We start from the raw sequence: 92,794 nt of genomic DNA on the forward strand, positions 1-92,794 counted from the left end.
CGAAATTAGGTCCTGCGCCGGACGGTTCATCGACCTGCCCGGCGACAGCAGATGCTGCGGCTTGTCTTGACAAGGCAATGCAAATGCATTACCTATCGCGGGCAGCAAAGAACCTTTTCTTCAGGAGACTGCCATGACAGCCCTCGCACAAGATGTCTCGAAACTCACGGATCGGTATCAGACGACCGTGCCGGCGGGTGTGCGCAAACAGCTCAAGCTGGGAAAGGGCGACCAGATTCGTTACTGCACCGAGCCGAGTGGCAGGGTCTATATCGAGCCCGTGCGCAGCGACGAGGAAGATCCCGTGCTCGGAGCCTTTCTCGATTTTGTCGAGGCCGATATCAAGGCGCATCCGGACCGCATTCGGGCGTTCGATGGGGCTTTGCATGACCGTCTTGCAGCACTGGTCGGAGACGTTGACGTCGATCTCGATGCGCCGCTATCGCTCGAGGATGAATGACCGGCGATAGCGTGCCCGCTCAAGCGCCCCTTGTCGTAAACGGATGGTCGATTTATGCGCATCCGCTCTTTCTGGACCAGCTCGAAGGGCTGATCGAGGAAGTCGAGGCGCGTAAGGCACGCGATCCCAAGACCTGGCGCAAGAAGAATTCCACGAAACGGCTGGCCGCCATCTTCAAGCTGGTCACCGAGGCCATACCGGCAGATCCGGGTGCCGCCGCCTTCCGGCAAGGCGGCACACTCGGCGATCACCGCAAGCACTGGTTCCGGGCGAAATTCTTCCAACAGTATCGGTTGTTCTACCGGTTCAACAGCGATGCGAAGGTCATCGTGGTGGCCTGGGTGAACGACGACAAGACCCTGCGCGCCTATGGCAGCAAGACGGATGCCTATGCGACGTTCAAAGGGATGCTGGAAGATGGCAACCCACCTGACAATTTTGACGCGCTCCTGAAAGAAGCCGCGGCGGCGGACAAGCGGTTCGAAACTTCCCTTGAAGCGGTGCCCGATCGGTAAGTGGGCCAGCTTGCTGTGACCCTTTGGCATTATCGTTTACGACGCCCCGCTGGAAGATGTAGCATCGGCTAATGATACGGTCGGAGAAAGCACAATGATTGAGGCGGAAAAGGATGGGCAGCACCCCGGACAAGAGGAGCAATTCGCGCCTGACCTGGCGCGGCACCGTTTCCCAATTCCGGTTCGCGTTGCAGACATGCCCGATGACCTCGGCAAGCTGCTGGATATCGGGCTCGAGGAGCATTTCCGTGGCCGCTGAAGCGAATTCTTATGACGCGTGGTTTTGCGCGCAGGTAAAGGCCGCGCTTGAGGATGCACGCGCCGGAACATCTCAGGTTCCAGTGATGCATGCCGCACAGGCATTGATTGATGCGAAGCGGCAGGTCGAACCCAAGTCCTGACCAAGCCTTGGAGGTCAGCGCGGTCTGATCCCGTCATCCTGAAAAGCGAAAGCGGGCTTTTTGTCCTTTGGAACTCAGACCCTGATCCAAAGGAAACCCCCATGTCCAAGCCCCGCTCAACGCTCCCCAATCCTGTTGAATCCGACGCTAACCTCGCCTCTGCCCTCGTGCAGATCGGTGCGGAGGTCGACCACCAACCCCTGCGCAGTTCAGCGCTGGCGCGCATCATGCGCGAGACGTTTCATGGCAGCGATGCCGGGGGCGCCTGGGACTGGCGCATAGCCTATGACCTGATGCAGGCCGCGGCTGTCCAAGTGCTGCTGCGTGGGAACGGCGTGGCAGATGACATCGCCGCTGCAAAGCTGCTTGCCTCGCGGCTGCTGACGGAAACCCGCCGGTCAGAGCAGCAGATCCGGCTGCAGCAGTTTTCCACGCCGTTGCCTTTCGCGGCAATGGTCGTGCGGGCGGCAGCCATTCGCAAGGGCGAGACTGTACTGGAGCCCTCGGCTGGCACCGGTGCCCTGGCTGCTTTCGCCGCCCGGGCTGGTGCCACGCTTTTGCTCAATGAAATCGACCCCTTTCGCCAGCGCCTCCTGCGCGCGGTTTTCGGTGGCGAGGTGACGGGCCATGACGGCGAGCATATCGACGATCTGCTGCAGACGCCGGTTCTACCCGACGTCGTGGTGATGAATCCGCCCTTCGCCTCCTCGGTCGATCGCTCCCGGGACAAGCACATCGCTGCCAAACATCTCATTGCGGCTGCAAAGCGCCTGGCACCAGGTGGGCGCCTGGTGGCGATCATGCCGCCGGGGTTCACGCCCGAACGCGATGCCGCGCATTGGTCCCGCGCCTGCGGTCTCCTGACGCCACGATTGGCGCTGACGATGCCGGGGCAGGTCTACCGCAAGCTCGGCACCTCTGTCGAAACCCAGCTGATGGTCTTCGACAAGGTGCAGGAGGACGGCGAAATGATCCGCGTCCCTGTGCGGGATCTGGATGAAGCCTTGGCATATGTCGATGCCGTGGCCGCAACACGGACCGAGATGCGCCCGGCCCAACGGGTTGAAGCGATCCCTCACGGGCGGCCGGTTCGTCCAGTAGCTGCCCCACGCAAGACCGCCGGTGCGCCTTTCGCCGCCTCCAAACCCCGCGCCAATGCTGCCATCCCGCTCAGCTTCACAAGCTTCGATGTCCCGCGCGACAACACGCCGGTCTCGGATATCTATGCGCGCTACCGTCCGCAGCGGATCGAGATCGCGGGTGCGCAGGAACATCCCACGCCGCTGGTCGAGAGCATCGCCATGGCCTCTGTTGCGCCGCCGGTGCCCTCAGGCGCGGCCAGTGCGGAATTGCGCCTGCCTGCACGGTTGATCGAGGAGGGAGATCTCTCCGAGGCGCAGCTGGAAACCATCATCATGGCACATGATGCCCATGGGCGTGATCTGCCCGGTCGGTTTACCATCGATGAGGACCAGACCAAGCTGACGCGCGCCGATGATGACCCGAATGCACGTGCCTATCGCCTTGGCTATTTCCTCGGCGACGGCACCGGTTGCGGCAAGGGGCGCGAATGCGCGGGCCTCATCCTTGTCAACTGGCTGGCCGGGCGCAGAAAGGCGATCTGGGTCTCCAAATCCGCCACGCTTATCGAGGACGCGATCCGCGACTGGACCGATCTCGGCGGCTCGCCAGCCGACATCCAGCCGCTCTCCAAATGGAAACCGGACCAGCCGATCCCGATGGGCGACGGTATCCTCTTTGTCACCTACGCCACGCTGCGGTCCGCGGGCAAATGCGGCACCACGCGACTGAGCCAGATCCTCGCCTGGATGGGTGAAGACTTTGACGGCGTTCTTGCCTTCGATGAGGCCCATGCCATGCAGAACGCGGCAGGGTCCGAGCAGGGCAGGGGGGTCAAACCCTCCCAGCAGGGCCTTGCTGGCCTGCGGCTGCAACTGGCAGCACCCCGCGCTCGCGTCTTCTACATCTCGGCCACGGGCGCCACGAGCGTGCACAACCTGGCCTATGCCGCGCGGCTGGGGCTCTGGGGGCAGGGCCCCGAATACCCCTTCCCAAGCCGCGAGAGCTTCGTTTCTGCGATGGAAGCCGGCGGCGTGGCTGCCATGGAGGTGGTCGCGCGTGATCTCAAGACGCTCGGCCTCTACACGGCGCGCGCCCTCAGCTTTGATGGCGTGGAGTATGACGTGCTCGAACACGCGCTCACTTCGGCCCAGATCGAGATCTACGACGCCTATGCGGGCGCGTTTCGGACGATCCACCACAATCTCGAAGCGGCGCTGACGGCGACCGGCGTCAACGACGCCTCGGGAGAGACCAATGCGTCGGCCGCACGCGCCTCGGCCAAATCCCGCTTCGAGAGCACGAAACAGCGCTTCTTCAACCATCTCCTGATGGGCATGAAGGCTCCAAGCATTATCCGCGCCATCGAGGACGATCTGGCGGCGGGCAAGGCTTGCGTCATCCAGGTGGTCTCGACGGGCGAGAGTCTGCTGAAACGCCGGCTTGAGACGATGGATCCCGAGGATGAACTCGTCGAGGGTGCCTTGACGCCGCGCGACTATGTTCTCGGCTACCTCGAACAGGCCTTCCCGATTCATGCGCAAAAGCTCGTGGAGATTGACGGCAACATGGTGGCGGAACCCTTGCGGGATGAGACCGGCGCGCTCGTTGTCACGCGCGAGGCGCTCGCCCTGCGCAATGCGGCCATGCTGGAGTTGATGACGCTCGCCCCGATCCCCTCGGCGCTCGATCAGATCCTCTGGGCTTTTGGCGACGAGGCCGTCGCAGAGGTCACCGGGCGCTCCATCCGCCCTTTGAAGGCCGAGGATGGTCATCTCTTCATCGAGAAGCGCGCCGCCAGCAGCAATTCGTCGGAGACCCAAGCCTTCATGGACGGCGAAAAGGATATCCTGATCTTCTCCGATGCGGGCGGGACGGGCCGATCCTACCATGCGGCGCAAACGGCGAAGAACCAGAAACGGCGGCGGCACTATCTTCTGGAGCCCGGCTGGCGCGCGGATGCGGCCATCCAGGGGCTCGGCCGCACGCATCGCTCTGCCCAGGTCAGCGCGCCCTTCTTCCGGGTCTGCACCTCGGATGTGCATGGCGAGAAACGCTTCACCTCGACTATAGCCAAACGCCTCGACCAGCTGGGGGCCCTGACCAAGGGCCAGCGCGAGACCGGTTCGCAAGGCATGTTCCGCGAGGAGGATAATCTCGAAAGCCCGATCGCGCGGGCGGCGCTGCGTGGGTATTTCGCCGATCTTGCCGCCGGGCGCGCCGAGGCGATGAGCTACGAGAACTTCACCGACTGGACGGCCCTGCGGCTGATCGACAAGGACGGGGTGCTGCTTGAGGAGCTTCCCCCGATCCAGCGCTTCCTCAACCGGGTTCTGGCCCTGCCCATCCACATGCAGAACGCCCTCTTTGCCGAGTTCATGCGCCGGATCACCGATCAGACGGAAAGGGCGCGCGCGGCAGGCACGCTCGATCTCGGCGTCGAAACCCTGCGTGGCGAAAAGATCGAACAGGTCTCCATGGAGGATCTCTGGACCTGCCCGAAATCTGGCGCCGTGACGCGGATCATCGGGCTCGAGGTGACGGACCCGGTCCACGTGCTGTCGGCGGATGACGCCATATCGCGCAATCCGGACAAGCTGCCGATGGTCAATCGCGCCTCCGGTCGCGCGGCGCTCATCTCGGCGCGGCCCATGCAGATGTATGACGAAGACATCGTCACGCTGATGCGCAAGGTTGTGCGGCCAAACGGGTCGAGCTACCTGGAGGAGGCGCGGTTCACGTCTTCGGCCTGGGAAGACATCGAAAGGCCCGAGTTTGCAAAGCTTTGGGATGCCGAGGCAGCGTCCCTGCCAAAAACCACCACAACCAAGCTCTACCTGCTGACCGGGCTCTTGTTGCCGATCTGGAAGGACATTCCGACCACCAATGAACGCATCTACCGGGTCACGCCTGACGGGACGACGGCGATGATCGGGCGCACGCTGAGCGAAGAAGGGGCGGCAGCGCTGCGCGCCCGCTTCCTCGTCTCCAACCCGCAAACACCGCAGGAGATGCTGACCGCCGCCCTCGGCACCACCGAACCTGTCGATCTGGGCCGGGGACTGACCCTGACCCGTCGCCGGGTCGCAGGCGAGATGCGCCTCGAGCTTGGCGGCGCGGACAAGGGCATGATCGAAGGCCTCAAGGCCATGGGGTGTTTCACGGAGATCATTTCCTTCCAGCTGCGGGTGTTCCTGCCGCATGGGGACGGGATCGACACGGGCAGCATTCTGGCCCGGATCGTGGGGCAGGGGCCTGCTATCACGGCGGACCAAGCCGCCTGAAAAGTCAAAGCGGGCTTTTGGTCGGGCGTCGCGGATCGGGATTTGGCCGGTCTGCGCGTTCCGGGCGCGCGCGGGCCAATGCCGCGCCCGGCCCCCCCAAATTCAGATAAGAGGACAGACCCATGACCAATCCCCAGATCGACTATGCCGCAATGGCGGCTCAGTGGCGTGCAGAGCGCGAAACCACCTTGAAGGCATCCAGAGTGGAGCTGCTCGCGCAACTACGTGCGCTTGGCATCAGCGAGGTCACTGCCGAATACGAAGGCTATGGCGATTCCGGCAATGTTAAGGATGTGACGGTGCAGCCTGCGGACGTCAAACTACCGGAGCCGCTTTCCACCGAGGTCGGCGATTTCGCCTGGTCACTCGCTTATCACCATCACCCGGGGTTTGAGAACAACGAGGGTGGCTATGGCACGCTGACCTGGGACATCGGAGCCGACAGCATCACCCTCGATCACGCGGACTGCTATGTCGAATGCTCGCACAGCTATGTCGAGGGTCTTTGAGATGGCCCATCCGCTTCATCATGCCGAAAGTTCCGCCCGGAAATTCGGTGGCGTGCCGTCTGACTATCAGGCTGTGCACGATTGGTTTGACGCCTCGAAAGAGCACCTGGCGCTCTTCACGCACCGCGCCATGCGCCACCATGCCCAAGGCCTGTTCGAGGCCGAACGTGTCTTCGGCCTGACACTGACCAATAGCGCAGGTCGGGACATTCCCGTGCGCTGGATCGGCGAGCAGCATATCCGCGAAGACTGCCAGGGCCGCATTCCGAGCCTGGCGGACTGGCTGCGACGGATCCAACCTGAGCCATGGATGGCCAATGGCCATATCGACCGGCATGTCGGCTCCGAGCCCTGCGGCGAACCAAGGGTTGCCTGGGCATCCGAGGTCGCCGCCGGCAGAACGGTTCTTGGCCTGAAGGATTGGATGGCGGCGCGCGCGATGCAAGCGGCGCAAAGCGCCTGACAGCTCTCGGCCGTTTGCCAAACAAATCTTGCATGGAAGCCCGGTTGGACGACCGGGCGTCTTGCATCGTTTCCCCACCATTCTTCTTAAGGAGGTTCGCATGACACTCGAAGACATCAAGGCGGCCGTTGATGCCGGCCAGACCGTGCATTGGGCCAATACCGGCTACGTTGTCCACAAGGACCGGCTCGGTCAGTACCTCATCACCTATGTGCCGAATGGTAGCTGCATCGGTCTGACCGACCGGGGCGGGCACCGGTTGAACGGAAAAGAAACGGAGTTCTTCGTCGCGCAATCGAAGGACGCCGCAGAAAATCCGGGCAACCAATCAAGACCAGACGGGCAGGGGAGGGGCGTAGCACCCGGAGGCGCGGGGGCATTCCCACTCGGACGGCAGCTTTGACCCGTGGGCGGGGCTGAAAGGAAAGCAGGCTTTCTGATTTGTGATCCCTCAAGGGGTCGAGAAAGCAATCCCGGATGCGTTGGCAAAAACGTCAGGCACCGGCCAATCCAAAAGGAACCATCCCATGTTCGCAGGAACCCTCACCCGCAATGTCGAGACCGCAGCCGCCGAGTACACCGGCATGATCCATTCGACGCGCTTTGACATCGCCATCCAGCTCGAGGCACGGGCCAAGATGTCCGCTCGCAGCCCGGATTACGACGTGACGGCAGTCAACAAATCAGGCCGCAAGGTGCGTATCGGCACGGCCTGGAACGAGACCGGGAATACCAGCGGCAACCCCTACATCTCGATGCAGATCGATGTCGGCCTCGGCCCGTTCCGGGTCAACGCGGTGCAGACGAAAGAGGCGCGCGCGGCCCAGAGCGGCGAATTCGAGATCATCCCGCTGGTCTCGAACGGCCTGATGAAATCCGGCTCGATCTCGGGCGAGCTCACCGCCATGGACGCTGACAACGCCTTCACCGGCTACATCGCCAACATGATGTTCGATCTGGAGTTCATGCTGATCGAGAACAGCTACAAATCCGAGGAGACCCACCCCGATTACCGGATCGAGGTCAGCTCGCCCCGGGGCACACCGATCCGCGTTGGCTCGGCCTGGATGGCCAAAAGCAGCCGCACGGGCAATGACTACCTGTCGCTGCTGATCAACACGCCTGATGGCGACCTGCGCGTCAACGCCGTGCAGAACGAAGAACAGCGCGGCGGGCAGACCTTCTCGATCATCCCGTTCATCGACAGCGGTGAGCAACCGCAGGACGCAGGCGCGGGGCTGTCGCTGGTTGCCTAATCGGCGCGCGAGGGGGAGACGATCTGAACCGAAAGGGGAGCCGTGGGACCACGGTTCCCCTTTTTCCATGTCTGGGTCAGTCGAGCGATCGAATGGCGATTGCATGAGGCGGTCCGATGTAGATGCATTGTCTAGATTGGAAGCGCTGCACAGGGTCTCCAATAGAGTCAAACTTGCACAACCGCTTGAGCGGCAATTAGGGCTTCGACAGCTACTTGAACCTCGGCATAGAGTTCGGTGTCCAACCCTTCCGCATCAATTTCTATGATTAATGCATAGCGCACAGAAGGCAAACCTTCGGCGAGAAGCTTTTTGGATTTCCACCATCCAGTGACTGGGTGAACGGCCAACAAGTTTCGCCTTGCGAGATCTGATGCCTTGCAAGTCAGTTGATCGATGTGCAGCGATCCGACATGGCGCCGATTGCTACCGTATTCCCAAAGATCATCCTCGTCGTTTGCGGGACCGTCGGGCTGTTCGGCCGCCTTGCTGATCCGAGCTAGGAATTGGGCTTCGTTCTCGCCGGCGCGATTGAGTTGGAACCGCAGATTGTGGGATGCGTAGCGATAACGAACGCCGCGTGAGGCTTCTGACGGGTTTGGAGCAATAAAGCTGCTTAGCGCCACCCGCAAGGTAACGTCGGCATTGCCGAGCGCGCGCAAAGCCTCAACGGGCCAGGGTAGTGCGAAAAGCTTCAACTCATTGTGGACATCACCGCCGGTCTTTTCGGAGATTCCGTAGGGTGTAATCGTGTCTTCCACGATGAGTGTCAGCGCGTTCGACGCGCTGCGGCGGGCACGGGCCATGTCCGGAACGCCAAATCCATAGCGCTGAAAAAGCGGCATGTAATGACCTTTGTTCGCTTGGGCCGGCAAATGTGCTCGCATCTGCTGAGTCCAACGCGCGGAAGACACATAGAGACCACGGACTGTCTCGGGCCAAAGTGTCGGATAATCCGACCAGAGTTCCGTTACATCCTTCGCTGCAAGCGCTGTCGCAGCGCTGGTGTCGAAGGTGAATGTGAAAGATCGGACCGGATAATTATGGTGCGTCGAAAGGAGCGATAACCATCCGTGCCGCATTGGCGGAGGCATGGCACTTAGCGCCCAGTTTCCGCCCTCAAGGACAACGTCCGGCTTGTTCGGCCAATGGGACGACCACGATGCAGTTCTCGAAGCTGGCGATAGATCGCCGAATGGTGCAAGCGCTTGGGCCGGGTCTCCGTTTGGCAGTACAGTCTTCTCGGTAAAGGCTCCAACAGACAAAACATTCCACGCTTGGGCAGGCGACTCGATCTCGTTGTCTTCGTGATCGCATCGGTCGAGGTAGTTTCCGGCACCAAAGGTGAAGTTGTCGGTATTCCCTGCCGAAACCAGCACCAGGCGCTGCTGTCTGAGTCCACCTGAAACACCGGCGGCAAGCTGATCGACTTCCGTCGACCACGAGGTCGGGGCACCGTCGTGCGGCGTGTCCTCACCCGTCGTCGTCGTCATGGTGAAAGTACGGCGTCGGGGACCAACCTGTTCGACCGCATTGATCGCCTGCCTGGTCACCGCGCCTAGGAGATGATGCGGGTTCATGCCGGCATCTGGCAGGAGTTTGACGGATTCCAGACGGTTCATGACCATAACTGGGTTCGCCTGATGAAGTTTTTGCGTCAGATCGCCAAAGAGCGCGAGTCCTCCCATCTGCGTTCCATGGCCCTTCACATCCTCCAATCCCCAAGCCGGATTTGCGGCATGTCGATCATCCACGCTAAGCGCCGGCTGAATCAGAGGATGCGCCCGACTGACACCAGTATCCAGGAGCGTAACGTAGCCAGCATTGGGGTGATCCGAATAGGTGGTCCGGCCTGAAAGCTCATCAACCCACTGTGCCTGTTCGACCACCGGCAAGCCGTCAAAGAAATCTGCAGTGATTGTCGGAGCGGCAAGTGCGCGTACGCCACCCAGTCGCCGGACGGCTTGGGCAAGCTGATTGCGATCGGCCTGGACGACCACCACTGTATCTTCGGGAAACTCCAGCCGATCCGCGCCCACAGTCACACCATAGTTAGGCGCTGCTGCAACGAAGGCCTCGGTCATTTGGGGCTCGAGCCAAACCTCCCAGACTGCCGCAATATCCGCCGCGGGAAACTTGCCCGGCGGGCTGCGCCAGAGGGCACGCAATCCCGCTTCCGTAATGGCAGTGACGCTTTGAACCAAGTCTGCATTCTTTGGTCGGCCCAGGATGAATTCACCATCTTTTTCGCGATCAGGCGTGTCTTCCGTCCGAAACTGGTCGACCTTCTTGCGCAGGTTCTCAATACCCTTGGCTGTTGCAAACACCGTCGCACGCTCTTGGGCGCCACCTGGAATAGGAAAATCTTCGATGCGGAGAAGCATAAGGCCACTGGCGTCTAGGCTATCCTTTTTCAGGCGCTCGTCGATACGGGAGCTGATTTCGAGATAAACGCCGGGAAGCTCAGTGGCCGAAATATCCGGCAACGCGTCGATGGCCTGAAGCAGCGCTTGGGCGTGCGCAGCGCGATTGGGGACATCACTTGGTCTTTTGGACCCGCCCCTGCCCTTTGCCTTGAATGGGCGAGGTTGTCCTAGATTGCGAAGGTGGAAGTGTGGAAGCTCTCGTGCCATTGTCATTGGTCCCTAAATCTTGGAGCGACCGTCGGCGTTCGAGGGCGTCAAGCAAATCCTGTGTCGCAATCTTGTCAGTATCATTCAAAACCGCACGTCTCGCGGCATCTTCCGCCGCCGCCACAATATCGGCCGTTGAGAGGCCAGTGGCGACATCCGTCACCCGCTTCCATCCTATTCGATTGAACGAGAAACCGATCAGACGGCGTTCGAGTGCCTGTCGGATGGCGGGACCATCGGGCATCACATAGGGCAACACGAGATCGAAGCGGCGCAGCACGGCGCGGTCAAGAATTCCCGGCAAGTTTGTAGTGGCGACGACGATCGAAGGCCCTGTGTCTTCATCCAGGAACTGCAAGAATGAGTTCAGAACCCGCCGGGCTTCGCCGACATCGTTCTCACCGCCTCGGGCCGCAGCCAAAGCGTCAATTTCATCGAACAGGTAGATACCGCGTGTCGTCTTGATGGCATCAAAGACCATCTTCAATTTTTGCGCCGTTTCGCCCATGAACTTCGTTATTAGACCGTGGAGCATGACCGAAAATAAGGGGTACTGCAGCTCCCCGGCCAGTGCTGACGCACTCAGTGTCTTGCCGGTACCGGGAGGACCAGAGAGGAGAACGCGCCTCCGCGGCTTCAGGCCTTTTGCCTCGAGCTTTTCGCGCATACGCGTCTCGAAGACGAGATGCGACAGTTCACTCCCAATCCTATCCGGTAAGATTACATCGACGAGTCGCTCCGTCGGATAGGACGCGGCAAGAAACTCTGCAAGATCGCCGCGAGGCGTTGCGATAGGGGTGACTGCAGGGGTTCGCTTTGCTGGCGGCTTTTGCCCCGCTTCAGCCCACTGCCGCAACTGTTCAGCCAGCCGGGTGTGTCCCTTCTGCTCTTCGGCCGCCGAGAGTTGCATCGCCAGATCGTAAAAACGATCAGCGTCCCCTTCTGCGTGGCTCTTGACGAGACCGATGAGTTGTTGGGCGGAAGCCAAAGTCGAACTGCTCTTTCTAAATGATCATTTTCAGCGTTGATAGGGTCTTTTCTACATCCGAACCCTTTAATAGACCAGACAATTTGCACGGTTTGCATGCGGAGTGTGTCGGTTTTGTGCACTCGACCATCAACCTGAGTCCCAGCCTTGCGGCCTCCCCAGCTCGGCTTCGCGTGTCGCAGGGGAGAACGGCCCTTCGGTCCGTCGCGCATTCGGCCATGCGGCCTCACCGCGGCGTTGCACCCAGGCCCCCGGTTTGCCCGCCTCGCGAGCACGTCCCTCCCCGGCCGCTCCGCCGGATTGCGCTCTGGTCTGTTTTGGCCCGAGGCCAAAACGATCCCGCCGCTCCATCCGTCTCCCGCGTCCGGTCGGGTCGTTTGCCTGCTCGGGTCGGGCAAACCTACCGTCAAAACACACACACATGAGCGTGGAAGCATATCCTCCGGATGGCCCCCAAATCAGCCCGCGTCAAGGATCGCAAAACTTTTCGGCGAGGGCGGTGCCCGTGGCGCGGGGCGGTCCCGTGCGTGAGCGCGCGCATGTGTCCGGTGCTGCGCGCGGAAAACTTTTGCGCCCGGCAAGCCGGCGGCTGCGCCGTCCCTGACCCGGGCAGATTCGGAAACCAGGCATTCGGCCATGCCCCCACACTCACGTGGTGGCCTTGGAACCGAACACTGGAGACCAGAAATGGCGTACGACACTGCAAACACCTACGAGACCATCGAACTTTTCGGGCTGACCGAGAAGGACGCGCAGCTGCCGATCCCGGAGGATCACATCCTGACCGACCGCATCATCCGCGAGAGCTTCGAGGCTTTGCTCGGTCAGCTACGCGGGACCGGGCTTGAAGCCGAAATCGAACCGCTGGCCCATGGGCTCGCGACGATCCTGCAGCGCCGCAAGGTGGCACTCGGCAAGGAGGTCGACCGCACCGCGGACAAGATCGGCGCGCTGGCAAAATCCCACGACGGATCGGAGATCGCCGAGACCGCGCTCGAAGAGGCGCAGGCGCGCTTTGTGCAGCTGCGCGAGATCGTCAGCGCCATCGAGGTGATGAGCGAGGCGGCGGCGGAATGCTACGAGAGCGAAACGGGCCACGCCTTCATCCCGTCAGCCGGGTCGCGCGCAAGCGTCCGGGCGCAAGAGACCGGGGCGGTCTTCGAGGCGCGGCAGCTCCTCGAGCAGCACGACCGCGAGACTGCCGAGAAATCCAAAGTCGAGGGGGTGCCCCTGATCGTCTCAGGCGCCACCGACTGGACCGATGTCGATGTGATCTTCAACACGCTCGACAAGGTTCGCGAACGGATCAAGCAGAACCGCAACCAGGAGATTTTCCTCTGCCACAAGGGTGGCAAGCACGGGGCGGAGATGATTGCGGCCCGGTGGGCCCGGGCACGCGGGGTCGCGCAGGCGCGCTTCGATCCGCGCTGGTCCGCGCACGGGCGGGCGGCACCGTTCAAGTGCAACGACGAAATGCTGGACGACAAGTTCGCGGCGACGGGGGTTGTACTCTTCGGCGGCAACGGGGTCGCGCTGAACCTCGGGCAGAAGGCGGAAGCGAAAGGTCTGACGGTCATGCGGGTTGCGGACCCGGCGAAGAAGGCGTCGCAGGATTGAAGAGAGAGGGTCGCCTTCGGGCGGCCATTTCGTTGTTTTCCCAGATGTGTGCGAACCTCGGCGGTATCGCAGTGAGCTCCAGCAACGGGCATCGACAGGCTTGGTGATCGCAATCCGGCCAATCTGTTTTTGGGAATGGCTGGATGGTATCTCGATGCAATCACAGCTTAATGTGGCCGTGCGGCAGAAGACATTTGTTGCGCAGCTCAACACCCGAACAGGTTTTTCCTCAATGCCTTTTTCTCCGGAACGCACCAAAGAGATCCAATCACGCATTGATGCGCGTTTGCGGTCCGGGCAGGCAAACGATTGGGAAGTGTCTTTTCTCACAAACATGGCTGAACGGTTTGAGCGTCACGGGACGGAGACGCGTCTGAGCAAAGCTCAGTACGCCAGCCTGCACAAAGTCCTGAAACTGGAAGGGGAAAAACCGGCCCAGACAAGGGCAGCTGCCGACGACGGCACTTCGAAACCAGCACCAAAGCGCAGCCCCAGAGCCGTTCAGGCGAGACCCCGTTCGATCTCCGTGAGCCGCGCAATCACCGCACCTCGGCGTGCCGTGCGCAAGGCTCAACGCCAAATCATGGTGCCGTTGGTGATCGCTGTCGGGTTCTTCGCGTTGGTTGGATCATTGTTTGAGACGTCGAGTTCACGATCCACGCCCTACAGTCCGTCAGCAATTCCCACATCGCAAACGACAAACACCACTTACGTCTATGTGACAGGGACACGTGTCAACCAACGTTCTGAGCCGTCTACCGCGAACGCTGTGATGGGCGTCTTGAGCGAAGGGACTCGCGTCGAAATGCTTCGCGATGAAGGGCAATGGACCCAAATTCGGTCTAACTTGGGAGTGGGCTGGATGTCTTCCAGTTTCCTATCGCCGGTCGCGCCACCTGCAGAGCGACCCGCCTCGCAAGACCGGTCGCTTCGAGCCAGCGATGTGCGGATCATTGATGGTGATACGATTGATATTCGAGGCATGACAGCGAACGTGCGTCTCGTCGGGTTTAACGCGCCTGAGACATGGAGACCATCCTGCACTGCAGAGCGCCAGGTCGGGGAACAGGCAACAGCGCGTCTTGGTCAATTGGTGCGGGGTGCGGCGTCAATTGAATTTGAGCGCGTGGCCTGTTCCTGCCGGCCCGGGACTGAAGGCACCGATCGATGCAATTTCGGGCGGCTTTGTGGCTCGTTGTTCGTTGACGGTCGGGACGTGGGCAGTACGCTCATTGCTGAAGGTTTGGCCGTGCCATACCGATGTGGCCGCACCAGCTGTCCCCCACCCCCTCAATCCTGGTGCCGATAGCAGGGGCACTCACCCAACACAGACGACGGATCATCGCGCGCGGCTGAACGCTGACCCGCAGCGTGATGCGCGTGACGGATCATTATCCAGATGCATTGGATCAGAACGAACCAAGCCACCTCAGACCGGTATCGACGGGTGCGAACGCAACTGCAAAGTGGCGGCACAAATTTGGGTCTCTCCTTTTTGCTCATCGATGTGGATCGCACGGGGTCGGCCCGTTCGTGCCCTCAGCTCACGCTTCGGCAAGCACAAATACGGCTTCCACGGCTAGCCGCGGACCCTCCGCATTTGCGCTTGCGACCGGGCCTCTTGCCCCGTGCCGGGTGATCCCCATCGCAACAAGGAGTAACCCAAATGACCAACCACTACGTCGCCACCGTCCCCGTCAAGTTCACCGATACCGATGGCCAGGAGCGCACCCGTTTTCAGCGCGTGGGTGCGATGTTCCGCAACACCCGCAACGGGGATGGATCGGAGTTCTTCAGCCTCAAGCTCGACTTTCCCGTTGCGGTCTCGGAGCTGGTGATGTTCCCACCGAGCGCGAAAGATCCCCAGGACTAAATCCTCTGACGAGGATGGGCCGCCCCAGGACGATCTTGGGGCGGCCCGATCCCTGTTCCAGGGATGCCGTCACCGGCGCGTGTGATCGCCTACAGCGACCTCCTCTTGGTGCCGGTCGCTGCGCGTTCAAGGGACGCACTCCCCCCAGAATGATCAGGCCGCGACAGGGCGGACAGGCAGCCTCAAGGGGGCCATCCACAAAAACCTATCGGCCAAGGCCTCCCGGTTTTTGCGGCAGAGATTTGGCAAGCCAAATCTGGCCCTCCTTGACCCTGCCTGTCCGCCCTGTCGGAGGGGTTGCGCCCGCCCGCGGTTCCGTCCGAACACGTGCGTGTTCGGCCAGACCCTCGGGCGGTGCTGGGGAAGGGGACCCCTAGGACAGGTGGGTCGCCCGGTGGTGAGGGCGGCAGAGCCGCGTCCCTGCGGGCCGCGGCGTGAAGCGGACACCAAGGCTGCCTGAGCCTGAATGCGACGTAAGTATATAATTGACAGGTCGGTATATTATCGTAAGGTAGGGGCAGCCTTGGTGGAAGGTGGCAGGAAATAGGGGGTCTTTCTTCCGCATGTCCCGAACAAAACGCCTGACAGAGATGGAGAAGATGCAGATCGTCCGCGAGGCCGCGGAGGGTGTGTCGACTTCTGAGCTGGCCGAGCGTTTCGAGGTCACATCACGGGCCGTGCGCTATGTCCTGAAAGCCGATGCCGAGCGCCAGACGGATGCCGCGATCCCGGTCTCAGCGGTCAGTGTGAAGGTCACGGCTGCGGAGCTTGAGGCGCTCGACGCGGTGCTGGCGAAGGCGGGGATCGAGAGCCGGGCCGAAGGGCTGCGGCGGCTCATTCAGGCGGCGGGCGGCGTGTTCGTTCCGGACGCGCAGATGGCAGCAGAGATGGCGCGCTACCGCGCCTCTCTGCACGAGGTCGGCAATGGGGTCGCGCAGATCGCCAAGCAGATGACGCGGGCCAACCGGCAGGGGCAGGGGGCCGGGGGAGGCACGAGTGCCGAGTTCACCGAATTGCGCCTTGCGCAGATGCGCGGGCTGGCGCGGTTCATCCTGGATTCCGCTGACGAGATCGACCTGCTGCTGCGGCGTCGGCGCGACGTCATGCAGCTGGAGGCCACGGCCGCGCTGAGGGAGTTTGCCCATGCGGCTGAATGATGCTGTCCATGCCGTCACGGGCGAGGTCTTCCGGGATGGCTGGAGCCGCGTCCGGGGCTCGATGCAGGGGCTGCATGTGGCCAAGCAGACCCAGCTTGTGCGCGCGGCTGCGGGGCATCGGCCAGCGGTCTTCAAGGCGATCCGGGGCGGGGGTACGCATACCAAATCGCAGCTCTCAAACCAGCTCGATTACCTCACCACCAAGTCGACCCATATCGTCGACTCGAGCGGGTTTCTGGATGGCAAGGCGAAGCTCGAGGCCGGCGACATCAAGGACCTGACCGAGCGCTTTGCCAAGCGGTGGGATGCGGGCTTCAGGCCCAAGCTCGGACAGACCACCCACATGCTCATGTCCTTCCCCGTGGGCACGCGTGGGGAGGATGTGCGCGACATTGCGACGGACGTGGCCGAGCGGTTCTTCCAGACCGACGCGGGGCATTTCGACTACATCATCGCGGTGCATGAGGACCGCGATCACCCGCATGCGCATTTGGTGCTGAACCGCCGCTCGCAGGAAGGCGAGTTCTTCTTTCTGGGGCGCAACCATCGCTTCAACTATGACGACTTCCGCCTCGCCATGGTCGAAGAGGCGGAGAAGTATGGTGTGCGCCTGGAGGCCACGCGCCGGGTGGATCGCGGGGTTGTGCATTACCCGGCCCCCACCCGCGAAGTTTATGCCGCGAAGGAAGAGGGTCGCGCACCCCGCGAGCGGGAGCGCGTGGGGCAGGACCTGACCCGGACGCTGGCGGAGATCGCCAACACCAGGACCGTCTACCATTCGCTTGCCGCAGAGGCTTCGCGCGAGGCCCGCGAGGATATCGCCGCGGCCCTCTTCCGCGCGGGCGAGGTGCTGGCGCGGGGCGGGCAGGTGGACCGAACAGGAGATGTGTATATGGCCGAGGATCAAAGTTTCGAGGATCTGAGAAGCCTCTATGCGGAGAAGCTGGCGCGGGTGCAGGGCATGATCGCCGAGAAGTCTGACGCCGAACGTCCCGTGCTGGAAAAACGCCTCATCGAGATCCAGACGCAGGTCCAGCACATGCAGCCTCTCGGTTTGCGATCATCCACGCTATCAGACGACCCCTCGGAGGGTGGGATCTATTCCGAGGCGAACATCGACACCAGTCAGCTGGACCGTCTTGCCGAGACGGACTTGCGGTCGCGGATCGACACTGCGCTGCGGGGCACGGGGATCAGCACAGCGGAAGTGGTGGCCCGGATCGAGACGGGCGCCTCAAATGCAGCTCTCGAGCATCAATGGATCGCCGATGATCTCTCCAAGGTGGCCGAGGCGCGCGATCTGAACCTCGAACGCCGCGCGGATCTGGAACAGGCGCGCGACATTCTCAACGATGTGCATGTCGAACTTGGCACGCTTCTGGAACGGGAAAACGTGCTGCGGCAGGATGGCGTCATTGAAGCAGAAGCGGTCAGCGAGCGGTTCCATTATCACCGGGACGCGGTGCAGGCGATGGAAGGGACACTCCGTCAGGAGATGCGCGCAGAGGGTTTGACCACACAGCAGATCGAGGATCGGGACTGGGAGGTTGCCTCAAGGGCGGAGCGTCGGATCGAGACGGAGCAGCGCATTTATCTCGAGGCGCATCCGGACTTGATCGCACGGCCGGGCGATGTGATCGACCGGTCCGAGCCCTACAGGGAGACCATCACCGATGCGGCCCGCGCCAGCGAGATCACTCGCGAGGTCGACCGGATCATGGAGGGACGCGACCTCCGTTCGCCCGTTGCAGATGCGGTCGCGGATGACTTGCGCGCGCGCTATCCGGACATGCCGTCCCACCTCGCCCGTGGGCTCGGCGCGACCTATGCCGCCGTTGTGGAGATCCGGGACACGGAGGCCATCAATCAGGTTCGCCGCGACAAAGAGTTGCGCGAGGGGCTTGGGGTTGGCACGCGTGACGAACGTCTAGCCACCCGCGATGAAACTGCGCCGCAGTCTGACCGTGCCGACCGCCTCGCAGACGAGATTGCGCGTGTTCTGGAGCATGAGCGGGCGGGGGAGTTGTCCGCGCCTTTCGAGACCGAGGCGGAGCGGGACGCTTTCCGAACCGAGATCGCGCGGGTGCTGGATGACCGTCAACTTGAGCGGCTCACATCCGGTGATGCCGATGCGCTGGACAAGGTTCTCGAGGACCGCCTCGACCGGCTTTATGTCGCCAAGGTCTACCTGCAATCGGATGCAGCGACGGCCAACACGGAGGCCCTGCGCCAGGTAGTCGATGATCTTGCCGACACCGAATACGAAAAACACCGCGCGACAGACGTGGATGGCGAAACCGAGCGGGGTCAGGTCCATTGAGCGCCTCCATGGGAAAAGCGCGGATCGCAACAGGGGTCTTGCTGGTGACGCTTGTGACCGGTGCCATGGGCTATACCATCGCCTCGGCGGTGCTGACCTACCAGGATCTCGGCTTCGGGGCCGAGATCGACTTTGCCTATATCGCGCAGAACTACCTGGCGATCCTCGATCGCCGCCCGGAAGACGCCCAACTCATCCACCTGATCATCGGCAGCTTTGCCGCTGCCGGCCTGATGCTGAGCCTTGCTCTCTCGGGGTCCGCCCTGACACGCTTTGGCCAGACCCATTGGCAGACCGCGCGCGAGATGAAGGCCAATGGCTTCTTCGGGGCGCCGGGCACCGGGTTCATCCTCGGCAAGCTGGGGCCGCCGGGCTCCCGCGCCAACTACATCTGCTCCAAGGTCTTCCCCCATGCGCTGATCGTGGCCCCCACGGGCCGCGGCAAGACCACGGGCTTTGTCATTCCGAACCTGCTGACCTGGCAAGGCTCCGCCGTGACGCTCGATGTAAAGGGCGAATGTTTCGAAGCAACGGCCCGGCACCGCGCCACCCAAGGCGACAAGGTCTATCGCTTTGCCCCCACCGATTGGGAGGGCAAGCGCACGCATCGTTACAACCCGCTCCTGCGCATCTTTGAGCTGAAAGATCCCGCGCGCCAGCAGATGGAACTGCAGCTCCTGGCGACGCTGTTCCTGCAGAGCGACAATGACCGGGTGCAGGGCCTCCTCAAAGGCGGGATCGATCTCTTCGTGGCGGCGGGGCTTCTGGCCTTCCAGCGCAAGCGTCCGACCCTGGGCGAGATCTACCGCATCGCCGCCTCGGGCGGGAACAAGCAGAAGGAATATTTCGCGCGGGGCCATGAGGTGGATAACCGGGCCGCCAAGCTGATTTTCACCCGGCTGGCCTCGACCAACAACGACACGCTGACCTCTTATGTCTCGCTCCTGATGACCTCGGGGCTGGACCAGTGGCAAAACCCCGCCATCGATGAGGCGACGGCGGTGTCGGACTTTGACTTCCGGACGATCCGCAAGAAGCCCTTTTCGGTCTATCTTGTCGTCCAGCCGCTGATGGTGAAGCCGCTGGCACCGCTGATCCGGCTCTTCTTCTCCGATCTCCTCTCCGCCATGCAGGAAAAGGACCCAGGGCCGGATGAGCCCTGGCCCGTGATGATCATGCTCGACGAGTTCAATCGCTTGGGCAAGATGCCCATCGTGGTCGAGAGCATCGAGACCCTGCGGACCTATCGCGGTCACCTGGCCGTGGTCACCCAAACTATCCCCGCCCTCGATGAAATCTACGGCGAAAACACCCGGCGCGCCCTGCAGGGCAACGCGGGCGTGAAGCTCTACCTGACGCCCTCGGATGAAAAAACCGTCGAGGAACTGAGCAAGGCGGTTGGCAAGACCACGAAAACCGTCATCACGCGCTCCCAGTCCATCGGCAAGAACCCCTTTGAAGGACGCAGCCAGTCCACCCGGACCGAAGAAAGCTCTCTCCTGCCCGAGGATGAGGCGCGCCGCCTGCCGCTCGACGAGATCGTCATGGTGATCGATGCCCAGATGCCGGTCCGCGCGAAGCGGATCCAATATTTTGACGATCGGCTGTTCAAGGCGATCCACGCGGCGCAGACGGGGGAGTTGCCGTTTCCGAAGCCGGGGGGAGGGGGGCCGCAGGGCACGCTGCCGCTGAGTGTGCGCGCCATGCCGATGACGCCGCCTTCGGACGGAGCAGGCGGACCCGACGCCGACGTTGAGGCCGCACGCCAGGCTGCTGATGGCCAATCGTCAGGGCAAACCGATGTCACCCCAAAGAAGACTGCGCCTGTCGTTCAAGCCGTAATCGCCGAGGAACAGCGACAGATGGAAATGGATTTTGGGGGCCAGGTTGCGGATGCCGAGACAGTGGGCGTGGATGATGAGGCGCAGATGCGCTCTGCTGTCGATGGATTGGATGAAATGGAAGAGATGCTGCGAGAGGAGGAGGGTGGCAAAAAGCCAATTCACCGGTAGGGCGGTGGGCATGGTCTGACGGTCATAGAGGGCGGAAAGCTGATGCTCAGTGTACGTGCGAGCACATCCGTTTGCGAAAAAGAAAATGGAAGCTCGAGACACCTCATTGGCCAACAACCGAGTTCGGCAGAGCCATGGCTAGGGGGTTCAGCATTGTGCCAGATGATATTGACTTATGGCTGCCCGCAGGCACCAATCACGAGTGAGCGCCAATCCATCGGCGCTTGTGCCAAAGGATATTGAAGCTGGACACAAGGGTTCGAGTTTTCTTGATTTGATGGATTTGAAAAATGAATACAGTACCAAAACCAAAGTTTTCCGTGTCCGCCCGATATCTCGGCCCCGTCTTCACTCTCGATGGAGAGTTGACGAAGAGCAATCAAAACCTGGTTTTCGCGCGAAACGGTATCGGCAAGTCCTTCCTGTCGCGCGCCTTCCGGTATCTTGATCTCTACGGCCAGCAGGAAGATGTGTCAGGCGCCGCTCTCAACCTTGTTTCTGACGAATCCACAGATGGCTCCGGCTCGTTCGCGTTTTCTCGCGGTACGACGGCAATGGGAACTCTCGACCTTCAAAAGGCTGGAGATGCGGTCACAGCAACGGTCAATGACACAATCTTCCACGTGTTCTCCGAGGATTTCGTGCAAGAAGAGCTACGGGAACGAAAATACGAACTGGATGGCGAGATTGAAAACCAGATCGCCGTCGATAGCGAAAACATCAAGCTCGATGATGCGAAGAAGACGCTGGAAGAAGCAAGGGCGAAGGCTTCCGAGGCATACAATACGCTAGACGACAAATTTACCGCCGCGAAAGAATCCGAGCTGCACGAGAAGGCAGGCATCAACAAACAACTGAGAGAGTACAAGGCTCTTTCTCTGGAAAAACTTCTGGAGACCTTTCAAGAGAAGCCAGAAGCGCCGAAGCAATCTCTCACCGACATCATCAGGGACCTCGATAGCCTCAAGGCAATACCTGCAGAACCTGCCTATCCTAGGCAAATCGAACCCATTGCAACCAATGATGTCGATCTCGACGCCCTTGCTGCTTCGCTTGAGCGCCCGACCTCCCCATCAAGTGTCTCCGAAGCAATCAAGAAGAAGATCGATGCGCATCACGGCTTTTACGAGGAAGGCGCAAAGATCATTCGAGATGAGCACCGGACCGTATGCCCCTTCTGCGAACAGGGTATCACGGACCCTGATCCCAAGGCGGTAATTGATGCCTACATCGAATATTTTGAAGACGAAGAAGAGAAGCACAAAGCGGAATTGAGGGACTTCTTTCGAAAGCTCAGACAAAAGGAAGCGCAGCTGGATCCGACGGCAACCCAGCTTGCAAGGCAGAAGTCCCGCTACGACGCGCTTAAGCGGCATGTGCCATCGAAAAAGGATACTGAAGTCAGCGACGGCGCGGATGCGCTGAAGAGCGTGCGGGAAGCGATCGCGGCTGTAAAGTCGGTGATCGAACAGAAGGCCTCAGCACTTGGAACCGCGGCTGCGCTTCCTGCCGAGAACCTGTCCGCTTGTATCGCGGCGATCAACAAGGTCATCGGCGAGAACAACGAGAAAGCGGAAGCGCTGAATTCAGCTGTCGAGAAAGCTGATGAAGAGCGCAAGATTCTACAACGCAAGGCTTGCGCGGTGTTTGAGCGCGAATTCGCTATCGGAAATTGGCCCGACATCGAAAACCTGCGGAGATTTCATGCCGATGTTGTCTTGAAGCAGAACGCTTTGGGTGAGCTGGAAAAGGCAAGTCCGTCGGCACAAGCCCGGGATCGTGTTGCCGAAACCTTTGAATTGCTCCTAAAAGAGTTCTTCGCCGACAAATACGTTTTCGACAAGACCAAGTTTGTGCTGAAGCGCGGTGAACAGGAAATGGTTCGTGGGCCGCATCGGACGTTGAGTGACGGCGAGAAGACAGCAATTTCTTTCTGCTATTTCATTGCATGCACGCACAAGAAGGTAGCAACAGGCAGCGATTATAAGAAGCTGTTTCTCGTCTTTGACGATCCGATTACGTCAATGTCTTATGATTTTGTCTTCGCAATTGCGCAAACTCTCAAGAACCTGAACATTTCGGATCAGGGTGAGATTTCGATAAATCCAGGAAAGATTGATGGCAAAAAGTGCTGGAGGCCGGAATTACTATTGCTTACCCATAGCAGCTATTTCTTCAATATTTCGCTTACGAACCGTGTGGTCGATGATAATGCAGCGTTTGCACTTCACACCGACGGCAAGAGCCACAGTCTTGCACGCCTGAACAAGTACATCGCCCCCTTCCAGGAGCAATTGATGGACATCCACGAGGTGGCGAACGGCAAAGACCCTGATCATAGGACCGCAAATTCAGTCCGCTCGGTGCTGGAGGCAATTGGCCGCTTCTGCAGGCCGGACAAGTCCGACAGCCTGACGGATTTCGTCAAGCATCTTGCGGGCGAGGAGGACATGACGCTCAAGAGTGTCCTGATCAACTCCCTATGCCACGGTACCTACTATGACGAGACGCCGCCGCCTGATGATCTAGTTCTCGCCTGCAGGGAAACATTGGTTGTTGTGGAGCGCTATGCGGTCGGCCAACTGGAGCTGATCAAGAAAGCTGCGCGCGCATAAAGTTCGAAAGCAATCAGTCAGCTGGCGATTGTTGTCGTCCTGTCTATCGCGCACTCAGGTCGGGACGAGCGCCTGTGATCACGCCGCCTAAATGTACGGCAGGAAACAGTTGTGAAGATGCACGATTTAGGACGGAGCGCGAATGGCAGCAAAGGGCCGTCACCGTCGGCCAAGTCGACCCAGTCTCGCCAGCTGCGCCAGCATTTTTGACCCCGAGTCTGCGGATCCTGTGCCTCCTGCGGAACCCGTCTGCCCCATGCCCTGCCTCACGGGCATCTGCTGCACGCCGAAGAACTGCCGCGCCCTGAGGGCTGCGTATTCTGCGCCACTTGCGCCTCCGATCAGGTAGCGATTGTAGGCCTGCTGGCTGCCCATGGCGGCGCGGGCAAAGCTGTAGCCGCCGCCGAGACCACCGGAGAGGGCGGGCATCATAATGTTTCCGGAGATCGCGCGGACGATGAAGGGCGTGGCAATGATGAAGCCCTTGGCCATGAGCACCATCATGAAGAAGGGAATGAGCGCGCCGATGTTTGAGGCTCCCTCCGGGTCGCCGAGTTCGCCGATGAGGGCAGAGGAGACACCCGTGATTGTCGCGAACACACCGGCCACGACTATGGGGTAGAGCGCGAAGGAGACCAGCGCCGACAGCCAGCGCGCGAAATAGTCCTTGGTGACCTCGAAGAGGGTCAGGAAAATCATCACCGGTGCGATCCCGATCAGAAGTGCGATCATCAGGCGGGATGCCACGAGGATGAAGGCGGCCAGCCCGCCGAGGATCGAGAGCAAGAGGACCCCGACAATGTCGAGCATGGCCCCTGCCATCCAGTTCAGCTCGGACCCAGCGGCGTTGAGATAGTCCCCTAGTTCCGCGATTAGCCGGTCAAACTCTTCTGCGAAAGTGCCAGAAGGGCCGGGAGTTCCACCACCAACGGAAGCAACCAGCGCACCCGCAATGCTGTCGATCCCGGCCAGGATGGCGGAGGAGAGGGCGTTGAACTGCACCCAGTTGGTTGCAAATATCCCGATGAGCCCGATCTTGACCGCGAGCCAGAATGCCGTGCGTCCGTCCATCGCCTTGTACTGGTAGATCATGTTCAGGAAAACGAGAACCACCACCAGCGTTGTTCCCAGCACCAGAAGCGTGCCAACCGTTGCCGCAACCGATCCGAACTGGGTTTCTGCGGCGGTGTCGAGATAGCCCTGGGAGGTTTCAACGAAATAGGTGACGACGCTCATGACGGGGCTGCCTTACCAATTGCCCGCGGCTTCGCAGATGGCCTTGGCGGCAGGGCGGGCAGCGTTTGCGCGGCGGTTGTAGGCGTCCGAGGCTTGCAGCATCTCCCATCGTTCGTCACTCGCGTACCTTTCCCGAAACACCGCCTCGGCAGCGTCCCAAGAGGGGAACCGGGTTTCACAGTCGCAGCTTTCGGTCTCGACGATGCGCTCGAGATTCTGGGCGCGGTAGATGTCTTGAACCAACACGCGCTGATAGGCTTGGCGCAGGGGGATCTCCTGCATCCACATGGGTTCAGCGGGCCGGTCTGGACAGACGTCGAAACTGCGCTCGAGGGTCGGCACGAGATTGCGCTCAGCGAAGCCGGGTGCCGACGTCAGGCCCAAGACCAGCGCAGTCAGTACGAGGGTACAGCCCGCCTGCCTCATGCCGTGGCTCTGGCGGGAGTGGTCTCGCGCTTCAGGAAGACAGTGTGTCCCACGTTGGCGAATTCCGAGGAGCTGATCGACACGACCTCCCAGCCTTCGGCCCCCTTCACATTTAGGCTGGCCTGCATGTCGGCAAGACTGGTTTTGCGGGTCATGGGAAAGGACAGGATATCGTATTCAAAGGTTTTCATTGGGAAGCTCCGATCTCATTGGTGCCGGGGAGGTAGAATTCGGTGATGCCGCGTTTGCCATCATGGCGACCGGCCTGGATGATTACGTCGATGGAGTTCTCGATGTACTGGATCATGTCGGCATAGGTCATCGGGATCTCGGTCTTGAGTGCGGCGATGGCCAGACGCTGCACGGCAAGTTGCGGGGTTTCTGCGTGCAGCGTGGTCATTGAGCCGCCATGGCCAGTGTTGATCGCCTCGAGGAAGGTCATGGCCTCCTTGCCTCGCACCTCGCCCAGGATGATCCGGTCGGGGCGCATGCGCAACGTCGCGGTGAGCAGCACATCGGCGGTCTGGAACTCCGCATCGCGATTGGCGATGAGGGTCACGGCATTGGGCTGGGTCGGCAGAAGCTCGGCGGCTTCCTCGATGGTGACGATGCGTTCCTCGGATGGCACGTGCGAGAGGATCTTGCGCGCAGCCACGGTCTTGCCGGTGGAGGTGCCGCCAGAGACGATCATGTTAAGCTTGTTGTCGACGCAAAAGGCCAGCGCATCGTCGATCACGCCCGCGGCCACCACTTCACGCAGTTCCTGGGTTTTCTCGAGGCGGAGTTCTTCAAGCTTGCGTTCCTTGCCATAGAGAAAGTCGAGTGCGATCCCGTCGAGCGGCAAGCTGGAAAAGAACCGAAGACTGATCGACATCGCCGTTAACACGGCGGGCGGGGTGATGACCTGTGCGCGGATCGGGCGCCCCTTGTAGGTGATTGAGACCGAGACGATGGGGCGGTCCTTGCTCATCGTGGTATTGGCAGAAGAGGCGATCTGGTTGCCGAGGTCTTTCACTTCGGTTGCGGTCAACGCCCGTTCCAGCTTGCGCATGAAATGATCGCCTTGGAATTCTCCCCAGCAGCTGCCGTCAGGGTTGATACAGATCTCGATGACATCGTCGCGGGCGGCGGCATCGATCCGGTCGAGAGAGGTCTGGAGATAGCTCAGCGACATGGGCTCAGAATACCTCCAGATCGCGGTCGACCATGACCGTGACGCGGGCGCCCTGGTCGACATAGATGACGGGGCCGATTGAGAGATAGTCGCCGATGACGCTGTCCGTCGCATCTGCCAGATCATCGCCCACGTCTTCGAGAACGTCGGCGGCAGTCTCATCCTGGACCTCGGATGCGGCGGCACTTGGTGCGGCGGAGATCAGCGAGATCAGGGCGGCCGACCCGAAACGCTCGGCAAAGCGTGTGTCCACGAAACCCGTGACGCCGGAGCGGCCAAGTTCATCGCCCCCGAAAGAGCTGATCTGGACGGTCTGGCCCGCGGGCAGGATGATCCGGTCCCAGGCGATCGTGACGCGGCGCTGCGCGATATCGACGCCAGCGCGGTAGCGCCCGACGAGACGGGATCCGCGGGGGATCAAGAGGCGCACGCCATCGACGCTGTAGACATCCTCGGACACCACGGCACGGGTCTGGCCGGGCAGGGAGCTGTCAAGGGCAGTTTCCATGACGGCCTGGATCATGGTGCCCTGGATGATGGTGTTGGAGGGATTGGCGATCACCTCGGCCTGCGTCACGGTAGAGGGCAGCGCCCCGTTCAGCACGAAATCCGTCACCTCGCCAAAAGTGCGTTCGGTCAGAGCCGTTTCATTCGCTCCGGAGGCACCGCCAAACGCGATGGTGGGCGAGGCGATGCGCCGCTCCTGGAAGGCGCGTTCCTCCGCGGCGCGGCGCTCCAGCTCGGCCATGCGCCGGGCTTCTTCCTCGCGGCGCAGTCGCTCTTGCTCGCGTGCGCGCAGCTCATCTTCCGTGGGGCCCGCCGGAGCGGGTTGGGGTCGGCTGGCCTCGAGTTGGGCCAATTCCAGATCCATGCGGAGTTGTTCAAGACTTCGATCCCGCGCCGTCAGTTCATCCTGGAATCGTTGCTGTGCGGCTTCCGAGGCGGCTTGTAGCGCCGCAATCTGAGCGGTCAGCGCGTCGATCGCCTCTGCGGCGGCGGTGTCTTCCTCGACGACCGGTTCGGGGGCGTTGCGCAATTCCTCGATCTGAGCCTGCAGCGCGGTGATCTGCGCCAGAAGCTCCGCGTTGGGCTCGACGGGGTCTGGTCCGACAAACACAACCTCGGGCTCGGGCGGGGGCAAGGTCTCGATGGCGCCAAAGCCGTCCCCCTCGTTTTGGAAGACGTCCGGGGTGGCCGTCGGCAAGGCTACCTCTTCGTCGGGCTGTGAGAGGAGATAGAGCAGGGCACCACCTGCGCCGATAACGAGGACCACGATCAGCGCGAGAAGGGGCGACCGGCGCTGCGCCGCCGTGGGGGCGCGGGCACTGCCTTTCTCAAGGGCGGCGAGGCGCTTTTCCAGCTCGGTGTTCTCGGTATCGCTCATGAGGCGGCCTCCGCGGGCGGGATCGCCTCGATGCAGACCACCTCTTCGCCAAGTCGCAGGACCCATTGGCGGTTTACGCCGCTGACGCGGATCACACCGTCCTCAGGGGTTTGCGTGTTGACCGTGCGTTCACGGCCACCCGCGTAGCGGAAGATCGCGGGCACAGGCGCGTTTCTTGGAAACGCGAAATACGTGAACGTCCCGTCATCCCAGATGCGCGTTGGCGTGAACTCGGTCCGCGCGCTGGCACCGTAGTTGTAGTTCGGCGCTTGGGCGGCGATGGCCCGGGTCGGGCGCGCAGCGTCGTCTGGATAGCGGAACTGCACCACGTAGAAGGTTGGGCTGCGGACCTCCTCGACGTTGAAATAGTAGCTGCGCCTGTTCGTGTAGACCGTCACATTGGTATGGACACCGCGCGCGACGGGCTTGATCGCGAAGGCCTGCCCGCCCGGCACGCCATCGATCTCGAAGCCCTCGGTATCGCCCGCGATGATCGAGCGGATGCTTTCACCCTCACCGAATTCGACCGTGGTGACATGGGTAAGCGAGACGCTGAGGCGGTAGACCTGACCTTCTTGATATGTTGCCAGCCGCACGCGGCTGTCATTTGGACCACCGCGCGGGATCGCTTCGGCAAAGGCAAGGGCAGGCAGCAAAACAAATATGGCAGCAACAAAGAACTTATTGATCAAACTAATTCTCCAATCTGTCGGAGCGGATGGAATATTCGAGGACCGTGAAGCCGAACGGATTGGTCCAGACCTCGTCGATGGAGCGGCGGGTCTCCGGGCGGAACTCGAAGAGAAGCGTCGCAGTGAAGAGGCCGGTTTGGGTGCCGTTGATGGAGGTCAGACGCTTGCGCAGGCGCACCGTGGCGCGGTTGGTGCCGATCCGGTTGATGCTGAGGATTTCCACGTCGAGCCGGGCATTGGGGCCATAGACGGTCGGCGGATAGTTTTCATTTGCGCTGTTCCAGATCTGGCGCAGCCCGCTCTCGGCAGCCCCGTCAGAGCGGCGCAGGACGCTGCGGATGCGCAGGTCGTTGTCGAGCTGGTTGTAGACCTCGCGGTCGGTCACATAGCGGAACACTTCCGCCTCGATGATCGCCTGGTTGGCGGTCACCGAGGAAGCGCCCACCGAGGCTTCGGGGAGTGCAAAGCCGGTGGCGGGATCGTAGGGGACAACGACGGGGGGCGGGTCGACATCGAGGATCGAGACAGCCGCGGCACTCAGACAGCCGATGATACCGAAGACAAGGCCCATCAGGCCAAGGCGTTGCCAGAGCCGTTCGCGGCGTAAGGCACCATAGACCAGTTCTTCCTCGATGATTTCTTGTTCACTCGCCACCTGTCACAACCCTTGATCAGTCTGCCCGCAGGTCCGGCAGCGTGAAGTCCATAAACCGCTGCTCCTCGGCGATGGTTGCGGCATCGATCACGCCGCCTGTGCCGTCGCCCACGGTCTGCACCGCTTCGAGCTGCCACATGGCGACGAGCGCGATGGCAAGCTCCGCCGTCACCCGCGTGTTGAGATCGATGCTTTCCTTCAGTTCATCCATGTCATCGATCAGCCCGACCAGCCTGTCGACGCGTTCCAGCGATTGGCCTGCGTCTTCATAACTGTTCTGGGCAGCTGCCGAGACGAGCGCGCCGGTCGTCGCTTGCGTCGCCACACGATTGGCCCCGGGATTTCCGCTGGTGGCCATTTCCGAGAGCGTGTCCTCGTCGAAGCCGAGATCGGCCAGCACCCGGTCCATCTGGGTTTCAATCTCGCCTGCGCCGGACCCGGAAAGTCCGGAGAAATCGCCCGTCTTGATGGCCTCAATCGTCGCAAGGATGTCGCCGAATTCCTGATCGAGCAGTCCGTTCAGCTCGTCTTCCATTTCCGTGCGGATGATCTCCGGCAGTTCGGCAAGACGGGTGAGCGCCTCATAGGTTCGTTGCAGCTCCGCGAGTTGATCCGTGAGTGTGGCAAGCTGTTCGCGGAGCTGCGTCAGCTGCTCGTTTTGCAGGATCTCGTCTTCGATCATCTGCCGGAGCTGCTGGATGTTTTGCGCGATGTTCTGGGTATCGACGACGGGCACGCCTTGCGCGAGGGCAGGGGATAGGGCGCCAAGATGCAGACCAACCCCAAGTGTCGTGGCCAAAGCTGTCCTCAAGAGCAGATGTCCCATCATTCAATCTCCCTGATCGTAAAATCCATGAACGCGCCCTCGGCCATGCGGGCGCTGGCCTGGGCCAGTTCCTCGGCGGAGAGGGCGCGGGTCCGCGCCGCCTTAAGCCGGATGCGAGCGGCGACGAGACGCACGAGTTCGGCCCGGGCATAGGTGTTGAGCGCGACGCTTTCCTGCACATCCTCTGTCTCGGAAATCCGTTCGACGATATCCGCAATACGCAGGGCGGCTTGCCTGATCGCGGCGGGTGAGTTGTTGCCATAGAAGGCCGCGCCGTGCCCAGTGAGCGAGAGGTTGGCATTGGCCAGAAGCGCGGGGTCGATCGTGCCAAGCGCTTCGATCCCGCCGATACGGGTCAAATAGAGGTTATAGCGTTCGGGGATCACCTGGACGTAGTGCTGGGTCTCGCGAAAGGGTGGCACGCCGCCATACTCGAAAACCCGGCCGGGTCCGGCATTATAGGCCGCAAGGGCGTTGATGATGTTGCCATCGAATGTGTTGAGCTGGGTCGCGAGATAGCGCGCGCCGCCATGCACCTGCAGGTAAGGGCTGTCATAGTATTCCGGGTTTATGCCCAGATCGCTGGCCGTGCCCGGCATGATCTGGGTGAGGCCATAGGCGCCGACGGGAGAGCGTGCACCGATGGTGAAACGGCTTTCCTGCCAGATCAGCGCTTGCAGCAGCGCGCGCCATTGGACGGGGGAGAGCCCTGCGCGGCCAACACCCGCAAAGCCGCTGGTCTCCTGAGCCACGCGGATGATGAGCTGCTCGATGGTCTCAGACGCATCCCCGAACATCTGTTCACCGCCGGGATTGGGATCTATCTGGCCCGTGCCATAGACCGCCGCCACCGAGCGGTCGGGATCCCCGCTGCCGCTTTCCAGCCCCGAGACCATGGCGGGCAGGCCCTGACCGCCGAAGCTGGTCTGGGCATCGAGGATGCGTCGGAGGGTTTCCAGCTGCTCCCGTTCGATCTCGGCAATGAGTTCGCGCACGGCAAGCTTGTCCGCCTGAACGGCCAAGTCAGCCTCGCGATCGCCAGTCTCGACGATGTCACGCGCGGTCAGCCCATTGTCATTGGTCGGCACGCCTTGAGACAAGGCGAGACCGGGCAGCAGGCAAAGTGCCAGGATATGAGGCAGGCTAGACTTCAATGTCGCCCTCCGGCGCATCTAGAGGCGTAAAGGTGCAATCAGGCGCGACAGATGCCGTGGACGCGAGGAATGTGAAGCAGTTCGCCTGCGGCTCCCGGTACTGGGTGCAGGAGGCCAGCGCGCCGAGCGCAGCCAAAGCGACAAGAATACGGATCATGAAAGCCTCCAGAAGTCTGGGCGGTCGCGGTAATCGGGGCCGACGAGCGCTTCGCCCTTTTCCATGCCGCCAAGGATGGTGAGATTGGGCCCAAGTGCGCTCAGATCGGCATCGACGACGATCGAGCCCTGATCGTCGCGGATCAGTGCGAGGCGGCTGTTGCTGCCCGTGTTGAGAAGGACGTCGAGCTCCTTCTCCGTGAGGTTCAGCATGGCGTAATCCGCAGGCTGCGCGCGGATATTGGGTAGCAGGATCTGCGTCGGCACCGCCTCGATGATGGTCTTGCCGGTCCGGGTGCGCTCGAGCTGGCTCGCGTATTGCGTCATCATCACCGCGACGGTGTTCTGTTTGCGCGCTGTCACCAGCCAGTTCGACAGCCGCTCCGCGAAATACGCGTTGTCGAGCGCCTTCCAGGCCTCGTCGATCACGATGATGGTGGGGCGGCGATCCTCGATCTCGCGTTCGACCCGGCGGAAAAGATAGGAGAGAACCGCCATCCGCTCCTTGTCGGCCTCGCTGTCGAGAATGCCGGTCAGATCGAAGCCCACCACATCGCCTTTGAGCGAGAACGTGTCCTCGAGGCTCTGCCCGAAGATCCAGCCATAGCGGCCGTCTTCGGTCCATTCGAGCAGGCGCTGGTGCAGATCGCCGCCGTCATCCGTAGACACAAAAAGCGATGCGAAATCCCGCCAGTTCCGCAGGGCCGGATTGGTGGCCTGGGCATTCTGGCGCACCACTTCCTGGATGCGGTTGGTCTGCGCCGGGGTCAGGGGTTTGTCGGCGCGGTAAAGTAGCGTGGCAAGCCAGTCCGAGAGCCAGGCGGTGCCGCGCGCATCGGTCTCGGTCCAGAGCGGATTGAGACCCGTGGGCTGGCCGGCGTTCAGGGACGCGTAGCGCCCGCCATTGGCGCGGACCGCCATCTCCATACCAAGACGGTAATCGAAGACGAAGATCCGCGCCCCTGCGCGACGGGCTTGGGTCATCAGGAAGGCCGACAGCACCGATTTGCCGGACCCGGGCCGCCCCATGATCAGGGTATGGCCGCTGGTCGGTTCTTTGTCGGGCGATCCCTGCTCGTGATAGGAAAACCGGTAGGCGCTCTGCTCCGGCGTGGGCAAATATGTGACGACCCGGCCCCATGGGGTTTTCTCAGCGGGTTTGCCCAGCTGGGTCCGATGAAACGCCGCGAAATCCGCGAAGTTGCGATTGGTGACGGCGCTGGCGCGGACGCGCTTGGGCTGGTTGCCGGGGTGCTGGCTGAGGTAATGCGCCTTGGCCGCGACCCGCTCGCCGATCATCTTCACGCCCTCGGTCGCGGCGGCGTTCACGATCTCCGCGCTGAGGGTTTGCAGCTCTTCGAGCGTGTCGCAAAAGAGCGTCACGACCATGTGATGCTCGCCGAAGCTTTGGCGCTTGGCCTCGAGATCATCGGCGGCGATGTCGAGGGCTTCCAGGAGCGAGAGGGCTGCGTCCTGGCTGGCCTGCATCTGGCGCTTTTGCCGCTTGATGCGGCCCGCCATGAGGTTCGAATTGATCGGCGTGAAGGAGTGCGTCACGATCATGTCGACCGGCAGGTTCAGCATGTCGAACATGGTGCAGGAGGTGCCTTCCGAGTATTCCCCGATGGTGAAACTCTTGCCGTAGCGATGCCCCACGACGCCTTCGGAAAGCTCGAAATGATCGCCGTGAAACGTCACGCGGGTATTGGCGACGTTGAAGGACAGAAAGCCGTAGGTGTTGGCCGGGTAGAGCGGCAGCTCGGTGCCCGTGTTGAGCGCGCCCAAAAATCCCACCAACTCTCCCGATCCGGCTGACAGCAGGCGCGGCTTGAGCTCGGTCAGCCCCGAGAGGAAGACGTTCACGGCCTCGCTGAGGCGCTGCTGGCGTTTGCGGGTCTCCTCTCTCAGGCGGTCCGGTGCGCTGCGGCTGAGGAACGGCAGGAGGCTTTTGTGCGGCGGGCGGTGAATGACGGTGAGCGTCAGTGTTTTGTCGCGGAGCCCGCTGGTCTCGAGTTTCGCGCGCCAGCGCCGGTCAACCTCGCCAGCGAAGCTGTCCTCACGGATCGGGTCGAGATCAGGTTTGATGGCCTTGGAGACCTTGTGGACGTAATAGCTGAATTCCGGCCCGAGCTGCGCGACGATGCGGGCAAAAAGTGCCGTCAGTTTGTCGAGATAGGCATCGTCCGTCGTGTAGCTGTTGATCCCCTCGAGCCGGATGCAGCGGAAGAGTTCGTTCACCCGAGTCCGCACGGTCTGGTCGTCAACGAGGCTCACATAGGGCAGCATATGCGCGAGGCGGGTCTCGCGCGCATACCAGTCTGGCGTCATTGTGCGGGCATCGAGCGCAGCATCACGGGCGTCATCACGGGGCATAGCTGTCCCCGCCATGAATGGACCTGTTGCGCGTGGGCGGTGTCTCCTGCAGCGCCGTCACCATCACGTCGATGAAACGCGGGTCCCAATCTGCGGCCTTCCAAAGCAACGGGTAGAGCAGGGCCGCGACACCCAGCACCGCGATGTGCTGGACCCAGACGAACAAGAGCACCGATCCGAAGAGCCAGACCATCGCGTACATGATGGGCAGGCCCAAAAGCTTCGGCGGGCGCACGAGCCCGAGAAAGAGAGGCGAGCGTTCAGCCACCGGCAAAGACCGCGGCAACGATGGTGGGGGCGGCCGCAACACCGGCGATGCCCACGAGGACCCAAAGCGCCTGGCGCAGATCGATGATGTTGAAGAACCAGCTGAGAAAGACCCCGAGAACGGCAAGCGTCGCGATGACAACGCCAAGTGGGCCAGTCAGCGCATCGACAATGCCCTGCAACAAGCTCTGGATCGGGGAGAGATCGATGCTCTGTGCAAGGGCGGGCTCGGCAATGAACAGGAATAGCGCCAGCGAGGCGACAAAGAGGTTTGAAATCTGTTTCATGAATTTGATCCTTCCAATCGGGCCACGACAGCCATGACGCGGGCCACGTGGTTCTGGGTTTCTCGGTAAGGGGGAATGCCACCGTGTTGGCGCACGGCGTCGGGACCAGCGTTGTAGGCCGCCAGCGCCAGATGCGGATCGCCGAACGTCTCCAGCATCATCGCGAGGTAGCGGGCAGAGCCGTCGAGGTTCTGTTGGGGGTCACGCGGGTCAACGCCGAGGTCGCGCGCTGTTGCGGGCATCAATTGACCGAGGCCGATGGCACCTGCACTTGAAATCGCATCCTGCCGGTAGGCGCTCTCAACCTCGATATTGGCCCGATAGAGAGCCAGCCAATCCGTCACGGAAAGCCCCGCGCGACGCAGGCCGGGATGGCCGGCATAGCGCAAAGCCGTGGTCTGAATCCCGGAGAGGACATCTGCGTGGGGCAGGGGAGTCGGGCGGGCAAGGGCCGCGACTTGGACGCCCTCTTGCTCGGCCTCTAACTCGCCGAAGATAGCGATCCCATCGTAGGCCGAACCCTGACCAATGCCGTCATTGTAGTTCCGGGCAAAACCGCTCTGAGACCGGGATGGGGTCAGAGAGCCGTCGCTCTCCATGACCAGGACCATTTGCGCTGAGGCTGGCGCGGCGACCAGCCAGAGACAGACAAGGCTAGGTGTCAGCGCCCTTGTCTGATGGGGCTTTTTCTGACGGCGCAAGTTTGTGCGTACGGCTTGTGCCCGCCTCAAGCGGCAGATCGACATGCGCAAAGCCAAGGCCAATGAAGAATGACACCACGCCGGAGATCGTCTTGAACTCGCGGATCTTGATATCGTTGTAGGTCGTCCGAGTGCGGGCGGTGACGAGGAGCTTTTCCACGCCTTCGTTGGAGACCACACGCATGATCCAGACCCCGTAATAGCTGGGGCCTTTCTTGTGTGCCGACTCCTGGCACAGGATTTCTGCGCTATAGCCGCTTTCCACGAGTTCGCGGAACCTGGCTTCCGTAACCACATTTGGTGCTTCGATGTCCCAGTTCATGGCCCGGCTCACGCTTTCTCCAATGGCGCGACCCCAGGCATTCCTACTTGAAGCCCAGAGTTACGATAGTATATTATCAACCGCAAGATGTAATATCGTGCTTTAGCTGTAGTTTGGTCACGCAAACACTAGTCACGGCCAGTGTCTGCGATCAAGGAGATAACAGGTTTGAGAAACCCAAGGTTGACATGCCTGCTCCCATTGCAAGCTATGGCCCTTCTGATCTGCGTTCCCGGACCGGTTTTGGCGGAATCCTGCTTTGCGCCATCCCGCCCTTTCCTGCCAAGCGATTCGCAGGCCGCGCGGGACTATGCGGATATCATCCGTGGCGATTTCGAAGACTACATCCAGGATATCCAGAGCTACTTCCGTTGCCTCGACAGCGAACGCGCCCGCGCTTTCGAGGAAGCGCGCGAAGTCAGCGAGGAATATGGCCGATTTCTACAATCGGTAGGGGATTGATGGGCAACCTCGGGAGCATCAGACTTGCAGCCCATGGAAACCAGACGCCGATAACACCCTCATATATCTACTTTTTAGATAACAGATTTCATCCGCTAGCGACGTCACAAAAGGTATGTGACGCGTGGCAAAGACAATCAGAAGCACGGGACAGGTGGCACTTTGCCAGGCGTTGGTCGACGCGCGTAAAAGCGCAGGCTTGGGCCAGGACGACTTGGCGGACAGGCTCAAGTGCCATCAATCTCTCGTGGCACGCCTCGAAAGCGGTGAACGCCGGATCGACGTCGTCGAACTGGTCGTTCTGGCGCGCGCCATCGGCTTTGACCCCTTCGAGGTTTTGGCGATCGTCGAAGCCGCCACGGAGCCCGACCACAGGATTTAAGCAATTTCATCAATCGAGAGCACGGGAGCTGACTTCTCCCGTTGTGAATTCGTTACCGCGAGGACGAACAGTAACCGATTTTAACGAGGCCCGGCATATGGTTGCAGCAAACGCTTTGGATCTGAGCTGCTATCCGCAACGCCAATTTGCAGGAAGTCAGTAAACAGTGAACGAAAATGAGGTCGAAGGCGTCGCGATCGCCAATTTGATCGCAGCCGATGAAAAAACCATTGTCGGCTGGGTATATCGCTGGAACACAGGTGCTCTGGCAATCCGGTGGGACATGCATGGCCCACAGCGCGTCTCAAGGATTTACCCGGATCTTAGCGATGCCGATAAAGCTGAAATCGACTTCGCGTCTCTCACGCAGCTGCCCTGTCGCGACGACTGACATGGAAGACTATGGCCTTTATGGCCGTCGATTGTGTGCTTGTGCCTGCGTTACAGGTTTAATCTTTACAAGGCTCTGTGCGACGTCGCGGCGCCTCAACAGTCAGTAATTGACCTGCTCGAAGCCGTAATTCCCGCTATAGTCACGCCACTCCGCGAAGACGGATCTGTGATAAATGCTCGGACAGTGCTCGCCCCATCGCTCGAGACCGGCATGCGCAGCAGGCAGCGCTGCGGGTGACGACGCCCTCCAGGAAAAATCGCCCTGGATCCCGTAGGTGCCGAGGACAACGACGGCACTGCGGTTGCAGTCGCCATCTCGCCCGGATTCGTGCTGGCGAGCATAACGAACGTCAAAGACGCGAATAGAGCGCACGAAATTGAATTCCGGCCCGCTGATATCGATGTCGGCGCGGTCTTCTACGAGCTGGAGGGCGTAATCAGCCCTTACGAGGTTGTCCCAAGCCGCGTTGGAGCCTTTCAGCCCGAGCATTCCGCCTGCCTCGGCTGCCTGATCAAAAAGCGGGGTTGAAGAGTTTGGTGGGGTTCCTGAACCACCATATAGGGCATCGAAGATCCGGTCCGTGGGGCGCGACCTGGCAGGACCATCGTAAGACGCACCCATGGGGCAGCGCCAAATCTGAAGCGGCGGCTCCACCGGCCAAGGTGTGATGCGCCGGATGAACTCGGCCCGCGCGCGTGCGCATGGCACAGAAGCCGGCCAGCCACCGGACAAACACAGCAAGATGGCGCAGTCGATCGGATAGGTTTGGGCGCGGGCTTGCGTGGGAACTGTTGGGCCGGACAAGGCGAGAGCTAAAAAGGCCGCCAGAGCGAGGTTTTTGAATTCGAAACGCATGGCAAGGACCCTTGACAATCTTCACCCAGCATACATACGAAAATATACTATTGCAACATTGATGATGCGTATAACAGTTGCGGTGATCAGCAAGATCGCGAGCTGACAGCGTCGGCTTGCCCACCCTGAGGAAACCATGCGTTCCAGCGATTAGCCTTGATCGCATTGATTGCGATGATTACACTCCTATCAGGAGGAGATCATGGCAAGCATTACCATCCGGAACCTTGACGATGACGTGAAGCGCCGCCTTCGCATCCGTGCGGCTGAGCACGGCCGTTCGATGGAAGAGGAGGCGCGCGAGATCTTGCGCCATGTTGTCGGCGAAGCGAAGCCATCCCACGATCTTGCCGCGGCCATCCGCGAGCGGGTCGCGCCTCTGGGTGGCGTTGATCTCGACCTTCCGCAGCGTGAAGCCATGCGTGAACCGCCCGCGTTCGACCAGGCCTGACGCATGATCATCCTCGACACGAATGTCCTCTCTGAGCTGTTGCGCCCGGCTCCCGAGCCGAGGGTCGAGCAATGGCTGTCGGCGCAGGACGGGCTCAACGTCTACCTGACCTCGATATCGGAAGCGGAACTGCGCTACGGCCTCGCGATCATGGGGAACGGCAAGCGGCGCGCCGCGCTGGTTGATGCAGTGGACAGCATCCTGCGTGAGGACCTTGCGGGGCGCATTCTGCCTTTCGACAGCGCCGCCGCGCAGTCCTATGCCGCCATCTCCGCCGCACGACGGTCCGCCGGGCGACCGATCACCCAGGCCGATTGCCAGATTGCCTCAATTGCCCACACCCGTGGTGCCTCCGTCGCCACGCGCAACACGCCTGACTTCGAGGGTTGCGAGATCGACCTGATCAACCCCTGGACTACCGCATGAACGCCGTTGAGATTGAACAAGCCGTTTCCGAACTCGCCGAGCAGCCCTTTGATGCGGCAGAGTTCCCCTATGCCTTCCTCATGGCCTTCGGAAACAAGGAGACGACAATCAAGCGCCTGCGCACCGGCGCATCGAACAAGTCCGACATCGGCGGCGTCCTGCAGACCAACAACATCCACCTTGCGACCTGCGTCCCGGGCGAAATCGCGGCAACCCTCGCCGCCCTGCGCGAAAGCCCTGCCACCTCCCGCGCCAAGGCGAAGTTCATCCTCGCCACTGACGGCATCGACCTCGAGGCCGAGGACATCACCACCGGCGAGACCATCGCCTGCCGCTACACCGATTTCCCCGATCACTTCGGCTTCTTCCTGCCGCTCGCCGGCATCTCTACCGTCAAGCAGATCCGCGAAAGTGCGTTTGACATCCGCGCCACCAGCCGCCTCAACCGGCTCTATGTCGAGCTGATCAAGGACAACCCCGACTGGGGCAGCGCCGAAAAACGCCACGACATGAACCATTTCATGGCGCGGCTGATCTTCTGCTTCTTCGCCGAAGACACCGACATCTTCGTCAGCGACAACCTGTTCACCGCCACCATCGACCAGATGGCGAACCGCGACGGGTCGAACACGCACGAAGTCATCGGCGAGATCTTCCGTGCGATGAACACCGCCATCCCCAAACGGGCCGAGGCCAAGCTGCCCCGCTGGGCCGACACCTTTCCCTATGTGAACGGTGGCCTCTTCTCGGGCAGCACCGATGTGCCGCGCTTTTCCAAGATCGCGCAGCGCTACCTGTCCCATATCGGCAGCCTCGACTGGACACAGATCAACCCCGATATTTTCGGCTCGATGATCCAGGCCGTCGCGGATGAGTTGGAACGCTCGGTCCTCGGCATGCACTACACGTCCGTGCCGAACATTCTGAAGGTGCTGAACCCGCTCTTCCTAGATGATCTGCGGGCAGAACTGGAGGCGGCGGGCGACAACGCCCGCAAGCTGGCCAATCTGCGCGCCCGCATGGCCAAGATCCGCGTGTTCGACCCCGCCTGCGGGTCGGGCAACTTCCTTGTGATCGCCTACAAGGAAATGCGCGCGATCGAGTATGAGATCAACAAGCGCCGGGGCGAGCCGCTGCGCCGCACCGACATTCCCCTGACCAACTATCGCGGGATCGAACTACGCGACTTCTCGGCCGAGATCGCGCGGCTGGCGCTGATCATCGCGGAATATCAATGCGACGTGACCTATCGCGGCCAGAAAGAGGCGTTGGCCGAGTTCCTGCCGCTAGACGCGCAGAACTGGATCACCTGTGGCAACGCCCTGCGGCTGGACTGGCTGTCGGTCTGCCCGCCCACGGGGACGGGGGTGAAGTTTCAAGCGGATGACTTGTTCATGTCGCCGCTGGATCAGGCGCAGATCGATTTCGCGAATGAAGGAGGCGAGACGTATGTTTGCGGAAACCCGCCTTATGTCGGCGACAAATATCAGACCAAGGAGCAAAAGGACGATCTGAACGCGCTGCTACCAGGAAACAAAAAAGTACGTGCAATTGACTACATCGCGGGTTGGTTCTGGAAGGCATCGGACTTCATCAAGTATGGCGGCTGTTTCGCGTTTGTTTCTACAAACTCGATTTGCCAAGGTGTCCAAGTTCCGTTGATCTGGCCCCGAATTTTTCAGAACGGACAAGAAATATTTTTCGGACATCAGAACTTTCTTTGGGGCAATAATGCGAGCAAGAATGCTCAGGTCACCTGTGTGATCGTTGGGATCGCCGCTGTTGGTGAACGGTCCAAAGCTATTTATGGAGCTGACTTCATGAAGTCAGTCGAAGCCATAAATGCATACCTCACCGAAGGGGCCAATATTATTGTTGAACGTGCCTCTGAACCAATTGCAGAGATAGCGACAATGTTCGGCGGCAACATACCGCGGGATCAGGGCAACCTGTTACTGTCGCCTGACGAAGCGAACGATCTCTTGGAAGGTTTCCCTCAGGCATCTCCTCTCGTGAAGCCAATTGTAGGATCGAGCGAGTTCATCAATGGGCAACAAAGATATTGTCTTTGGATTGAAGATCACCAAGCAGAACTTGCATTCTCAATACCTCCGATTGCGGAACGTTTGGAGCGCATTCGAATCTACCGACAGGGTGGGAGCGAGCGCGGCAAAGCGGGCTTGCTGACGCCGTACAAGTTCGAGCGAACAATCATTGGAGAAGTAAATTCCATCGTCGTTCCAAGCGTATCCTCTGAACGTCGAGAATACCTGCCGTGTGGCTTGATGCCCAGTGACGTTCGCGTATCCAATCTCGCTCTCGCATTATACGATGCCCCGCTCTGGAACATGGCGCTGATCGCCTCGCGCCTGCATCTGGTCTGGATCGCCACGGTTTGCGGGAAGCTGGAAACTCGATATCGCTACTCTAACACCATGGGCTGGAACACCTTCCCCGTCCCGAAACTGACCGAAAAGAACCGCGCCGACCTGACAGCGGCGGCCGAAGGTATCCTTCTGGCCCGCGAGGCGCATTTCCCCGCCACCATCGCCGACCTCTACGACCCCGAAAAAATGCCCGCCAACCTCCGCGCAGCGCATGACCACAACGACGAGGTGCTGGAACGCATCTACATCGGCCGCCGTTTCCGCAACGACACCGAACGGCTGGAAAAACTGTTCGAGATGTACACGAAGATGACGACGAAGGTGAGCGCATGAGCGACTTTAACAGCATGACGTTGATGGCAGCGGGCGAGATGATTGCTGAAATGTCGACACAAACCGCTTTCTCGTCTCTCACCCTAGGGTGGGGTGTTGACGAATTCTGTGGTTCTGGATCGGTAGCATCGAAGGCCATTGAAATGGTTCGGTTCGCAAGAAGCAGTATGGGGGGACGTTCTGTTCCGACGGTCAACGGAAACTGTGACCTAAGCAGAGCCATGATTGAGCATGCAATTACGGCATCCGAGCAAAGCAAGCGCAACAAGCCAGATGTCTGGTTGCGTCTTCTTGCTGGTCTGAAAATGGATGGCTTCACACTTGTGGAAGAGGAGGTTCCAGACCCAATGGGCAGATCTTCCATTTTCGATGACGCTCCAAGGGTCATTACACAGACTGTTCTCAGGCGGATGCTGCCTGAGGATGTACCTGAGACAGATTTTCGAGAGGCGACCAGCGAAATTGAGGCCTTACTTGGTCGGCACGGGTTGGGCGCCGCCAAGGGGCATTTGGATCAAGCGATTCAGAACTTTTCGCAAGGGAACTGGTCTTCCGCCAACGCGATGATCAGAGATTTCTATCAGGAACTGCTGGACAAAATTGCGGAGTATTTTGGATGTGATCCTAAGGTTAGCGATGACGCAAAGAGGCAATATCTTGCAGATACAAAATCGGGACCGTTCCTACTTCACGAATACAATGAGTGGGAGAACGACAGAGGCAAACCTGCGTACGTATTGGGGTTGTGGGCAAGATTGCATCCGCACGGCAGCCATCCGGGCCTGTCAGATGAAGAAGATTGTGCTTTTCGGTTTCAAATAATCCTGATCACAGCCCGCATATTTTTAAGACGTTTTGATAAGCGGGTGAGAGGTCAATGATCAAAGGTTTTCCCTCCATTTCGATTATTTATGCCACCAACGGTAGCCCGGCCAAGCCGAACGACCTGGGCCGGCGAGCAATACAGGAATGCCCCTACGACAAACGCTACCCAGGCGTGGTGGGTCAGAAAGTGGACACACTATGACCCTTGACCCTGTCATGAGCGCGGAACGCACCCGCAGGTTGGTGGACGATCTGCGTGCCAAACCAGCGGAAACCACATGGATCGAGTTCAAGGAAAACAATGCCGACGGGCCGTTGATCGGCAAGCTGATCTCTGCCTTGTCCAATGCTGCACGGCTGGCCGATCAGCACTATGCCTATGTGGTCTGGGGGGTGCGAGACGGCGATCATGCGGTTGTCGGCACGAGTTTCGAGCCGACCGTGAAAAAGGAGAAGGGGCAGCCGCTCGAACTGTGGGTGGCCAACCACCTCCAGCCGGGCATCGAGTTCCGGTTCGAAGAGGTCGATCATGACGGGCAGCGCCTGATCCTGCTGACTATCCCCGCCGCCGCAACCGCTCCGGTAGAGTTTGACCGGACCGCCTATTTGCGCATCGGCAGTGCCACGCCGCGCCTGTCCGACCATCCGGAACGCCTGCGTGCCCTCTGGAGCAAGTTGCAGCCCTACGCTTGGGAGACAGGCGTCGCGGCGCAGTTCCTGTCCGGCGACGACGTTCTTGCGCGGCTGAATTACGCCAACTACTTCGATCTTACGGGCCAGCCCTTGCCGGATAACAGGCAGGGGATCTTCGACAAGCTATTGGCAGATCGTCTGATCCAGAAAGATGTAAGCGACCGCTGGAACATTACCAATCTGGGCGCAATCCTGTATGCCAAGAAACTTTCCGATTTCGGCCCCTCTGTAGAGCGCAAAGGGGTTCGTTTCGTGGCCTATGCTGGCACCGGACGTGCAGATGACGTGAGCCACCGCCAGGACGGCCAGCGCGGCTATGCAGCGGGATTTCAGGGGCTGGTGGATTACATCGACGGCCTTCTGCCCCGCAACGAATTGATTGGTAAAGCATTCCGCGAGGAGCGTCCGCTCTACCCGTCGATAGCGATCCGCGAATTGATCGCCAACGCATTGATCCACCAGGACATGACGATCACCGGTGCCGGTCCACTCATCGAGTTATTCAGCGATCGCATGGAGATCACGAACCCGGGCGCCCCCTTGGTTAGCCCCGACCGGTTTTTGGACTCGCCCCCGCGTTCCCGAAATGAAGCTCTTGCTTCCTTGATGCGGCGCATGAAACTTTGCGAAGAACAAGGCACCGGCATCGACAAGGTGATCTCGGCGGTTGAGCTACACCAGTTGCCCCCACCGGATTTCCGCATGGAGGGAGACGCCGTGCGCGTGGTTCTGTTTGCACCACGCCGCTTTGCGGACATGACACCGGAAGAAGCCGTGCGAGCGTGTTACCAACATGCCGCGCTCAAATACGTAGGCGGTCAGAAGATGACGAACGCGACACTTCGGGAGCGGCTCGGCATCGACGACCAGAACGCTGCGCAGGCGTCGCGGGTTATTCGCGCAACGCTGGATGCTGGTCTGATCCGTCCTGCGGATGCTGAACGCCCTCGTGCTGGCTATGTCCCCTCATGGGCGTGACAGGGATAACATTTGATCGGGTTTTGATTGTGCGTATGTGGGCTAGAGGGCGTAAATTGGAAAATACATATAAATCATACTGTTACGATAGGCGTGGTGCGGTATCGCTACTTGATCGGGTTTTGATTGCCTGCCCTAAAGCGAATGATTCTGCGCCCCTCAGAAGGAAAACATCATGACAAAGCAAGTTCCTTCCGTCTCTGTCAATTACGCGGCCAATGGAAGCTCGACCAAATCGAACGAGCTTGGCATGCGCGAAATGCAAGAGGGTGCCTATGAGAAGCGGGGCGAGCAATACCTGCTGATCAAGTCGCCGCCGGCATCTGGCAAAAGCCGCGCGCTCATGTTCATAGCACTCGACAAGCTATACAACCAGGGCCTGCGTCAGGCCATCGTCGTGGTGCCAGAAAAATCCATCGGGTCCAGCTTCAACGACGAGCCACTGAGCAAGTACGGCTTCTGGGCAGACTGGACCGTGCAACCGCGATGGAACCTGTGCAACGCTCCCGGCGGGGATGATGGCAAAGTGGGCGCTGTCGGCAAGTTCTTGGCGAGCGACGACAAGGTTCTGGTCTGCACCCACGCGACCTTTCGGTTCGCCGTGGACAAGTTCGGGATTGAAGCGTTTGACGATCGGCTCATCGCGGTAGACGAGTTTCACCACGTCTCTGCCAACCCTGATAATAAGCTGGGCACGCATCTGGGCGCCCTTGTCGCGCGCGACAAGGTGCATCTGGTTGCGATGACCGGGTCCTATTTCCGCGGCGATGCCGAAGCCGTTCTGTCGCCCGAAGATGAGGCAAAGTTCGATACCTTCACCTATACCTACTATCAGCAATTGAATGGCTACAAATACCTCAAGACGCTTGACATCGGTTATTTCTTCTATTCCGGGTCCTATGCGGACGACATTCTCAAGGTTTTGGATCCGACCGAGAAGACGATCCTTCACATCCCGAACGTGAACTCGCGCGAAAGCACCAAGGACAAGCATCGCGAGGTCGAGCATATCATTGACGCCCTGGGCGATTGGCAGGGAGCGGATCCCATCACAGGCTTTCAGCTGGTCAAGACGCCCGAGGAGCGGGTGCTGCGCATCGCCGATCTGGTCGATGATGAACCGGCCAAGCGGGACAAGGTGTCCAACGCACTGAAGGACCCTGCGCATAAGAACAACCGCGACCATGTCGACATCATCATCGCCCTCGGGATGGCGAAAGAAGGGTTTGACTGGATCTGGTGCGAACACGCCCTGACGGTGGGTTATCGCGCCAGCCTGACGGAGATCGTGCAGATCATCGGCCGTGCCACCCGCGATGCCGAGGGCAAGATGCGCGCGCGCTTCACCAACCTTATCGCGGAGCCCGACGCCGCGGCCGAAGCCGTGACCGAGGCAGTCAACGATACACTGAAAGCGATCGCAGCGAGCCTGCTGATGGAACAGGTGCTGGCCCCGCGTTTCAACTTCACACCCAAGACCGTGAAAAGTGGCCCTGTCGAAGGGTTTGATTACGGTGAGGGCGGCTATGATCCCAACAAGGAAAACGTCGGCTTCGACGAGGCCAGCGGGCAGTTCCAGATCGAAATCAAAGGCCTGGTCGAACCCAAGAGCAAGGAAGCCAAGCGCATCTGCCAAGAGGACCTCAATGAGGTCATCACAGCTTTCGTTCAGGACAAGACTACGATCGAACGGGGTCTCTTCGACGAAGAGCTGGTGCCGGAGGAACTGACGCAGGTCCGCATGGGCAAGATTGTCGGTGCTAGGTTCCCAGAGCTAGATGCAGAGGATCAGGAAGCGGTGCGCCAACACGCAGTTGCTGCGCTGAACCTGACCCAAAAGGCAAAAGAGATCGCGCTGTCGAACCGCGATGACACAGAAACAACCGGCAATACCGCCTTGATCGACGGGGTGCGCAAATTCGCAATGGACGTGCGCGAACTCGACATCGACCTGATTGATCGCATCAACCCGTTCGGCGAAGCCTACTCGATTCTGGCAAAGACTATGAGCGAGGAAAGCCTTCGGCAGGTCCAGGCCGTCATCTCGGCGAAAAAAGTGCAACTGTCACCGGATGAGGCGCGCGATCTTGCGAAGCGAGCCGTCAAGTTCAAGCAAGAGCGAGGCCGCCTGCCGTCGATTACTTCACCGGACCCGTGGGAAAAGAAAATGGCCGAAGGTGTGGCTTATCTCGCGCGCATGAAGCAGGAAGCTGCCAATGGCTAAGAGTTTCACCGACGAAGATGATGCCCTCCTTGCTGAGCTTGGCGTCGAGGTCGAAGTCAAGAAGCAGCTCAGCCGCACACCACGCGAAGAACGCATCGTCGCAGGTTTTGAGGAAATCTCGCGATTTGCAGAGGAGCATGGCCAGCCTCCCCAACACGGGGAGGATCTTGATATCTTTGAACGCCTCTACGCCGTGCGTCTTGATCGGATCCGCGACTTGCAGGAGTGCCGCGATCTCCTTGCCCCACTGGACGAGCAAGGTCTTCTTGCAGAAACCTTTGCGGCCTCAACGTCGGGCGCCGAAGATCTAGAAGACGATGCCCTGCTCGCTGAGTTGGGCGTAGAAGTAGCCAAGTCACCACTCACAGAATTGAAGCATGTCCGCTCTACAGCCGAGAAAAAGGCCGCCGACGAGGTCGCCAATCGCGAAAAATGCGAAGATTTTTCGAAGTTCAAGCCATTGTTCGAGATGGTCCAGAAAGAACTGGATAGCGGTTTGCGGGAGACCCGCCCTTTCGAGATGAAAGCCGAGATTGAGAAGGGCCGCTTTTTCATCGTCGGCGGTCAGAAAGCCTATGTTACTGAAAAGGGTGAGACCATCACGAATGAGCAAGGTCGTACCGATGCTCGTCTGCGGGTGATTTTTGACAACGGCACCGAGAGCAACATGCTGATGCGCTCGCTCCAGCGCGCGTTGAACAAGGACGGCGCGGGACGCCGAATCACTGACCCATCGGCAGGCCCACTTTTTTCGGACCAGACAATCGATGGTGATGAGGCGAGCGGGATCATTTATGTGCTTCGCAGCAAATCCGATCATCCACTCGTCACGGAAAACCGGGAACTGGTGCACAAGATCGGCGTTACCAATATGAGCGTCGAGAAGCGGATCGCCGGCGCGCAGTTGCAGCCGACGTTTCTGATGGCGAATGTCGAGGTGGTCGCGACATACGAGCTCTACAACATCAATCGGTCCAAGTTGGAGAACCTGATCCACCGCATTTTCGAACCTGCACGGCTCGAGATCGAGATCATGGATCGCTTTGGAAGGCCTGTGGTCCCGCGAGAATGGTTCCTCGTTCCTCTCTTTGTAATCAACGACGCTGTCGAAAAGATCAGGGACGGCACAATAACGGGCTATCACTATGATCCCCGCGCTGCCGGACTCAAACGGATTTCGGGGGAGATGCCGCAATAGATGCTGCGTGACACTCTATGGCACCTCGACCAGCGGGATGCATGGATCGGAGAAGGATTGCGCTTGAACTCGCGGAATATGGTCGAGCGCCATCACGTTCACCGGCACCCCAGCGTACCGCCAACCTTCTATCTTGCGCCTTTTGTTTTCTAACAAGAGTCGCAGTCGGGGGTAGCGCGCACCCGCGTACATGATAGATTCGCATAATGAAGTTTATGTTAATTATGAAAGTGCTCCTTCAAAAATCCGAGAGTCCATCTTATGTTAAATCTTTAATAAAATCGGCGCTGTTTGAATAGGCAACAAATTTAGAATCAAGTATTCTTCGCACCCACGCCATGGATGATTAGTTCCAGCATTTCATCTGCAATACTCTCTGGGTTAAGCGGCCCTTTCGGATTATACCAGATCGGCATCTGGTTGAAGGCCGAAAAAAGCACATGTGCGAGGCGCTTTGAGTCGCAATCGCGGATAGAACCGTCTTTGATCCCTTCTGCGATAATACTTTCAAGAAAATTCTGACCGTCTATCATTGTCTGACGCAAATTCTTCTGATTTTCTCCGGTCAGATTGCGCCGCGCTTCGCGCATCAAGGCAGAGCCGAATTCGCTCACAACCATGTTCGCATAGACTCTAAAGAATACGCGGATACGATCAAGCCCGTTACCCTGAACTTCCTTTGCCGATGTGAAGCATAGCTCGACCCGCTCCAGCGAGATGCGGGCGCATTGCATCAGGATATCTTCTTTGTTTTTGGCGTAATAATAAAGCGCGGGCTTGGTGACTGCGAGTGCCGCTGCGATGTCATCCATCGATGTCTGTTTGTATCCGACTGTTGAAAACGAATGCGCGGCCAGATTGAGCATGGCCCGCCGTTTCAGCTTTTGCTGGCCTTTGGCATCTTTGGTTTTTTTGTGCCAATGGATTCTAGTCAAAGCTACTCTTTCAAAACCAACGGGCGGAACCGAAGCACCGCCCGCATTTATCACTGACAGATTAGTAGTCGAGCCCGCGGGCCGCAATAGTCCATTTACCGTCTTCGACTTTTGCCATAATCAGACTTTCGATGCCCTGATGGTCTTCCGGGCCAAAGCTGACCGACTGGCCGCCGATCGGATCAACATAGCTAGTGATCGCTTCGGTTGCGGCCAGAAATCCTTCGGTCGTCAGATCGCGACCAGCAGCTTCGAGCGCCACGGCAATCAGGTCGATGAAAACGTAACCAAGCTGCGCTTGTGGGGCCATCTTTTCACCGTAAATTTCGCTGTAACTCTCCAGGATACGTTTTGCTTCCCCTTCGGAGTCTCCTGCGTTCGCAAAAACAAAAGGCGATACCAGATATAGACCATCCATCGCGCCATCAGCGGCAGTCGCAACTGCATCCATATAGGACACCATTCCAGTCACGAAAGTCGGTTCAAAACCAAGCTTTTTAGATGTTGCAACAACTAGAATTGTATCGCGCACCCCACCCGCCAGAAACACGATATCGCAACCGGCGTTTTTCAATGTGGTTACAGACGAGAGCATATCGGATTCGGTTGCCGAATGCTCCGTTTTGGCCGCGACTTTCATGTCATACTCTGCCAATTGCTGCGTGACGCCAAGCGCCATTGATTCACCAGCTTCATTTGCGAGTTGCGCAATGCAGGGTGTTGAGAAATCACCATTTTCCTTGAAGTATGCAACGCCCGCGCGAAACTGGTCTGTATAGCTGCGAAAAAATGCGTATTTCATCGGATCCAATGGTTCATACATCTCGACCTCGGCCGACATCGGGAACATGTTGGGAATTCCCGCTTCAATTTGTTGCGGCATGATCGCTAGGTTCATCGGTGTGCCAAGCGCGCCAACCATCGCAAAAATCTGGTCGCGGCGCATCAGTTTGTTTGCAACCTGAATCGCGCGGGGCACCTGATATTGCGTGTCCTCGATTATAATCTCAAGCTGGCGACCGTGAATGCCGCCCGCCGCATTGATCTCGTCCACGCGCATGCGCAGGCCATTCGCCTCGGGCACACCCCAGACTGCCAACGGCCCGCTTAGGTCCGTATAGGTGCCAAGCGTGATCATGTCGTCGGTCACGCCCTGCAGCCCCTCGGCCATCGCGCCGGTGGCTGTCATTGCGGTAAACGCAAGTGCTGTTGCTAGTTTCTTCATTGGTCTCTCCCTTTGGTGTTTCAATACATCGTTTCGATCAGGTCTTTGTATTTGCGCTCGATCTCGTTGCGCTTAAGCTTCATCGTCGGAGTCAGCTCGTCGTCTTCGGCTGTCAAAAGTACGTCGATCAGCCGGAATTTCTTTACCTGCTCGACCGGCGCGAAACCGCTGTTCGCCTGTTCCACCTCGCCTTCGATCAAGTCCTGGATTTGGGTGTTTGCGCACAGGGATTTGTAGTTGGAAAACGGGATACGCTTTTCCTGCGCGTATTTTTCAACGTTTTCGTGGTCGATCATGATCAGCACGCTCAGGTATTTGCGCTTGTCCCCGATGATCACCGCATCAGAAATATAGGGCGAGAATTTGAGCTCGTTTTCCAACTGCGAAGGCGTAATGTTCTTGCCGCCTGCGGTGATGATGATGTCCTTCTTGCGGTCCAGAATAGTTAGGTCACCATTGGCATCCATCGTCCCAACATCACCCGTATAGACCCAGCCATCGACCACGGTTTCCGCCGTCTTTTCAGGCTGGTTCAGATAACCCGAAAAATTGCTGGATGAGCGAATGAGGATTTCACCGTCATCGGCCAGTTTCGCTTCGACATTGCGCATTGCCCGGCCGATGGAACCGATCGGTGATCTGCCCGGTATGGTTGCAGTCACAATGCCGGTTTCGGTCTGGCCATATGCCTCTTGTACTGTCACCCCAAGGGCATTGAACCAGCTGAGCAGTCGGGCTGAAATCGGTGCCGCACCCGATACGATCGTATGCGCGCGCGCCAGTCCCAGTTCGACCCTGATATTTCGAAGCACCAGAAAGTCCAGCACCTTATGCCTAAGCCTAAGCATCGTCGGCACAGATTTTCCCGCAGCAATCAATGCCTCCCTGCGTCCAGCCGTTTTCAGGGCTTGGTCATAGGCAAACCGGCCAAATGCGGTGGCATCATTCATCACAAAATTGATACGGGAATAGAATTTTTCCCACACGCGCGGCACCGCAAAGATGAATGTTGGCGCGACTTCCTGAATGTCAGCGGCAAATGTATCGCCGCTTTCCGCGATGTTGATGGTTATGCCGTGACGGATCGGCACGCAGACAGACAGGATCCGTTCGGCCGCGTGACACAGCGGCAGGAACGTCAAAACTTCATCGCCCGGTCCGAGCGGCAATTCGGGGTAATTATCCGATTGCGCTAGAAAGAAGCGGTGCGACATCGCGGCACCTTTGGGAGCACCGGTTGTGCCGGACGTATAGATCAGCGTTGCGATATCTTCGGGATCGCCCGCATCAACGCGGCGCTCAAATTCAACGCTCAGTTCTTCGATTTTAGCGTCCGACAGTGCGAGAAATTCTTCCCAGCCTATGACTTTGTCATGCTGGAAACTGCGCAACCCTTCCATATCAAATACGATAACTTTTTCGAGATGATCAAGCTGGTCCTCCACACCCAGATACTTATCTAGCTGCTCTTCATCCTCAACGAATAGCACCTTCGCTCCGCTATCGTTCAACTGATAGGCAACTTGCTTTTCCTGCAAAGTAGGATATAGCCCGTGAGTCGTGGCCCCGATGCACTGGATGCCAAGGTCGGCAAACACCCACTCCTTGTTGTCTTCACTAATGATCGCGGCCACGTCACCTTCACGGTAGCCCAACGCCATAAGTGAACACCCGACCCTGCGCGCGGATGCGTAATAGTCCAGCCAGCTGAATTCTTTCCAGATGCCGAAATCCTTTTCGCGGATTGCGATTTTGTTGCCGAACTTCTTGCAGTTCTGCCGGAACAGTTTGGAGAACGTGTCACAGCCGTCAATCTGGACCGGCGGCGGCGTCCATCCTGCGGTGGATTGGTCTTGCATTGTGTTCATCGCCACGTCTTTCTTGCTTTCCAGCGGCGGTCGCCGCGCGCACTTTCTGCTTTGATGCCAAGGTAGAATTCGCGAATGTCAGCACTTTTCATGAGAACGTCGCGTTCACCTTCCATAACGATCCGGCCGGTTTCAAGGACGTACCCGAAATCGGCGGCCGGCAGCGCAACACTGGCGTTCTGTTCAACCAGCAACATGGTCACGCCTTCTTCGACGTTGATCCGTTTGATGATCTGGAAAATCTCGGAAATCAGGAGCGGTGACAGGCCCAGCGACGGCTCGTCCAGCAACATCACGCGCGGACGCTGCATAAACGCGCGACCCAAAGCCAACATCTGTTGTTGCCCGCCAGATAGATAGATCGCCTGCTTTTCCAGAAAGGTGCGCAGCACGGGAAACCAGCCCAGCACCTTTTCCAAGTCACGCGCCACTTCATCGCGATCCTTGCGGCAATAGGCACCCATCATCAGGTTGTCCTTGACCGACAAGAGGGAAAACACTTCGCGCCCTTCGGGTGAATGGGCGATGCCGACGCGCGCGATGACATCTGGGTCAAGCGCGGTGATATCGCGCCCTTCAAATTCCACCTGCCCCTTGAACGGATCAAGCGCGCCGGAGATGGTTTTCAAAATCGTCGTTTTGCCCGCCCCATTGGAGCCCATGACCGTAACGACCGACCCTTCCTTGACCGTCAGGCTGATGCCGCGAATGGCCATCACCCTGCCATACATCGTTTCGACGTTGCTGGCGCGCAGTACCTCGGTCATGCTGCCTGCCCTCCCAGATATGCCGCCTGAACATCGGGATCGCTTTGAACTTCGGATGCGCTGCCGCTTGCAAGAAACCGGCCTTCGTTGATGGCCAGCACCATGTCCGAAACTTTGTTCACCAGTTTCATGTCGTGTTCGATCATAACAACGGTGACACCCAGGACCTCGCGGATATCTTCAATCACAAAAGCAGTATCGTCGGTTTCCTCGCTGGTCAGTCCGCTTGACGGTTCGTCCAGCAACAGGATCTTTGGCTCCGACACCAACGCGCGGGCCATTTCGGTCTTTTTGCGCACGCCATACGGCAAATCCGCAACCCGTGCATGACGGTAGCCTTCGAGATCAAGAAACTCGATTATTTCTTCGGCTTTGCGGCGGTGGGCCAGTTCCTGACGCATCTGCGAACGGGTAAAAAACAGCTCACTCAGAGGCCCGAATTTGCCGTGACGGATGCGCCCGATCAGCAAGTTATCAAGCAATGACGCATGTTCGAACAGTTCGATATTCTGGAACGTCCGCGCAATGCCGTGGTTGATTACCTCATGGGATTTCGCTTTTCGCAGGCTTTTGCCGTTGAACCGGATGTCGCCTTGCGACGGATCGTAAATCCGGCAGATGAGGTTGAACACCGTGCTTTTGCCCGCGCCATTGGGGCCAATGATGGTGAACACCGACCCCGGTTCAACTGAAAAGCTCAAGCCATCCACCGCTTTCAAACCACCAAAGGAAAGCGATACGTTATCTATCTCCAACCCGTTCATCTTAAACGCTCCGTTTTGAGGAATGTCTTCTGACGCTGGAAACTGCGCTTCTTGTACATCGGGAACACGTTGAAATAGTGATGGATCTTGGTCCAGCGTCCATAAAGTCCGTCAGGTTCGAACAGGATGAACCCCAGCAGGATCAGACCGAATGCAAGACTATCGAAACCGCCGGACGTGGCGACTGCACTGGGCAGCACGATCTTGACCCAGCTCAACACGGTTGGCAGCAGCACGATAAAGAACGCCCCAAAAACCGCGCCGTGGATGGTTCCGATCCCGCCGACGACGATCATCAACAGCAGACGGATGGATTCCCCCATTCCGAAGGTTTCCGGCGTGATGTAGAAGAAGGCGTGCGCCAGCAGCCCGCCCGCGAGGCCCGCAAAAACTGCCGAGATGAAGAACGCATATGCCTTGAAGAAGGCCACATTGGTTCCCAACGCCCGCGCCGACACTTCGGAGTCGCGGATCGCAATCATGGCGCGACCCGACCTTGTGCGTGTCAGGTTGCGAACGATCAGGATACAACCCACGAAGATGACAAAATTCAGCAGATAAACTTTCCAGCTTTCGTCGATGGCCAGCCCGAGAATATTGATTTCCGGCACCGAAAGGCCACGATGACCGCCTGTGAAATCGCCCGCACCACCGATGAGCCGTTCGGTCACAATCGCAATCGAAAGCGTGGCAATCGCCAGATACAGCCCGTGCATCTTTCCGCAGATCCGTCCGACGGCCAACCCGACCAGCCCAGCCACCAACGCCGCTATCGGCAGCGACAAAAGCCACGGCACGCTGTAACGGGTCAGCAGGATCGTGTGAGTGTAGGCACCGATTGCGACAAACGCCGCCTGTCCGAAACTCACCTGCCCGGAAAATCCGGTCAGCACCATTAGCCCGAGACCCGCGATAGCATAGATGAATACGAATGAGAGTTCATCCAGAAAATAGCCGTCCAGAAACAGCGGCGCGGCCAGTGCGATCGCGGCAAACAGCAGATACCAGAATGCCTGTCCACGGTCGCGGAAAAGCTGGATGTCCTGAACATAGGATTTGCGAAAAATTACGCGCATGGCTTAGACCTTCTTTGCATAAATTTGGGCCAGCAGGCCTTGCGGACGGATCAACAGCACAAGGAACATGATCAAGTAGGCACCAATTCCTTTGAGGGTCGGGAACATGATATCGAAAAACGGTTCCGTCACACCGATCAGCAAGCAACCGATCACCGCACCGGGGATGGAGCCGAAACCACCGACAATTGCCCCTGCAAATGCCTTGAACCCGATAAAACCCATCTGCGTCGAAACCAACGTCATTGGCCCCAGGAGCAGTCCGGCAATCCCGCCAAAGATCGCGGACATTGCCCAGATCGAGGATGTCAGCCGTTTCACAGGAATACCCATGTAGAACGCTGCTAACTGGTTCAGGGACAACGCCTGCATGGCGACACCCTGCCGAGCGTAACGGAAAAACAGGTACAGCGCGCTGGCGACAACCGCGGTGACAACAATCGACAACACGCTGGCCCAAGAAATGATCACTGGGCCCAGTGTAAGATTGCCATCAACCGGAGCAGGCAACGAATAGTTGCCAAACCCCCAAATTATCCCTGCAACCGCCCTGAGCGCGATACCCAATGCCAGCGTCAGGATAAAGACAGTGAACACCGGCTGGCCCGTCAGGCGCCGCACCACAAGCGCTTCGACGCCGTAGCCGAATGCGCCCATGAAGACCAATGTCAACATCGCACCCAGCCAGTAGGGCATCCCCATCAGCACGATGAACTGATACCCGACAAATGCCCCCAGCATCATGAATTCGCCTTGGGCAAAATTCACCTGCTCAGTCGCCTTATACACAAGCACCAGACCAATCGCGATCAGGCTATAAAGGCACCCTTGTGACAGGCCGACCACAAAAAGCTGCATCGCATCGGCAAAAGACAAGGCAGTCATGCGTTGTTCCCCCAGTGTTCAAGGATTTCATCAAGGCTGATTTCTCCCGCATCTCCGGTCGTCGGTGTGTCGGGTTGTGTTCGCGAGAATCGCGGTGCGGGCGTCGGCATCTCGATGCCACCTACTGTGACAAAGCTGCCCCGGGCGCGATTATGCGCATGATCCGATGCGTCAGCCAGAGAAACCACAGGTGCGAAACACGCGTCGCTGCCTTCCAGAATATCGCACCATTCCTGTTGGGTCGCAGTCAGGAAAATCTCCGTAAGCGCGTCCATCATACTGGCCTGCGCGGTGGGTGCGTATTGATCGGCAAAGCGCGGATCGTCTGTGAGGCCCAGAAGTGCCAGAAGTTCGGCAAAAAATTGCGGTTCGAGACATCCAACGGACACATATTTGCCATCGCCCGTTTCGTAACAACGATACCACGCAACGCCGCCGTTGATAAAATCGCCAGACCGTTTATCAGACCAAGCGCCACATGCGACCAACCCGTGCTGCATGGTCATCAGCAGGTTAACCCCGTCCGTCATGGCCGTATCGACCACCTGCCCCTGCCCCGTGGCGCGCGCATGAGTCAGGGCTGCAAGGATACCAACGTTCAGCATCATCGCGCCGCCGCCCTGATCCGCGATCAGGTTCATCGGTGCAGGTGGCGGGCGGTCCGCATCGCCCAAACCCCAAACCGCACCGGTTATGGCGGCATAATTCATGTCGTGGCCCGCTGCATGTGCCAGCGGCCCTTCCTGTCCCCATCCGGTCAATCGGCCATAGACCAAGGCCGGATTGCGCGCCTGCACCTGTTCCGGACCAAATCCCAGCTTTTCCATTTTGCCCGGCCTGAACCCTTCGATCAGCACCTCGGCACGTTCGATCAACTGCCAGAGCCGGTCGACATCTCTGGCCTTTGTCAGGTCAAGTGTCAGGCTGCGGCGCGAGCGGTTGAACAGATTGTATTTCGCATCAATCGGCAACGGAAATTTCTGACCGGGCCGCGCGATGCGCACCACTTCAGCGCCCAGATCAGCCAGATGCATCGCAGCAAACGGCGCAGGGCCAAGACCTGCCATTTCAACAATGCGTACACCTTTGAGGGGACCTGAGCGTTGCAGCATCGCCCTATCTCGCCTGCAGGCGCGTGGCAGCATCAAGCCGCACGGTTTCGCCGTTCATATATGAATTCTCGATCAGAAAGGCGCAGCAATGAGCGAATTCTTCCATCCGGCCGACACGCTTGGGCGCTTCGACAGAGGCTTCGAGGTTTGCGATCACGTTGTCGGGCAGCGACATGACCATCGGCGTGCCGAACAGGCCGGGTGCAATCGCGTTGACGCGAATGCCCTTGGCACCCAGTTCGCGCGCGGCAGGCAGGTTAAGGCCCATCACCCCCGCCTTTGACGACGAATAAGCCGGCTGGCCGATTTGCCCTTCCATCGCAGCACCAGAGGAGACGTTGACAACAACACCGCGCTCTTCGCCGTTTTCGGGTTCATTCAACAACATCCGCTGAACAGCTTTGCTCATTACGTTGAATGTGCCGACAAGATTGATATCAACCGTGCGGCGGAATGTGTCGAGCGACGCGGCCTTGCCGTCACGGTCGATCACTTTCATCGGGCTGACGACCCCGGCGCAGTTGATGCACCCATGCAGCGCACCGAATTTTGAAACCACGGCGTCAACTGCCGCGTCCACGCCTTCATCGTCGGTCACATCGACGTTGCAGAACATTGCGTTTGAAGCACCCAGTTCCTTGACCAGCGCATCGCCAGCGCCCTGCGACATATCGAAAATACCAATCTTGGCACCGCGTGCTCGCAGATATTTCGCCGTCGCCGCGCCAAGACCCGATGCCCCGCCGGTGACGATGATTGTCTTGCCTTCGATTTCCATGACCGCTCCTATTTGAATGCCTGCACGCCGGTAAGCGTCCGTGCGATCAGCAATTTTTGTATTTCTGTAGTCCCGTCCGGGATCGGCCCGATAATGGCCTCGCGCGCCAGCCGTTCGACGATAAAATCGGTGGTGACACCATTGCCACCGTGGATCTGCACTGCTTGGCGCGTTGCGTTCACTGCGATTTCCGTGCCGTACCATTTGGCCATGGCACATTCCTTGTCGCAGCGTTCGCCGCGGTCGATCATGCCAGCGGCACGGAGGGTCAAAAGCCGCGCAGCATCAATCTCTGTGGCCATTACGGCGATCTTGTCTGCGATGAGCTGGTGACCCGCTATCTGCTTGCCGTGCTGGTTGCGTTCCTGCGCATATCTGATCGACTCTTCCAACGCGCGCCGTGCCAGGGAGATTCCCCACATGGCCATGTGAACGCGCGCCCGTTCAAACACCACAAGCGTTTGCTGCAAGCCGCGGCCGACCTCGCCTATCGTGTTTGCAATCGGCACACGCACGTCATCAAGAAAGATCTGTGCCGTGGATTGTGCGTTCAGACCCATTTTTTTGATGTCGCGGGTTTCATAGCCATGCTCTTTGCGATCCACTAGAATATGGGTCAGGCCCTCATCGGTGGCGCAGGTGCATATCAGGAAATCCGAAAAGCGACCATTGGTGATCCAGGTCTTTTCGCCATTGATCACCCAGTCATCGCCGTCCCGCCGCGCTCGGGTTTTGACAGCGGCCACATCGGACCCGACATTTGGTTCCGATATGCCCATCGACGCGGTAATTTCACCGGCAAGCAACGGACCGATATATTTTTTGCGAATCTCATCAGACCCGAGCTTCAGCAGAATCTCACCTGCCACCACGTTGATCAGAATGGGCAGCGCGATATCTATTGCCGTAACACCAACCTCTTCGAACAGCATCAGGTGGGTGGTCCAATCCAGCCCCATACCGCCCGCTTCTTCGGGATGCGGGGCCGATGTCAGACCGAACTCGGCAAGTCGCGTCATGAAACCCTGAATGACTTCTTTTTCGAACGGCGCATCCTTAACCTTCAGGTATTCCGGTTCGATCTGGTCATCCAGAAACCGGCGCAAGGAATCGCAAGCCATTATCTGCTCTTCGGTTTTGAACATCTTTCGCTCCTAGCGCCCGAGAATAAGGATGGAGGCCACGGCCTCTTCGATACCGATCAAACCGCCGCCATTTTCCGCGATGGCGATCCGCGCACCTTCGACCTGTCTAGGTCCACATTCACCGCGCAGTTGCGATACCAGTTCGTAAACCTGGCCCAACCCAGTCGCGCCAATCGGGTGGCCTTTGCATTCCAGCCCGCCCGACGGGTTCACCGGCACCCGCCCGCCGATGGAGGTGTCACCGCGCTCGGATGCAGCACCCCCTTCGCCAAATGGGAACAGCCCAAGGTTTTCGATCTGGATCAACTCACCCACCGCTGTTGCGTCATGCACTTCGGCAACTGATACGTCTTGGGGACCGATACCGGCGATTTCATATGCCCGCCGTGCCGCAATCGCGGTCAGGTGGTTCTCATAATCCTCCGGCGCGCGGTTTGATCCGGTCTGGATCACGCTGGCGCGCACTTCGATGGCACGATCCCGGCTGATCCCGAACTTTTTCAATCCGGCCTCGGTCATCAGAACCGCAGCGGCACCGCCATCGCTCATCGGGGCGCACATTGGCAGGGTCAAAGGATAAGTGATCGGTGGTGCGCTTAATATTTCGTCAACGGTATAAGGCGCGCGGAATTGCGCCTTTTCATTTTCAACCGAATGCATGTGGTTCTTTGCTGCAATCGCAGCAATCTGTTTTTGGGTCGTGCCGAACGTGCGCATATGCGCCAGCCCGAACGCTCCGTAAATCGCCATAAAGACTGAAAACGGCTTGTCCGAAGTGGTGTCATTCGGCACGTCGATGCCTTTGCCCAGCGCCATCAGTTTTTCGGTATTTTCCTCAACGGTGGACACATCCCACGCGCCATCGAAAAAGCTGAACATCTTAGCTTTGTCACCTGTCCACATTTTTTCGGCCCCAACGGCCAAAGCCACGTCACCCTCGCCTGCTTTGAGAAATTGAGCCGCAAGGTTCAACGCGGTTGACCCGCTGGCACATGCATTTTCGACGTTTACCATCGGGATGCCCTCAAATCCCATCTCGCGCAGGGTGATCTGGCCCGGGATCATCAACTGCGCCTCAAGATGTCGCTGTGTTGTGTTCGCGTAGTAGGCAGCCTGAATGTCATCCTTGCCAATGCCGGCGTCCGCCATCGCGCCATCGACAGCCTCGCAGGTCAGCGACTTTACCGTTGCCCCGTCGAGGCGTCCCATTTTGGTCATCGCGACCCCGGCAATGTAAATTTTTGTCATTTCAATCTCCGCTCATGTGCCGGTGAAAACCGGCTTTCGTTTTTCACCGAATGCGGCAAGTCCTTCGGCCGCATCGTTGGATTTCAGATGTTCGCGCAGCACGGCAAGTTCCTGTTTCAGCGCCTCCACCTGCGTCATTTCGATGGATGCATTGGCTACCCGCTTCATCTGCGACAGGACCAGCGGGCTTTTGGTCGCCAGCAACTGGCTGAACTCGTGCAGCCGCGCTTCAAGCGCGTCATCACCAACCACTTCCTGCACCAGCCCCATGCGCATCAATTCGCGCGCTGGTAGACTTTGGCCCGAAAACAAGAGGTATTTCGCGTTTGCGAGTCCGATCCGGCACGGCAAGACAGCAGCGCCGCCTGCGCCAGGGAACACACCAAAATTCGAATGAGCATCGCCAATTCTGGCGCTCTCGCCCGCAATCAGCACATCGCAACACATCGCGAGTTCCAGCCCGCCCGCAACGGTAATGCCATTCAGCCCGCCGATCACCGGTTTCGGCAAATCACGCAGCGCTTGAAACGTCGCGCCGATAGCGTCAAGAAAATCACCCTTTTGCGTATCGGCATCATCCAGACCAGCGAGGACTTCCTTCAGATTGGCACCGGCGCAAAACGCACGCCCCGCAGCCGTCAGCACAATTGCGCGCACCTGTTTTGCCACAGCGATCTCTCTTATCGCGGCGCGCAGTTCCCCAATGAGGTCGACAGAAAGTGCATTAAGACTGTTGGCCCTGTTCAACGTCAGCCACGCAACCGGACCACGGTATTCGACCAGTACATTCGCTTGAGTCATGCGTGCGTCTTTCTATTTACTTACCAGTAAGTAATCAAAAATATATAATCAAATCAAGAACTAATTTACGTTAGGTTACATAGGCTTGTAGGTTGTCGGTTTCTCCCGTCCGATTTGATCGGAGAATCAGCAATCCGGCGACATCAAGATAGTGCGTTCCCCGATGATGCGCGCGACATGAAAAAATGCCTCGCCGCGCGACACCTTGTGTTCAGGACGAACTTTTTGTGCCCAGATCCAGCGAGCCAGTCTGCATCATGCCGCCACAGACATATCCACCATCAACGACCAGTGTTTCACCGTTCACATATCGCGCATCAGGCGAGCCCAGATAGGCAACTGCCGCCGCGATATCCGCAGGGTCGGCCATGTAACCCGCCGGAATCATCGGCAACAGGCGCGCAACCGTTTCTTCGGTATAGGTGCTTTCGGTGAGCGGAGTTGTAATGGCGCCCGGTGCAATCGCGTTTGCCGTGACGCCATGCGCCGCAACTTCAAGCGCAATCTGGCGTGTCAGCCCCACCAAGGCCGCCTTGGACGTGCCGTAAGCCGTGCGCCCGACCCCTGCGCGGATGCCGCTGACCGACGTGATATTGATGATCCTGCCATATCGCTGACGAACCATTTCACGCGCAGCAAGTTGCGCGCACAACATGCTGCCTGTCAGGTTGATAGCCATAACGCGGTTCCAGTCTTCCAAAGGAAAATCGAGGAACGGATTAATCCCGACGATACCCGCATTGTTCACCAGCACATCCACGCATTTGTCCCAGCGTTCCGTCTCGTCAAATGCCGCATTCACCGATGCCGGATCCGACACATCAAGCTTTTGCCCAAGCGCTGTACCACCTGCCGCTTCGATCTGCTTGACCGTATCGGCTATGCCTGTTTCGGCAATATCAGTGACAACAACCCTCGCGCCCAACTCCGCCAGCCGCAAAGCAATCCCCTGTCCGATGCCAGAACCTGCACCGGTGACAAGTGCCACGCCGAAATCGTCACGATCTCTCATTGGTGGTTTTGTCATGCTGTAATCCTTTCATAAAGTGTAACAACCGCCGCACCGCCCAGCCCAACGTTATGCTGGAGGGCAAGCCGCGCATTATCGACCTGCCGGTTCTCTGCCTTTCCACGCAGTTGGTTGGTCAACTCAAAACACTGTGCCAGCCCCGTAGCACCCAGTGGATGCCCCTTTGACAGCAGACCACCAGACGGGTTCGTGACGTATTTCCCGCCAAAGGTGTTGTCGCCATCATCGACCAACTTTTCGCCATCACCTTCGGCACATAGCCCCAGGGCCTCGTAGGAAATCAATTCGTTCTGCGCGAAACAGTCATGCAATTCGATCACGTCGATATCGTCAGGACCCACGCCCGCCTTTTCATAGACCATGCGCGCGGCATCACGGCTCAGCCTGGCGCCAACCACTTCGATCATGTCGCCGGTTTCAGGGTCCAGCAGTTTATCCGTTGTCATTGCCTGCGCGCGGATTTGTACAGTTGTATCAAGGCCCATTTTTTCAGCGAACCCTTTGGACACCACAAGCGCCGCCGCAGCGCCGCAGGTGGGCGGACAAGCCATTGGCCGTGTCATTACACCGGGCCAGATCACCTGCGCACCCATTACATCCTGCGTGGTCATCTCCTTGCGGAAAACCGAGAGTGGGTTGTTCGCGGCATGGCGGCTAGCCTTGGCCCGAATTTTGGCGAATGTCTCCATCTTCGTACCAAATCGTTCCATATGCGCCTTGCCCGCACCGCCGAAATACCGAAGCGTCATCGGCAGATCGACGTCCCCTATCAGCCGGTCCGTGGCGGCATCAAATTCCGCCAGCGGTGACGGGCGATCGGGAAAGACAACACCCAACGCACCGGGGGCCATCTGTTCAAAACCCACCGCCAGCACACATTCTGCCACACCGCTTTCGACAGCCTGCCGTGCGAGGAAAAGCGCTGTTGAACCGCTCGAACAATTGTTGTTCACGTTGATAATCGGGATGCCCGTCATGCCCACGCGGTAAATCACACGCTGCCCGCTTGTGCTGTCGCCGTAAACATAGCTGGCATAGGCCTGTTGCACGTCTTCGAACGCGATACCGGCGTCATCCAGTGCAAGACGGATCGCCACCTCGCCCATCTCGTCGTAAGGTGCCGATGCGCCCGGTTTTGCAAAAGGGATCATGCCGACACCGGCAATAATGGCAGTCATTTTGGGTCTCCTTTTTTATGGTTTTTCGAATTGTGTATCGGGGTCGGTCAGCATCTGGCGCAACTCTGTCTTAAGTATTTTGCCGTAGCTGCTTTTGGGCAGTTCGAGAACAAAGCAATAGGCCTTGGGTCGCTTGAACCGCGCTATGTTATCCAGACAAAAACGGTCCAGCGCCTGTGCGGTCACGCCCGGCTCTGCCACGACAAACGCGATGACTTCCTCGCCCCATTCGGCCTCCTCGCGGCCAACAACATTAGTTTCGACCACGCCGGAATGACGCAGCAGCACCTCTTCGACCTCGCGCGGATAAATATTTGACCCGCCAGAAATGATCACGTCCTTGGACCGGTCCTTGAGCGTCAGGAAACCGTGGGCGTCCACGCTGCCAATGTCGCCGGTATGGAGCCAGCCGTCCCGCAAGGCTGACGCCGTTGCCGTTTCATTGCCCCAGTATCCCGCCATCACCACATCGCCACTGACGATCACTTCGCCCGCGACATCTGGGGGGCATTGTGTGCCTGTTTCATCCACCACACAGACCGTGACGCCGGTGCGTGGAATGCCGACGGATCCCAGCCAACTATCCGGAATTTCCCAGCTCAATATATGCGGTGGTAGATAAGTGATCGTACATGGTGCCTCGCCTTGTCCGTATCCGATCCAGATGCGGTTGCCCAACAGCGCCATCGCCCGGCGCAGGTCTGCGACATAAATCGGCGCACCGCCGCAGAACAACAGATCAAGGTTTTCGATGGCCGCCGTGTCAAGCGCAGGACAGGCCGTCAGACGCGTCAGCATCGTGGGTGCGACAAAAAAAGATGAATGGGGATATTCATGCAGCAACGTCACGATTTCATGCGGATCGAATCCACCGCTTTGCGGCACAACATTCGCCGCGCCCCGCTGCGCAAACGGTAGCATAAACAGCCCTGCCGCATGAGACAGCGGTGCCGGATGCAGCGCCGCCGACATTTCCGTAACCGGACACATATCGGCCAGAAAACTCGTGGTCATGGTCCAGAGGTTGCGGTGGGTCAGTATCGCCCCTTTCGGGCGGCCCGTCGTGCCGCTGGTATAAAAAATCCATGCCGGATCGGTTTGCGCAGCGTGTGCAGGCTGCAAATCCGCTGACGCTTGTAACGCCGCATTATATTCCGGTCCACCGACCGCAATGACTGCTGAAAACCCTTCGACGTCTTCCGGCCGGTCGGTAAAGGCAAGTGCGGCATCACAGTTAGCATGGATATAGGTCACTTCGTTAGGGTGCAGTTTGGCATTCAACGGAACGGCAACACATCCGGCAGTCCAGATGGCAAACAGGATCTCGATATATTCGGGCCGGTTGCCCATGAAGATCAGAACACGGTCACCTTTTACCAGATTGCGCTGTTTCAGCGCAGCGGCCAAGGCCGCGCTGCGGTCCTGTAATTGGGTGTAGGTGCTGAACGTCGACAACCCCAAGCAGACGGCAGGTCGATCGCAATAGGCGCGCGCGGACTGTGTCAAAATGTACGCGATGTTCATAATTCTGCTCCCTAAATTCTGCGCGCTTGCCCCTGCCAGAACGTATCCCTGATGTCCTTTTTGCGCACTTTCCCAACGGGGCTGCGCGGCAGTTCATCCCAGAAGTCAACCGTTTTGGGGGCCTTTACGCTGCCAAGGTTTTCCTTGCACAATGCAATGATTGCTTCGGGTTCCACCGTTGCATCGGGTTTGAGTTCGATCACCGCCTTGATCGCTTCACCCCATTTTTCGTCAGGCACACCGATCACCGCGCAATCCTGCACGGCAGGATGCGACCAGATCACCTGCTCGACTTCCGAGGGATAAACGTTGAAGCCGCCCGAAATGATCATGTCTTTCTTGCGGTCCACGATATAAAGGTAACCCTCGTCATCCAGATACCCGATGTCGCCGGTATGGTGCCAACCGAACTGGGAAACCTCTGCGGTTGCTTCGGGGTTTTTGTAATACCCCTTCATCACCAGATTTCCGCGCACAACAATTTCACCATGCTCACCACGCGGCATAATGTTACCGTCATCATCCATGATCGCCATCGGTGTCAAAAGTGCGGGCCTGCCGCAACTTGCAAGCCGGTGTTCGCGGGCCGGATCTCCGATAACATTGTGATCCTCTGCCGTCAGCAGCGCGCAGAACATCGGCGATTCTGCTTGTCCGAAACACTGCGCCATGACCGGCCCAAAAATCTTCAGGCATTGGCGCAGCTTGTCAATGGCCATAGGTGCGGCGGCATAAAGAAAGAACCGCAATGACGGAAAGCTACGTTGCGCAACTTCCGGTTGCGACAACAGCATGTAAACGGCGGTCGGCGGCAGGAACAGATGGGTCACTCCCTCGCTTTCAATTGTGTCTAGAACGTTGGCGGCATCAAATCCCGGCAGGATGACGCTGCGCGCACCAGCGGCCATCAACGCAATGGCAAGCACCCCTGACGCGTGGGTCATAGGCGTGATCAGCAAATGCACAGGGTCAGGTCCGGCATCAAAACTGGCATAATAGTTCGCGATTAGCGTGGTCCAGTTCAACTGCGTCAGCATGATCCCCTTGGGCCGCCCCGTTGTCCCACCAGAGGATAAAATTCCGACAAGATCATCAGGGCCAAGCGGCACATCGGGATCGGTTGAAGGGGCCGCGGCCATCCAGTCTTCCAGCCATGGTGCCGCGCCGTCTTGTTTATCCAGACAGATGAATTTTTGTATCTTTGGGCAAAGTTCACGCAATTGTTCCAGCGCCGGTGCAAGATCGCTGTGATAAAACAGAATCTCCACATCATTATGATCCAGGATATACGCGTTTTCTTCTACGCCGTTCTTGGCATTGACGGGAACCCAGATCGTGCCGGCACGAAACAAGCCCAGCATAACTTCAAGGCCGCTCACGCAGTTGGGGCTGTAAACGCCGGCCATCTTGTCGCGTCCGTACCCTTCGGCAGTGATGGCATTGGCGAAACGATATGTGCGTTCCTGAACTTCGCCGTAACTCCGGCCGATTTTAGCATCTTCCAAAGCGATCACGTTAGGGTTGATTGCGACACCCCTGTCGAAGAAATCGATCACACGCATAACGGTTTCCTATCTTGGTTTCCGGGATTTTCCCGCCTTGCCAGTCTGAACTCATACACTGATGAGCTTTTCGATCTCTTCGCGGTTGGCCAGCAAATCTGCTGTCGTGCCGCTCCACTGGACGGTCCCGTTGTCGACAACGTACTGTCGATGGGCCAATTTCATCGGCACGCGCAGGTTCTGTTCAACCAGCAAAAGCGTCATACCTTCTTCGTTGATCCGCCGCATCGAATCGACCAATTCATCAACGATCAGCGGGGCAAGGCCTTCAGTCGGTTCGTCCAGCAGCAACAGTTCCGGATTAGTCAAAAGCGCGCGCGAAATCGCCAGCATTTGCTGTTCGCCGCCCGAAAGCGTGTTTCCCGCCTGTGACGCGCGATCAAGCAGCACCGGAAACATTTCAAAAATCCGGGTTTCGGTCCATGCGCCAGTGCGTCCCATGACGGTTGCGATGCGCAGGTTTTCATGCACTGTCAGATTGTCAAAAATGCGCCTGTCTTCGGGGACATACCCAATGCCCAGACGGCCCAGTTGGTTCGGGAGTCGCGCGGTAACGTCGTCCCCTTTCCAGACTCTGCGCCCTGAAACCGGTTGCTTTAAACCGATGATCGTCTTGAGAATGGTGCTTTTGCCTGCGCCATTGCGCCCGATCAGCGAAACAACTTCGCCCTGTGCGACTTCGATCGACACGCTATGCAACGCCTGCGCCTTGCCATAAGTGACATTGCAGCTTTCCAACGCAAGCAGCTTCATTCCTCTTCTCCCAGATAAGCCGCTCGCACCTCGGCGTTTGCGCGGATTTCTTCAGGGCTGCCAGACGCCAGAATTTGCCCTTGAACCATCACGACCAAAGCACTGGAGACCCGCATTACAACGTCCATGTTGTGTTCGATCAGCAGCACGGTGCGGCCCTTGACGATCCGTTTTATCAGCTCCATCGCAGGCCCGATCTGGTCATGTCCAACACCGGCCAATGGTTCATCGAGCAACAGGACCGATGGGTTGCTCAGCAATGCCAGCCCGACTTCCAATGCGCGTTGATCGCCGTGAGACAAGGTTTCGGCGGGGCGGTGCGCCATCACCGTCAGGCCGATCTCTTCGAGAACGCTTTCGGCCCGTTCCCTGACTGCAGGAAAGCGGCCCGCCGGAAGCCAGAAGGGCTGCAACCTGTACAGATGCGCAAAAGCAGCAAGTTGAAGGTTCTCAAGCACCGACATGCCGGCGAAGATCTTGGTGATCTGGAAACTGCGGCCCAGACCGATGCGGGTCCGTTTATGCACCGACAGGCCCGTTACATCGCGCCCGTCCAGCATCACTTGACCACCGCTTAGCTTGGCATGACCCGAAAGCGCATTCATCAACGTGGTCTTGCCCGCACCGTTAGGTCCGATAATCCCGTAAAGCTGACCCGGCTGGAAGTCGAACGTCACACCGTTGACAGCTTTCAACCCGCTGAAGGAGACCTGAATATCGTTGCAACTCAATGATCCGGCAGTCATTGCATGTCTCCTTCGTCCTGATCACCTTGGAACATTCCGGCAATACCGTTGCGTAGGAAGATGGTGGCAAAAATGAACACCAGACCAAGGATGCCGTACCAATATTGGGTGATTTGGCTCAGTTCTTCTTTCAGTAATTCAAACAAGGCCACGCCAAGAATCGGACCTAGCAATGTGCCTTTGCCGCCCAGCACGGTCATGATCAAAACGTCGCCCGATGTGGACCAATGCAGCATTTGCGGAGAGATGTAGAAGATCAACGATGCCAGCAGGGCTCCTGCAACACCTGCATACGCACCCGAAACGATAAACGCCGATTGGCGCAAGCTATGGACGTTGTATCCGAGTTGCGCGGCGCGCACGTCGTTCGCCTGTACCGCGCGCAATGCCCGCCCGAATGGCGACCCACGCAGCAATGCCATCAGCGCCAGTCCGATCAGGAAAACCGCCACGATAAACCCATAATAGTTGTGGTTGTCGTAGAAATTGATCCCGAACAAGTCAGGCCGCGGCACGCCTGGAATACCGTCCAATCCGCCGGTGATTGCGCGCAGCTTGTTGGACGCAAGGATGTACATCATCTGCGCCAGGGCCAGTGTCAGCAGTGCAAAAAAAAGCCCCGAAACCCGAAGCGCAAAAAGCCCCATCAGGTAAGCCAGCACCGCTCCGACAATCGCCGCTGCAAAAAGGCCCGGTATAAAACCGACGCCATAGCTGAGGGTGAGGATTGTGAGCGCATAACCCCCTGCCCCGAACAACGCCGCATGGCCGAATGACAGCATACCTGTCACCCCGAAGACCAGATCAAAGCCGATTGCGAACAAGGCCCAGATCAGGATCAGGCTGACAAGGTTCACCCATTGCTCATCCTGCACAAAAAACGGAACGATAATCATAACTGCGATAATAATGCCCATCAGGGCCTGACCGATAATCCTGCGTGTCATGCCGAACGCCCCTTTGTGCTAAACAAGCCCGCAGGCCGGAACATCAGCGTTCCGATCAACAGGGCAAAGGTAAGTAGTTCGACCCATTCAGTTGCGTAGGTATATCCGGCCGCCCGCGTCATGCCCAACAGCAACGACGCAAGGATTGCGCCGCGAATGTTCCCAAGCCCGCCGATAATCACCACGACAAAACAGTCGATGATAACGCTGAATCCCATGCCCAGTTCGATCGGCACCAACGGTGCGCTAACCACGCCACCAAGAGCCGCAAGATACGCACCAAGCGCAAAGACGCCGGTGCGAACCCGGTTTACATTTACACCGAGTGTCTGAGCCATTTCCGGATCGGAACTGGCGGCGCGAATAATCATGCCCCATTTGCTACGGTCCAGCAGCAAGAACAGTGCCAGAGAAACCGCTGCACCAAAACCGATTACAAAAAGCCGGTATGACGGTATTTGACTGCCAAACATGGAAATCGGTGCCATGAAGATTTCTGGTGTCGGCACTTGCTTATAGTCAAATCCCCAGATCATCTTTGTCGCGTCGTCGATGACCAGAATGAATCCGAAAGTGAGTAAAAGCTGAAAAATGTGGTCGCGGTCATAGACCTGTTTCAGCGCCAAAATTTCGATCAGCGCACCAACACAGGCGACGATCAGCGGCGCAAACAGCAGTCCCAACCAGAACGATCCGGTCATATGAACAATTTGATACCCGACAAACGCGCCAAGCATATAAAGCGCGCCATGGGCAAAGTTGATCACCCCCAACATGCCAAAAATAAGGGTCAAGCCCGCTGCCAGCAGAAACAGCAGAAAGCTGAGACTCAGCCCGATCACGATAATGGACATATTCAGGGTTCCTCAGTTTCACCCCAAAAAAGCGGGCGACGCATGTCGCGAGGGAACAGCGCCGCCCAGTTCAGGGAGGATCGATTAACAGTCGCTAAACAGGCTATTTGCCGAAAACTCTTCGGTGATTTTCATGGTGAGGTCCGGCAATGGTGCCTCGCCCTTCACAACTTCACCCCAAAGACCGACCTGTTTGGCCTGATGGTCACAAGCGCGCATTTCCTTGCGCCCTTCGACCGAATTTTCATAGACCGATGTTTCAAATGCATCGACCCAGGTTTCCACATCCCAGCTGTCAGTCGCTTCGATGACATCCATCCACCAGCGAAGACCGTCAAATGCCTCGCCCGCGAAGGCCGAAGGGTAGTCACCGTTTGCGTCACGGTAGGCCGTCACGAATTCGGCGTTTGCCGGATTGTCGAGCGAGAAGTGATAACGCACGCCGGAGTTCACGCCCAATGCGGCCTCGCCTGTCGCGGCTGCAAAGATTTCATCCTGAAGCACGGGGCCGAACAGCACTTTGTTCTGACCCATCCCAACCTGACCTGCCTGCTTGCAGAAGGTGACGCCGTCATTGCCCGTTGCCACAACCAGAATACCATCGGCGTCCGAACGCGCCATCTTGTCGATGATGACCGAAAAGTCGCGGTTGCCAAGCGGGGCAAAGTCATTCCCGACGATCTCGACACCGGCGGCTTTTGCTTTTGCGGCAAAGTCGTCAAAGGCGCTGCGCGTGGCCTGATAATCAGCCGTGACCGCGTATACTCTCTTGATCCCGCGTTTCTTTACGAATTCAACACACATGTTCATTTCCATGGCCAACGTGTTGGACGTACGGAATGAGTAACGCGCACCGTCCATCTTGGTAATGCTGTCGTCTGCGGAAATCGTGACCAGATGCGGCACCTTGCGCTGTGTGGACAGGCTTTGCAGTGCCAGAGTCGACGCTGAGCTGACCGCGCCAAACATCAATTGCGTGCCTTCCGCCAACAGCCGGCTTGCTTTTTGTACGGCGGGCTGGGGTTTGGTTTCATCGTCTTCCCAGCTGAAGCGGACTTTTTTGCCCAACAATTCGCCACCCCGCATGGCCACGGCAAGTTCCGCGCCTTTGCGCATGTCATTGCCGATCAAGCCGTATGCGCCCGAGAAAGACAGAATGCCCGCAATGTGATAATCTTCGGGCGTTGCGGCCCGCAGAACCATTGGCGCAGGCAAGGTACTGGCCAAAGTTAGCGCCCCGGCGCTGCGTAGAAAATTCCGACGTTTCATAGTTTTCCTCCCGGTTTCACGCCCCAAGAAGTTTCTCCTGCAAGGCGAATGATGCGCTGCCCGGGATAAATCGTTCCCGGAAAAGCAGAATACTATCAGCAAGTTTGGCGGGTTTTATCATACGTCGGATCAGCAATCGGGCGGTAACAAATCATGGATTTGCAAATGGCGCAAAAGTGCATCTGATCGCGACCGTGTCCCTAACCCTCCCCCATCTCTTGCATCAAGCATCGCAGGGTTAGGACTGGCAGGGAATGTCCGAAAACGCCACAAATTTGACATTTTCTGCCAAATCGATATTATTTACCCATCAGTAGAATTTTGAGGTCATCGTCATGAAGGTGGGCTTGCTCCAAAACCTGCGTCTTCCCAAACATAGCATCCAGTTCATGTGTGACGTGCTGATCGAACACGGCATTGATCCTGACCCATTGCTCAAAGAAGCAGGTTTGCAGCTCAGCCTTCTCTCGGATCCATGGGGCACGCTGGACGGTATTCAGGAACTCACATTCCTGCGTGCCTTTTGCCGGAGTACAGCGCATATTGAAGGTGTCGCTTTTGTCACCGGTCTGCGTTACAGCCTGATCTCGTATGGCCCTATCGGGCTTGCCACGCTAGTTTCAGAGAATGTGACAGCGGGGCTGAGGGTTTTCACGCAAATGCAGGGGCTGGGATACGCACTGCTGGCATATGACATCACAGAGGACGATGAAGGTTTTGCAACAGGGTTTGTTGCCGACGACCAGTATGTACCGCCCGATCTTCTGGATTTTGTTCATGAACGGCTGCTTGGGTCCGGCCCGACCTTCTTCCGGGACCTGCGTCAAGAAAACCTGCCCATCCGTCTGATCGAATGCCCGTTGGACCGCCCGAAAGGCTGGATGAACCTAGAAGCGCGCTGGCAAACCGAAATCGTGTATCGCGCACCGCGCAGTTGCATTCACTTTCATCCTGGAACAGGCGCGCTGAAACTGCCGCTGGCGAATGCCCTTCTTGCGGTAAACTATCGTGTTTTGTGCGAGAATATGCTTGAAACCGGCCCCAAGCATACCGGAACAGCAAATTCGGTTTATCAGGTGTTGATGCAGGTGCGCGGCGTTTTTCCCAATGCGCCGGAAGTGGCCGAAACGCTTCATTTGTCAGAACGCTCTTTACATCGAAAACTTGCCAGTCAGTCGATGAGCTATCGCCAGATTATCGATAGCGTGCGCTTGCGCCGCGCACGGGAGCTTCTTGATACATCCGACTTACCGCTGGCTGAAGTTGCAGATCGCCTCGGTTTTTCGGAAACTGCCAGCCTGTCGCGATTTTTCCGGCGGGTTTCAGGGGATTCGCCGTCCGCATATCGAAAAACCAGCAAAGGGTTATTCGCCAGTTCACGTTAGGATTAGACGACGAGACGCTAACACGACCATATATCAGAACGGAGTGACGCCATGAACAAGTCCGATGACGAAACGCTCACCTTCAAAGAGATGGTCGGGAAATTCGACGTCACCCCCCGAACCCTGCGGTATTACGAATATCTCGAACTTCTCAAACCCACGCTACAAGGGCGTGAACGAAGTTATGATCGCAAACAGATCGCGCGGTTCAAGCTGATCTTGCGAGGTCGTCGGTTCGGAATGAAGCTTGAAGATATAAGAGTTTGGTTAGAAATATATAAAAACAGGGGCTCAAGAGCGCAGCTTCGCGAATGGGCAAGGATATCAAAAATCCTCGAAAATAAGCTTCGCGCCGAGATAAAAGAAAGAGAGGAAGCTCTGGCAGAATTACGAGAAACCTCAAAGCTCGCCAATGAATTGAATTTCAAAAAGTGATCCCGAAACCCAACGCACCGACCAAATAGATGGCTGGTTGATGCAAACACCCATAATTTGGAAGCGAATGGATGGAGCTAGCTCTAAAACACAATCGACAAAGTGCTGGGACGTAAAATTCGCTTTTACAACATACAGCGGGTCCCTGCGCATTATTTGCCATAAGCGCGCTTATGCGTGTTTCTGCCCACATTCCAGGCAAATACTAAGTTGCAATCCGCCACATTCGAAACCGCCCCAGCCCTGTCACCTCACGAACCAAGTCCTTTTCCTCCATCAAGGCAAGGTTTCGCTGCACGGCTGCGCGGCTGGAACCAATCTGGGACTCAGCCATTGGAGCAGACACAAGGGGCCATTCTGCAAAGAGAGCTCGTAAGGCGGGAGGGGTTTTGCCGGATAGTGGCGCCATTTCAGCCTCTGCCTGAACCGTCCAAGCCTCAGTCTGATCCAGATGCCGCATCGCCGTTAGAACAGCGCTCTCCATCCCCGCCAACCAACGGGCCAATCGTTCGTCCGGAGAACCAGATGCACGCAGCCCCCCTGCTCCACCCATGGCGAGCGGCGCAAATATAGCACCGTTTCCGTTGCTGCTCGCAATCCTGGCCGCCGTGACGGCGGCTTCGATCTGGTCTCCTTGTGTCGCGTTGCCCTTAAATCTGAGACACGACGGGAGTGGGCAAAACCTGGTGGTCGACGTGGTAGGGTAAGGTATCGGAACAAGGCGGGACCCACCATGGAAGTAAACATTTTTGTCGAGACGACGTTTGACGATGGAGAAACCAAGAAGCGCAATATCGGTCGACTTCGCCGTGCGCCGGACGAGTTTGGTTCCGAGAGTTTGGGCCTTCTCCTCAATGACGCAAAGACCTTACTGAGGCGTTTGCAGGAGACGATTGTGCAAGATCAGGTCGGTGAAGCAATGGAGGCTCGCCGGAAATGCGATGGCTGTGGCAAACAACGCGCGATCCATGATGATCGAGGCCGTATTCTCGACACTCTTTTCGGGCGAATTCGGGTGAAGTGGCCAAGGCTTCGACGCTGCTTGTGCCAACCGGCTGGGGTCGCGAAATCTGGGCCACAATCACCACTTGCCGGGTTATTCTCTGACCGTGCGACTGCCGAACTTCGGCGCCTGCAGGCTGAATTGGGGGCCAGGCACTCGTTTCGGGAAGCCGCTCGATTAATCGAAATGTTCATGCCCTGTTCGGCTCAATTGAACACGACCGTTCGAAATCGTTTGGGTCGCATCGCCGACGAGCTAGGCCGCGAAAACGTAAGCCAAGGAGACGCGGATACAATCGCTCCGCCATCACCACTGACCGTTTTCCTGGATGGTGCGCACATACGATGTCGACCTGAATACCAGAAACGGCACCTCGATGTTGTAGTCGGCAAGGTTGAAAGCCCCAATATGAGCCGGCGGTTTGGTCTCGTGCAGCAAGCCGCCGGTTCTCCAGCAAAGCAGCTCCGACATGACCTGATCGCGCAGGGCTGGGACGGTCAGAGCAAAGTGACCGTGATTTCAGACGGCGAACCTGCACTGCCGAATTTGGTGAGGCGTGCCGTTCGAGGTCCCGTCACCCACATACTGGACTGGTGGCATATCTCGATGCGGGTCAAGCACATTGAAAATGCGGTGCGGGGACTTCTGCAATCGAAGGGCTTTTCAGGGTTGCCGCTACTCTTCGAGCGACCTGCTGATACACTGCGTTGGCACCTTTGGCACGGCAAAGTGATGACCGCCGCGACAATCCTCAAGGTTCTTCAGATCGATTGCGATCGTCTGCACGCCGAAACCCGAGAATTACGAGAAGCGGCCAAGCGGGTCAAAGCCCGGTGCCAGGACCTCTATTCCTACCTTGCGAACAACTTCGACGCGCTCGTAGACTACGGCCATCGACACCGGAATGGCCTCGCAGTTTCGTCGTCCCGGGCAGAAGGCTGTGTTGATGACATCGGCAACACCCGCATGGGCAAGCGGCGGCGCATGAGATGGTCACCGCGGGGCGCGCAACGGGTTGCCGTCACTCGGGCCGCTGTCCTTGACAGAAGGCTAGGCGTCTCAAAGCGGGCCGCTTAACCACCAAGTTTTGCCCACTCCCACGGCAGGGTGCCGGCCGGCTTCCTGCTTGGCTTTATGCGCCGATGGCGAAATTCGTCGGGAACTCCAACTCGTCCCGCGGTCAAGCCGCCCGCGAGACCAATAACGGACCCCAAAGAGCGCGAATTGCTGAGACAGATGCAAGCCGCACCAACTGCGAACCGCCAGTTCCACGCGTCCGACTTGTGTCGCTTGATCGGACATGCTGCCTACGAAGCGCGTGTACTCGATGTGATCCACAAGTTTGGGTGTCAGAGGTTTTCAGCAACTTTGGCCGTGCACGGAAGAGCGGTGTTGGCAGGGGAAATATCCAGATGATCCGCTGGCGGCAGTGCGCGATTGGATCAATGAGCGCTCCCTGCGCTTGAGGGACCCCTGGATGGCTAAATTCGGGGGTCGGGCCTAGAGATGTGGTAGGGACTGCGTGAACAGCTTGCGGGCGGTTTCTGAGTTGGTTCTGAAAAGCTGGTTCAGGTATCCAACTGTTCCGTCATTTCCAACTCGAGCCGCGCAGTCTCCTGGTTCAGTCGCCATCTTCTAACGACATAAAACACGAGCGCCTTGCGAGTTTCGATCAGTAAATGCGTCTTGTCGTCAAATCCGTACTCCAGCTGGACGGCTCGCGCTTGTGCATCAGATAGATCTGAACGCGGACGTATCCACAAGCGCACTAAGCTGTTCCAGTCCGTGTCAAAAGGCAGGGGAGCAGGTCTCTCCCGCGTTTTCATGTCGATTTGTTTCGTTATTCGTATTGGGAGATAATCGCGGTACGCCTCGTGATTATAGCTCCATGCGCGGAGATAAATTGCCTCTCCGTCAAAATGGAACTGAACTGGACTGATCCACTGCGGGTCGGATAGGCCGCTTGTCATCGAGGTGTAGGTAATCTGGATGTCGCGTTCGCCCATCTTGGCGCGGTACAGCTGTGCGACAACGGTGGAATCCATCACGCGAGTGGGCAGCGGGATGCTCGCGCCAAGCGATGTCGCCTTGCCATCAAGTAATTCGAAAACTTGTTCCGGGCCAGCCTCAGTCAATGCGCAGTGGTCGCCGGTCGAGAAATAGGCCTTCTCTGCGGCATCGTAGACTGGCGGCGTATTCGTCAGAGAAAGATAGGTTCGAAAGTCAACGGCAGCCTGTGCCATCGAGATATTGAAGCGTTCGATCAAGTCGCGGCGGTTCGCCTGACCTCTCCAGGTCAGACATTGGTCGAGGAACAAAATTCGCTCACGTTGCGCGTGCTTGAGGGCTTTCAGGCTCATACGCCGAGTAATACTTGACTCCGCTCGCATAGTCCATACATTTACTATACGTATAGAAAATGGATTGATCTGATGAGACTACTTCATACGGCAGATCTGCACCTGGGGCGGCAGTTCATGGGGTTGAGCCTCGAGGAGGATCATGAGGTTATCCTGGGTCAGATCCTTGAAGCGCTTGTGGTCGAACGAGCTGATGTTCTTGTCATCGCGGGGGACGTTTTTGACCGTGCCTCTCCGCCCAATTCATCGGTCCGGCAGTTCAATCGCTTCCTCAAGCGTGTAGCAGAGGAGACCGAAGCCGCTGTGGTGATGATCTCTGGAAACCACGATTCTGGCGACAGGATCGAGGCTATGTCTGTCTTTTCCACCGCGTCTCGTGTGCTGGTGCGGGGGATTGCCGATGCGGTGGAAGCGCCGCTGGTGCTGCGTGACGCGCAGGGCGAGGTCGCCTTTTCCGCACTGCCCTTTTCCTATGAATACGCCGCACGCGAGGTGTTCAGGGATGAAAGCATTAATGCGCCGGCGGAGGTAGTTGCCGCCCAGATCGCTGCGGCAAGGAGGCAGGTGCCTGATGGAGCGCGTTGGGTCGTCGTGGCCCATGCTTTCGTCGCGGGTGGTGCGGTCGGCGAGACCGAGCGCGCCCTGACGCGAGTCGGAGGCATAGAAACTGTTCCCTCCGATGTCTTCGATGGGGCGGACTATGTTGCACTGGGGCATTTGCACAAGCCGCAGGAAGTGGGCGCGAGCCATATTCGGTACTCCGGCGCACCGCTTGCTTTCGGTTTCGACGAGGCGGGAAATGAAAAATCCATGACAGTCGTCGATCTTAAAGCTGAAGGGGTCGAGATCCGCATCGTACCGTTCCGACCGATCCGGCAGGTTCGCTCGCTTACTGGGGCATTCTCGGATCTTCTGGAAGGAACGCCGTCTGACGATTTCATCCAGGCTATCCTGACGGATGAAAACCCTCTGATCGATCCGATGAAACGGTTACGCGCGACCTATCCCAATGCTTGCCATCTGACCTATGCCCGGCAGGAGCGCGCTGCGGAGACCAAGGCGCTCGGCAGCGGACGGACCGCGGTCACGCCAATCGAGATGATTGTCGACTTCGTGAAGGTTGTGCGCGGCCGGGAACCAAACGCCACCGAAGTCGCGATCATCGCGGAAAAGCTCCACGCGGTAACCTCCGGGGAGGAGCAGACATGAGACCCATTCGCCTATCGCTTCAAGCCTTCGGGCCATTTGCGACAACCGAGGTAGTCGATTTCCGGTCCGCGCTGGAGACGGGTCTGTTCGGGATTTATGGTCAGACCGGCGCGGGAAAGTCGACGCTGTTTTCGGCGATGTCCTTCGCGCTATTCGGGGCGCCGACCAAGACTGATCAAGAACCACGTTCACTACGCTCGGATCACGCCGCGTCGGATCTACCTACCGAAGTTGAATTTGTCTTTGAGCTGGGCGCCAAGACCTACCTGATCCGTCGTCGTCCGGCGCAGGAACGTCCGAAGGCACGCGGTGAAGGGACCACTGAGGACGCGTCGGAAGCCTCGTTATTCGACGTCACCGGGATTCCGGTGGACATTCTTGGTCCGAGTCAGTCTGGCCGTGTCATTGCGGAAAAGAAAGTCTCGCTAGTTGGGCAGCAAGTCGAGGCGCTGCTTGGCTACGGGGCAGATCAGTTTCGACAGATCGTGCTCTTACCGCAAGGCAAGTTCGAGACGTTCTTGGCCGCAAAAACGGATGCGCGGGTCGAGATATTGCGGGATCTCTTCGACGTGAAGATCTATCGAGATCTCGCCGCACGGCTGAAAGAAGAAGCCTCAGAGGCAGAACGAGCGTTGCGCGACCAGCGCGCTCTCTACGTGGCTCGACTCGAGGAACGTGGTTTTGAGAGCGCGGAGGCGCTAGAACTCGGGATTGCCGCAGCCGAAACAAAAGTCGAAGAAAAGCAGGGAGTTCAGAACGGCGCGGCGATGGCTACCGAAGCCGCGCGTAAAGCTCTGACCGAAGGCGAGCAAATCGAGAAAGCATTTTCTGCTGTCGACACGGCACAGCAGGCATTCGATAATCTAGAAAAGAAAACGGGCGAGGTCGAAGAACTGGCCAAGCGCATTGAGGCTGTCCGGAATGCCATTCAGGCCCGTGATCTTGAGACGGCTTTGCGCGATGCGGAGCAGGAAAGCCGGAATGCGGTGGAGGCTGTCACAAAGGTCGAGGCGGCACTAGATATCGCCACTGGCGCGAAGGAGGTGGCGGGAAAAAAACTTGTTGAGGCACAGTCGGGCGAGGACCGGCGGCAGCAAGTTCAGGCTGACCTGACAAGGTTGGAGGCGATCGAGAACCAGGTCGGTCAAGCAGCGGCTCTTAGAAGCGCGTTTGACGACGCTGCGAAGGACGAAGGTTCGGCGAAGAAGGCTCTGACCGAGGCCATAGATGCCCGAGAGAAGCTCAAGTCTCAGCGCGATGCGACCGATCTGGCACTTGATCAAGCGCGAAAGACCGAAACGGTGCGAGGCCAGCTGACCGGTGAGTTGGCCGAGGTCAACCGAGAAAGAGTCAAGGCAGCGGCGCATGTTAAGGCGCAAGAGGCTGTCGCGGATGCTCAACGAAATGTAGAAGCGGCATCGAACGAACTGGCGACAAGAACCGACGCGGCGCAAGCCGCTGATGCGGCATTGGTAGATGCCGAGGCACGGCTTTCGCGCACGCAAGCGATCATTCTGGCCGAAAAGTTGACCGAAGGAGCGCCCTGCCCTGTCTGTGGCTCCCATGATCATCCTGCGCCTGCCCATGGTATGCCCGAACAATCTGGTTTGACCGAAGCGTTTCGGAGTGCGCAGGTTCAGGCGAGAACTGCCTCCGAAGCCAGAGTTCGGGCCGAAAGCGAACTCGGCAATTTTCGAATGCGGCTCGACGAAAAGAAGCGGGCGCTCGAGGAACAGGAAAGTCCTGAGCGCACGTTAGCGGAACTCGAAGTTGAAATCGCACGGCTTGAAGGCGACGTCGCCGCGCTTGGAGAAGCGGTCGATTTAGACGCGATGGCGGAGCAGTTGGCCCAACTCAAGCTGAAACTGACTGAGGCTGAAGCTGCCGAGGCTACGGCGCGCACCGCTGCGGGAAAGGCCGAGACCGATCTTGCCGGCGCGCGCGCCAAGCTGGACACAGTGATCGAGGCCCTGCCGGAAGGTCTGCGCACGCCCGAGGCGGTTGTCGCTCGACGGGAGGCTTTACAGAGAGAGCAAAGGCAACTGTCCGAGGCGCTGGAAGTGGCGACGCAACAGGACCGAGCCGCCGGTGAAATGCTCACCCGTGCGCAAGAGCAGCTGGAAGCAGCAAAGCGGGCGCGCGACGCGCAGCAACAGCGCGTGAAAAAGGCGCAAGATGATTTTGGTGCTCGGCTTGCCGAGGTCGGGCTGGACAAAGCGGGATATGATGCTTGCAAGGCGCATTTCCCGACCCTCGATGCCGACCAGAAGACGGTATCCGATCATCGTGAGGGCCTGATCGCGGCTCACACGACATTGCAGAACGCCATAGCCGCTTGCGCAGATCGTGAACGCCCGGATCTTGCCCCGCTTCAGCTGGCGTTGGCAGACGCCACCCAGACCTTGAACGCGGCCAACGCTGCACTCGCCACAGCGAGGACAGATGTATCGTCACTGACCAAATTCAAGGAATCGCTTGCGGCGGCGCTGGCCGAAACCGAGCGGCTTGAAACCGAGACCGGTCCGCTCCGGGGGCTGGCCGATCTGGCTAACGGCAAGAACGATTTCAAGATGACACTCGAGACCTTCGCGATCGGTGCAATGTTCGACCAGGTTCTCGATGCGGCGAATATGAGGCTCGACCCTATGACACGTGGTCGCTACCGGCTGACGCGCGGGCTTGAGGCATCTGGCGGCCGCGGCAAGCGTGGGCTCGAAATCGAGGTCTTCGACATCAACACCGGCAAGGCGCGTCCGACAGCAACGCTATCCGGTGGCGAGACCTTTATCGCGGCACTAGCCCTCGCGCTTGGGCTAGCTGATGTGGTCGAGAGCCTTTCGGGCAAGATCCGAATGGACACGATCTTCATCGATGAAGGCTTCGGCAGCCTCGACACCGAGAATGGGGCGGGCACGCTGGACCAAGTGATCCAGGTTCTTGCTGCGCTGACAGAGGGCAGCCGGGCTGTGGGACTGATCTCGCATGTCGGGCTGGTGCAGGAGGCTATTCCACAAGGCTTCTATGTGCGTTCGACCCCAAGCGGCAGCCGGGTCGAGGAAAGGAGGGGGCTGGGATGACGGACCGTTGGTATTTCCGTAAGGCGCACACCCGCCGCCTGTCGACGGGGCGCACGGTATCCGTCCGCGGCGGTTGGGCAGTTCGGGGCGACCGTGAAAGCAAGAAGGGCGCACCGTTCAGGCGGACTTGTCCAATATGCGGGGCGCTGATCGTAAGTGTGGGCATGCCCAGAGGGGGCTGGGTCCATTTCGAGGGCGGCAAAGGCCTGACACGAATTAAACACCATTGCCTACATCTTGGCGAAGGTCTGAGCAGGCGGCGCGACGAGGACACACCGGATCTTTTCGAAATGCTGCGATAGCTCGTTGCCGGATTACACAAAGCAATTCTGAGAGAAAATTTTGTTCGATATCCAACCCAGGATTCTTTGGCGAATCTGATGAACGTAGGCATCGGCGCCACGCGCCCCACCCTCAATGAACTGAGAAGGCCCTTACCGCTGGATCTACTCACAACGGTCTAGTCCTTGATCCGCCACATCCTGAAGCGTCCTTGTTGCGTCACTTCTCGGATCAGGCCTCTCTCTTCCATCCAAGCGAGGTTCCTTTGAACAGCCGCGCGACTTGCGCCTGTTAAGACTTCCGCCATCGGGGCCGACACCAAAGGCCACTCTGTCAACGCCGAACGAAGAGCGGCCGGAGTTCGCCCCGAAAGCTGAGACATGGCTCCTTCCGCCCGAGCACTCCATGTCTGGGTATCATCTAGATGACGCATCGCCGTTAGAATTGCGCTGTTCATCCCATCCAACCAGCGGGCCAAGCGTTCGGGTGGCAAGCCCGAAGCACGCAGCCCCCCTGCCCCGCCCATAGCGAGCGGTGCGAAAATGGCGCCGCTTCCGTCACTGGCCGCGATCCTGGACGCGGTGACGGCGGCTTCCATCTGGTCGCCGTGCTGTCCGAGGCCCGCCAGGCTCCAGAGATGAAAGCCCATGCAAGCCCGCGTGATTGGGTGGAGATCGGCTGCGGCTGCTATTACGTCCAGCCATCCGCCCGCGCGATCTTCGAAACGCTCAGTGCTGTCTTCAATGTTTTCGGGATCGCGGCGATCTAGGAAGGCTGCCAAGTCACCTTTTGGTCCGGGACCGCCAGTCAGGCGCCGAGCGGCCCATCCAACTCTTGCTAGGGCATTTGTGTCATCCTGTGCGCCCGAGAGCCGCATCGACACCCAGAGCGCCAGCCGATCAGAACTCACCCGATCTCCTGCGAACCAGCTAAGATCCGCCGCCTCGATGAGAGCGAGCCGATGCCGCCAGCCTTCCGGACCGCGCAGCAGCCGGTCATCCAGAGCTCCAAGGCGTCCAGCCACTCTTGCCAGTCGCGCAGCGTGAACCCCCTCTGCCCTTGCCCAGTCATCGACGACAGCGGTGTCGGGCGGTTCCGCCCGCGGCCCGGGAGGCAAATCATCGGGTTCTTCTTCGAGTGGCCCAGGCAGGAACCAGAGATCATCCTCGTGAGCCTCTTCGTCCCCCTCGACTGTGATGAAGGGGTCGTCAAAATCATTAGTCAAATTAGATGTTTGTGATTTCATATGTGCAAAATACTGATTTTTTGCCCATTACCCAAGCGTTTTTGTGGCCGTTGCTTGCGCCCTTTATATAGTACGCGCGCGCGACTGCCGGCGGAACCTCTCAGATCGCGCTCTGCGCAAGAAAACCAAGGCATTGTACGCCAGCTCAACGAGAGAACACTTGCTTGCATTCGTTTATAAACCGTCGTTTATTGGCGCTATATCAAACTGCAAAAAAGACTGTTTTGATGCCATTGATAGGCTACGCGCGCGTTTCAACTGAGGATCAAACTCCCCTGCCCCAGTCTGAGGCCCTGCAAACTGCGGGATGCGTCGAAATCCATGAAGAACACGCCTCAGGCGGCAATCGTGCGCGGCCGGTGCTTGCCCGCGTGCTGGAGCGAATTAGCAAGGGCGACACGCTGGTTGTCGTTCGGATCGACCGGCTTGCGCGGTCGCTGTCACATCTGCTGGAGGTGATCGAACGGCTGGAGGCCAAGGGGGCGTTCTTTCGCTCCATTCAGGACCCGATCGACACCGGATCCCCGCAAGGCAAGTTCACGCTGCAGGTGTTGGGCGCCGCGGCCGAGTTCGAGCGGGCGCTGATCCGCGAACGTACCAAGGCGGGGCTGGCGAGTGCCCGTACTAAGGGCCGGGTCGGCGGGAACCCGGGCCTACGCGCCCGCGATCCAGCCGCGCTACGCAAGGTGCGGCTCGCGCGGCAAGACGGCTACATGGAGCGGCTGAACGAGACGGCTCAGGACTGGGTGCCACATGTCCGACGACTTCGACCCGATATGGCCTGGGAAGATGTGCTTCGGATCATCAATGGCCCCCTGCCCTACGACCGCCACTGGACGCAAAGCCGCCTTTTGCGCGCAGTGAAAGCCTATGTGCGCGACGGGTTTCTGCCCAATGAAGTGCTTGGTCGCGCTGGAAGACGCGAAACCGACGACCGCCTGCCCGCGATTGTCGCTGGCATCAAGGGTGCGGACCCTGACATCACGCTCCAGGCGATCTGTGACCGGCTGGAATCCATGCGCGAACGCACCCCGCGTGGACGCGCCAGCTGGCAGCCGTCGTCCGTGAGGATGCTGCTGGAACGCGCGGAGAAGTTGGGCTTGCTGAAGTGCGCGCAATAAACACAACCCTGCAAATCTTCCAACTCATGGAACAATTGCAAGGTTGCAGCCCGTTTTCTGGTCAGGTGAATGGATTCACGACGCGCAACTGATCTTCGACCAACAATCCGTCGTGCATATCTTCGCTCCACAAAGTCGTGCATCCAGCAATAAGAGCGGCCGCCACAATCATCGCGTCATAGACCGAAAGCTGGTACTTTTCTGCCAAAGCTCGGCCCACAAGATGGGTTTGCACAGACAGGTCCTCGACTGGACACAAGGATTGGACCCCTGCGAGAAAAGCGCCGGTCTCCTCCCAACTGAGACCGGCTTTCCTCCGGCAATTGACCATCGCTTCGTTCAGGACCTGCACACTGATCCGCGGCCCCTGCCCCAGGATGTCTTCCGCCCGATCCGCCTTTGGGCCGTCGTCAAGAAGGTAAAGGACGACATTTGTATCCGCGAATTCAGCGCTCATGCGCAGCGTCGCGGCTCAGGCGTGCTTCCTTGGATAGCTTTCCGCGAAACCGCCTTAGCCCTTGCAGGACTTCATCGGCGCGAGGTTGGCGCTGGACAAGCAAAGTACCGTCGTCCTTTATCAGATCGATTTGGTCACCCTCTTTAAGACCAAGTTCGCGCACAAGATCGGCAGGCAGCCGGACCGCGAGCGAATTCCCCCATTTTGCAACTTGCATCGGTGTCGTCCCTCCTGGTGGATATACGAGCCTATATGTATATCATCCTGACGCAATTGCCAAGATCAGCATTCGACGACGACGGCGAACGGGCTTGTGTTTCGACGGTGAGCTCACACAAGATGTGGAAAAAACTTGCGCGAATCCGACTCTTACGGCAATAGTCACGGAAACGAGGCAAAAAACGTCAATAACCGTGAACACGCCAAAGATGCGTAGCGCGGATCGAGAGGGCAGATGAACAAGACTTTCGTGCATCAGGACCTGAACGCGGTCATCCGCCAGCATTCCGAGTGGCTGGCCAACCAGCTTCATTCGCAACGCGAGAGCCTGTTTCCCCCAGACGCCACAAAGGAAATGCGCAAATTCTCCTCCGGCGAGGCGGCAGCGCTTCTTGGTGTGAACGACTCATACCTGCGCAAAATCAACCTTGATGGCAAGGGCCCTTCGCCTGAACTGACGGCCGGCAATCGTCGCCTGTATTCCGCGCAGGACATTCAGGCCCTGCGTGTCCTGCTGGAAAAGACCGCGCGCAAGCCTGGTGACTATATCCCCGGACGGCGTGACGGGGATCACCTGCAAGTCATCGGTGTGATGAACTTCAAGGGTGGCTCGGGCAAAACGACGACTTCGGCACACCTTGCACAACGGCTGGCCTTGCGCGGTTATCGCGTCCTGGGCATTGATCTTGATCCGCAGGCCTCATTCACGGCGTTACATGGCGTACAGCCCGAATTCGATCTGACAGATGGCGGCACGCTCTATGACGCGATCCGCTATGACGACCCAGAGCCGATCCGCGCCGTCATCCGCAAGACCTATATCCCGAACCTCGACCTGATCCCGGGCAATCTGGAACTGATGGAGTTCGAACACGAAACGCCACGTGCTCTTTCACAAGGCAACGCAGGCCTGTTCTTTTTCCGCGTAAAAGAGGCGTTGGCCCAGGTTGACGGTGATTACGACGTTGTGGTCATCGACTGCCCGCCGCAACTGGGCTTTCTCACCATGTCCGCACTTTCTGCCGCCACCGGCGTGCTGGTCACAATTCATCCGGAAATGCTCGACGTGATGTCGATGTCACAATTTCTGCGCATGACGGCTGATCTGATGGACGTGATCGCCGAAAGCGGTGCGGACATGTCCCACGACTGGATGCGCTATGCGCTGACACGCTATGAACCTCAGGATGCACCACAAAACCGGATCGTCGCCTTTCTGCGCACCATGTATGGCGATGCGGTGCTCAACTCGCCAATGCTCAAATCCACGGCGATCTCCGATGCAGGTCTGACAAAGCAAACCCTATACGAAGTCGAGCGCAGCGCCTTTACCCGCACGACCTACGATCGCGCCCTTGAAAGCCTGAACGCGCTGAACGACGAAGTCGCTGATCTTATTCAGAAAACGTGGGGGCGGGCATGACGAGTGGCAAGAAAAAACGGATGTCGATGCTCGACAATCTCGCGGCAGCCGGTGGCCCGGCCCCTGCCCCTCAGGCTGGCGCCGTAACCCCTATGATGACGTCCAACCGCGCCCTGCGCTCGGCCCGTGACGCGGTCGATTCACATCATGTCTGGGAACTCGACCCGGCCAGTATCGTCGACGACAGAATGGCCGACCGGCTTGATCCGGCGGATGTGCATGATCTGCGCGCCGCAATCGAGGCGAATGGTCAGACCGTACCAATTCTTGTGCGCCGGCACCCGTCAGAGACGGACCGCTATCTGCTCGTCTATGGTCGCCGTCGGCTCGAGGCGATCCGCCAGTCCGACAAGGTCGCCAAGGTGCGCGCACTGGTCGCCAATCTGGATGATGACAGTGCCCTGCGTGCGCAGATTTCCGAAAACATGGCGCGCCGCGATTTGTCCTTCATTGAAAAGGCGATATTTGCGCAAGAACTCGTATCGTCGGGCTTTGGAAATCAATCACAGGTTGCAGAAATTCTGACCGTGACCAAATCTTCGGTGTCCATGGCTATCGCCATCGCCGACATGGTCGGTACAGACCTCATCCGCGCCATCGGTGCTGCACACGGCATCGGCCGACCCCGGTGGGAGGCCATGGGCCGTGCCATCGCGGACAACGACCTGGATCGGGGCAGCCTGATCCGCCTTGCTGAGGAAACCCATGGCAAGGCCGATGTGGCCATGGTGATTGATGCCGCACCTGCGACCGACGACCCCTCTGTGCAGGCGTTCGAGGCCGTGTCGAAGGTTGTCACAAGGCTAGTCAAACCGGCCAAGGCCCCCTCCCCTTCTGCTGCATCCAGTCAGCCGCTCAGGATTGGGGGCAAACGTGGCGGCACGCTCAAACGCACCGCCAAAGGGATCTCGATCGAGTTGCAGAATAGTAAGTTTGCCGACTGGGTAGAGTCTGAAGCCGATGATTTGATTGAAGAACTTCACGAACGCTGGAAGCAGCGTTCAGAAGACTGAAGAAGAGCAGAAACCAAAAACAGGAGGCACGAAAAAGCCAAAGAAAAGGTCCCGCAAAGCGACCGCCCTACGAGACCCTGACTTGTTCTTAGCACTCTCAAGTTAGTCTCAGACGCCGTTTTTCGCAAGTCTTAAGTGATTCGCGGACCGTGATTTCTTTGCCGTCGTGAATGTAAAATGGACTACACCCCCGTAACGCCTTTCAGGCGACCCATAAATGCTGCCATTCTGCACTATCAGGCAGCGGCGCAACAGGACCTCCCGCCTTCCGGCGTCAACAAATGGGAAGCACTTCGCGAACTCGCCGCTGCCCGTATCGCCTTCGGCTTGTCCGACCGTGATTTGAGCGTGCTTCAGGCATTGGTCAGTTTCCATCAGGCCACGATCGTTGGCGGGAACCATAGTGAAACTGTCGTGCATCCGTCCAACAAGGCTATTTGTGAGCGCCTGAACGGCATGCCCTGTTCGACCATGCGGCGGCATCTGGCGAACCTGGTGCAAACCGGTTTCGTCGTGCGTCGCGACAGTCCCAATGGCAAGCGTTACGCGCGCCGGTATGGGGACGAAAAGATCGCTTTCGGCTTCGATCTGGCCCCCCTCGCCCAACGCTTCGTCGAAGTGTGCGAAGCCGCAGAGGCTGTCCGTGCTGCGGAGGAGCGCTACAAGCGGCTTAGATCCACTGTAAGCCTCATGCGCCGTGATCTAGCGGGTCTCGTCGATTACGGCCGCTCTCTGCGCCCTGACCGCGCCATCTGGGACCAGGCGTCCGACCTATGCGTCCTGACGGCGCGTGACCTTCGCCGCAAGCTCGACTTTGCAGAGTTGCAGCAGATTGAATCCGCGTTGTCCGAAGCACTCAACGCCACTAGGGACCTGTTGGAACCAGTGCAGTCACAAGATATGAGCACCAATGACGTCACAAATGAGCAGCACTATCAGAATTCAAATAAAGACTCTTATGATTTTGAACCACGCTTAGAAAAAGCGCAGGACGAGGGCAGCGTCTCCGATCCGGCGACAGCACTGGTTGCAGAGGGTAGGACCGATGAGCCTGTCCCGGTCGACAACAATCTACCCAGAATACCCCTCGGTCTCGTTTTGGCCGCTTGCTCTGAATACCGAGCTTATGCTGAACGACCTGTGCGCCACTGGCATGATCTAGTAAGGGTTGCCGATGTAATAAGGCCTATGATGGGCGTCTCTCCTTCAGCTTGGGATGAGGCCAAACAGTACATGGGCCCGGAAGAGGCATCGGTGGTCATCTTGGTAATGTTGGAACGCTTCGGCGACATCCGGTCGCCTGGTGGGTATTTGCGGACGCTGTCTGCAAAGGCTGCTCTTGGTGAATTCTCCTGTGGTCCCATGATCATGGCCCTTATGAGAAAGGACGCTGCATGAAAAGTTCACAGCTGTGAACTGCGTCTTGTTTCGTCGCGCAGAAGACAGGTTCACAGCTGTGAACTCATTGCTAAGGGGATCCGTCCACTTTCTTTCTGGGCGCGCTGACCTGCGTAGAGCGCGGACTAACGAAAATCACACAGTCAGGTCACCGTCTCCAAAGAGGTTTGGAAAGAGCCGCTCTCGATAATCCAACGGAAACGCCAACCGAACCGGCGTCTTCGGCGAGGCGGACGTCATGTATCCGGCGGTGGTCAGTTTGCTCAGCGTGTTGCGAGCAGTACGCTCGGACGTCTTGAGCACAATCTGCGCATCGCCTCGTTCCAGTGCCCCATGCCGAAGAACCGCCGAGATTAGTTCCGGCGCTCGCTTGTCATCGATGGTATCTGCAACAAGACGACGATACCGTTGGTCAAGTCCGCCGAGATCGAACAATCTTGCTGAGAAGGTGATCTGGTCGAGCGTCACCTTTAGGAACCATTCACTAAACGTCTTCAGTGCCGCTTCTGACAGGTTCCCCCGTCCGTCGCGGTCTCCGCGGCGTGGACTGTCGGCCAGATCCATCATCCGTTTGTACTCGCCCCGATCGGTTAGCCCGCGGGCCAGCCCACGTGATACGGACCAGAGCCCTTGGCCACCAATCCCCGCTGTGAGGGCCATGGCATGAGACATCAGTCTGCTGACACGGCCGTTGCCATCCGGGAAAGGGTGGATGTAGTTGAGCCGGTGATGCGCAGAGGCGATCGCGATGATCCGTCCGCTCGAAGACCGCGCCGCAATCTGAAATCGTTTGTCAAAGTGATCCATGAATGCCGCGACGCGCGACGATGAAGGAGGTAGGTGGCGCCCGACCGCAACTTCCCGATCATCATCCTGGCGCATGCGTCCCGGAACGATGGGCTCTTGTGTGCCGTCGGGATGTTCGATGACCCGAAACTCATCCGGCATCTCGTCGTAGAAGCTCTTATGGACCCAAGTCAGGAATTCGACGGATGTGGGGCAGGGCAGGGTGCCCTTGCGATGCATCTCGTCGATGGCCCGTTGAACGATGACGTGCGCCCGGGCCTCAAGGGCGAGGGGACGGGTTTCTTCCTCAAGCTCGGCACCAGCCAGCGCCCTTTCGATGTCGCGGGGGCGCGTGTTGTGTCCTTCGATCAGGTTGGAGTAGTAGCAGTTCATCACACGGACGAGATCGGCAAGTTCGGCTGCGCTGTCAGGATGCAACCCTTGTCCCAGCCCGGTGGCTTCCCTCTGGATGTCGACCGAAAGGTCTGCCAGTTCTGTGGGAATATGCTCCTCGAAGAAGCAGGGTTCGATCCTGGCGGGTGTTTCCAGCATTTTTGCCGATCTTCCATGTTTGCAAAGTAATTGAAAAATAAACACATTTCGTACTTTCAAGCAAGGTTTTGCCGATATGCGTTGCCGATCTTGCCTGCCGATCTGGAATTGCTGCATGAAATCAATGGCTTCGGCAGAAGGGCCGGGCTTTTCGGTTTTGTTGTGTGCCCAAAGGGGCCGGAAAAAGAGAAAGTGTCCTTCGGGTTTTGTGACTGACGGATGAGGGCCTTTGGGGTCCCTCAGATGGGTCCGGGCCGGGTTCCGGTCTGCCGTTCCTGATGAAGGACATTCCCATGCAAACAGGTGTCTTGCGCGTGTTGCGCGCGACCGCTGCCTCGTGGTGGCGAAACAAGGAGCTGCGCCGAACTGGCCAGCTGAAATTGGCGCGGCAGCTCGAACGCGAAACCGTCCTGCGTGATCTCGGCTATCTCAGGCAGGCGGAGACACTGCCGAACGCCCATTTGATCTGCGGCGATGGCGGCACATTCATCCATCTCGGTTGGACCACAGTGTCGACCTTCGCGCCGATCGAGCGCTTTCCCTTGGCCGCCCTCGCGGTCGCACGAGGAACGCCGTTCATCGATATCCGATCCGTCACCGATGTCACCGCCTTCGCGAACTTGCCGTGCGTGGCGCGGGACGGATCGGTCGACCCTGACCCTTCCGGTCCTGGCAGGTCCGTCTCGCTGACCACCTACATCGACATGGTCGAAGCCCTCGGTGCCAGGATCGCCAACGATCCGCGCCCCCGCCAGTCAACCTGATCACCATTCCCTCTCACCAACACTCGAAAGGAGGCCAGCCATGGCCCGATCCCGCACGCCCAAATTCGATGCCTCCGAGGTCATCACCAACGAAATCATCCGCATCATCGAGCGCGGCGTCCTGCCGTGGCGCAAGCCATGGACCGCAGGTGGCAGCTCTCGTCCCCTGCGCGTGGGCGGAGAACCCTACCAAGGGGTGAACAACTTCCTGCTGACGATGCGGACCGTGATGGCGGGCCACAGCTCTCCCTTCTGGATGACGCTGCCGCAAGCCAATGCGTTGGACGCAAAGGTCCGCAAGGGCGAGAAGTCCTCTGTCGTCGTTTATTACGGTCAAAGCCGGAAAGACGCGGGCGCATATGAGCATGACCGCAGCGACGGGGATGATCACTCCGAGGAAGCCCGTATATTCCGCTTCCAGAAATCCTACCGCGTGTTCAATGCCTGCCAGATCGAGGGCTTGCCCGACAGCTTCTTTCCGGACCCGGAGCCCGTGCCCGAGCATCCGCGGTCCGAGCCAATCCCGCACATGCAGGCGTTTTTCGATGCCATCGACATCACGACCGTCTTCACGGGCACGGAGGCGTACTATTTGCCGCCCGTGGACAAGGTCTACATGCCGTCCATCACGCGGTTCCAGGACCCGCGCAATTTCTACGGGGTCTGGGCCCATGAGCTGGCCCATGCCACGAAAGCCCCGCATCGGCTGAACCGTGATTTCGGGTTCTCGAAGTTTGGCAACACGTCCTATGCGCGCGAGGAGATCGTCGCGGAATTGACCTCAGTGTTCCTGGGTCAGACGCTCGGCTTCACGGCGCATACGCTCGAGATGAATGCCGCCTACCTGCACAACTGGTTGCGGGTCCTTCGGTCGGACAAGGGCGCGATCTTCCGGCACGCCGCGGACGCGCAGCGCGCCTGTGATTATCTGATCGCACAATCTGAGGCGGGTAGGGCAGGGCGCAGTGCCGAGGCCGCCTGACCACACGGAGAACGGAGACTCGCATGTCACGCAAGGAATCCAAGACGCTGCGGGTGGCCTGCTTCGAGGACGGCCGCCGCAAGATCATCGTCTTCAAGCGCGGTGCCTATTGGTGGAGCCCGTCCGAGGGCGCTTACCCGCTCTCGGCGGCACTCGAGAGCATCAAGGAACAGGGCGGCTGGATCGAAACCATCCCCAACCCGAATTACAGACCCAAAGGGCTGTTCGGGTAGGGCGCCTTCGGCCTCGATTCATCCGCCAAGCGGAAAAGAAAAAGCGGGCTTTGAGAAGGGTGTTTCAAACCTCTCAAAGGAGATCCCCATGTCCATGAATGTTCAACCCCAGCCAGACCGTCCGGATCCGAGTGTGATCGCGGCGCAGAACGACGCGTTTCGCAAGCTCGCGTGCCTTGGAGTGCCGCCCGCGCAACCCATCCAGGGCCGCATGCATGTCACCCGCTCGCTTATGGAGGTCGGCGATGGCTTCATGGCCGAGGCGGTCAAGGCAACCGGTGAGTTTGCCACGTTCGAGCCGGAGAATGACCCGGAAGGCTGGCACGATTTTGGCGCGGTCGAGATCCGGGGCCAGACCGTGTTCTGGAAAATCGATCTCTATGAGGCAGATTCGGATTTCCGCTACGGGGCTGAGACCCCGGACAATCCTGCCACCACCATGCGCGTGCTGACCATCATGCTGACGCGCGACTGGTAGGCGAGGGGACACCCCCCAAACCTTACACGTCAAGAAATGAAGGCCCGCTGCCCCTCAAAGGGAGAGTGGGTCTTTTGTCGTGGTGATCCCTGAAGCCGGGGATTGGTCACGCGCAAGCGGGCGCGGGCCACACCTCACCCACTTGGAAGGATATCCCATGACCACAAGCTTTGCCCCTCTCACCGTCGCCATCGGCGATCTGGTCCCGCATCCCGCCAATGTGCGCAGCAACTCGCCGGAAACCTATGATCCCGAGAACATCGCGCATCTGAAGGCCAGCATCGCCGTTCTGGGCTTGCTCCAGCCGCTCCTGGTCCAGAAGCTCGACGGCAAATACGCTGTCCTCGCTGGTGGCCGACGCCATGCCGCGCTGAAGGAGCTGGTCGCAGACAAGGCCGCGAAGGGGTTCACTGCGAAAACCAAGGTGGACTGCCGCCTTGTCCCTGAGGAGTGCGACGTCACCACGGCGCTGTCGCTCGCCGAGAACATCACCCAGGCACCGATGAATGCCATCGACGAGTTCGAGGCCTTCGCCCGGATGATGGAGGTCGACGGCCAGACGCCCGAGACGATCGCAAAGACCTTCGGCGCCACGGTGGCGGCCGTGAAAGGCCGGTTGCGCTATGGCCTTATCCACCCCGACATCCGCGCCGCGGCCCGGGGCAAGGTGATCACGCTCGACACGATGAAGGCCTTCGCCGAGCACCCGAGCCAGGAGGTGCAGCGCGAGGTCTTCGAGGCGCTCACGAAAGACGGCGGCTATCTGCAGGCCTACACCGTCCGTCAGGCGCTCAAATCCCGCGGGGTGCAGGTTAGCGACGACATCGGGGCTTTCGTGCGCGAAGACTACGAGGCACGCGGCGGCGCCGTCGCAGCCGATCTGCTGGATGAGCATTCCGTGCTTGAGGATGCGGCTCTGGTCGAGACCATCCTGCTCGAGAAGCTCGGTGCCGCCGCCGAAGAGGCTCGCATAAAGCTGGGCTTTGCCTGGGCCGATGCGATGGTCCGCTATGATTACGCGACCATGGCCGACTACGGCCGCGTCTATCCCGGCCCGATCGAGCCGGATGAGGCTGCCCAGAAGCGCATCGATGAGATCACCGCCGAGCTTGAGAAATTGCAGCTCGAGATGGAGGATGAGGGGCTCGAGGACGGTGCCTATAATGCCCTTTACGAGCGCGTGGACGCCTTGGAAGAGGAAGCCCGCGACCTGCAGGAGGCCTACAGCGCCGAAGACCTGGCGCGGGCAGGCGTGATCGCGTCGTGGCAGAGTGGGCAGATCACGTTCCAGGTTGGCCTCGTCCGCCCGGAGGACACCGTCAAAGAGGAGGGCGCGCGGGGCTCCTCGGCCAACCCGACCGAGGGGGAGGCCCCGGACGCCGGCGAAATCACCTACCCGGCCTCGCTGGCAGAGGACCTCAAGACCGAGCGGGCCATGGCCCTCGGCGCCGCGATGGCGCTGCATCCCGAAGCCACGCTCGATCTGACGCTCTTCAAGCTGGTCAGTGACGTTCTGGCCAGCGGCATGAGCGTCACGCAGGCGATCAAGATCGATGCCCGCAAGGAATACCGCAGCCATGCCAAGATGGACGAGATTGACGAGACCTCGCTTGAGCAGGTGGCGGCGGCGCATGATGCGCTTGATCTGTCCTGGCTCGATGACACCCGCGCGCCCGCGGATCAGTTCGCGGCGTTTCGCGCGCTGGAGGCCGGCGAGAAGGCCAAGCTTGTGGCCTATGCCACGGCCAGCACCACGCAGTCCTGCTTCGCGCGGGACCGCCAGCGCGACAGCCTGATGCATGACTTCGAGATCGAGATCATGCCCGACATTCGCGCCCACTGGACACCGAATTCGGCCCTCTTCAACCGCTTCAAGAAGGCCTGGCTCCTGAAGATCCTCGGCGAGGATCTGGGTCTGACCCAGGAGGCGGTGACGCTGGCTTCGTCGAGCAAGAAGGAGATCGTCGCCTTCTGCGACAAGCTCTTCGCCGAGCCCTTCGCCACGCTCACGGACGCGCAGCGCGCTGCCGTGGCCGCCTGGTGCCCGCCGATGATGCAGACCGCCGGTGTCGCCTTTGACGAGGCGGAGCCCACTGCGGAAACCCCCGAGCCTGAGAGCGAGGTCGCGCAAGCGGCCTGAGCCATCACGCGACCCGCGCGTAGATCATGCCACCCGCGCGGGTCGACCCTCCCACACCCAACGGAAAGACATCCCCATGGCTATTCTCAAGTTCTCTGCCTCCGCTGTCGCGGCGCAAATCGCACATGCGCGTGCCTGCAAGACCTTCCTGCCCAACTGGAACGGGTCCGTGGACAGGCCGGCCCTGATCCTGATCGTTGGCAATGGTGTGCATCTGTGCTCGAACGGCATCGATGGTACGACCACCCGTATCGTCACCACCGAGCAGGCCGATCCCTCCTTCGCCTTCGCCGACGGCATGAACCCGTTTCGGGATACCGACTGGATGGCGCAGCGCCGCATGGCGTTTCGCGATCTGACAGGCCAGTTCTACACCGACATCCTGGATGACGTGCAGGTGCTCATCGACCGGGGGCGGGGTGCGATCCGGCTCGCCACCGATGGCCACAGCATCCGCGTCTTCGTGCGCCGGGCCTCGGACTATCTCATCGGCGGGACCTACGAGGTGCCCTCGGGCCTCGGCGGCACCTTCCGGGTCATTCTCAAGGATGCCTGCGACACCTTCGCGATCGTGCAGAACTGCGGCAATTGCGAGGATTTCGACGCCATGCAGCCCTATCGCGTGCCGCTGGATGCGCTGATGGAGATCGACGATCGGAGGGCGGCATAGTGGGATGGCTTTTCTACACCGACCGCCGTATCAAATCCTACGCGGATGAGAAGGCGGAAATTACACGGCTCTGCACCTTCGAGGGCGACACGCGCAAAACTGAACTGGTCAAGGCCTGCAAGGTCGCCTCCACCTGGTATGCGGCGGCAAGGGTCACCAATCTCGACGGCACCGCTGTCGAAGACACGACCTATGTGACCGATGCGGATGGCTCCATCACTTTCGCCGCCGTATTCCTTACCCGATATGATGACGGCTGCTGGGGCTACAAGGACATGGAGGAAAGCGCGGGACCGGTCGAATCCCGCGCGCCACTGAGCCTATTGGCCCTGCTGTCCGAGCTGAAAGACCTAGACAGCTATGCTCATGCCTGGCGCCAGCGCTGCCAGGACTGGGCTGCGATCCCGGACTACGAGGAAGGCGACAAGATCAAGCTCGCAGCACCTGTGACGCTCACTGATGGCAGTACCTGCCAGATTGTCACCGCGACCCACTACAGGCGCGGGCGGCAAAAGCGCCGCTGCTACCGCATCGAGGAAACTGGTGGGCTCGTACGCCTGTCGAAGGCCTCGCTTGCGGGCTCGGAGTTGCTCAGCTCCGCGAAAGGTGCGGCTAGCCCGGTGCTGCGGAGTTCCTGGCGGGGCGAAAGG

Annotated in this window: 85 protein-coding genes and 3 pseudogenes; 43 read left to right on the forward strand and 45 right to left on the reverse strand. The window is 58.9% G+C overall.

The window, feature by feature from the left end; genetic code table 11:
• Positions 1 to 133 precede the first annotated feature (133 nt).
• The 9 genes from SULPSESMR1_RS24425 (at position 134) to SULPSESMR1_RS24460 (ending at position 7,968) form a co-directional block, all read left to right on the forward strand.
• Positions 134 to 460 carry a type II toxin-antitoxin system PrlF family antitoxin gene (locus tag SULPSESMR1_RS24425; protein WP_005668772.1) on the forward strand — a complete coding sequence of 109 codons (327 nt, stop codon included), beginning with the start codon at positions 134 to 136 and terminating at the stop codon, positions 458 to 460.
• Positions 457 to 975 carry a type II toxin-antitoxin system YhaV family toxin gene (locus SULPSESMR1_RS24430; RefSeq protein ID WP_089423630.1) on the forward strand — a complete coding sequence of 173 codons (519 nt, stop codon included), beginning with the start codon at positions 457 to 459 and terminating at the stop codon, positions 973 to 975. The genes SULPSESMR1_RS24425 and SULPSESMR1_RS24430 overlap by 4 nt, the downstream gene beginning before the upstream one ends.
• Before the next feature lie 94 nt (positions 976 to 1,069).
• Entirely contained in the window at positions 1,070 to 1,234 is a 165-nt protein-coding gene (locus SULPSESMR1_RS25315) for a hypothetical protein (RefSeq protein WP_198362936.1), read from the forward strand.
• Positions 1,224 to 1,376: a StaA gene (locus SULPSESMR1_RS24435; RefSeq protein WP_089423631.1), complete on the forward strand. Its 153-nt coding sequence runs from the start codon at positions 1,224 to 1,226 to the stop codon at positions 1,374 to 1,376. The genes SULPSESMR1_RS25315 and SULPSESMR1_RS24435 overlap by 11 nt, the downstream gene beginning before the upstream one ends.
• Positions 1,377 to 1,477: 101 nt before the next feature.
• Entirely contained in the window at positions 1,478 to 5,740 is a 4,263-nt protein-coding gene (locus tag SULPSESMR1_RS24440) for a strawberry notch family protein (RefSeq protein ID WP_089423632.1), read from the forward strand.
• A gap of 122 nt (positions 5,741 to 5,862) precedes the next feature.
• Entirely contained in the window at positions 5,863 to 6,249 is a 387-nt protein-coding gene (locus tag SULPSESMR1_RS24445; protein ID WP_089423633.1) for a DUF6878 family protein, read from the forward strand.
• 1 nt (position 6,250) lies between these two features.
• Positions 6,251 to 6,712 (forward strand): DUF6915 family protein, encoded by a 462-nt coding sequence (locus SULPSESMR1_RS24450; protein WP_089423634.1) that lies wholly within the window; start codon positions 6,251 to 6,253, stop codon positions 6,710 to 6,712.
• A 100-nt stretch (positions 6,713 to 6,812) separates the two neighbouring features.
• Complete coding sequence (locus SULPSESMR1_RS24455) at positions 6,813 to 7,115, forward strand: hypothetical protein (RefSeq protein ID WP_089423635.1); 303 nt, start codon at positions 6,813 to 6,815, stop codon at positions 7,113 to 7,115.
• A 124-nt stretch (positions 7,116 to 7,239) separates the two neighbouring features.
• The gene (locus SULPSESMR1_RS24460) at positions 7,240 to 7,968 is read left to right on the forward strand and encodes a DUF736 family protein (protein WP_066010382.1); all 729 of its coding nucleotides are present in this window, start codon (positions 7,240 to 7,242) and stop codon (positions 7,966 to 7,968) included.
• A gap of 167 nt (positions 7,969 to 8,135) precedes the next feature.
• Here the strand turns inward: SULPSESMR1_RS24460 and SULPSESMR1_RS24465 are convergent, their stop codons facing one another.
• Together SULPSESMR1_RS24465 and SULPSESMR1_RS24470 are read right to left on the reverse strand one after the other, a co-directional pair.
• Complete coding sequence (locus tag SULPSESMR1_RS24465) at positions 8,136 to 10,454, reverse strand: S8 family peptidase (RefSeq protein WP_250161509.1); 2,319 nt, start codon at positions 10,452 to 10,454, stop codon at positions 8,136 to 8,138.
• Positions 10,455 to 10,506: 52 nt separating this feature from the next.
• Positions 10,507 to 11,589 (reverse strand): AAA family ATPase, encoded by a 1,083-nt coding sequence (locus tag SULPSESMR1_RS24470; RefSeq protein ID WP_089423637.1) that lies wholly within the window; start codon positions 11,587 to 11,589, stop codon positions 10,507 to 10,509.
• A 687-nt stretch (positions 11,590 to 12,276) separates the two neighbouring features.
• On the opposite strand from SULPSESMR1_RS24470, the gene SULPSESMR1_RS24475 reads away from it, so the two are divergent.
• From SULPSESMR1_RS24475 to SULPSESMR1_RS24505, 7 genes are all read left to right on the forward strand, one after another.
• Positions 12,277 to 13,206 carry a DUF2493 domain-containing protein gene (locus tag SULPSESMR1_RS24475; RefSeq protein WP_089423638.1) on the forward strand — a complete coding sequence of 310 codons (930 nt, stop codon included), beginning with the start codon at positions 12,277 to 12,279 and terminating at the stop codon, positions 13,204 to 13,206.
• A 772-nt stretch (positions 13,207 to 13,978) separates the two neighbouring features.
• Positions 13,979 to 14,515: a thermonuclease family protein gene (locus SULPSESMR1_RS25915; RefSeq protein WP_434223030.1), complete on the forward strand. Its 537-nt coding sequence runs from the start codon at positions 13,979 to 13,981 to the stop codon at positions 14,513 to 14,515.
• A gap of 357 nt (positions 14,516 to 14,872) precedes the next feature.
• Complete coding sequence (locus SULPSESMR1_RS24485; RefSeq protein ID WP_007120662.1) at positions 14,873 to 15,079, forward strand: hypothetical protein; 207 nt, start codon at positions 14,873 to 14,875, stop codon at positions 15,077 to 15,079.
• A 563-nt stretch (positions 15,080 to 15,642) separates the two neighbouring features.
• Positions 15,643 to 16,236: a transposase gene (locus tag SULPSESMR1_RS24490; protein WP_089423640.1), complete on the forward strand. Its 594-nt coding sequence runs from the start codon at positions 15,643 to 15,645 to the stop codon at positions 16,234 to 16,236.
• On the forward strand, positions 16,223 to 18,556 hold the full coding sequence (locus tag SULPSESMR1_RS24495) for a relaxase/mobilization nuclease domain-containing protein (protein WP_089423641.1): 2,334 nt from the start codon (positions 16,223 to 16,225) through the stop codon (positions 18,554 to 18,556). The genes SULPSESMR1_RS24490 and SULPSESMR1_RS24495 overlap by 14 nt, the downstream gene beginning before the upstream one ends.
• A gap of 8 nt (positions 18,557 to 18,564) precedes the next feature.
• Positions 18,565 to 20,568 (forward strand): type IV secretory system conjugative DNA transfer family protein, encoded by a 2,004-nt coding sequence (locus SULPSESMR1_RS24500; protein ID WP_089423642.1) that lies wholly within the window; start codon positions 18,565 to 18,567, stop codon positions 20,566 to 20,568.
• A gap of 290 nt (positions 20,569 to 20,858) precedes the next feature.
• Entirely contained in the window at positions 20,859 to 23,183 is a 2,325-nt protein-coding gene (locus SULPSESMR1_RS24505) for an AAA family ATPase (protein ID WP_089423643.1), read from the forward strand.
• A 159-nt stretch (positions 23,184 to 23,342) separates the two neighbouring features.
• Here SULPSESMR1_RS24505 and SULPSESMR1_RS24510 read toward each other — a convergent pair whose 3' ends face one another.
• Genes SULPSESMR1_RS24510 through SULPSESMR1_RS24575 form a run of 15 tightly spaced genes read right to left on the reverse strand, consistent with a single transcriptional unit; the run spans position 23,343 to position 34,836 of the window.
• Positions 23,343 to 24,419 (reverse strand): type IV secretion system protein, encoded by a 1,077-nt coding sequence (locus SULPSESMR1_RS24510; RefSeq protein ID WP_074840662.1) that lies wholly within the window; start codon positions 24,417 to 24,419, stop codon positions 23,343 to 23,345.
• Positions 24,420 to 24,431: 12 nt separating this feature from the next.
• The gene (locus SULPSESMR1_RS24515; protein ID WP_058243507.1) at positions 24,432 to 24,845 is read right to left on the reverse strand and encodes a hypothetical protein; all 414 of its coding nucleotides are present in this window, start codon (positions 24,843 to 24,845) and stop codon (positions 24,432 to 24,434) included.
• Positions 24,842 to 25,036 carry a hypothetical protein gene (locus SULPSESMR1_RS24520; protein WP_009807516.1) on the reverse strand — a complete coding sequence of 65 codons (195 nt, stop codon included), beginning with the start codon at positions 25,034 to 25,036 and terminating at the stop codon, positions 24,842 to 24,844. Before SULPSESMR1_RS24520 ends, SULPSESMR1_RS24515 begins: the two co-directional genes overlap by 4 nt.
• On the reverse strand, positions 25,033 to 26,019 hold the full coding sequence (locus tag SULPSESMR1_RS24525) for an ATPase, T2SS/T4P/T4SS family (protein WP_089423644.1): 987 nt from the start codon (positions 26,017 to 26,019) through the stop codon (positions 25,033 to 25,035). The genes SULPSESMR1_RS24520 and SULPSESMR1_RS24525 overlap by 4 nt, the downstream gene beginning before the upstream one ends.
• Before the next feature lie 4 nt (positions 26,020 to 26,023).
• Positions 26,024 to 27,403: a TrbI/VirB10 family protein gene (locus tag SULPSESMR1_RS24530; protein WP_089423645.1), complete on the reverse strand. Its 1,380-nt coding sequence runs from the start codon at positions 27,401 to 27,403 to the stop codon at positions 26,024 to 26,026.
• Entirely contained in the window at positions 27,400 to 28,095 is a 696-nt protein-coding gene (locus SULPSESMR1_RS24535) for a TrbG/VirB9 family P-type conjugative transfer protein (RefSeq protein WP_089423646.1), read from the reverse strand. The genes SULPSESMR1_RS24530 and SULPSESMR1_RS24535 overlap by 4 nt, the downstream gene beginning before the upstream one ends.
• A 1-nt stretch (position 28,096) precedes the next feature.
• The gene (locus tag SULPSESMR1_RS24540) at positions 28,097 to 28,750 is read right to left on the reverse strand and encodes a virB8 family protein (protein WP_074647028.1); all 654 of its coding nucleotides are present in this window, start codon (positions 28,748 to 28,750) and stop codon (positions 28,097 to 28,099) included.
• Positions 28,751 to 28,766: 16 nt separating this feature from the next.
• Complete coding sequence (locus SULPSESMR1_RS24545; RefSeq protein ID WP_089423671.1) at positions 28,767 to 29,576, reverse strand: type IV secretion system protein; 810 nt, start codon at positions 29,574 to 29,576, stop codon at positions 28,767 to 28,769.
• A complete protein-coding gene (locus SULPSESMR1_RS24550) occupies positions 29,576 to 30,664 on the reverse strand; it encodes a transglycosylase SLT domain-containing protein (RefSeq protein WP_089423672.1) in 1,089 nt (362 codons plus the stop codon). The genes SULPSESMR1_RS24545 and SULPSESMR1_RS24550 overlap by 1 nt, the downstream gene beginning before the upstream one ends.
• Positions 30,665 to 30,719: 55 nt before the next feature.
• Positions 30,720 to 30,887 carry a hypothetical protein gene (locus SULPSESMR1_RS25320; RefSeq protein WP_198362938.1) on the reverse strand — a complete coding sequence of 56 codons (168 nt, stop codon included), beginning with the start codon at positions 30,885 to 30,887 and terminating at the stop codon, positions 30,720 to 30,722.
• Positions 30,884 to 33,259, reverse strand: a complete 2,376-nt coding sequence (locus SULPSESMR1_RS24555; RefSeq protein WP_089423647.1) for a type IV secretion system DNA-binding domain-containing protein — start codon at positions 33,257 to 33,259, stop codon at positions 30,884 to 30,886. Before SULPSESMR1_RS24555 ends, SULPSESMR1_RS25320 begins: the two co-directional genes overlap by 4 nt.
• Complete coding sequence (locus tag SULPSESMR1_RS24560; RefSeq protein ID WP_074647022.1) at positions 33,249 to 33,527, reverse strand: type IV secretion system protein VirB3; 279 nt, start codon at positions 33,525 to 33,527, stop codon at positions 33,249 to 33,251. Before SULPSESMR1_RS24560 ends, SULPSESMR1_RS24555 begins: the two co-directional genes overlap by 11 nt.
• Positions 33,520 to 33,813, reverse strand: a complete 294-nt coding sequence (locus SULPSESMR1_RS24565; RefSeq protein WP_008282963.1) for a TrbC/VirB2 family protein — start codon at positions 33,811 to 33,813, stop codon at positions 33,520 to 33,522. Before SULPSESMR1_RS24565 ends, SULPSESMR1_RS24560 begins: the two co-directional genes overlap by 8 nt.
• Positions 33,810 to 34,424, reverse strand: coding sequence for a lytic transglycosylase domain-containing protein (locus SULPSESMR1_RS24570; RefSeq protein WP_074647020.1), 615 nt, complete (start codon positions 34,422 to 34,424; stop codon positions 33,810 to 33,812). The genes SULPSESMR1_RS24565 and SULPSESMR1_RS24570 overlap by 4 nt, the downstream gene beginning before the upstream one ends.
• 43 nt (positions 34,425 to 34,467) lie before the next feature.
• Complete coding sequence (locus SULPSESMR1_RS24575) at positions 34,468 to 34,836, reverse strand: hypothetical protein (protein WP_089423648.1); 369 nt, start codon at positions 34,834 to 34,836, stop codon at positions 34,468 to 34,470.
• 210 nt (positions 34,837 to 35,046) lie between these two features.
• On the opposite strand from SULPSESMR1_RS24575, the gene SULPSESMR1_RS24580 reads away from it, so the two are divergent.
• The 3 genes from SULPSESMR1_RS24580 (at position 35,047) to SULPSESMR1_RS24590 (ending at position 36,071) form a co-directional block, all read left to right on the forward strand.
• The gene (locus tag SULPSESMR1_RS24580) at positions 35,047 to 35,298 is read left to right on the forward strand and encodes a hypothetical protein (RefSeq protein ID WP_009808055.1); all 252 of its coding nucleotides are present in this window, start codon (positions 35,047 to 35,049) and stop codon (positions 35,296 to 35,298) included.
• Between the two features lie 124 nt (positions 35,299 to 35,422).
• The gene (locus tag SULPSESMR1_RS24585; RefSeq protein WP_074647018.1) at positions 35,423 to 35,680 is read left to right on the forward strand and encodes a helix-turn-helix domain-containing protein; all 258 of its coding nucleotides are present in this window, start codon (positions 35,423 to 35,425) and stop codon (positions 35,678 to 35,680) included.
• A 166-nt stretch (positions 35,681 to 35,846) separates the two neighbouring features.
• A complete protein-coding gene (locus SULPSESMR1_RS24590) occupies positions 35,847 to 36,071 on the forward strand; it encodes a hypothetical protein (protein ID WP_074647017.1) in 225 nt (74 codons plus the stop codon).
• A 102-nt stretch (positions 36,072 to 36,173) separates the two neighbouring features.
• On the opposite strand, the gene SULPSESMR1_RS25695 is transcribed toward SULPSESMR1_RS24590, so the two are convergent.
• On the reverse strand, positions 36,174 to 36,929 hold the full coding sequence (locus tag SULPSESMR1_RS25695; protein WP_229678647.1) for a hypothetical protein: 756 nt from the start codon (positions 36,927 to 36,929) through the stop codon (positions 36,174 to 36,176).
• A 202-nt stretch (positions 36,930 to 37,131) separates the two neighbouring features.
• Between SULPSESMR1_RS25695 and SULPSESMR1_RS24600 the strand changes: the two genes are divergently transcribed.
• The 7 genes from SULPSESMR1_RS24600 to SULPSESMR1_RS24630 all read left to right on the forward strand — a co-directional run bounded on the left by SULPSESMR1_RS24600 (position 37,132) and on the right by SULPSESMR1_RS24630 (position 46,444).
• A complete protein-coding gene (locus SULPSESMR1_RS24600) occupies positions 37,132 to 37,380 on the forward strand; it encodes a FitA-like ribbon-helix-helix domain-containing protein (RefSeq protein WP_064223258.1) in 249 nt (82 codons plus the stop codon).
• Positions 37,381 to 37,383: 3 nt separating this feature from the next.
• Complete coding sequence (locus tag SULPSESMR1_RS24605; protein ID WP_074647016.1) at positions 37,384 to 37,806, forward strand: type II toxin-antitoxin system VapC family toxin; 423 nt, start codon at positions 37,384 to 37,386, stop codon at positions 37,804 to 37,806.
• The gene (locus tag SULPSESMR1_RS24610) at positions 37,803 to 40,526 is read left to right on the forward strand and encodes a class I SAM-dependent DNA methyltransferase (RefSeq protein WP_089423650.1); all 2,724 of its coding nucleotides are present in this window, start codon (positions 37,803 to 37,805) and stop codon (positions 40,524 to 40,526) included. Before SULPSESMR1_RS24605 ends, SULPSESMR1_RS24610 begins: the two co-directional genes overlap by 4 nt.
• Complete coding sequence (locus SULPSESMR1_RS24615; RefSeq protein ID WP_064223261.1) at positions 40,523 to 41,407, forward strand: hypothetical protein; 885 nt, start codon at positions 40,523 to 40,525, stop codon at positions 41,405 to 41,407. Before SULPSESMR1_RS24610 ends, SULPSESMR1_RS24615 begins: the two co-directional genes overlap by 4 nt.
• A gap of 160 nt (positions 41,408 to 41,567) precedes the next feature.
• Positions 41,568 to 43,022, forward strand: a complete 1,455-nt coding sequence (locus SULPSESMR1_RS24620) for an ATP-binding protein (protein WP_074647085.1) — start codon at positions 41,568 to 41,570, stop codon at positions 43,020 to 43,022.
• A 175-nt stretch (positions 43,023 to 43,197) separates the two neighbouring features.
• Positions 43,198 to 45,246: a pseudomurein-binding repeat-containing protein gene (locus tag SULPSESMR1_RS24625; protein ID WP_074647012.1), complete on the forward strand. Its 2,049-nt coding sequence runs from the start codon at positions 43,198 to 43,200 to the stop codon at positions 45,244 to 45,246.
• Positions 45,239 to 46,444: a GIY-YIG nuclease family protein gene (locus tag SULPSESMR1_RS24630; protein ID WP_074647010.1), complete on the forward strand. Its 1,206-nt coding sequence runs from the start codon at positions 45,239 to 45,241 to the stop codon at positions 46,442 to 46,444. Before SULPSESMR1_RS24625 ends, SULPSESMR1_RS24630 begins: the two co-directional genes overlap by 8 nt.
• A 314-nt stretch (positions 46,445 to 46,758) precedes the next feature.
• Here the strand turns inward: SULPSESMR1_RS24630 and SULPSESMR1_RS24635 are convergent, their stop codons facing one another.
• From SULPSESMR1_RS24635 to SULPSESMR1_RS24735, 21 genes are all read right to left on the reverse strand, one after another.
• Entirely contained in the window at positions 46,759 to 47,379 is a 621-nt protein-coding gene (locus SULPSESMR1_RS24635; RefSeq protein ID WP_074647008.1) for a TetR/AcrR family transcriptional regulator, read from the reverse strand.
• 61 nt (positions 47,380 to 47,440) lie between these two features.
• Positions 47,441 to 48,604, reverse strand: coding sequence for an ABC transporter substrate-binding protein (locus SULPSESMR1_RS24640; protein WP_039965744.1), 1,164 nt, complete (start codon positions 48,602 to 48,604; stop codon positions 47,441 to 47,443).
• A 20-nt stretch (positions 48,605 to 48,624) separates the two neighbouring features.
• The gene (locus tag SULPSESMR1_RS24645; RefSeq protein ID WP_009808039.1) at positions 48,625 to 50,472 is read right to left on the reverse strand and encodes an AMP-dependent synthetase/ligase; all 1,848 of its coding nucleotides are present in this window, start codon (positions 50,470 to 50,472) and stop codon (positions 48,625 to 48,627) included.
• Positions 50,469 to 51,239: an ABC transporter ATP-binding protein gene (locus tag SULPSESMR1_RS24650; protein ID WP_009808038.1), complete on the reverse strand. Its 771-nt coding sequence runs from the start codon at positions 51,237 to 51,239 to the stop codon at positions 50,469 to 50,471. The genes SULPSESMR1_RS24645 and SULPSESMR1_RS24650 overlap by 4 nt, the downstream gene beginning before the upstream one ends.
• Positions 51,236 to 52,003 carry an ABC transporter ATP-binding protein gene (locus SULPSESMR1_RS24655; protein ID WP_009808037.1) on the reverse strand — a complete coding sequence of 256 codons (768 nt, stop codon included), beginning with the start codon at positions 52,001 to 52,003 and terminating at the stop codon, positions 51,236 to 51,238. Before SULPSESMR1_RS24655 ends, SULPSESMR1_RS24650 begins: the two co-directional genes overlap by 4 nt.
• Complete coding sequence (locus SULPSESMR1_RS24660) at positions 52,000 to 53,079, reverse strand: branched-chain amino acid ABC transporter permease (protein WP_009808036.1); 1,080 nt, start codon at positions 53,077 to 53,079, stop codon at positions 52,000 to 52,002. Before SULPSESMR1_RS24660 ends, SULPSESMR1_RS24655 begins: the two co-directional genes overlap by 4 nt.
• Positions 53,080 to 53,082: 3 nt before the next feature.
• Complete coding sequence (locus SULPSESMR1_RS24665) at positions 53,083 to 53,964, reverse strand: branched-chain amino acid ABC transporter permease (RefSeq protein ID WP_009808035.1); 882 nt, start codon at positions 53,962 to 53,964, stop codon at positions 53,083 to 53,085.
• The gene (locus tag SULPSESMR1_RS24670; RefSeq protein ID WP_009808034.1) at positions 53,961 to 55,076 is read right to left on the reverse strand and encodes a CaiB/BaiF CoA transferase family protein; all 1,116 of its coding nucleotides are present in this window, start codon (positions 55,074 to 55,076) and stop codon (positions 53,961 to 53,963) included. Before SULPSESMR1_RS24670 ends, SULPSESMR1_RS24665 begins: the two co-directional genes overlap by 4 nt.
• A gap of 4 nt (positions 55,077 to 55,080) precedes the next feature.
• Complete coding sequence (locus tag SULPSESMR1_RS24675; protein ID WP_009808033.1) at positions 55,081 to 55,854, reverse strand: SDR family NAD(P)-dependent oxidoreductase; 774 nt, start codon at positions 55,852 to 55,854, stop codon at positions 55,081 to 55,083.
• Between the two features lie 8 nt (positions 55,855 to 55,862).
• The gene (locus SULPSESMR1_RS24680; RefSeq protein WP_009808032.1) at positions 55,863 to 56,999 is read right to left on the reverse strand and encodes an acyl-CoA dehydrogenase family protein; all 1,137 of its coding nucleotides are present in this window, start codon (positions 56,997 to 56,999) and stop codon (positions 55,863 to 55,865) included.
• A gap of 9 nt (positions 57,000 to 57,008) precedes the next feature.
• On the reverse strand, positions 57,009 to 58,247 hold the full coding sequence (locus tag SULPSESMR1_RS24685; RefSeq protein WP_009808031.1) for a thiolase family protein: 1,239 nt from the start codon (positions 58,245 to 58,247) through the stop codon (positions 57,009 to 57,011).
• Positions 58,248 to 58,259: 12 nt separating this feature from the next.
• A complete protein-coding gene (locus SULPSESMR1_RS24690) occupies positions 58,260 to 59,048 on the reverse strand; it encodes an enoyl-CoA hydratase/isomerase family protein (protein WP_009808030.1) in 789 nt (262 codons plus the stop codon).
• A gap of 211 nt (positions 59,049 to 59,259) precedes the next feature.
• A complete protein-coding gene (locus tag SULPSESMR1_RS24695) occupies positions 59,260 to 60,075 on the reverse strand; it encodes an SDR family NAD(P)-dependent oxidoreductase (RefSeq protein ID WP_229678646.1) in 816 nt (271 codons plus the stop codon).
• Positions 60,072 to 61,256 carry a lipid-transfer protein gene (locus SULPSESMR1_RS24700; RefSeq protein WP_009808028.1) on the reverse strand — a complete coding sequence of 395 codons (1,185 nt, stop codon included), beginning with the start codon at positions 61,254 to 61,256 and terminating at the stop codon, positions 60,072 to 60,074. Before SULPSESMR1_RS24700 ends, SULPSESMR1_RS24695 begins: the two co-directional genes overlap by 4 nt.
• Positions 61,257 to 61,271: 15 nt before the next feature.
• Positions 61,272 to 62,780 (reverse strand): class I adenylate-forming enzyme family protein, encoded by a 1,509-nt coding sequence (locus tag SULPSESMR1_RS24705; RefSeq protein ID WP_074647007.1) that lies wholly within the window; start codon positions 62,778 to 62,780, stop codon positions 61,272 to 61,274.
• Positions 62,781 to 62,791: 11 nt separating this feature from the next.
• Complete coding sequence (locus SULPSESMR1_RS24710) at positions 62,792 to 64,342, reverse strand: AMP-binding protein (protein ID WP_067296559.1); 1,551 nt, start codon at positions 64,340 to 64,342, stop codon at positions 62,792 to 62,794.
• A 51-nt stretch (positions 64,343 to 64,393) separates the two neighbouring features.
• Positions 64,394 to 65,095, reverse strand: coding sequence for an ABC transporter ATP-binding protein (locus SULPSESMR1_RS24715; protein WP_176832926.1), 702 nt, complete (start codon positions 65,093 to 65,095; stop codon positions 64,394 to 64,396).
• Positions 65,092 to 65,841 (reverse strand): ABC transporter ATP-binding protein, encoded by a 750-nt coding sequence (locus SULPSESMR1_RS24720; RefSeq protein WP_064223626.1) that lies wholly within the window; start codon positions 65,839 to 65,841, stop codon positions 65,092 to 65,094. The genes SULPSESMR1_RS24715 and SULPSESMR1_RS24720 overlap by 4 nt, the downstream gene beginning before the upstream one ends.
• Positions 65,838 to 66,788 carry a branched-chain amino acid ABC transporter permease gene (locus tag SULPSESMR1_RS24725; protein ID WP_082894733.1) on the reverse strand — a complete coding sequence of 317 codons (951 nt, stop codon included), beginning with the start codon at positions 66,786 to 66,788 and terminating at the stop codon, positions 65,838 to 65,840. Before SULPSESMR1_RS24725 ends, SULPSESMR1_RS24720 begins: the two co-directional genes overlap by 4 nt.
• Positions 66,785 to 67,642, reverse strand: coding sequence for a branched-chain amino acid ABC transporter permease (locus SULPSESMR1_RS24730; RefSeq protein WP_064223625.1), 858 nt, complete (start codon positions 67,640 to 67,642; stop codon positions 66,785 to 66,787). The genes SULPSESMR1_RS24725 and SULPSESMR1_RS24730 overlap by 4 nt, the downstream gene beginning before the upstream one ends.
• A gap of 84 nt (positions 67,643 to 67,726) precedes the next feature.
• Positions 67,727 to 68,911, reverse strand: a complete 1,185-nt coding sequence (locus tag SULPSESMR1_RS24735; RefSeq protein ID WP_067296557.1) for an ABC transporter substrate-binding protein — start codon at positions 68,909 to 68,911, stop codon at positions 67,727 to 67,729.
• A gap of 335 nt (positions 68,912 to 69,246) precedes the next feature.
• Here SULPSESMR1_RS24735 and SULPSESMR1_RS24740 point away from each other — a divergent pair, with 335 nt between their 5' ends.
• Together SULPSESMR1_RS24740 and SULPSESMR1_RS24745 are read left to right on the forward strand one after the other, a co-directional pair.
• Positions 69,247 to 70,296: an AraC family transcriptional regulator gene (locus tag SULPSESMR1_RS24740; RefSeq protein ID WP_089423652.1), complete on the forward strand. Its 1,050-nt coding sequence runs from the start codon at positions 69,247 to 69,249 to the stop codon at positions 70,294 to 70,296.
• 51 nt (positions 70,297 to 70,347) lie between these two features.
• Complete coding sequence (locus tag SULPSESMR1_RS24745) at positions 70,348 to 70,731, forward strand: MerR family transcriptional regulator (protein ID WP_064223622.1); 384 nt, start codon at positions 70,348 to 70,350, stop codon at positions 70,729 to 70,731.
• A 205-nt stretch (positions 70,732 to 70,936) separates the two neighbouring features.
• Here SULPSESMR1_RS24745 and SULPSESMR1_RS24750 read toward each other — a convergent pair.
• Positions 70,937 to 71,380: pseudogene (locus SULPSESMR1_RS24750) on the reverse strand (helix-turn-helix domain-containing protein); the annotation flags it as partial.
• Positions 71,381 to 71,464: 84 nt separating this feature from the next.
• On the opposite strand from SULPSESMR1_RS24750, the gene SULPSESMR1_RS24755 reads away from it, so the two are divergent.
• Both SULPSESMR1_RS24755 and SULPSESMR1_RS25700 read left to right on the forward strand, forming a co-directional pair.
• A complete protein-coding gene (locus SULPSESMR1_RS24755; protein ID WP_078543006.1) occupies positions 71,465 to 72,811 on the forward strand; it encodes an ISKra4 family transposase in 1,347 nt (448 codons plus the stop codon).
• A gap of 12 nt (positions 72,812 to 72,823) precedes the next feature.
• Positions 72,824 to 73,150: pseudogene (locus tag SULPSESMR1_RS25700) on the forward strand (hypothetical protein); the annotation flags it as partial.
• A 152-nt stretch (positions 73,151 to 73,302) separates the two neighbouring features.
• Here the strand turns inward: SULPSESMR1_RS25700 and SULPSESMR1_RS24765 are convergent.
• Complete coding sequence (locus tag SULPSESMR1_RS24765) at positions 73,303 to 74,094, reverse strand: hypothetical protein (RefSeq protein WP_089423653.1); 792 nt, start codon at positions 74,092 to 74,094, stop codon at positions 73,303 to 73,305.
• 72 nt (positions 74,095 to 74,166) lie between these two features.
• Here SULPSESMR1_RS24765 and SULPSESMR1_RS24770 point away from each other — a divergent pair, with 72 nt between their 5' ends.
• On the forward strand, positions 74,167 to 75,303 hold the full coding sequence (locus SULPSESMR1_RS24770) for an exonuclease SbcCD subunit D (RefSeq protein ID WP_089423654.1): 1,137 nt from the start codon (positions 74,167 to 74,169) through the stop codon (positions 75,301 to 75,303).
• Positions 75,300 to 78,380 carry an AAA family ATPase gene (locus tag SULPSESMR1_RS24775; protein WP_089423655.1) on the forward strand — a complete coding sequence of 1,027 codons (3,081 nt, stop codon included), beginning with the start codon at positions 75,300 to 75,302 and terminating at the stop codon, positions 78,378 to 78,380. Before SULPSESMR1_RS24770 ends, SULPSESMR1_RS24775 begins: the two co-directional genes overlap by 4 nt.
• Before the next feature lie 460 nt (positions 78,381 to 78,840).
• Here the strand turns inward: SULPSESMR1_RS24775 and SULPSESMR1_RS24780 are convergent, their stop codons facing one another.
• Positions 78,841 to 79,908 carry a hypothetical protein gene (locus SULPSESMR1_RS24780; protein ID WP_198362935.1) on the reverse strand — a complete coding sequence of 356 codons (1,068 nt, stop codon included), beginning with the start codon at positions 79,906 to 79,908 and terminating at the stop codon, positions 78,841 to 78,843.
• 227 nt (positions 79,909 to 80,135) lie between these two features.
• Between SULPSESMR1_RS24780 and SULPSESMR1_RS24785 the strand changes: the two genes are divergently transcribed.
• The gene (locus SULPSESMR1_RS24785; RefSeq protein ID WP_089423657.1) at positions 80,136 to 81,029 is read left to right on the forward strand and encodes a recombinase family protein; all 894 of its coding nucleotides are present in this window, start codon (positions 80,136 to 80,138) and stop codon (positions 81,027 to 81,029) included.
• Between the two features lie 61 nt (positions 81,030 to 81,090).
• Here SULPSESMR1_RS24785 and SULPSESMR1_RS24790 read toward each other — a convergent pair whose 3' ends face one another.
• Together SULPSESMR1_RS24790 and SULPSESMR1_RS24795 are read right to left on the reverse strand one after the other, a co-directional pair.
• Positions 81,091 to 81,486, reverse strand: coding sequence for a PIN domain-containing protein (locus SULPSESMR1_RS24790; RefSeq protein WP_089423658.1), 396 nt, complete (start codon positions 81,484 to 81,486; stop codon positions 81,091 to 81,093).
• On the reverse strand, positions 81,476 to 81,703 hold the full coding sequence (locus tag SULPSESMR1_RS24795; protein WP_089423659.1) for an AbrB/MazE/SpoVT family DNA-binding domain-containing protein: 228 nt from the start codon (positions 81,701 to 81,703) through the stop codon (positions 81,476 to 81,478). Before SULPSESMR1_RS24795 ends, SULPSESMR1_RS24790 begins: the two co-directional genes overlap by 11 nt.
• Before the next feature lie 237 nt (positions 81,704 to 81,940).
• Between SULPSESMR1_RS24795 and repA the strand changes: the two genes are divergently transcribed.
• From repA to repC, 3 genes are all read left to right on the forward strand, one after another.
• Positions 81,941 to 83,128: a plasmid partitioning protein RepA gene (gene repA / locus SULPSESMR1_RS24800; protein ID WP_055687614.1), complete on the forward strand. Its 1,188-nt coding sequence runs from the start codon at positions 81,941 to 81,943 to the stop codon at positions 83,126 to 83,128.
• Positions 83,125 to 84,141: a plasmid partitioning protein RepB gene (repB, locus tag SULPSESMR1_RS24805; protein ID WP_089423660.1), complete on the forward strand. Its 1,017-nt coding sequence runs from the start codon at positions 83,125 to 83,127 to the stop codon at positions 84,139 to 84,141. The genes repA and repB overlap by 4 nt, the downstream gene beginning before the upstream one ends.
• Positions 84,142 to 84,318: 177 nt before the next feature.
• On the forward strand, positions 84,319 to 85,539 hold the full coding sequence (repC, locus tag SULPSESMR1_RS24810; RefSeq protein WP_089423661.1) for a plasmid replication protein RepC: 1,221 nt from the start codon (positions 84,319 to 84,321) through the stop codon (positions 85,537 to 85,539).
• A 135-nt stretch (positions 85,540 to 85,674) separates the two neighbouring features.
• Here repC and SULPSESMR1_RS24815 read toward each other — a convergent pair whose 3' ends face one another.
• A complete protein-coding gene (locus SULPSESMR1_RS24815; protein ID WP_089423662.1) occupies positions 85,675 to 86,877 on the reverse strand; it encodes a Fic family protein in 1,203 nt (400 codons plus the stop codon).
• 293 nt (positions 86,878 to 87,170) lie between these two features.
• On the opposite strand from SULPSESMR1_RS24815, the gene SULPSESMR1_RS24825 reads away from it, so the two are divergent.
• From SULPSESMR1_RS24825 to SULPSESMR1_RS24420, 7 genes and pseudogenes are all read left to right on the forward strand, one after another.
• Positions 87,171 to 87,641, forward strand: a complete 471-nt coding sequence (locus SULPSESMR1_RS24825; RefSeq protein WP_250161508.1) for a hypothetical protein — start codon at positions 87,171 to 87,173, stop codon at positions 87,639 to 87,641.
• A gap of 40 nt (positions 87,642 to 87,681) precedes the next feature.
• Positions 87,682 to 88,623 carry an ArdC family protein gene (locus tag SULPSESMR1_RS24830; protein ID WP_089423665.1) on the forward strand — a complete coding sequence of 314 codons (942 nt, stop codon included), beginning with the start codon at positions 87,682 to 87,684 and terminating at the stop codon, positions 88,621 to 88,623.
• A 23-nt stretch (positions 88,624 to 88,646) separates the two neighbouring features.
• The gene (locus SULPSESMR1_RS24835; protein ID WP_089423666.1) at positions 88,647 to 88,856 is read left to right on the forward strand and encodes a DUF6330 family protein; all 210 of its coding nucleotides are present in this window, start codon (positions 88,647 to 88,649) and stop codon (positions 88,854 to 88,856) included.
• An 88-nt stretch (positions 88,857 to 88,944) separates the two neighbouring features.
• Positions 88,945 to 89,334, forward strand: coding sequence for a DUF3768 domain-containing protein (locus SULPSESMR1_RS24840; RefSeq protein WP_089423667.1), 390 nt, complete (start codon positions 88,945 to 88,947; stop codon positions 89,332 to 89,334).
• Between the two features lie 157 nt (positions 89,335 to 89,491).
• On the forward strand, positions 89,492 to 91,474 hold the full coding sequence (locus SULPSESMR1_RS24845; RefSeq protein WP_089423668.1) for a ParB/RepB/Spo0J family partition protein: 1,983 nt from the start codon (positions 89,492 to 89,494) through the stop codon (positions 91,472 to 91,474).
• Between the two features lie 76 nt (positions 91,475 to 91,550).
• Complete coding sequence (locus tag SULPSESMR1_RS24850) at positions 91,551 to 92,144, forward strand: regulator (protein WP_089423669.1); 594 nt, start codon at positions 91,551 to 91,553, stop codon at positions 92,142 to 92,144.
• A pseudogene (locus tag SULPSESMR1_RS24420) lies at positions 92,144 to 92,790 on the forward strand (DUF6927 domain-containing protein); the annotation flags it as partial. The gene SULPSESMR1_RS24850 and the pseudogene SULPSESMR1_RS24420, both read left to right, overlap by 1 nt.
• Between the last annotated feature and the right edge of the window lie 4 nt (positions 92,791 to 92,794).

It is taken from the genome of Pseudosulfitobacter pseudonitzschiae, assembly GCF_002222635.1.
In the GTDB taxonomy this organism is placed as follows: domain Bacteria; phylum Pseudomonadota; class Alphaproteobacteria; order Rhodobacterales; family Rhodobacteraceae; genus Pseudosulfitobacter; species Pseudosulfitobacter pseudonitzschiae_A.

Bases quoted from the DNA above. Each gene is read 5' to 3' on its own strand.
- SULPSESMR1_RS24425 (WP_005668772.1), top strand. From the start codon at position 134: ATGACAGCCCTCGCACAAGATGTCTCGAAACTCACGGATCGGTATCAG.
- SULPSESMR1_RS24430 (WP_089423630.1), top strand. From the start codon at position 457: ATGACCGGCGATAGCGTGCCCGCTCAAGCGCCCCTTGTCGTAAACGGA.
- SULPSESMR1_RS25315 (WP_198362936.1), top strand. From the start codon at position 1,070: ATGATTGAGGCGGAAAAGGATGGGCAGCACCCCGGACAAGAGGAGCAA.
- SULPSESMR1_RS24440 (WP_089423632.1), top strand. From the start codon at position 1,478: ATGTCCAAGCCCCGCTCAACGCTCCCCAATCCTGTTGAATCCGACGCT.
- SULPSESMR1_RS24445 (WP_089423633.1), top strand. From the start codon at position 5,863: ATGACCAATCCCCAGATCGACTATGCCGCAATGGCGGCTCAGTGGCGT.
- SULPSESMR1_RS24450 (WP_089423634.1), top strand. From the start codon at position 6,251: ATGGCCCATCCGCTTCATCATGCCGAAAGTTCCGCCCGGAAATTCGGT.
- SULPSESMR1_RS24455 (WP_089423635.1), top strand. From the start codon at position 6,813: ATGACACTCGAAGACATCAAGGCGGCCGTTGATGCCGGCCAGACCGTG.
- SULPSESMR1_RS24460 (WP_066010382.1), top strand. From the start codon at position 7,240: ATGTTCGCAGGAACCCTCACCCGCAATGTCGAGACCGCAGCCGCCGAG.
- SULPSESMR1_RS24475 (WP_089423638.1), top strand. From the start codon at position 12,277: ATGGCGTACGACACTGCAAACACCTACGAGACCATCGAACTTTTCGGG.
- SULPSESMR1_RS25915 (WP_434223030.1), top strand. From the start codon at position 13,979: ATGGGCGTCTTGAGCGAAGGGACTCGCGTCGAAATGCTTCGCGATGAA.
- SULPSESMR1_RS24485 (WP_007120662.1), top strand. From the start codon at position 14,873: ATGACCAACCACTACGTCGCCACCGTCCCCGTCAAGTTCACCGATACC.
- SULPSESMR1_RS24490 (WP_089423640.1), top strand. From the start codon at position 15,643: ATGTCCCGAACAAAACGCCTGACAGAGATGGAGAAGATGCAGATCGTC.
- SULPSESMR1_RS24495 (WP_089423641.1), top strand. From the start codon at position 16,223: ATGCGGCTGAATGATGCTGTCCATGCCGTCACGGGCGAGGTCTTCCGG.
- SULPSESMR1_RS24500 (WP_089423642.1), top strand. From the start codon at position 18,565: ATGGGAAAAGCGCGGATCGCAACAGGGGTCTTGCTGGTGACGCTTGTG.
- SULPSESMR1_RS24505 (WP_089423643.1), top strand. From the start codon at position 20,859: ATGAATACAGTACCAAAACCAAAGTTTTCCGTGTCCGCCCGATATCTC.
- SULPSESMR1_RS24510 (WP_074840662.1), bottom strand. From the start codon at position 24,419: ATGAGCGTCGTCACCTATTTCGTTGAAACCTCCCAGGGCTATCTCGAC.
- SULPSESMR1_RS24515 (WP_058243507.1), bottom strand. From the start codon at position 24,845: ATGAGGCAGGCGGGCTGTACCCTCGTACTGACTGCGCTGGTCTTGGGC.
- SULPSESMR1_RS24520 (WP_009807516.1), bottom strand. From the start codon at position 25,036: ATGAAAACCTTTGAATACGATATCCTGTCCTTTCCCATGACCCGCAAA.
- SULPSESMR1_RS24525 (WP_089423644.1), bottom strand. From the start codon at position 26,019: ATGTCGCTGAGCTATCTCCAGACCTCTCTCGACCGGATCGATGCCGCC.
- SULPSESMR1_RS24530 (WP_089423645.1), bottom strand. From the start codon at position 27,403: ATGAGCGATACCGAGAACACCGAGCTGGAAAAGCGCCTCGCCGCCCTT.
- SULPSESMR1_RS24545 (WP_089423671.1), bottom strand. From the start codon at position 29,576: ATGGGACATCTGCTCTTGAGGACAGCTTTGGCCACGACACTTGGGGTT.
- SULPSESMR1_RS25320 (WP_198362938.1), bottom strand. From the start codon at position 30,887: ATGATCCGTATTCTTGTCGCTTTGGCTGCGCTCGGCGCGCTGGCCTCC.
- SULPSESMR1_RS24555 (WP_089423647.1), bottom strand. From the start codon at position 33,259: ATGCCCCGTGATGACGCCCGTGATGCTGCGCTCGATGCCCGCACAATG.
- SULPSESMR1_RS24565 (WP_008282963.1), bottom strand. From the start codon at position 33,813: ATGAAACAGATTTCAAACCTCTTTGTCGCCTCGCTGGCGCTATTCCTG.
- SULPSESMR1_RS24570 (WP_074647020.1), bottom strand. From the start codon at position 34,424: ATGGTCCTGGTCATGGAGAGCGACGGCTCTCTGACCCCATCCCGGTCT.
- SULPSESMR1_RS24575 (WP_089423648.1), bottom strand. From the start codon at position 34,836: ATGAACTGGGACATCGAAGCACCAAATGTGGTTACGGAAGCCAGGTTC.
- SULPSESMR1_RS24580 (WP_009808055.1), top strand. From the start codon at position 35,047: ATGGCCCTTCTGATCTGCGTTCCCGGACCGGTTTTGGCGGAATCCTGC.
- SULPSESMR1_RS25695 (WP_229678647.1), bottom strand. From the start codon at position 36,929: ATGCGTTTCGAATTCAAAAACCTCGCTCTGGCGGCCTTTTTAGCTCTC.
- SULPSESMR1_RS24600 (WP_064223258.1), top strand. From the start codon at position 37,132: ATGGCAAGCATTACCATCCGGAACCTTGACGATGACGTGAAGCGCCGC.
- SULPSESMR1_RS24605 (WP_074647016.1), top strand. From the start codon at position 37,384: ATGATCATCCTCGACACGAATGTCCTCTCTGAGCTGTTGCGCCCGGCT.
- SULPSESMR1_RS24610 (WP_089423650.1), top strand. From the start codon at position 37,803: ATGAACGCCGTTGAGATTGAACAAGCCGTTTCCGAACTCGCCGAGCAG.
- SULPSESMR1_RS24615 (WP_064223261.1), top strand. From the start codon at position 40,523: ATGAGCGACTTTAACAGCATGACGTTGATGGCAGCGGGCGAGATGATT.
- SULPSESMR1_RS24620 (WP_074647085.1), top strand. From the start codon at position 41,568: ATGAGCGCGGAACGCACCCGCAGGTTGGTGGACGATCTGCGTGCCAAA.
- SULPSESMR1_RS24625 (WP_074647012.1), top strand. From the start codon at position 43,198: ATGACAAAGCAAGTTCCTTCCGTCTCTGTCAATTACGCGGCCAATGGA.
- SULPSESMR1_RS24630 (WP_074647010.1), top strand. From the start codon at position 45,239: ATGGCTAAGAGTTTCACCGACGAAGATGATGCCCTCCTTGCTGAGCTT.
- SULPSESMR1_RS24640 (WP_039965744.1), bottom strand. From the start codon at position 48,604: ATGAAGAAACTAGCAACAGCACTTGCGTTTACCGCAATGACAGCCACC.
- SULPSESMR1_RS24645 (WP_009808039.1), bottom strand. From the start codon at position 50,472: ATGAACACAATGCAAGACCAATCCACCGCAGGATGGACGCCGCCGCCG.
- SULPSESMR1_RS24650 (WP_009808038.1), bottom strand. From the start codon at position 51,239: ATGACCGAGGTACTGCGCGCCAGCAACGTCGAAACGATGTATGGCAGG.
- SULPSESMR1_RS24655 (WP_009808037.1), bottom strand. From the start codon at position 52,003: ATGAACGGGTTGGAGATAGATAACGTATCGCTTTCCTTTGGTGGTTTG.
- SULPSESMR1_RS24660 (WP_009808036.1), bottom strand. From the start codon at position 53,079: ATGCGCGTAATTTTTCGCAAATCCTATGTTCAGGACATCCAGCTTTTC.
- SULPSESMR1_RS24665 (WP_009808035.1), bottom strand. From the start codon at position 53,964: ATGACTGCCTTGTCTTTTGCCGATGCGATGCAGCTTTTTGTGGTCGGC.
- SULPSESMR1_RS24670 (WP_009808034.1), bottom strand. From the start codon at position 55,076: ATGCTGCAACGCTCAGGTCCCCTCAAAGGTGTACGCATTGTTGAAATG.
- SULPSESMR1_RS24675 (WP_009808033.1), bottom strand. From the start codon at position 55,854: ATGGAAATCGAAGGCAAGACAATCATCGTCACCGGCGGGGCATCGGGT.
- SULPSESMR1_RS24680 (WP_009808032.1), bottom strand. From the start codon at position 56,999: ATGTTCAAAACCGAAGAGCAGATAATGGCTTGCGATTCCTTGCGCCGG.
- SULPSESMR1_RS24685 (WP_009808031.1), bottom strand. From the start codon at position 58,247: ATGACAAAAATTTACATTGCCGGGGTCGCGATGACCAAAATGGGACGC.
- SULPSESMR1_RS24690 (WP_009808030.1), bottom strand. From the start codon at position 59,048: ATGACTCAAGCGAATGTACTGGTCGAATACCGTGGTCCGGTTGCGTGG.
- SULPSESMR1_RS24695 (WP_229678646.1), bottom strand. From the start codon at position 60,075: ATGACAAAACCACCAATGAGAGATCGTGACGATTTCGGCGTGGCACTT.
- SULPSESMR1_RS24700 (WP_009808028.1), bottom strand. From the start codon at position 61,256: ATGACTGCCATTATTGCCGGTGTCGGCATGATCCCTTTTGCAAAACCG.
- SULPSESMR1_RS24705 (WP_074647007.1), bottom strand. From the start codon at position 62,780: ATGAACATCGCGTACATTTTGACACAGTCCGCGCGCGCCTATTGCGAT.
- SULPSESMR1_RS24710 (WP_067296559.1), bottom strand. From the start codon at position 64,342: ATGCGTGTGATCGATTTCTTCGACAGGGGTGTCGCAATCAACCCTAAC.
- SULPSESMR1_RS24715 (WP_176832926.1), bottom strand. From the start codon at position 65,095: ATGAAGCTGCTTGCGTTGGAAAGCTGCAATGTCACTTATGGCAAGGCG.
- SULPSESMR1_RS24720 (WP_064223626.1), bottom strand. From the start codon at position 65,841: ATGACTGCCGGATCATTGAGTTGCAACGATATTCAGGTCTCCTTCAGC.
- SULPSESMR1_RS24725 (WP_082894733.1), bottom strand. From the start codon at position 66,788: ATGACACGCAGGATTATCGGTCAGGCCCTGATGGGCATTATTATCGCA.
- SULPSESMR1_RS24730 (WP_064223625.1), bottom strand. From the start codon at position 67,642: ATGTCCATTATCGTGATCGGGCTGAGTCTCAGCTTTCTGCTGTTTCTG.
- SULPSESMR1_RS24735 (WP_067296557.1), bottom strand. From the start codon at position 68,911: ATGAAACGTCGGAATTTTCTACGCAGCGCCGGGGCGCTAACTTTGGCC.
- SULPSESMR1_RS24740 (WP_089423652.1), top strand. From the start codon at position 69,247: ATGAAGGTGGGCTTGCTCCAAAACCTGCGTCTTCCCAAACATAGCATC.
- SULPSESMR1_RS24745 (WP_064223622.1), top strand. From the start codon at position 70,348: ATGAACAAGTCCGATGACGAAACGCTCACCTTCAAAGAGATGGTCGGG.
- SULPSESMR1_RS24755 (WP_078543006.1), top strand. From the start codon at position 71,465: ATGGAAGTAAACATTTTTGTCGAGACGACGTTTGACGATGGAGAAACC.
- SULPSESMR1_RS24765 (WP_089423653.1), bottom strand. From the start codon at position 74,094: ATGAGCCTGAAAGCCCTCAAGCACGCGCAACGTGAGCGAATTTTGTTC.
- SULPSESMR1_RS24770 (WP_089423654.1), top strand. From the start codon at position 74,167: ATGAGACTACTTCATACGGCAGATCTGCACCTGGGGCGGCAGTTCATG.
- SULPSESMR1_RS24775 (WP_089423655.1), top strand. From the start codon at position 75,300: ATGAGACCCATTCGCCTATCGCTTCAAGCCTTCGGGCCATTTGCGACA.
- SULPSESMR1_RS24780 (WP_198362935.1), bottom strand. From the start codon at position 79,908: ATGAAATCACAAACATCTAATTTGACTAATGATTTTGACGACCCCTTC.
- SULPSESMR1_RS24785 (WP_089423657.1), top strand. From the start codon at position 80,136: ATGCCATTGATAGGCTACGCGCGCGTTTCAACTGAGGATCAAACTCCC.
- SULPSESMR1_RS24790 (WP_089423658.1), bottom strand. From the start codon at position 81,486: ATGAGCGCTGAATTCGCGGATACAAATGTCGTCCTTTACCTTCTTGAC.
- SULPSESMR1_RS24795 (WP_089423659.1), bottom strand. From the start codon at position 81,703: ATGCAAGTTGCAAAATGGGGGAATTCGCTCGCGGTCCGGCTGCCTGCC.
- repA (WP_055687614.1), top strand. From the start codon at position 81,941: ATGAACAAGACTTTCGTGCATCAGGACCTGAACGCGGTCATCCGCCAG.
- repB (WP_089423660.1), top strand. From the start codon at position 83,125: ATGACGAGTGGCAAGAAAAAACGGATGTCGATGCTCGACAATCTCGCG.
- repC (WP_089423661.1), top strand. From the start codon at position 84,319: ATGGACTACACCCCCGTAACGCCTTTCAGGCGACCCATAAATGCTGCC.
- SULPSESMR1_RS24815 (WP_089423662.1), bottom strand. From the start codon at position 86,877: ATGCTGGAAACACCCGCCAGGATCGAACCCTGCTTCTTCGAGGAGCAT.
- SULPSESMR1_RS24825 (WP_250161508.1), top strand. From the start codon at position 87,171: ATGCAAACAGGTGTCTTGCGCGTGTTGCGCGCGACCGCTGCCTCGTGG.
- SULPSESMR1_RS24830 (WP_089423665.1), top strand. From the start codon at position 87,682: ATGGCCCGATCCCGCACGCCCAAATTCGATGCCTCCGAGGTCATCACC.
- SULPSESMR1_RS24835 (WP_089423666.1), top strand. From the start codon at position 88,647: ATGTCACGCAAGGAATCCAAGACGCTGCGGGTGGCCTGCTTCGAGGAC.
- SULPSESMR1_RS24840 (WP_089423667.1), top strand. From the start codon at position 88,945: ATGTCCATGAATGTTCAACCCCAGCCAGACCGTCCGGATCCGAGTGTG.
- SULPSESMR1_RS24845 (WP_089423668.1), top strand. From the start codon at position 89,492: ATGACCACAAGCTTTGCCCCTCTCACCGTCGCCATCGGCGATCTGGTC.
- SULPSESMR1_RS24850 (WP_089423669.1), top strand. From the start codon at position 91,551: ATGGCTATTCTCAAGTTCTCTGCCTCCGCTGTCGCGGCGCAAATCGCA.